This window comes from Paenibacillus abyssi, from assembly GCF_014640295.1.
Classification (GTDB): domain Bacteria; phylum Bacillota; class Bacilli; order Paenibacillales; family Paenibacillaceae; genus Paenibacillus_D; species Paenibacillus_D abyssi.
In genome coordinates this window covers 1-115,343 of the sequence record NZ_BMGR01000013.1, presented here as the reverse complement: position 1 = coordinate 115,343, position 115,343 = coordinate 1, and the positions used below count along the sequence as shown (strand labels likewise).

The window sequence follows — 115,343 nt, the reverse complement described above, 5'->3', positions numbered from 1 at the left end:
CGGCAGGCACAGATACGCGAGCTTATATCGATGATGTGAAGCTGGAGCAAAAGGTCGATACGAGCACACCGCTTGAGGTGCCTTACGATCCGCCGGTTATGATCGGTGATGCGGTATCCTATGCGCTGTCCCAATCCGCGGCTTACGGCATCGGACCTGACGGAAGATGGGAGCACTATTTGACAACGGTCGGTTCGCCTGTGTCCTTTCATGTCGTTGACGCTTCAACAGGCGCCCTCAAATTTACACAGCCCATCTCCGGATCGGCCGATACAATCTGGGCGATAGCCAAGGGCTCGGACGGCAATATGTATTTCAGCTCGAACGGGACGCTGTACCGTTACCTTGTCGCCGAACAAAGAATTGAAGCGCTTGGCGTTAATCCGTCCAACAAACAGGTATTTGACTTGAAAGCAAGCCGAGACGGCAAAATCTACGGCAGCACGTATTCCAATACGAATCTTGGGCGCGTGTTTGAATATGACATCGCCTCCAATACCTTCCTCGATTTGGGCGTGATGAAAGCAGGGCAGCAGTATGCCAGAGGATTAGGCGTGACAGACGATTACGTCTATGTCGGGATCGGCACAAGCGCCCATCTTATGCGCTATAACCGTCAGACAAAGGAAATTACCGAGATCGTTATTCCAGCCAAATCCGGAACGAACAGAACCATCTCCGAGGTCGATATCTACGGCGGCAAGCTGTTTGCTTACAGCGGCAACGAGCTTTACGTCATGGACGAAGCAACCGGCGCGCATGTGACGACACTCGAATTCCAGACGAAGATTGCTCCGCCTTCGCCCGACAACCCGAATCTGATCTATTACAAGCTTAGGGGCGATCTGTACGTATACAATATCGCCGATAATACAGCGACGCGTATTGATGGCATTCCGGAATTACCGGATGACACTGCAGTAAAAGCGCACGCCTGGATCACCCCGGACAGCGGCCCGCTTGCCGGTAGACAGGTGCTTGCCGGTATGGCCGCATTCGGGGAATCGTTCCTGTATGATCCGCAGTCCAAGCAATATGCGGAGCACTCCGCACAAGTTCCGGCCTCGGCAACAGCGGCTAATGTTATGGAAACGGACGGACGGTATCTGTATATCGGAGGATACCAGCGAGGAATGAGCATTTATGATCTTGAGCGCGGAGAGTTCATCTACAACAATAAAGAATTCCATCAGCCTGAAGGCATAGGATTTCTAGGGGAGGCCGCCTACTTCGGTACGTACAGCGGCGCTGTGATGTACCGGCTTGATATGAGCAAGCCGCTCAATTACAACGAGCTGGGCGAGGGTAACCCCGGCATGGTGCTGGACATTGAAGATAACCAAGACCGGCCATTCACGATGACATCCGGAGACGGCAAGCTGTTTATCGGCACCTTCCCTTCTTACGGCCAGCTTGGCGGTGCGCTGACCATCCTGGAGGAAACCGTCAATCCCGCCGATAACAGTATTCAAGTTCAATCGGAAACCTTCCGGAATATCGTACCGAACCAGAGCCTGTTCGGGCTGGCCTACCACGACGGAAAAATATACGGGGGCACTTCGATATGGGGAGGCTTAGGCGTCAATCCAAGCGAGCCCGAAGCCAAGCTGTTTGTGTTCGATACCCAGACCAGGCAGGTGACAAACGTGTTCACCCCTCGGATTCCCGGGGTTAGCGGTGAAGTCAAGCTGATCGGGGAGCTGTCTGTCGGACCGGACGGTCTCATCTGGGGGATTCTTGACGGATTTGTCAGCCAGAGCGCCGGGTATGACGCAGCACTGTTCGCTATGGATCCGGAGACGCTTACGATTGTGAAGAGCAAGGTCATCACAAGCTCGCCATTTAATACAAGTAAATATAGGCCTTACTATATCCGCTGGGGAGACGACGGTCTCATCTATTCGACCATCGGACGCAAACTGATGGCGATCGATCCGAAGGATCTGCGCTCCAAGCAGGTCATTCCGGGAACAGTCAATCTGATGACACAAAGCCCGGACGGCAGTCTGTTCTATGCGCAGGGCAGCAAGCTGCATAAAGTTCCGGTTCAACTGGAGAGCGCAGCATTGACCATCGGAGCAGGTTCAGTAGAAGTGGGCAGCAGCACATCAGCCTCTGTCTCCGTCATGCAAAAGAATGGCAAGCAGGCGTTGCTGGGCGGTGCGGCGATCACGTACACCTCAAGCGATTCCGGCATTGTGTCGGTGAACGGCGATCAATTGACCGGCGTAGCGCCAGGTACAGCAAGCATTACGGCGGCAGTAACACTGGATGGCCGGACACTGAATGCCGGTCCGGTATTGATAGAGGTTACGATGCCTGTTCCTGAAGTGGACGAGAATACCATTCGAATACCAGCAGCAATCGAAGAGCAGCCGCTTGATGCGGAGCTTCTGCAGAACATACTGGACACCTATAAAACGGTAAGGATCGTGGCGGAACGCACCGTTGTCCTCCCATTGGCAGCACTAGAGAACGCAAAAGGCAATGCCTCTGTCCAGATTCAAACGGGGCAAGCCGAGTGGACCTTGAAGCCGGGACGGCTGCCACTCAAGCAGTGGTCCGCGGCGCTTGGAGAATCAGCAAGCAGCTATCATCTCAGAATGAATGTCACGGAACAATCAGCGGAGCTCATGCCAAAACCTTCAGAAGGTGATATGGAGCTGTTATCACCGCTGTATGCCTTCTCTATGACACTAGTAAACGACAAGGGAGAAACACTCCTGACTCCAAAACCGGTCAAATCTTATGTGGAGCGAATCATCCGGCTGACAGAGCCGCCTTCCTCAGATGCAGCCGTTATCATGCTCGAACCGGAATCCGAAAAGATTCACGCTGTCCCTCACCGAATTAAGGGAACCGAAGCCTCTTTCTGGAACAGCGGCAACGGCACGTATGCCGTGATTCTTAAGGAGCGCTCCGCGAAAGGTAAAAAGGACAGGAGAAAATAATACAAATGGCGGTCAGTTGATCGTAACAAGCATATCCTCATTTCATACTGCCCACAGTCTTTCACGGCTGTGGGCAGTTATGTTTCCAACTCAGCTGCGAGCGCATCCGCCTGCGCTTTCAGTACATACCACCGGTTGTCGGTGAACTTGATTGGCAGGTCAACAGAGGCCTCCGTCCGGCCGGATTCCACCCATGCCGCATTCCCGGCTCCCGGATGGAAAAGTAATGCTGCGCCGTTCAATGTTAATGCAGCCGTTTTGGATGCCGGATCCCACATCACAGTACCTTTCCCCCGCGCCCAATCACGTAATGCGATCCACTCCCGCTCGTCCATTTTCGGCGGTTCTTTCGCCATCGCGGCAGCAGCCGCATTCGGCTTGACCGCAGGTGCCTGATACCCGCTTGAATCGGCCTTTCTAATCATGTCCAAGATCTGCTCATGCTGGCGCTCCGAAGGGCTCCGGTCCCACTTTATATTTCCCACGCGAAACGTAACCGGCTTCACCTGATCCGTCAAAGCTGCAAAACGGTAACCCTTATCTTTGAAATACCGGATAATTTCAGGCAGGGCCTTGACCGTCTCTTGATGGCCGGCGCTGTCATGCATAAGCAGGTTAACGGTATGGGTGAGCTTCGCCTTTTTCACATTATTGATAATTTCCTGCGCAGGCACGCCACGCCGTTTCGAATCGCCGGAATCCATCGTCCAGTCGTGAACTTCGTAACCGGCTTCTTGCATATAGTAAAAGTAGAGGGCATCAAAATTGCTAAACGTGCCGCCCGGTGCCCGTAAAATCCGCACCCGTTCACCGGTAACCCGGAATATCGCCTCGTCGGTCTGTTGTACTTGTTCCCAGAAGCCAAGGAAGCTGCTCCCATACAGCTTTGTGTATTCGTGATCGTAGGTATGATTGCCAAGGGAATGGCCTTCGCTGACGATGCGGCGTGCCGTCTCCTCCCGCTCCTCTACCAATTTGCCCAATACAAAAAAAGTAGCCTTTACCCCGTGTTCTTGCAATATATCGAGTACCTGCGGTGTCCATTTGCTAGGGCCGTCATCAAAGGTCAAATAGACCGTCGGCTGTGCCGGATCCCCGCCGTTTGGATCGCCATTACCCCATTGCTTATTGTGCGCTGCGGCTGGCATCCTCTCGGCTTCGGTTTCTGTTTCGACTTTTGCTTTGGCCGGCTGAATAAACGCCTCACCCCTAACACTTGGGGCAGCTCCGATCTGACCGATGACAGTGATCGTGTCTCCCGCCCCCGCGCTGGATTCTTCCGCTACACCCGCAGCACTGCCTACATAAAGCTCCTCCGTTGTCTGCAGCCACAGAAGAAATATCACCGTGCAGATCGCCACTACCGCCACTCTCTTAAACAAGGAGCCTCTCATCTATAACAACCTCCTGAACGGGTTTGTTTACATTGATAGATTATATGGCGGTATCAGGTGAAATAGGACAAGAATTCATCGTTTCCCGGAAGATATGAGAAAGCCGTATCCCTGCGATTTACGAATCGCGTGAATACGGCTTTCTCCAAGCTGGCCTAGATAGATACTCCTCTTCCATATTTACGTTTTTCTCGATGTCAGCTTCGCTTGCGTGAACAGCAGCAGATAGTCATATCCCCCTGCTTTGGAGTCTGTGCCCGACATATTGAAGCCTCCGAACGGATGGACGCCTACCAGGGCTCCCGTACATTTACGATTAATATAAAGATTGCCGCAGAACATTTCATCCAGCGCGTAATGTATGTGTGCTTCATCTTGGGAGAAAAAGGACCCTGTCAGACCAAATTCAGTATCATTATACATGGCGATTGCCTCTTTATAATCCTTCGCCCTGCCGATCGCCAGAACAGGGCCGAATATTTCTTCCTGCATGATGCGCGACTTACTGTCGACATCCACAAACACAGTAGGCTGAATGTAGTACCCATTCCCTTCAGCTTTGTCTCCGCCGGTGAGAAGACGGCCCTCCCGTCTGCCGATTTCGATGTAGTCCATAATCTTGTCGTAGGCTTGCCGGTCTGATACCGGTCCAGCCGGGCAATTCAATTCGGGCAGGCCGACAGAGAGCTTTTCTGTTTCTTCCTTCACCAGTTGAACAACCTTATCATAGACCGCTTCAACAATGATCGCCCGGGATCCGGCTGAGCATTTCTGTCCTTGAAAGCCGAATGCCGATGCGACGATCGCTTTGGCCGCTTGTTCTACATTTGCGGTTTCGTCAACGACTATGCCGTCCTTGCCGCCCATTTCCGCAATGACGCGCTTCATCCATTTCTGGCCGTCTGCCGTGTGGGACGCCAAAGCATGGATGCGAAGTCCTATTTCTTTAGAGCCAGTAAAGCTGATAAACCGCGTCTTCGGATGTTTCGTTAAAAAATCGCCGATCTCAGCCCCGCTTCCCGGTACGAAATTGATGACCCCCGAAGGCAGCCCTGCTTCCTCCATTAATGCCACAAATTTATGGGCGATAACCGGTGTAAGCGACGATGGCTTTAGTACGACTGTATTGCCGCAGACAATGGCAGCTGTCGTCATCCCTGCACAGATCGCTAACGGAAAGTTCCAGGGCGGAATGACGATTCCCACGCCTAGCGGAATATACGCCAAACGATTGTCCTCGCCTTCTATTTTCGTTAAGGGCTGATGCTCATTCGTAAGGCTAAGGCGGATCATTTCTCTGCCGTAAAACTCCATGAAATCAATCGCCTCGGCCGTATCCGCATCGGCCTCCGCCCAATTTTTCCCTGCCTCAACAATCATCAGCGCTGAAAATTCATGCTTTCTCTCGCGCATCAGCTGAGCGGCTTTAAATACATAACCTGCACGTTCGGCCGCAGGCACCCTCTTCCATGCTTCAAAAGAATTCAGAGCCTCCTGCATCGCTTGCTCCGCTAATCCCAGGGAAGCTTTGCTGACCCGCCCCACAACTTCGCTGATATTGCCGGGATTAACCGACACGATCTTGTCGCCGGTCATGATTCTCTCCGCCCCGATCCGCAGCGGATAATCCCTGCCGAGCTCCGCCTTCACCTTACGAAGCGCGGCTTCCATAAGCGCTTGATTCACAGGCAGCGAAAAATCCGTAAAAGCCTCATTCTTAAAAACCGGCAATCCGGCTGAATTCGTCATTCTCACTTCTCCTCCCGTCTCCACTGCTGCTGTCACTCACTTTATAAGATATTCCGCAGTGTACCGGGATGCCTATCCAACGCTTCATTTCGGGGAATGTTTTTTTAGTGGCCGCACGAAAAAGAGCCGTCCCTCAGCCCTTTCAATCATTTGGGACGGCCCTATCGTTATTTAGATCTCCTTGCTGAATTCAAGATTGGCATGCCTGCCGTACATCGTCTCGGAATTCAATCCCCGTTTCTCCATCAGCCTCAATATGACAGAATCATAAAACAATAGAAGGGTTTGCTCGAATAATGAACCCATAGGCTGGATTGTCTTATAAGAGCCTTCCGATTGATCCTTGGGGGAGCCGGGCATTTTGACGGTGATGTCAGCCAATTTCCCCAACGCCGATTCCGGGAAGATCGTGATTGCTGCGACAGCGCCATTCAAGCTTTTCGCTTTCTCCGCCATCGCTAACAAGCTTTTTGTCTCACCCGAGCCGGAACCGACGATTAACAGATCGCCCTTTTCCAGGTTAGGCGTTACCGTTTCGCCCACCACATATCCTTCCATCCCGATGTGCATCATCCGCATGGCGAAAGCCCGCCCCATCAAACCGGATCTGCCCGCGCCTGCTACAAAGATCTTGTTGGTCTGAAGAATGCGGTCCACCAAAGTTTCAGCTTCTTCCTCAGCAATCTGGCCGATCGCGTGGTTCAGCTCTTTCAGCACTACTGCTGCATACCCGATTGTCAACATGTCCTTTGTTACCCTTGTTGAATTAATCTCTTTATTTCGGCAGCAGCTGCTTTTTTATCCGCTTCGCCGGTAATGCCTCCGCCTACGATGACGAGATCGGGTTTCGCTTTAATGACCTCCGGCAAGATGCTTAACTTGATGCCGCCCGCGATAGCCGTTTTTGCATTTTTCACCACACGTTTAATCTTCGTCAGGTCCTCGAATGAATTTTGTCCGACCGCCTGAAGATCATAACCGGTGTGTACACAAATATAATCTACGCCAAGCGCGTCGAGTTCCTTCGCACGTCCTTCGATATCCTTAATCCCGATCATGTCAACGAGGATCTTTTTGTTTTGTTTTTTGGCCTCTTCCACTGCGCCTTTAATCGTCATATCCTCCGCCGCTCCCAGCACCGTGACGATGTCCGCGCCGGCCTCGGATGCCTTCATCACCTCATAACCCGCCGCATCCATGACCTTAAGGTCAGCCAGCACGGTCATAGAAGGAAAGGCCTGCTTTACTTCTTTAACCGCCCGGAGACCTTCATTAATGACAACCGGCGTACCGATCTCCACGATATCAACATAGGGCTCGACTTCTTTTACCAGCTCTATGGCTTCCGGAATATTAACAAGATCTAATGCTAATTGAAGCTGCATCACTACCCCACCCTTAAATAAATTTAAATGTGTACACTGGTATTATGAGAAATGCCGCAAAAAATATTCAGCGTGAGGGTTTACAAGTTCCTCTCCTTTATTATTTCGTGTATGTTTTGGCGGGTTTTAGTCATTCTATATTTATCTGGCCTTACTGCATGAAGGTTGAAAAATGTAAAATGGGGGTACGGTCCATGAGTAAAAAAGTATTAATTGTGACAGGAGACGCGGTTGAGGCGCTTGAGGTATTTTACCCGTATTACCGTTGTTTGGAAGAGGGAATGGAAGTTACGATTGCATCGCCATCAGTCAAAAAGCTGCAAACCGTGACGCATGACTTTGTAGCCGGTATGGAGACCTTTGTGGAAAAGCTGGCCTACGGGCTCGATTCGCAGATGGCTTTCGCCGATGTAAAGCCCGAGCAGTACGACGGACTCATTATCCCGGGCGGGCGGGCCCCCGAATATATCCGGATGAATGCGGACCTGCCAAAGATTGTCCGCCATTTTTTTGAGCAGAACAAGCCTGTCGGCGCCATTTGCCATGCCGCGCAGGTGTTGACTGTCGTCGCAGATCTGATGAAAGGCCGGGAGTACACGGCATACACCTCCTGTAAGCCGGATGTTATCGCAAGCGGCGCGACGTATATCGAAAAAGAACTTCATACGCATAAAAATCTCGTATCGGGCCGTGCATGGCCGGATCTCCCAGGCTTCATGCGGGAATTTATTAAGCTGCTGAAATAACAAATTCCCGGTACATCTCTAAAAATCGCCTGCCGTCGTACTCTTTAATGCTCCTTGATTTCATACAATTTGATCGCGAGCTGCAGCTGCAGCCTGACCTCCGGATCGTCGAGCCGCAATCCGAGTTCGCCGCGTATCCTCTCGAGCCGGTAATTCACGGTGTTGTAATGAAGAAACAGCCGTTCCGCAGTCTCCTTTGCGTTTCCGTTGCACAGGAAGTAAGTTCGCAATGTATTCAGCAGGGCGCCCTGATGTTTCTCATCGTACTGGAGGAGCGGCTCCAGATATGTACGCTTGAATTCCTCCAGCTCTTCGCTTCCTTGTAAGCGATAGAGCAGCAGGTACACGCCCAGATCGCCATAGTGCAACGTTTCGCCCGCCACTTTGCATACCAGGCTGACCTCGGCAGCCCTTTTCGCTTCCCGGAAGCTTGCAGGCACTTCACTTTGACCGGGCGCCTCTCTGCCCAGGCATAATTGGATGTGCCGATCCGGGAATATCTGGCGAAGGCTCGCCAAAGCGCTGCCGGGCATATCTTGTCCGCGCAATGTAAACAGGACGGCCAGATCCTCTTCAAGAACCGTCCATCTGGCTGCATTGCTGCCCGCCGAGGCATCCCAATTCATACGCCGGGCGATTTCCTGAAGCTCATTCACGGCAGGCTTTTTATCATGAAAAGAAACAACGCCCGCGACATAAGAGGAGCTGTCATCAATCGGGCAGCCGCATGCTTCCGCCCGCAGGCGCAAATCCACAGGCGAGACAATCCGGCCCGCCATCCAATCCTGAATAAACTGGTCGATATATTTGGTTTCAATACGTTTTCTGGCCTGGGCATTGCTAATCTCAAAACCGACAAACTCACTCGCCCAGTTCACCGTTAATGTATCTACAATACCGTATTCCTGCTCGGTCTCCATCATGACGAGCAGGAACGGGTAAGTCTGTTTATCCGGGACGGCCGAGATATGCACGCGTATATATCTGTCAGCGATCTGGATAAATCCTGTTTCCAGCGTCCGGTCCTCACGCAGCTTCTGCCACTGCGCTTCCTCGATTTGCCGGCAAAAGTACTCCGCCCCTGGCGAAGCCGTCCATCTGTTATTTGGATCGAGCAATAGAACGGGATTTTTGACGAGCAGCTGCAGATGATGCAAAAATGCAGAAAGTCCGTCCCCGTGCAGCAGCACGTGAGACAGACGCTGAACCCGGCTTTGGAGTGTAGAGAGATGACGGGATTCTGCCACCAGCACCCGCTCCATTACTTCACGAACCACATCCGAAAATGCCGTATCCGGAGGCAGCTCGATCAATGGCAGGCCATGAGCATTCGCTGCAGCTATTGCAGTCTCCGGGACGGTGTCAACAAATCGTTTGGTTTTTATTCCCAGTGCCACTACACCCTTTTGAACAAGCTCGGCAATGAGCGTCTCCATGATCTCAGGCTCATTTCGGAACGAATAGCCGGTTGTCATCAAAAATTCGCCGGGCCTCACCCAATCCACGACATCGGGAACTTCCATCACATTAATCCTGCTCACCAGCTGCTCAAGCCCGGAGCTCCCGCCAAGCAGTACCGCTTCTTTGAAATGGGGAATCGTAAGAAGATCCTTCACCGTTAATCCTTGTCCCATTAACTCTTCCATCTTCTACGCTCCTTTCCCGGGAATGCCGCACCACGTCTGCTGTTTCCAGGCTGTTATGGTCGGTCCTTGCCGCGCAGCCCTTCGATAAATACCGAAGAAACTGCCGTCCATCCGAAAATTCCGCCCTGCTGCCATACCATGCGGATCGCCGCTTGATGATCCGCCGGGTCGAAAGCAGCGGTTGCATCCTCCAGCACCAGACATTCATATCCGCGGTCATTAGCTTCCCTTAATGTTGTGTGTACGCAAACATGGGTTGTTACTCCACATAAAATAAGCGATTCGATCTTCTTCTCCTCAAGCTTCTCCTGCAGGTTTGTCTGATAAAAAGCCCCTTTACCCGGCTTATCGATAATCGTCTCCCCTGCTGCAGGCGTTAGTTCCGGTACAATATCATGGCCCTTCTCTCCTCTAACGAGAATACGCCCCATCGGCCCCGGATCACCTATGCCGGCTCCCTGCTTTTTGCTGCGCGCCAGCTTCGACGGCGGACAGTCCGACAGATCAGCCAAGTGGCCTTCTCTTGTATGGATGACCATCATCCCGGCCGTGCGGGCCGCCGCCAGCACATCCGAGATGACAGGGATTATAGACCGGGTAGGCGTGATGTCATTGCCAAGACGTTCGCCAAATCCGCCTGGCGCACAAAAATCGTTCTGCATGTCAATAATGATTAATGCCGTCCGCTCAGGACGGCAGGCATAAGCATACGGCAGCGCACGGGACAACTCCATACTCTGATTCATGATTCTACTCGTCCTTTTCGCTGCTTGTCAATTTTTACGGAGATAGGTTTGATTATCGTCATATGAATTCCCCCGTTCGCTCATGGGATGAGGGCTCCAGCTGCAGGCGGAGCAGCGTGCCGATTAATTTATCCGAGCTTGATACCGCCCCGAACACCCCGCCTTGCATCGTAACCATGTTTAACGCTGCAACATGATTATTAATATCCGTCGCACCGGTGCAATCCTCCAAAATCAAGCATTCATATCCGCGATCATTAGCTTCTCTCATCGTCGTCTGTACGCCGACATCGGTTGTGATGCCGGTTAATATGAGATGTGTAATCCCACGATTTTTAAGGATCATATCCAGGCTTGTCGCATAAAAGCCGCCTTTTCCGGGTTTGTCCACGATCGTTTCATCCGGCAGCGGCATGAGCTCGGGGACGATCTGCCAGCCCGGCTCACCTCTCACCAATATGCGGCCTGCCCGCCCTTCAGATCCGATCTCCGCCCCAATCTGCCGGCTTCGCCAACGCTTGTTATCCGGTAGATCTGATAAGTCGGGACGATGTCCCTCCCTTGTATAAATAACAGTAAAGCCGGGGATGGATCGCACCACGTCGAGAAGCCGGCGGATCGGTTCGATTGCTCGTGCTGTTGTAAACAAATCATATCCCATCCGATCCACATAACCGCTTTTGCCGCAAAAGTCGGTCTGCATGTCGATCACGAGCAGTGCTGTTTTACCCGGCACAAGTTCTCCGTCATACGGCCAAGCATAAGGAATCGATGGAATGCTTCCTTTACTGATTTGCTGCTGATGATAGTTCGGCACCAACACGACCCTCTCCTTACCGCTGCTTCGGCTTATATTCACGCTCCGGCACAGGGAATCCTACGGACGTCCCGTCTTTGACAACAACTTCATCCTCCCAAGGTAGCCGGTAGGATTCATTCGCCAGATCTTTGATATACGTGTAAGGGCAGTCGGTTGCGCCTCCTTTAACCGCTACGTATCCACGATGCCCGAGCTGATAAATATTATTTTCAACGCCCCACAGCCGCCTTGCTTCACGGACTAACGCGGGACGCACCTCGCCCGATACGATCTCATCCGGCCGGCCGCCGCCATTGACAAGCGGCACGCCATCAAAGTTAACAATCATCGCTTCACCCATCGAATCAAACGTTCCATCGCTGCCGCTCATACATACCGAGACGGTATACATTAAGTTGCAGAAGGCATTTGCCTGATTCGTAATTTGCCAGGAATGGCGGATCGGCGCGGTATAACCGGCGGTGCGGATCATTATATCCGCGCCGAGATACGCGCATTCTCTCGCCATTTCCGGAAACATCCCGTCATGGCAAATAATAAGGGCCAGCCTGCTTCCGTTAGGGCCGTCACAGACCGGAATGCCCAGATCACCCGGTTCCCATGGCTCTACCGGTACCCAAGGATGCAGCTTCCGATAGTTCAGCCTGATCTCACCCTGATCGTCTATAATTAATCCGGTATTGTACGGATTGCCATCCGGATTATATTCCATGATCGAGAAGCAGCCCCATATGCGGTTCTCTTTGCAGGCTGCCTTGAATGCCGCCACTTCCGGCCCATCGATCCGGCACATCAGCGCCGGATCTGTATTCATCGATAAACCGTGCAGTGAGTATTCCGGAAAGACGATAAGATCCATCGTGGATAAACCACGCCTTGCTTTGGCTGTCATCTCTACAATTCTCGCTGTCTGCTCCGCAAGCTGCTGCGGCGTGTCGACGACGGGAAGCTTTAGCTGCGCTAGTCCGATAACGACGCCGTCCGGAGATTTGTTCAGTCCACCTAATCCGCTCATGCTCGTTCCTCCTCTGGAAGGTAAGGTGAAATGTATCTAGCTTACTTTCACCAGATTTTATTATTCGGACCTGTCAGAAATCAATCAAATATTATTTAGGAATATTGCCGATAACGCCTTTGACCAGGAAATCAGCGGCTTCAAGATCATCCAGGGCAGGCGTCACGCCGTCTTCGATGCGGATCGTCCCTGCTTGATCTTCGATCGGCCCTTTAAACGGCTGCAAGGTTCCTTCCAGCAGTTCAGCGCGTTTTTCTTCCACCAGCTGTTTGACATCATCCGGTACGCCTGCGCCCAGCTCGGTCAATTGAACCACGTTGTCGTTCAATGTTCCGCGGTATTTACCGTCATAGATGCTGCCTTTAAAGTTGCCTTCGATCGCTGTTTTCTCCATATCTGCATACAGATCAGGCCAGTTCCAGATCGAGCTTGTAATCCAGCCTTCCGGAGCAAGGGATGAAGCATCGGCATGGTAGCCTACCGACATCGCGCCCCGGCGCTCTGCCGTTTCAATAACAGTCTTTGTGCAGTCTTGGTGCTGGCTGAGCACATCCACGCCGCTGTCGATCAAAGAGTTAGCCGCATTTGCCTGCTGTCCCGGGTCGCACCAGCTGCCTGTGAAGACAACGGAGGTTGTCGCATCCGGATTTACCGATTGGGCGCCGAGTTGAAAGGCATTCACGTTCAGCAAAACCTGTGGAATAGGAACGGAAACGATGTATCCGAGTTTGCCTGTTTCAGACATTTTACCTGCAGCAACACCTGCCAAGTAGACCGGCTCCCAGATTGTTCCGAAATACGTGCCCAGGTTCTCAGCCGTTTTCAACCCTCCCTGATGGAAAAATGCGACATCAGGATGACGCTTCGCCACGTTCAAGGCAGGATCGAGATGGCCGTAAGAGGTTGGGAAAATCACTTTCGCCCCGTCCTTGATCATCTGTTCCATAACACGCTCGGCTTCCGCCGTCTCCGGAACGTTCTCCGCACGCAGAACCTTCAAGTCAGGGAATGTTTCTTCCACACCCACGCTGCCCAGATAGGCCGCTTGGTTATAACCGTAATCGTCCTTAGCGCCAACGAAGATAAATCCAACTGCCGTACTGTCTGCTCCTGGAGCCGGAGCATCGGAAGCCGCGGCGTTTTCGCTGCCGCTGCTTGCTGCCGGCGCTTGCTGCGCACCTGGCTGGCTGCAGCCGGTAATAAGGAGTATAAGCGCCATTGTTAACACGAGTAGACTTTTCACTTTCTTTGTTTTCATCTGGTTTCCCTCCACTTTTTTTGTCTCATTTTAGAAGATACTTTGCTTGTCTATGATGAGTACGGATGGTACCGGAAGCCGGCCATCCGACAGGTCATCCGCTTGAGGTGCCGGTGAATACCCTGCTGAGTGCTTCCGGTGTCTGGCTTCGCTGCCTCCGTTCGACAATATACAGTGCCGCAAGAGTCAGAAGGTACGGAACCATGAACAGGAAGAACGGGGAAATGGGAAGTCCCGCCTGCTGAACCGTAAGCTGCAGCGCTTGTGCCGCTCCGAACAGATAAGCTCCGATCATGGCCCTGATCGGCTTCCAAGAGGCGAAGATAACGAGCGCTACCGCTACGACTCCGCGGCCCTGCACCATGTTCTCCACCCAGCTGTGCGTGAAAGCCACAGAAAGCTGCACGCCGCCAACTCCGGCCAGAAACCCGCCGGCCAGCACTGCCGCATAACGGACCAGCTTCGGATTAATGCCATTGGCAAACAGAACTTCTTCTCTCTCTCCAGTCGCCCGAAGAATTACTCCGATGCGCGAGCGGAACAACACAAACCAGAGCAAAGGAACGAGCAGAAAGGATAAATAGGTTAACGGATCATGGTTAAACAGCACTTGCCCTACAAACGGAATCTCGGATAGATAAGGAATCGCGACTGGATTAAAGCCAACGATCTGCTCACTGACAAAGCCACGGCCAAAAAACGAAGTGACTCCCATCGCGAAGAACATAATCGTTAAGCCGGTTGCCAATTGATTCGCATGGCAGGTTAAGACGAGAAAGGCATGAATGGCTGAAATCAGCAGGCCGCATAATCCGCCGGCCAGCGTGCCCAGCCAGGGGTTCCCTGTCCACACCGTGACGGCAAATCCGCCGAGCGCCCCGCCTAACATCGATCCTTCCGTTCCAAGATTGATAACGCCTGCTCTCTCTGAGATCAATTCACCTTGGCTTGCCAGCATAACGGAGGTTCCCGATCGAATCGCGCCGGTTAATATATCTGTAATCATTTCTTTAACCTCCTTCCACTGCCCAGCAGGAAGAACAACACAAGCCCCATAAGAATGTGCACGGATGAAGATGGCAGACCTGACGAAATTTCCAGTGAATTTCCTGCGACACTAATCATGCCCAGCACGAAAGCCGTAATCGTCAGCCGCAGCGGATGATTCCATGCCATCCAGGCAGCCAAAAAGCCCAAGTAACCGTAGGTGGCGCCAGTCGACGGCCGAAGCCGACCCTCGATGCCCGCGATTTCGATCATGCCGGCAATTCCCGCAAGAGCGCCTGCGGCTACCAACACGCCGAATTGCATCCAGCTTACTTTGAAACCGGCCCGCTCCGCAGCAAGGTGATTGCTGCCCAATACGCGGATCCGGAAGCCCATCCTTGTTTTCTTCAATACGAGCCAGACAATCAGAACGAGTGCGACTGCAATTACAATGCCGACATGAAGCCGCGTGCCATTGACGATCGGCAGCCTTAAAGCCGAAGAAATCTCGGGAGAAAACGGCCAGTTAAATGAATCCGGATCCTTCAATAACCCATGCACGAAAAATCCGACCGTGAAAACAGCGACATAATTTAACAGCAAGCTGGAGATCGTCTCATTCAAATTGCCTTTGACTTTCAAGAATGCTGTAATTCCTGCCCATACCGCTCCGCCCAAAGCGCCTGCGGCCAACATCAGCGGGATGCCTAGCGCTGCCGGAAGGCTGGAGAGATAAAACACGGCAAACCAGGTCGCAAAAAGCGCCCCGATCGCCAGCTGCCCTTCACCGCCGACATTGATCATCCCCGCCCTTGCCGGCAGCGCGGCTGCCAGTCCGGTTAGAATAATCGGCGTCGCCTTGATCAGCACTTCGCCAAACCCGTACAGGTCGCCGAATGTGGAGCTGAGCATGGAGCCATATAATGCGATCGGATTGACATCGTAGAAGAGCAAGAATATTCCGAAAATGATAAAGGGCGCGATTAGAACAGCAATTTGTATCCCAATCGGCTTTAGCCTGCTGCGAAATGACAATGGTTCGTTAAGCATCGGGGCGTTCACAGCTTGCTGCTTCATGCGGATTCTCCTTTCAACATACGGAAGCCGATCTCCGTCGTATCCGTTTCTGAAGGACGGTAAGGCCCTAATAGCTTTTTGCCCGAAAGCACGACCAGACGGTCGGACAGCTTAAACAGCTCATCCAAATCTTCCGAGAACAATAAAATGGCCGTTCCCTGTTCCGCCAGTGTAATTAATTGCTGTTGGATCGTATGCGTGGTTCCGATGTCCAACCCCCGGCTGGGGTAGCTGATAATTAATATCTTGGGCCTTCGTATTAGCGCCCGGGACAGCACCATTCGTTGAACATTACCGCCGGATAGCGTATCAGCCCTTCGATCCGCATCCGCTAACGCAAGTGCGCGGGCATCCTCGCTGCTCTCCAATGCGGCCCGGATTGTTTTCCAATCCATCCCGGTTCCCTTAGCCTGCATGGGAATACCGTCCAATACCATATGTTCGAGAATCGTGAAGCCCGGTATGACGGATTCCTTTAACGGGTCTTCCGATACAAAGCTTACTCCCGCTTCCATAAAACCTCTTGTACCGCCCTTGATCTCCTGGCCGCCAATCGTTAATGAGCCCGAAGACAACTGACGCAATCCGAAAAGCACCTCTGCCAGCTCTCGCTGTCCACTTCCGGAAATGCCTGCCACGCCGGTGATCTCACCTTGCCTTAGGGTCAACTGAATATGTTGAAGAACCGTTTCCCCATGATTGCCAGTGATCGTTCCGTTATCCACTTGCAGCACCGCTGCCGGTTCCTTCTCTACGAGCGCCGATTGCTTGATGACCGGTTTTAGCGTTTTTACGCCCATCATCGCTTTGATTAAGGCGTCTCCATCCAAGCCGTCCTCCCGGCTGGCTTGGAAAGTGATTTGTCCGCTCCGCAGAACTGTCACTTGATCAGCACAGGCAAGCACCTCGTTAATTTTGTGTGTAATCAGCAAGATGCCGTATTGATCCTTACGAAGCAGATCCAGCATATTCAGAAAAGCTTCTACCTCCTGCGGCACGAGCACGCTGGTAGGTTCATCAAAAATAATGACGCGCGTTCCGGGAACAAGGAGCACTTTAACGATTTCCAGCCGCTGACGCTGCCCAAGGTCCAACTGCCATACGTAGGCATCCGGATTGACGGACAAGCCGTATTTTGCGGAAACCTGCAGAATACGCTCGCGCAGTTGCTTTCTCTTCAGGCGCCAGCCCCCTTCGGATACGGCCAGTGCGACATTATCCAGCACCGTTAGTGCGGGGACAAGCCGAAAATCCTGAAATACCATGCCGATACCCTTGGCTCTTGCCTTAACAGGCGGATGCAGGGACACTGCTTCCCCATCCATCCATACTTCTCCCTCATCTGGCTCATATACGCCGTAGAGCATTTTCATCAAAGTACTTTTCCCTGCGCCGTTCTCTCCGAGGACAGCATGAATGGAGCCCCGCTCCACATCTAGATCGATATCTTTATTGGCAACCAGAGCGCCAAAGCGTTTGGTCAATCCTTTGGCCTGCAGAAGATAGGAAGTAGAACGATGCTGTACAGCTTCTTCTATCATTTACTCCGCCCCCATTTGTTAATTTTCATCACATAAACTTTACAATTTAAATTATATTACGATCTGTAAATTTAATCTTTATAATAAATTCACAATATTTAATGCGTATTATTGTGAATTACTTATATATATTACATATATCTAACGCAAATAAGGGGAGAAAACATAAAAGAAAAGCTGTCTCCTTGGTAGATTTCCCTACATTAGAGACAGCTCCCATAATCCGTAAACCATTGCAGATGGCTTGTTTCATTTCTATTCATTACGCCAATGATTGCAACGTCTCTATGACATGGACCGAGTTGGACACACTGCCAAAAACGCCGCCCTGCATCGTAACCATCTTCAAAGCGGCCAGATGATTATCATAATCCGTCGCCCCCGTACAATCCTCGAGTATCAAGCACTCATAGCCGCGGTCATTCGCTTCCCTCATGGTGGTATGGACGCACACATCTGTCGTGATCCCTGTTAAGATCAAGTTTTGAATCCGTTTTGTCCGTAGAATTAAATCCAGATCCGTAGCATAAAAGCCGCCCTTGCCCGGTTTGTCTATAATGATCTCACCCGGCATGGGAGTCAGTTCATCGATAATTTGCCAGCCCGGCTCGTTGCGGACGAGTATTTTCTCCCCCGTTTTACCGGAACCGATCTCTGCTCCAATCTGTTTGCTGCGCCATTTCTTATTTGCCGGAAGATCGGACAAGTCCTCACGATGCCCCTCCCGAGTATGGATGATGGTGAATCCGTCCACATTTCTCGCAGCCTCCAAAAGCCGCTTGATCGGTTCAATCGCCCGCCTTGTCAAGGACAAATCATATCCCATCCGATCCACATAACCGCCCTTGCCGCAAAAGTCAATTTGCATATCGATAATAACCAGCGCCGTATTATCGGCCCTGAAATCCCCATTGTATGGATATGGATAAGGCGTAGATTCAATAAACATCATATTTTGACTCCTTTCAAAGAAATAATGATTTAGAGTAAATAAACCTGACACGAAACCGTAAACGTAGCTTAAATCTCCTTATTATTGTTATATTATATTACATGTATTCCCGCTTGTCGTTATCATCTATTCATAAACAAATTCAAAAATCGTTGTGATTGATGACTAAATGTAAGGTTTTTAGGGACGGGTTAAGAAGATACGTGATTATGGACAGTGCCCTAGAAACAACAAAAAACACGCCTTCATGCGGCGTGTTAAAATTTAATGAAGCCTTTCAATCCACCAGCTTGCTCAGCTCAGGAAATTCTTCCAAATAACCGTTGCTCTTCAGCTCAATAAGCGCTTTGAGAATGCTTTGCTCATCTTCACCCGATTGATCGGACATCTCAAGCAGCTCGGTTACGCTGATACTTGGATGCTCTTTGAAATATGTAAGCAATCCCTTAGCGGCCCACGATAACCGGTCATCTTGAAATTCGCCGATCATTTGCCGGAACAGCTTATGCGGAATCATTTTGTGATTCACCAGGCTCTGCATCGCCTTCGTCGCCTGCTTGGCGGTCATCCGCCCTTTTTGGGCAATTTCGCTCAAGGTTGGCATCGCAGACTCCGAAGTGTAGGAGCGTAATACAATGTAGGTCATTTGAGTGTAAATATCCAAGCCGGGCTGCATGAAAATATCGGTAGATACCGCAAAGTTGCGCGCGTTTCCTTGTGTATGTTCGTTAGTCATTCCCTTGTTTCTCTCCCTTCGATCAGTAACGTTGCCAGTCATTACTCCCTTCCTTAAAGGTTAATTCTATAAATAAATTCGAACGCTGTCTATCGTTTAGGGGTTCAATTAGAAGCTTTTAACCTTTATTCACGTTTATTTGCCGCTTATGGCCGCGGCTGCTTTGCTAGCTGCTCCTGCGCTAACCGGATCATTTCGCGGACCATCGGCCCACCGATCCTGCCGCCGACATGCCCGGCACTTTCGGTTGTCAGATTTCCATTATCACCGGCCTTCAGTGGCACGCCAAGTGTCTTGGCCACCTCATATTTCACATCATCCGGACGGTTCGGATCAACCTGATATCCCTCTTTCAACATCACATCCGCTTTCAGCGCTTTCACGCCCTGCTCAGCTCCGCTCACGACAAGCTTTCTTCTGTTCTTTCTTGCCACCCGTATCCCCACCTTACTTCAAATAATTTACTGCTTTCATAACATTCCCCGATACCTCAAAAATTAGAAGCGATCGTGATCTTCGTTCATATCTCCCGCCCTTACCATTGCTACTCCGTAAACATAACATATAAAGAATATGAACAGATGGAGATGATGTAATGTCTCACCCGATAACAAATCCTGAAGCCGGCAGACAACAAATCGATGTCTTGATTCCGGCCATTGAGAAGGATCTGAATAATCTCCCCTATGTCATTGATAGCGTTAGGAAAATGGTGAAGCACCCTATTAACGATATCTTTATCGTATCGCCCAGAAGTGCTGCCATTGAACAGCTATGCAGGCAAAAGAGATGCCGGTTCGTGAATGAAAATACCGTTCTGCCGATTACCAAAAAGCATATTCACTACCGGTCGAAAAGCTGGGACCGCTCCGGGTGGCTTTTTCAACAATTATTAAAATTAAGCGGGGATTCCATTTGTTCATGCAGCAAATATTTGGTCATTGACGCCGATACCGTACTCATTCGTCCCCATACTTTCCGCTCAGGTTCCAAAACGGTAGCTTACTACCGAAAATGGAGCCAGCCCGAATATTTCAGAGCTTATAAAAAGCTGTTAGGAACAAAAGCCGCTGCTCCCGTATCTTTCGTCGCCCATTACATGCTGTTCGATAAAGAAAAAGTAAGACAACTGAAAAGAACAATCGAAGGCAAACATCAGATCCCTTGGTATTCCGCAATTATTAAAAATATCCGAAAATCCAGCCTGTATGCTTTTTCCGAATTTGAAACGTATGGTAACTTCGTGTACGCCAAAGAGCCCGGCGCGTTTGTCCTCAAAAGTACATTGAATAAAAGCCTTCCGGTCAATGCCGGCAGTCTTACCGGACTGCGGATACAAAAGTTAGCCAAAACCTACAAATCCCTGTCCTTTCACAAACGCAGAAACTATTTCCTTAAGTAAGGACGGATACTTATGAAGAACTATCAAGTGATCTGGAACGGGCCGGTTTATACACCGAGCGGGATTGGCAAGGCTAGCCGTGAATATGCGCTTGCTCTGCATCGTCAGGGAGTTGACGTTAAAGTTATCGCGGACCGGGGCCGCGCTCGGCCGGATGGCGGCACTTCAACGCGAACGCTAAGGATTTTGGCAAAAAAGCCTTATACGCGGAAAAAACCCAAGGTTCTCATCTATCACCGCCTTCCTCACAGCCTGGACATCAAAAAGGCAAGAGCACAATTCGATTACTTGCTGCTCAATGCCGTTTGGGAGACAACAAAGATCCCGAGCGACTGGTTCCCAAACATCAACCGGTTTGATGCGGTTTGCGTGCCTTCTGCCCAGAACAAGACCGCGATGATAAACAGCGGAGTCAAGGTTCCGGTATACATCGTCCCCCACGGGGTGCATGCCGGAACCTTTACCCCTTCAAACAAAAAGCTGTTCCCGGGCCTACCGAAGGGAACCTTTGTGTTTGTCTCCGTCTTCACCTTTCAGCACCGCAAAAATCCTGAACTGCTATTAAGGGCCTATTGGGAGGCATTCTCCTCCAAAGACCGCGTGGCCTTGGTGATCAAAACCAGCGGATTCGGCACCCGTGAAACCGGCGCATGGATCTCCAGCCGAATCCAGGCCTACAAGAAAAAGCTTGGATTCGGCAGCAAAACCGCCCCAATCCATCTGATCACAGGGTATACAAGCCCTGGAAAGCTGAAAGAAATCTACCGAACCGGGCACGCATTTGTTCTTCCGACACGGGGAGAGGGTGTCGGATTGCCATTTCTCGAGGCGCTGTCCAGTGGAATTCCGGTCATTGCGACCGGCTGGGGCGGACATATGGATTTTCTCAACAGCAGGAACGCTTTTCTTGTCCGCTATAAGCTGCAGCCTCCGGCGGTTAGCATGAAACGGGCCATCTCCCGCCGCTTCAGCCATTTATTCGCGCAGGCGGGACAGCTATGGGCGGAACCGGATCTTAGCAGCTTAAAAAGACAGATGAGATATGCCTATGAGCACCCTGATATTTGCCGCAGTAAAGGGCAGCAAGGCCGAATGGATATGCAGAAAATGTCCTGGAACCGGGCCGGAATGACCATGCGGCAAGTGGTGGAACACATAATTCGAGGAAAGAAATGAACGGAAGATGATACCTGCATTCAAAGGAGGAAGGGTCTATGAGAATCGTTTTACTATCCGGCGGTTCCGGCAAAAGGCTATGGCCCTTGTCAAATGAGATCCGCTCCAAAATATTTATGAAAGTTCTTCCAACGGCTGAAGGCATTAATGAATCGATGATCCAACGGGTATGCAGACAATTAAAAGAGGTCGGACTCGATTCCTCATCGTTAATCGTCACTCATAAAAGTCAAGTCGATATTACGATTCACCATGTCGGCAGCCAAATGCCTATCATCGCCGAGCCGTCCAAGCGCGGCACTTTTCATGCTGTCGCCTTAACGGCTGCTTATCTCCATTCCCGGCTCCAGACGGACCCACGGGAGACCATTTGCTTTATTCCTGTCGATCTGTTTGCGGAAACGGCTTTTATCGAACGCTTTCTTCGTTTTCCGGCTGTTCTGCAGCAATCGCAGGCCGAGCTCGCGCTTCTCGGAACCCGCCCCACCTTTCCTTCCGATCAATACGGGTATATCGTGCCCGCGGCGGACAATGGAGCGGAATACTACCGTGTAGAGCAATTTGCGGAAAAACCGGATGTTAATAAAGCATTGGCGCTCATTAATCAAAACGCGTTATGGAATTGCGGTATTTTCGCCTTTCCATTATCATTCATGCTCTCGTGGCTCGATAAGAAAGGGCTGCCTGTCGTTTACGAGGAAATGCTCTCCCGATATGAGCATTTATCGGAGGTAAGCTTTGATAAAGAAGTGGTTGAACAATCCCGTCATGCGGTCGTTATGCCTTATGACGGATTCTGGAACGATCTAGGCAGCTGGGAGGCGCTTGTTCAACAGCTGGAAAGCCCGGTTATCGGTTCAGGCACGATATCCGAGGATTCGATCAATACCCATCTTGTGAATGAGCTTGCCGTTCCCGTCCATGTCGTCGATGTCCCCAATATCATCGTCGCTTCAAGCAATGACGGCATTTTGGTGGCGAGTAAAAAAAGCAGCAATCGAATTAAAGAAATCCTGCCCAAGACTCGTCCAAAACCGATGTATGTAGAAAAGCGCTGGGGAAGCAGCCGGGTGTTGGATCATTCCGGAGAGAACGGTCAAGACATTGCTGCGCTAACCAAAAAAATCGAAATGCTTCCAGGCCAAAATCTCAGCTATCAGCAACATCAAAAAAGAAAAGAAGTATGGGTAGTACTTTCCGGGATTGGCGAGATTATGCTGGACGGCAAGCTTTCCCCTGTTCAACCGGGTGATATCTTTCAAATATCCAGCGGTACCAAACACGGCATCAAAGCAGTGACTCCCCTTGTCATTATCGAGGTACAGATCGGCACCGACCTGACGGAAGACGATATTCTCCGGTTTTCGATGACCTGGGAGGATACGCTGAAATATTGCATTAAGTCATAAAAACCAATAAACCTCCGTCCCTTTAGTTGGCGGTTTTACCGTATAATAGGGTAAAAGCGTAAAGGAGGATCGTGTAAATGACCAAAAAAGCAAATGTCATACTTGGGATTGATGGCGGCGGCACCCATACACGGGTCATGGTGAGCGATCTTTCAGGAAATGTACTCTCCTATATCGAGAAGGGCTCCGCTTCCATCCGCAAAGACTTATTAGCCCGGCAAAATGTGAATCAAGCCATACTCGAATCCTTGTCGGCTGCCGGAGTGGAGTTGAACCAGGTTTGCGGGATAGCCGCAGGAGTTGCCGGATACGATTCCGAAGCCGATTTGGAATGGGTGGAGTCCCTGACTGCCATAGAAGGTTTAACCTGTCCGAAATGGCATTTCAATGACGCTGTGGCAGCGCATTATGGTGCATTGATTACAAAGCCCGGCATTGTTGCCGTTTCGGGCACCGGCTCGATCATTCTGGCAATGACGGAAAAGGGTCAATATATCCGGAATTATGATTTCCACCACTATTCAGACAGTGCGGCAAGATTTATCGCGTACGATGCCGTCTATGAAGTATTGGCCGGAAATAGGGATGAAACCGACAAGGAATTGGTTCAGCTCATGCTGCAGCATTGGGAAATCCACTCTATCCAAGAATTGTCCTACCTTGCAAGACAAGGCTTTGGGGAGGATCGGAGGGCACGCGACAAGAAATTCGGCCAATTTGCTCCTGCCGTTACCGAAGCCGCGTCAAAAGGAAGCTCCGTTTCAGTATATGTCTGTGACCGGGCCATCCATAAAATCAAAGTAGGCATTGAGATGATGGCTGCCGCTTTCACCGGCGATATCGTCTCCGTGGCGTTTATCGGGAGCGTTATTAATAGTCCTTATTTCAATTGTGAGCTTACTAAGCAGCTAGCCTTGGGCAATAATAAATCCTTTATTGTCGTTAATCCCCGTTTCTCTCCCGTTACCGGTTCTGTGCTCTATGCCATGAATGGCTTGAACATCGCGATAGACGATGTAGTGATACACAATCTGGAAAACAGTATTCATTCGCAGCCTTAAATCTGCTGACGGCTTATAAAACAACTTGAGGGCCTCCACTTTCATGGAGCCCTCTTCATTTATGTGGAAGTGGGCGGTGCGAACACCGATGTGTACCCGCTAATGGAGCTGAGAATGCGCTCAGCTTGCTCGTCGCTCATGGAACCATATCGTTCTACCGCATCGACGATTTTAGGGAACAGATGAATGTCTCCCGCGCTGGCAAAGCCGGCCAGCCCCGGGAAAGAAAGCACAAAGTGCACACAGGCATCAATAATTTCCTGCTGATCGAAAGGTTCATACCAGGTCGCGTACTGCCGCTGCTGATCTTCTCCCCATGGCCCCTTGGCCACCGCTTTAATTACTCGAACCGCAGCTGTCTGCTTGTTGGCCTCTTCCATTAACGCGTCAAACGCTTCGCGATATTCAGGCAGCGAATACATATAATAATTCAATGGCAGCAGCACAGTCTCGAACGGAAACCGGCGGAGCGCTTCCAAGTGTACAACCGGCGCTTCATGTCCATGACCGGTGATGCCGATTGCTTTGACGATTCCTTCTTCTTTCGCTTCGATTGCCGCTTCGAGAGCTCCGCCCGGTTCCGTGCAGCGATCCAACTCCTCCATATTGCCTACCGCATGCAGCTGCAGCAGGTCAACCGTATCGACCTTCATCCGCTCCAAGGAACGGTAGATTTCCTCTTTCGCTTTCTGTTTCGTTCGCTCCCCGGTTTTGGTAGCCAGGAAAATATCATTTCGGACCTTGCTGATGATAGGCCCCATTCTCATCTCAGCATCTCCATAGCTTGCCGCCGTATCAAAATGATTCACTCCATGCTGCAGCGCATAGGAAATCGATGCATCCGCTTCCTCTTGGGTTACACTGCCCAAGCTTGCAGCACCGAACATAACGACTGAACCTTCATAGCCTAAACGACCAATCGTACGTTTCAACATTGTAAAACACCTCCTTAATTTTTTGACTGCTCTTCAGAGCGGTCTGTAGCAGGCGGCGGCGAGATCGACAAATTGGAAATCTCCTTGCGGCGCTCCGGCGTCATTACCACGTTCAATGCGGCTAAGGACGGCTCCAGCTGTTCCAAATTACGCGCGCCAATGATCGGAGCAGTGACTGCGGGATGTGACATCGTCCAAGCGACTGCAAGCGAAGCCGGATGAACATTATGCTCCTGCGCATATGCAGTAAAGCGGTCTGCCGTTTCATAATAGCTGCTTTCCGCGTAACGCCTTGTATAATTCTCCTGTTCAATTAATCTGCCTTGCTCCGGACGTTTACCCGCTCCATATTTCCCGGTCAATAATCCGCCCCCCAAAGGGCTGTAAGAAATGACGCCTATCTGCTCCGACTCCGCAAGCGGCAAAATTTCGACTTCCGCCTGGCGTTTCACAAGGTTGTACATCGGTTGAATGCATTCAAAACGGGACAAGCTTTCTTTAGCCGAAATGCCCAGCGCTTTAGCGATCTGCCAGGCTGCCCAGTTGCTTACCGCGGGGTACAAGATCTTCCCCTGCCGCTGCAGGTCGTCCATTGTCCGCAAGACCTCTTCCATTGACGCCAAGGAATCAAAGGAATGAACAAAGTACAATTCAATCCGGTCGGTTCGGAGCCGCCGCAGGCTGTCTTCGACAGCCAGCATGATGTGCCTGCGTGACAAACCTTTATCATTAACCCCTTGGCCCATTGCTCCATATACTTTGGTGGTCAAGACGACCTCATTGCGGCAGTCTTCTATACATTTACCCAAGATTTCCTCAGCTTGACCGCCATTATACACATTCGCGCAATCAAAAAAATTAATACCCGCCTCTCTGCACCGGCGGAACATTGCCATTGAAACGCTTTCATCGGCAATCCCGCCAAAAGACATCGTCCCGAAACAAAGACTTGATACCTGAATACCGGTCTTCCCTACTGTACGGTAATTCACTCTGATTCCTCCTCTTTGTTCATTCCGTCCCTGTTACCTTTTCTCCACAGCTTTTCCCTTTCCTTCCGAATTTCTATAATTCAACGCTGAATATTTTTATTGCGGCATCGTTTAGCAACGATCTGCATCTGGGTAACAGCTTATTAGAAGGAATCTTACCAATTTATAGTGAAGGGGAAGTTGAGCATGAAACGCAATCATACGATGATGCAATTTTTTGAATGGCATGTTGCCGCAGACGGCTCGCACTGGAATCGACTGAAGGAGCTCGCACCCCGTTTAAAAGAGAGAGGAATTGATTCGGTATGGATTCCACCCGTTACGAAAGGGCAATCGGCGGAAGATACCGGATACGGTGTCTACGACCTTTATGATTTAGGTGAATTCGATCAAAAAGGAACCGTCCGCACCAAGTACGGCACAAAACAGGAGCTGCACGATGCCATCGCCACCTGCCGCGAGCACGGCATAGCGGTGTATGTCGATCTGGTCATGAATCATAAAGCGGCTGCGGATGAAAAAGAATTGTTCCAGGTGGTTGAGGTGGATCCGGACAACCGGTCGGAAGTCATCTCGGAGCCATTCGATATCGAAGGGTGGACCAAATTCACGTTCCCGGGCCGGGGAGACCGGTATTCATCCTTCAAATGGAATTTCGAGCATTTCAACGGGACGGACTACGATGCCAAGGAAGAAAAAACCGGCATCTTCCGCATCATGGGCGAGAACAAAATCTGGAACGACAATGTAGACGACGAATTCGGCAATTATGATTACTTAATGTTCGCTAATATCGACTACAATCACCCGGAAGTGAAGGAAGAAATGATCGCATGGGGAAAATGGCTCGCCGATACGCTTCAGTGCAACGGCTTCCGGCTCGACGCAATCAAGCATATCAACCATCACTTTATTCGGGATTTTGCAACCGTAATGATGAAAGAGCGCGGAGAAGAATTCTATATCGTCGGGGAGTTTTGGAATTCGGAGCTCGCTGCTTGCCAGGAGTTTCTGGATACGATCGATTACCGGATTGATCTGTTTGATGTTTCCCTTCATTATAAATTGCATGCCGCATCGCAGGAAGGAAGTTCATTTGACTTGTCGACCCTGTTCGAGGATACGCTCGTCAAATCACATCCCCTGCACGCGGTGACCTTCGTTGACAATCACGACTCCCAGCCCAATGAATCGCTTGAATCCTGGGTTGCCGATTGGTTCAAGCAAAGCGCGTATGCCTTGATTCTGCTTCGCCAGGACGGTTATCCGGTCGTCTTCTACGGTGATTATTTCGGGATTGGCGGAGAAGAACCGCTTGAAGGCATACAATCTGCGATCGACCCTCTGCTCTATGCCCGTTACCATAAAGCATATGGTGAACAGGAAGATTACTTTGATCATCCCAATATGATTGGCTGGATCCGCCGGGGCGATCCGGAAATCGAGCGGTCCGGCTGTGCCGTAGTCATCTCCAACGGGGATGGAGGAGAAAAAAGGATGTATGTCGGAGAAGACCGCGCGGGAGAAGTATGGGTCGATCTGACCAACACCAGGGAAGATCAAGTAACGATCGAAGAGGACGGTTGCGCAACCTTTCCGGTTAATGGCGGAAGCGTATCGGTATGGGCGCTCCCCGAGCATGATGTGGAATAAGGAAAAAGAAACTTGAATCGATGAATACAATAAAAACCTTTGATCCCATGGCAATACTGCCGGATCAAAGGTTTTTTTGGTCTTCTCACATTATTGGGAAGCTTGGGCATAAACGCCCGGGTTTTCCTTCTCATATTGCTCCTGCAAGAGCTGACGCTTATAAATGACTCCTGACAAATATACGCTGACTTCATATAAAAGAATCATCGGAATGCCGACGATAATGGCGGAGATCAAGTCCGGCGGAGTAATGACGGTGGCAATGATCGTCAGCAATAAATAGGCGTACCGTCTGCCCTTGCGCAAGCGATCCGGATTAAGAAGTCTCAGGTTCGTCAGAAACATGACGACGACCGGCAGCTCAAACAGCAGTGACACCGGAATGACGATATTGAACATAAAGGAAAAATATTGGGCAACGCCGTACGTTTCCACAAGCTGCATGCTTGCCGATATCTGAGTTGTAAAATGGAAAGCCATCTTGAATACGATAAAGTATCCGAAAGCGAGTCCCGCCAGAAATAACAGCAAAGCGAACGGGATGTAGGTCAGGGATGCCCCCTGCTCCTCATTGCGCAAGCCCGGCTTCAAGAAGGCCCATAGCTGGTACATCGCGAAAGGCAGAGCCGGAATCAATCCGATGAGGAGGGCGAAGTTCATATAGATTTTGATAGCGTCCCAGGGATTAAATACATTCAGTGCGATCGCATTGGCCGGGGGAACATCCATGAAGTATAAAAATATCGGACGCGCAAAAATAAATCCGACCGCCATCCCGCCCACAAGGACAAGGACCACTCGCAGGAGCCGTTTCCTCAGCTCCGTGACATGCTCCATAAGTGTAAAGGCAGTTTCGCCGTTCATCCCCGTTCACCTTCCTTCTTCCTTTGTATTGCATCCTTCAGTCGGACAGCCGGCCGGATCGCAGCTTGGCCTCGGGACGGGTCGCTTCCTTGCGTTCCGGCTCGCTGCCTGTATCCATCAAGCCTTGTGCGGCCTGCCTGAATTCCCGTACCATGCGGCCCGCCGTACGTCCGATTTCAGGCAGTTTCTTGGGCCCGAACAAAATCAGGCCGATTACGGCTATAAGCAGTATTTCGGTAAAGCCTACATTGCCCAACATCCCCATCCCTCCCCTCTTGTTCAGGCATTATGATGCCGCTTAAGCCAATTTCGATTGGTTGTCCCTGTAGGAGGACTCCAGCCATTCATACATATGGTCCATCGCCTGCTTGAACCGCTCGCGCGCCTCATTCATGACGCCCTCTTTGGCACGCGCAAATTCGCCGGCAAACAGAAGCCCGACATTTTTGTCCCTGGCGGTCAAATAGGCGTTCCAGCATGTATACAAGTATTCAAAAGAGGCCTTGTCCTCCGCATCAGCCATCACATCGCCTAACTTCGCGAAGCTCGCCTTCATCCAATCGTCCTGATGGCACAGCTCCTGGTACCAGGCGTCCAGCTTGCTTTTATCGGTTATATCAAAGACCTTGATCATCATGACACGCACCTGAAGCGCGGATTCAATCCAATCATGCGCCAGCTGCTGGAATTTCCCGCCCCGCTCCTCCGAGGGCAGCTTGAATTGGGATACCGACGAGCGAAGCGAAAGCCCGCTGCGCAGCACGTCCTTGATGAGCGAACGCATATCCTCGATTGTCGCCTGCTGCGTTTCGGCCGAGGCCAGCACCTGCTCGATTCCGGCAGCGGCCTGCTGCATCATCGCCGAAATATTTTGCATCGCGTCCGTCACCTGGAGCGAAGCATGCTCAATGCCTTCAATGCTCCGCTCGGCTTCTTTGATGTTCTCGCTTGTATCGGACAGATAAGAAACAATCACCTCATAACGGTCATGCGCCTCCGTCATGGCCTTCATGCCGTCCTCCGTCGTATCGCTCATTTGGCGCACGCTGTTTTGCAGCTCATAAGTGCTTGAATTTACATTTGCCAGCTGCCGTTCAATTTCCGCCGTCGCATCCTTTGTCTGCTTGGCCAACTTGCTGATCTCCTGGGCGACAACCGAGAAGCCCTTCCCCTGTTCGCCGGCGCGCGCCGCTTCGATATTCGCATTCAAGGAAAGCATCTGGGTCTGGCCGGACACCTCCTGCACCCATTTCAGGATTGTCGAGATATGGGCAACCGCTTCATGCACCGACCCCATTTGCCGCTCGACCGAGGCATTCCCTACGCTAACCTGCCGCATCCGCTCCAATGCGCCGGTCATCTCCCGCTGCCCCTCTCCAACAAGCGCAGTCAGCTTGTCCGCTGACCCGGACAGCTCCCGGTGCGTGCCCTTGATCTTCTGCAGCAGCCCGCTTACCTCCGCGATATCCGAAGCGACCTGCTGCGTGCGCTCCGCCGAATCCGAAATGCCGTCCGCCATATCGCGGATCGTCGCGTTTACGCCCGCCACATGGTCCGTTACAATGCCCGAACGAGCCTCAAGGTCTTCCATTTTCTTATGAAGGCGGGCGGCCGAATTTTCCACCACGCGAATAAGCGGACGGATGCCCCGCACGGTTTTCAGCACAAGCAGATCCAACGGCCCCATCTTCCTTATCGCATCTATTCCGTCCTCGGTTAAATCGCCTGCGGCCAAATTAGTGAGGAGCTCCTTAGTTTGTTGAAACGAGAATAGATTATGCAGCATGATTTCCACTCACCCTTCACCGTGATCACACGTTCGGTTTGTTAAAAGGCTGTACCTGCCAGTAGATAAACTACTTAGCAGTACAGCCCATATTTTATGCTATGGATTCATCAGACAGCATGCCCACCAGCTTTTTCCGCAAGGCGGTAAACCGGGGATCATCCATCAGCTCCGCCTTCTGCCGCGGCCTAGGAATGTCAACCTCTATGCAATCCAGCACCTTGGCCTTCGGCCCATGCCCCATGACGACAATCCGGTCGGACAGCAGAATGGCTTCATCCACATCATGGGTCACCATAATAACGGTCCGCCTGTCCTCCTCCCATATCCGTTCCAGCTCATCCTGCAGCTCTCCCCGGGTCAGCGCATCCAAGGCGCCGAACGGCTCGTCAAGCAGCAATACCTTCGGGTTAATGGCAAAAGCTCTGGCGATGCCCACCCGCTGCTTCATGCCGCCGGAAATCTCGCCCGGCTTCTTATCTTTGGCTGCCGTAAGCTTGACGACATCCAGATACCGGTTAGCAAGAGCTTCCTTCTCGGATTTGGAAGCATCCTTCATGACGCAGTCCAGCGCAAACATAATGTTGTCGAAGACGGTCAGCCAGGGATACAGCGCATGGCTTTGGAACACCATTCCTCTGTCAACGCCAGGCCCTTCAATTTTCATGCCGTCGAGCACAATTTGCCCTGTGCTGCAATCCTCCAGTCCGGCCACCATATTGAGCAGCGTGCTTTTGCCGCAGCCGCTGGGGCCGATCAGGGAGATAAATTCCCCTTCCTTGATGTCCAGCGATATTTCATCCAAGGCGTCGAACACTTTGCCGCGGGTCTTGTAGGACTTGGTGACGCGGTTGATTTTCAACAATGGATCAGTGTTCATATTTCACCCTCTTTTCCACGAGAGATAACAGACGGTCCAATACGATACCGACAAGGCCGATCAATACGATACAGACAATAATGTTGGCGATGTCCAGGTTGTTCCATTCGTTCCAGACGAAGTAGCCGATTCCCCGGCCCCCGATCAGCATCTCGGCCGCGATGATGACCAGCCAGGCTACGCCAAGGCTGATGCGAAGTCCTGTCACAATCTGCGGCAGGGTTGCCGGAAGATAAACCTTCCGAACAATCATCCAGCGGTTCGCCTCCAGCGTGCGCGCAACGTTCAGATAGGTTCTCGGAATGCTGCGGACCCCGAAGATCGCATTAATGAGAATGGGCCAAATACTGGAGATAAAAATGACGAAAATCGCCGTGCTCTCCGAGCTTTGAAACAAGGCAAGGCCGATCGGCAGCCATGCCAGCGGCGATACCGGCCGCATCACCTGAATGAACGGATCGATCGCTTTGGATAATACCGCCGACATTCCGATCATAAAGCCCAGTGGGACAGCTGCTGCCGCGGCGAGCAGAAAACCTGTCAATACGCGCTGCACGCTGGCCAGGAGATGGATGCCGATTCCCGCATCATTGACGCCGTTGCTGTAGAACGGGTCCCGGATCAGTTCAAATCCTTGCGAAAGAATGAGGCTGGGAGCGGGAATGAGCGGGGACAGCAGTCTTAACGAAACTACCAGCTCCCATATCGCACCGCCGCTGATCAGGATCAGCAGAAACAGCAGGAATGCCTTCGTGTTGACGGACATCGATCTCCGGTTTGCGGAAGCCGTTTTGTCCGGCAGGCCGACCCCTCCGGCCATGGTTTTCGAAGTTGAAACGCTCATCTTATGATCCTCCTCCTCTGCCGATTATTGCACCAGCATTTGGGTTACTTTTGACGCGTCGAAATCCTTGCCTAAAATTTTCTCAATCTTGTAATCGTCCGCCGGAGACGAGAATCCGAGCTCTTGCTGGGCCTTGCGCACATCATCGGTGCGGAATACCTCATCGGCGATTTTCGGGAAGTCCAGGTCGGTCTGGTTTTTCAGATAACCCCAGCGCTGCATCTCGATCAACATCCAGACGGCAAAGCTCTTCCAAGGGAACGGATCAAAGTTGATCCGGTCCGGAACATCCATTGTTGCGCCCAGGCCATTTGCGAATTGGCCTGTCAGCACGCTTTTCACGACTTCCTCCGGCTGGTTCAAATACTCTCTTGTCGAGATCGCCTTGGCGATTTCCTCGCGGTTGGCGCTGTCGCTGCTGTAGTTCGTCGCATCCACAATCGATTTCAGCAGGGCATGATATGTCTGCGGGTATTTATCGATAAATTCCTGCTTCACGCCAAATGCGCAGCAAGGATGGCTCGGCCAAATATCCTTAGTCAATTTGAAGATATAGCCTGCATTCTCATGAACGGCACGCTGGTTGAACGGATCCGGCGCCAGGTACCCGTCAATGTTGCCGGTAACGAGCTGGGCGACCATATCCGGCGGGCGCACCACGCGGATTTCCACATCTTTATCCGGGTCCAGGCCGCTGTCCGCCAAATAATACCGGAGCAGCAGGTTGTGCATGGAGTAATCAAACGGCACGCCGAGCACCATGCCCTTGAAATCCGCCGCGCTCTTGACGGTGTCCTTATATTTGTTGGCCAGCGTAATCGCCTGGCCGTTTACATTCTCAATGGCCGACAATCGGGTTGGAACCTGGGCGGAGCCAAGCCCTAAGCTGAGCGACAAGGTCATAGGAGACAACAGATGCGCCGCGTCCACTTCGCCGGCAATATAGGCGTCGCGGATATCCGCCCAGCCGCCATACTTTTTAACAGTGACATTCAGCCCATGCTTCTCGTAAAATCCGATCGGATCAGCCATGATAATCGGAGTGGCGCACGTAATCGGAATGAAGCCGATCGTCAAATCCGGCTTTTCCACATCCGCTTTCACCATCGATCCGCTGTTCTGAGCGTTCCCGGCCGGCTGTGACGCACAGCCCGCCAGAAAGGACATCAAGCCTCCGCTGGCCAGAATCGTCGCTCCGAGTCCGACCGAGTATTTCATGAAGCTTCTGCGTGTCATCACCAGGCCCAAATCCTTGATCTGGCTTTCATACCGCTTCAATTCTCTCTCGTTTGTAATTGGAGCATCCGGGAATTGATGGCTTTCATGTGTACAGTCTGGCCCGCAAATATGCTTGTTCTCTCCGCTCATTCCTTAACCCCCCTGATTACTTGTCCGCGTTATTTTTATCTGTCTCGTCGAATACGCCTCTGGTCGAATCCTTAAACTCTCTGAGCGTCGTGCCGAATGACCTGCCGAGCTCCGGAAGCTTCCGGGGACCGAAGAAGATCAATACCACAAAAATAATTAAGATCAGCCCTGGCAAACCGATTGTTGACAGCATACGATCACCCTCCGCTTACGTATTAAAACTTTCTATAAGGCAAAAACTTGCCGTTTAACGTGACAATCACGCGATCACCTTTCGGATCCTCTTTCTTCTCGATGCTCATTTCGTAGTCGATAGCGCTCATAATGCCGTCCCCGAATTTTTCATTGAGGATTTCCTTGAACGCAGGTCCGTATACCATAATGATTTCATACAATCGGTATAGCGCCGGCTCCGTTGGAGGCATCTGGATCGCGCCGCCGCGAAACGGCGGTATCGTCAACGAAACGGCAACTTCCTGATCCAATCCCAGAATCTCGCCAGCCTTGGCGGCCTGCTCAGGGCTCATCGTCGCTTGACCGAGCAATGCCGTCGTCACCCAAACCTCCGCTGCGCCGACATGCTCCGCAATGGCTGCCCAGGATAGCTGTTTTTCCGCTTTTGCTTCCAAAACTTTTAGTGTGCTGTTAGTTCTGTCCATTTCCACATACCCTCCACACGATGTCATATTAGTTGCTGCGAATCCGATTGAATTTTCGGGATCCCCCAGGGGAACCTGGCGATAAATTGTTGCAAAATGTCGATTTTGCAGTGTATCATTAACTCAAACAGCAACTTATGTCATAAATACTAACATCAAATGAAGATAAAGGAGAGTATCTAAACGTATAAACATTGGGGTATACAAAAGGATACTGCAGGTAAATCACGTGATTGGAGATGTTTAGAGAGACGGGGGAGGGATCGGTTTGAATTCATTTCCATACAAAGACGATCAAATGGAGCAGGCAGATCCTTTGTTTATGGGACGACAACAGGAGCTAGCCTTATTTCATGAAGTTCTTGGCATGACAATAGGGGCAAACCTCGTAAATGTCTACGGCACGGGAGGAATCGGAAAAAGCAGTCTCCTCCACGCTTTCCAACGCTGCTGCAAGCAAATCGGAGTCCGCGAGTTTTTAATCGAGGGTCACAGCTCCATGCAAACCCCTGCCGCATTTTGTGCCCAAGTGCTTCAGCTGCTCGGCACTTCCCCGGAGGCATCGGTTAATTCCGAGGATGATATTGTAAATGCTTGTATACGGCAGTTGAATGCGGTAAACGAAACGGAGCAGGTCGTACTGCTGCTTGACGCCTATGAATATATGGAGAGCATCGACAATTGGCTGCGGGAGCATTTTCTCGTAAGGCTCGGCAAGCGGCTGATTACAGTGATCGCAGGCAGGCTGCCTCTTTCCGAGGCTTGGTATCTGTCTCCCGAATGGAGGAAGCGGCTGCTCTCCCTGCCCTTGTCCGAGCTCAATTTTACAGAAGCCAGGCAATTCTGCCATGTCAACGGAATTCATAGCGAATCCTCGATTATACAGCTGTGGAATGAAACGAAGGGCCACCCACTGATGATGGCCGTAGCGGTGATCGCTATGCAGCATGCGGCAAAGGATGCAATCGAGGAAGGAGCTTTAAGGGCCAAAAACATCGATTTCCTGTCTTATATCGTAGAGAGATGGCTGCGGGAGGTGCCGGTGCAAAGCGACCGGACAATCGTCGAGGCCGCTTCGACGCTCCGCTACTTCAATCAGGACAGTCTCTCCTATGTCCTCGGCCGGGAACTTGATACGCGGGGATTCCGGGAATTGATCCGTTATTCTTTCGTCTACAAAACCCATCATGGCTGGAGGGTCCATGACCTGCTCCGCAGCGTCGTTATCCAGGATCTCAGCTCCCGGTCCCCGAAGCAGTATGAGCATTATCTGATCCGCATCGTCTCTTACTATTACGAGCAGTTCACCTCAAGAAGGCGGACTAACGAGACGACCTGGTTCGCAGGCGAGCTGATGTATTACATCGGCGGACCGATTCCGCGTGCATTTTTACAAGGTCTGGGTACGATGCCCCGTTATTTTCAACCGGCCGCCCCCTCCGATTTCGAAGCGATCCGGCATTATTTGCAGCGAAGAGAGGAAGAGGCCCGCGATACGGAAATTCAATTGTATGACCCTTACAGCAACCGGAGCTTTCAATACCGGCAGTCAGCCGGCCAAAGCCGCCATTCAATCATGTGGGTGAATTTGAATGAGCTTTGCGAAATCGGACTCGACTGTTTTTGGATCCTTAAAGATGTCAATGAAACAATAGTCGGATTGGCCGTCATTATCCCTATCAATCGTAAGTCGCTGGATTACCTGCTGCAGCATCCGCTGTCGTCCGCTTATTTTCACGGACTGGAGAAATGCCGGCTGGATGCCTATGCCGTACCGGAAAGCACGCGTTCAGGCTGGTTTATTCACACAATTGATATTGCGGATTTCGAGAATGCCCAGCTGCATTTCTCGCTTGCGCACCTGATTATTTCGCTCGTATTCTCGGGCGAGCAAATCATCGTCTCTCCGCCTCCCACCTCTTATTATTCCGATGCGCTGGAGAGCATGCTTTTCGAAAAAACCGCCCACGGCGCACATACGGGGTATGACGGGAAAACGCCGTCTCCAACCTACATACTTGATACCCGCGGAGACAAGCTGCTGAATTATTTGGAGCATATGATGAAGCTGGCCGGCATTGAGCTTATTACGCGGAAACAACCAGACGTGGAGAAGCACGAGCCGAAACCTATGGGCAATCCGGAGGTAATATTAACGGAGCGGGAGCGGCAGGTTGCAGAGCTGCTGAGGGAAGGGCTGACCAATGCGCAGATCGCAAACCGCCTGCATCTAAGCGAAATTACGATCAAGAAGCATCTGAACGCCATGTTCCAAAAATTAGAGGTGACCAACCGGACACTGCTGTTGTCAAAGCTAATAGAATTGATCTGGAAATGACCTGACGAGAACCGCCAGGCCATTTTTCATTTCGCTTATTACATTCGATACCTGCGCTGCGACTCCTCGATCGGATAGTCGTTGGCGCTCATGTCGCGGCGCCTCATCAATCCATCCTCATCAAATTCCCAATGTTCATTGCCGTGCGTCCTCATCCATTGCCCCGTATCCGCGTCTTTCCACTCGTATTCAAACCGCACGGAAATACGGTTGTCGGTATAACACCACAGCTCTTTCATCAAGCGGTATTCGAGCTCCTTCGCCCATTTACGGGTCAGGAACCGCTTAATTTCCTCACGCCCGGTGAAAAACTCCGTCCGGTTTCTCCACTCTGAATCGGGCGTATAAGCCAGTGCCACCCGCTCCGGATCCCGCGTATTCCACGCATCCTCCGCCGCTTTGACCTTAGCTCTCGCCGTTTCCGCCGTAAAGGGCGGTTTAATTACCTGTGAGCTCATCGAGAATCACTCCTTCTTATAAATGGATAATAACGCCCCGGCGGCACGTTTGGCACGCTGGGCTGCGCCTGTGTCCTTGCGGACTTGGGCCGTAACAATAGCCCCTTCGAGCAATAAACAAAGCTGCTCTGCAATGTCTTCTTCCGGCTGCAAGCCGGCCTCGCCGACCAAACGCTTCACATAGGCCATAACAAGGGCCTTGTGCTCCGCAGAGGCAAGGCGGATCGGATGCGACGCATCCCCGAATTCGGCCGCGGCATTAATAAATGCGCAGCCATAAAAATTCTCGCCGGCAAACCACTCCTCCAGCGCATCGAACATCGCCAGCAATTTGTCGTACGGCTTCCCGCCAAGTCTGTCGGCAGCCTGCTCAAACCACGAGCGCCATCTTTCGTCGCGCCTGTGCAGATAAGCGAGCACCAGCTGCTCTTTGGACGGAAAGTATTTGTACAGCGTCATCTTTGCCACACCGGATCGCTCTACGACCTTATCGATCCCCGTAGCGTGGATCCCTTCCTTGTAAAAAAGTTCTGCTGCCTTATCTAAGATAAGATCGTACCTGCTTTCTCTGACCAATGTATTCATCCCCTTACAGAAATTATACAGACAGGTCTGTATAATTTCAATGGCGTCTTGTTCTTAACGTCCTTCTCCTCATGTTATGACTAGTACAAACAAATATGGATAAAAGACAGGAACTTGATCGATCGTATATCCTTAAAATAAAAAAAGCCGCGATTTACGCGGTCAGCCTGTTGAAAAACCTTCAACGGGCTTCTTTAATGCTCATTATGAAATTTCCGGCCGCAATCAGCCGCAAGCAACGATATTGCAAATATCCACCACCAGTTGACTCGTGTTAGCGTCTGCTAACGGTCATCGATGACCATTAGAGCACCTCAATGCCAAAAACAAAGATGTTACGGTCATTGATGACCATAAGAATCGATAACCATCATTTTGACAAGCATATTCCCCTCTAACGGTCAGGGATGTCCGTGTAAAGATCAAAAGCATGAAAAAATGCTTCTAACGGCTATCCATGTCCATTAGAAACGAATAAAATGCCTTCATTGGTCTGGATGTTTCTAAAGGAGAAAGTATGGAGAGCTCTACAAGAAAGAACTCGAATCCGAGTGAAAACGGAGGGACTCAGCTTCTGAATTCACGCCATCTGACGCGTATCCATGAGTCCATGCCGGATATGTGTGTGCAAACGAAGCTGCAGTTTCTTGCAGGGATGGACCAAGTGTTTTCAGAATACATTGGGGTATTTGGAGATAGGTTTTTCTTTTTAAACTCCGCCAAACCGTTCATCGCTTCGCCTTAATTCAGTTATGAAATGAGTTTTGATATAATAAATCATATTTCCTAAACTTTATTTCACAGATTAAAAATTATCTTATAAACGTTCGTTTATGAGACGAGAAATATTAGGCTAACTGGCAGTTTAGCGCAATAATCGCTTGCATTAGCATGAATATTCAGACTATAATGAACTAAATATTTGGTATGTGCGACTGGCGTAAACGTGGAGTACCACGAGGGAGCATATATTTATACAGCCGTACGCCTGGGCAGAGGTAAGGGATTTCGATCCCTTACCTCTTTATGTTCTAGAAAGGGCTGATACGAATGAATGCGGAAAAATTAATTCTTGAGGGAAATCGAGTGGCTGACAGTATTAAGGGAAAGTTAATGGATCGAATAACCAAGCTTTCTAAGAAGGGAATTGTGCCTTGCCTAGCAACTATATTAGTTGGTGAAAATCCTTCATCAAAGACATATGTACGTATGAAGGGGAATGCTTGCAGAAGGCTGGGGATGAAATCGATCCGAATAGATCTCCCTGCGGACATTACGACAGACGAATTACTATCGCAAATTCATAAGCTAAACCATGACCCTGCTGTGCATGGAATTTTGTTGCAACACCCAGTACCGCATCATATAGACGAGCGGACAGCGTTTGATGCTATTAGCATCGAAAAGGATGTCGACGGTGTAACTACCCTTGGATATGCACTGAATGCTTTTGGTGCCGCTAAATTCCCGTCTTGTACCCCAGCTGCTATCATGGCTATTCTTGAGTATTACGAGCTACAAGTAGAGGGGAAACACGCAGTTGTTATCGGCAGAAGCCCTATCCTCGGAAAGCCAGTTTCTGCAATGCTTTTAAATAAAAACGCAACCGTTACAACATGTCACTCCAGAACAATAAATTTAGAAGATATCGTTAGATTGGGGGATATCGTTGTTGCCGCTGTAGGAAAACCGAATTTTGTTCGAGGGGATTGGATAAAGCCAGGCGCTGTTGTCCTAGACGCTGGTTATAACGAAGGAAATATCGGAGATGTAGACTTCAACGAGTGTCTGCAAGATGCCTATGCAATTACTCCAGTTCCAGCTGGCGTCGGTCCCGTAACTATTGCCACCTTGCTGAAGCACACTGTTGATGCCGCTGAACGATCGCTAAACTCCTGACGAAGAACGATAACTGAATACAAAAACCAAAAAGTCGGTAATCCTTAGCGCAGGAAACCCGACTTTTATTTTGGTAAAAACTGTATTTTAATTTGCGTTATTTTTATTGGCGGGACCCCAATACGCGAATAAGGAAGAAGTAGCGGCACCTACTTCTTCCTTTTTTAACGGCATTGGCATTAATGATGGAAAAAATGATTAGCCAAATAAAGGCCAATGGCAGGACCAGGATCGACAGCAAATCAATAAAGATTTCCTGAATATCCGTTTTGTTCGCATAAGCAATGAGAATCGCAATAATTGCAAAATAAATCATGAGGGTGTAATGAGAAGAGAGAACGGGGCTATCCCATCGTCATCGATGAGTTATGGGACAGCCCCATCTTATAACTGCTTTATCTGCTTCGTTCATCATACTGCACAAGACCTTTCTTTTTCTTCTTTTATCCCCTATAAGCAAAAATCCTAAGGACAACTAAAGTAAGGACAGGTGCGAGCTAAACGGGAGTTTAACAATTAAACATGTTCATCAATTCTCATTGATCGTGAAAATTTCTTCAACCGGCAGACCAAAAAATTCTGCTATTTTTAAACCTAACTCCAAACTGGGATGATAGCGGTATCCTTCAATCGACAATAATCATTAATCGCGTGACTTGTAGGGCAATGGCTCTCTATTTGAATTGACAACCATGTTTTCACCACCAAATGTAAATAACACTTTACATTATTTCAAGTAATGTAAATTAAACCAATCTGCCCTAATCCAAATAAGGGGAGGACATTTTTGTCCTCCCCCGATAGTTATTGAGCTATAGTTTTCCCGTTCAATAACTGTTCTCTGATATTTTTTGTCCATTCACCTTTTCCGTCAGCAAGTAAAGTGTTCCAACCTAAATTTCGGGCTTCAATCAGATTTTTTTCTTGGTCATCAACTAACAATACATTATCTTTGTTTTTACATTTTGAATTAACTATTAAGTATATATCGACTTGGGGCTTACAAAATCCTACTTCGCTAGAAATAGTAATACTTGATATGTATTTTTCAATGGGGCTTATTATATGTTTCACCCATTCGATACGATGATTGCTTAATAAATGAATATTTGCATACTCACTCCATAATGGGACTTCTTCAAGGGCAGGTAAAGGCTCAATTGCTGATAATAATTTAATTGCGGCATATCCTCCATCAACCATCGGGAACCTTTCGATCAGTCTAGCCCAAAAATCTTGTTCATTAATTTTCCCAGTCCATAACTCAATCCGGAGTTCTTTTTTAAACCTAACAAGATCATCATACGCGACATTAAATTTTATAGATAAATCCTCCCAAAATATCGGTGAAAAGTTGGTTGCTATAACTCCAGCGATATCTAAAACTAAGTCGGTTTTCTTACTCATTGTTTATCTACCTCACACAAAGTATTGAAAATGACTGTTCAACTCTCCTGCTCGTTAGCGTAATACTTATTGCTATATCCAATCATTGAAATGATCGGTTACAAATCGAATCTCGCTCTCATAGTGAGCCAAGTGTCCTTCATCAACCATCTTTTGAAAGGCAAGATTTCCTTCGGCAGCACCATTTCTCAACGTATCGCACATAGTAGTCAATCGTTGAGTAATCCACTGACGCAGTTCATTAGAGACGGGAATTCCGTAGGATTCAAAAAACAACTGAATTCGTCGACGACGCTCCGTAGAGTGTAAATCCGATTGGTACTCTACCGTTTTTCCCGAAGAATGGTCAGGCTGGAAGCTCGCAAGCGGAACCGATGTATAAAGGGAATACGCAATGTCCCACATACGCGGACCGGGTCCGGCCATGTCAAAATCAATCAGCGCCACAGGAGTCTTCTTTTGAAAGACCACGTTATACAACGCAGCGTCATTATGACATATCACTTCGTGCTCGCGATCGTCGACATAACTAAGCTGCCATTTGCCCTTTGTCATGAGAGTAGATCCTTCAGTCGCATCATGAAAACGGCGTAAAAGACGTGCTAAACCCACAAGCGCTGCATCCGACCACATGTAAGGTTCAAGTTCAGGGTACTCGTTTCCTGGGACTTCCCCTGAAATGAATGATAATATTTCACGGTCAGAGTCGTCGATTCCGAGAAATCTTGGTGCTCCCTCAAATCCTTGCTTCTCTAGATGCTTAAGTAGCTCATGAACACACGGGCTCCAATAACCAGTGGGGGGAGAACCGTATTTTCCTTACGGACAATATGATTAACATTTCCACCTTTTAACACTTCTTCCTGAGTCACTATGCCTCACCCTTCTCATTTCAGTGATATTTACTGTAATCCTGTTTCACCATCATTATCAATTAAAGTTCTCCGTTAGAATTCCTGTGGAACGAAAAATTTGGACTTTGAATAAAAAAGAGTGCCTCGGTAAGATAAGGTTGCGCACGGGGTCATTGCCCCAAAAACCCATCATCTTGGAGGTCACTCTACTATGAAGTTTAAGGCACAAGAAAAGCAAAATCAAACTTATTGAAAACATTACCGCTAATCACCTTGTCGTCGGTGTAGATATCGCTCAGGAGACTCACGTTGCTAGAGCTGTAAACTTCCGCGGCATTGCCTTGGGTAATCCGTTGGAATTTAGTAATGATGAGCATGGCTTTAAGTCTCTCGATCGCTGGATCCTTGATTTACAGGCATCGTATAAGCTAAGCGAGATGATCGTCGGAATGGAACCAACAGGGCATTACTGGCTCAGCCTTGCTTATTGGCTTAAGGACAAAAGGATTGAAACTGTATTCGTAAATCCTCACCTAGTCAAAAAGAATAAGGAAAACCGTGACAATACGCGATCTAAAAGCGACAAAAAGGATGCACTTGTCATTGCAGACATGGTGAAGAACGGCTATTACTCCCCTGTCCGTTTTCACTCCAAAGAGTACGAAGAACTACGAGTATTAATGGCTAACCGAGAAATCGTTGTGAAGAGACTTGTTAGTGCAACAAATCAAATCCATCGTTGGGTGGACATCGTTTTTCCAGAGCTCAGACAGGTCTATAAAATATTAACCTGCAAGGGTGCTTTGGCAACTCTTAGATTGTTTCCCCACCCTGATGATCTATGTAAATTGAAGCCAGATGATGTGATTGCGGGATGAAAAAAAACAATGAAACGGCACTCAGGTGTCCGTAGAGCACAACTGCTCATTGATCTAGCCAAGCGAACTGTCGGTTCCAAACAGGCAGCTTCTGCTTATAAACTCCATCTTGAGCATCTCCTTGCAGAGTATGACCTAGCAAGTTCGCAACTACAAACAATCGAAGATGAAGTCAAAACCGTACTTGAACAAATCCCCTACGCCGGAAAAATCCTTGATATTAAAGGCGTGAGTGTCATTGCACTTGCCGGTGTTTTAGGTGAGTCAGGCGATCTTGCGGCTATTCCCATGGAAACGCACTAATGCGCCATGCAGGCCTTAATTTAGCCGAAGCAAGCTCAGGGAAATGGAAAGGCCAAATGACGTTGAGTAAACGAGGCCGCCCACGACTTCGACATTTTCTATATTTAATGACGATGTCTATGGTCATGAGTAACCGTTTACCCGTTATGATTTGATTTCCTCACGCAAGCTCGTGTATTCGCAGCCCTCCAAGTCAAAGGTTTCTTCTGATATTCCACCATAAGGAGCAAACCCAGGGATATCGCCCATGCAGTACCAGTCCAGGTACGTTTTTTTTTGGAATGCTTTTTCAACCAACTCTTGCAAGGGGATGCTAAATAACAAGGATTCGGATTGTTTTAATCCACGTATTTTGGCAAAGGTGGATGGTAAATGCCAACGCTAACATAGAAAGAAGCAAATATACTGCTATTAGCACGGCTTTTTTGTATACTGCATTGCTGCAAAACTCCCGTCTATCTTTCGTTTGAACACATTTTTCGAACGCGAAAAGCCATATTCAAGGAATCTGGGTTCAAAACACTTATAATTATCTCGCTCAGTTTTTCGCTATAATGAATACTCAAATATATTTCCTCCTACAAGAGGAACATTCTTATTCATTGTCTTTGGAATCTCCTAATTTTGCTACATAATCTATCAAAAAATGAAAAATGATAAGTGGCAAAATTGAACCAATTCCAATATAAAGTACAGAAAATATAACCCCAAAAACAGTGGTTCTTATAACTCCAGTTATGAATCCTTGATAGGTATGAGCTAATCCGAATAAAAGTGAAGCCGAAAATATAACTAACCAAACAGAGAGATTTGGAAACAAATAAGCCAAAGCAAAGATTAAAAATCCTCTATATATTATTTCTTCGGTAATTCCTGCTGTTAAAGAAACATAGTTCCATAATTTTTTCTCTTTATTAGAAACAGGCAACATTTCCGAAAAACCGACATTGGCATATTCTCTCTGTTTTGCTTGTTCGAATTTAGTCCTAATCTTATCACTGAATTGGTAGCCGATAGAATAATACAAGATACTAATTAAATATAAGAAAGCAACTACAAATACTGAATAAGTAACCAATGAGCCTAAAGTGTTAGTGTTAATGCTTGGGAAAGATAAACCAATATCTTTTAAAGTTAATTCTGTAAAAATAACTAAAAGTAATATGAAAATAGTAGGAATCCAAAGACCAACTATTGAACTTTTATAAAACTTCAACCTCGCATCTTGATTTTCTCTTACGTCAACTTTAAATCTTTTAAAATCAAAATATCCAATTATCGGTTCATATAATAACGCAAAGATGATGACCAACCAAAAACCAATTTCCATTAACCTCACTCTCCTCTTTCTTTTATTTTACCATTTTTAAAACAATCTTCTTAAAAACAACAATCTTTACGAAAACAGCCTTCGAAATTCGTGTGATAAATTGTTCAAAACATTCCCTCACTTCAAACAAGTCCTTGCATATATAGTCCGGTGTTATGCCTTCAGGCTTTGTTTTATTGAGCCTATTCAGCCAAATCGCTCTGATCCCCGCATTCTGTGCACCACTTACATCACTTATTATTGAATCTCCAATATGGATAACTTCGGTTGGATCTAAATTAAATCTTCGTAGCACTTCTTGAAATGGCTTTATCAATATCCTTGGTATCATTATTAGAGAGGATAAGCGTCGTTAGTCCATGTAACGATTGAATAAAAGGTCGTGTGTCTTCGAAAATTTTAGGTCTTTGCCAATGATCGAATTGGATTTGTATAATGTCTTCCGCTACGCAACTTGAATTGTAGTTCCGTATGGTCTCTGAAAGCGAGGAAATGCCCAGGTTTCGCTGTGTTTGAAAAGTATCACCGTAACTTTTGCGGAATGCTGCGAAGAATGTTTTCCACCAGAAATCACCAATATCCTTGATTTCACAGATTTTTTTTGGTGACGATCTGATATGCTCACACACAATAGGGATAATTTCATCATCCTCATGAACAAGAGTGCCATAGAAATCCAAGAATATTGCTTTAATAGCCATACATATCCCCCTGGAGATCATTTCTAATTCAATTTACGGTTAAAAATTAATAAGCCTGGAATTAATTGTAGGACTTTCACCTATGATACAGTTCTCCGCGAATGCGCAGTTCTCTGTTGAACCTCAAAAAAAGCAAGGGGCTTCCCATGTCATCGTAGATGATTTATGGGAGACAGCCCCTTGCCAACAATCTGAGATCGCCTTATCGGCTTTTTGTGTTTGGATGATGCTGAATCAGGATGGCATTTATTTACGCGAGTAGCTGTACGATAACGCCAGAATAATAATGACGCCGTTAATCAGATAGAGCACCCACTGGTCGACACCAAGGATCAGCAAACCATTGGATAGCATGGTAAGAAAGAAGGCACCGGTAATCGTGCCGAGAATATTGCCTTTACCGCCCGCAAGGGAAGTGCCGCCAATAAGTGTTGCGGCGATCGCTGTCATCAGATCAGGCGTGATCATCCACGGCGTAGCATTCGCAGCTTGCGCCACCCCGAGCATCCCCCCCATCAAAGAAAAGGTGGAGCAGATGATAAAAGCGATGATAATAACGGTATTTACGTTAATCCCTGCATAATAAGCAGCCGACCGGTTCTCTCCGATGTAAGCCAGGTTAACGCCGAACTTCGTTTTGTACATGAGCAGATAGCTGACCACAGTGAAGAAAAGCATCCAAAATACGATCAACGGAAAGCCGAAAAACGAAGATCCGAACAGATTCAGGAAAGGCGCATTGGTCACGATGACCGGCGCTTGATTCGAGATAATATAGGCGATACCTTGCGCGATCATATAAGTGGCCAATGTAATGATGATACTCGGAATTCGTGCCTTGACGACGATCAGCCCATTAATAAAACCGATCACAACAACCGCGCATAACGTGATTAGAATCGTCAAAGGCAGCGGAATGCCCTTCACCAACAATACGGCCAACAAGCAGCCGCCCAGTGCCGGCACTGTACCTATAGACAGATCAATCTCACCGGCTGTAATAACAAAAGTGATTCCCAGGCCGATAATGGCAATAATGGACATCGAACGCAGAATCGTAAAGATATTATTGACACTGAAAAAGCCGTCGGCTGTAAGGGCAAAGATGATAAAAAATGCCGCTGTAATATAGAGCAGGATCAATTCCTGCGACATCCAATTGATTTTCCGTCCGGCGACGTTCTTGCCGGGGCTGTTTATTCCTCTAGTCATCTCCATCTCGAAACGTCCTCTTTTCCATAGAATATATAGACGCGATCAGATGCGCCCTAATTCATGTTTTCTTTTGTCCATCAGCCCGCTGGTTGTCAGAATCAAAATAATTACGCTGCCGATGATGATATTGCTGATCCATGGAGGCAGCCCCAGACTGAACAAGGCGTTGGATATGATGGTCAAAAAGAGGGCTCCGACGAATGCTCCGATAATGCTGCCCTTCCCGCCTGTCAGGGCCGTTCCGCCGATAACGGAAGCAACGATCGCATTCAGCATGAGCGGCTCACCAATCCCCGGCGAAGCATAGAAGGATCTGGCCACTTCAAGCATGCCTGCAAAGAAGGCAAAAAACGAAGCGATGACAAAGGCGATAATTACCGTACCCGTGACATGGATGCCGTATAGGTGAGCAGCTTCCCGGTTATCGCCCACATTGTGAAGATTACGGCCATATCTTGTCTTATGCAGGAGAATATAGCTGAGCACAATTAATACAAACATCCATACCACAATCTTCGGCATCCCCAGTAGTTCGCCGCCAAACAGCAGTTGGACCGTATCGTCACGAACGACGACCGGGGTATTGTTCGCGACGATTCGGGACAATCCCATCCCGATCCCCATCGTTCCAAGGGTGGTGATGAAGCTCGGTACGCCGAGCTTGATAGTCACAAAGCCGTTAAGAAATCCGAGCAGCAATGTTGCCGCCAGGCCGATGACCAGTGCCAGAAAGAAAGGCATCCCTTTCCCTAAGAGAACTGCAAATATAGTCGGGGTAACGGACAGCACCGCACCCAGGGAGATATCAATTTCACCTGCTGTCAGAACAAATGTAATGCCGATGGCCAGTACCGTGACCAGTACCATTGATGTTAGAATAGCTCTCCAGTTTTCCGGAGAGAAGAAATTAGGCACGAGCAAGGAAAAAATCAATACAATAGCGACGATGGCGATATAGATCATGCCATCCTTCCACTTTCTAGAATCACCGAAATATCGGGTTAACGCTTCCATGTTCAAACCTCCGTCATTTGCCGATTTCACTCGCCGCAGTTGGAATCATGCATTAGCTGCTTGCTTCCAAAATTCTGTCGCGGTTCTCTTCCGTTGCATCCATAATGGTTTTTATCTTGCCTTCTTTAATAATCGCGACTCTATTGCATACCCCGACAATATCATCAATCTCGGCGGTTGCCATAATGACGGCCTTATCCTCTTTGGCTGCCTGCAGTATAAGCTGTCTGATTTCATTTTTTGCCCCGATATCGATCCCTTGTGTCGGTTCCAGCAGCATGAGCACCTTAGGATCAAGAAGCATGGTCCGGGCAAGCAGGATCTTCTGCCGGTTACCGCCGCTAAGATTGGTAATCCGGTTCTCCAGTGAGGAATATCCTCTTGTATTAATTCTGCGGATCGATTCATCGATGGACTTATCATCCATTTTTTTATGATTAGGCGTTCCTTTTTTCAGGAAATTCAAGCCTTGCACAAGCATGTTTTCTCTTATTGACTTGGTAGCGAACACCGATTTCAAGCCTCGCTCCGGCAAATAGGAGATGCCTTTTCTTAATGCATCGATTGGTGATTTTATATTCAGTTTTTCCTGGTCCATTTCAAAATCTCCGGATGACCGTTTGGCCGCTCCGTAGATCAGCTCCAGCAGAAGGGTCTGACCTTGGTCCCTTAGTCCGTAAATCCCTAGAATCTCACCTTTACGCAGGTCGAAGTTTACATTCGATATTCTGCCGTCTCGGGTGGACAAGTTTTTTACAGACAAAAGCGTATGGCTTTTCGGGGAAGATTTTTCGGAAGAAAAAACATGATCTTCAGATCCAACAATCATCTCAATTACTTTCGCAGGCGTCAGATTTTCGACTTTTTCAGTTCCTATTACTTCTCCGCCCCTGAGAGCGGAAACGGTATGGCATATATCCATAATTTCCGAGATCATGTGCGTAATAAAGATGATGCCGAGCCCTTTTTGCGATAATATCCGAATATGGTCAAACAGTTTTTCCCTTTCCATCTGAGACAATCCGGCTGTTGTTTCATCGAATACAATGACTTTGGCGCCGGCTCTCAAGCATCTTACCACTTGAACGATGCGCTGCGTAACCGTATCCAGCTCACCGGCCGGTGTGGACGGATCCACATCAATATTGAAATATTGCTTTAACAGCTTTCTGGATTCATCGTTGATATATCTTTTGTTGACGATGCCTGTCAAGCGATTCGCGTATTCCTTCTGACCGATAAAAATGTTATCGGCAACACTCAGCTGCCTGGCCAGGTTCAATTCCTGCGGGACGACGAAAAATCCCCGTTCCTGCGCATCTTTCGGCGAGGTCAGCTTCACTTCCTGTCCCCCGTAAAAGATTTTCCCTTCATCCGGTATATAAATACCGCCCATAATTTTGGTCAATACGCTTTTACCGGCTCCATTATGACCGGCCAAACCGATAATCTCACCTTTACGGATCGATAATGAAACATTGGTCAATGCATTGATCGCACCAAACCGTTTGGAGACGCCCTCTACTTTTACTATTACTTCATCAGAATGTACACTCATCCGTATCTCCCCTACCGCAGTCATTTTGACCATGTCATACAGCAGTCATTTTATTCCTCTATATTTCGCATGGAGGGAGAATACTTTCTCCCCCATGCGCCTTTTAAGATGTAACTTTAATTATTCTTGGACTTCAATACCTAAATCCCACTGATCCGTCAGATCTGTAATATCTTTTGGAATGTTGTAGTTGGATGGAACGGCTGCTTCGAAGCTAGGCTTCAGGTTGTTCCAGGTTGTAAGCGGAAGCGGAGGGCTGGCGATGAATTTTGGCGCCTCGTCTCCATACAGAAGATGCTTCGCATACAATTTGATCAGGTTTTTACCTACTTCATACCAGGTTTGGCTGACAAACGCTGCTGTGTAGTTGTTGTCCGGACCGCTAGTCGCCATCGGTACAGTAATCGTATTATCCAGGTCAATCGTTACCATTGCGATATCCTGCCATGGCTTCAATCCGCGTTCTTTCAGGATCGCCTGCGCCTGATCCGCCGGCGGGTTTGCAAAGTCGATCAGCAGGACTTTAATATCCGGGTTGGATGCCAGCATACTGGAGATGACTTGTCTAGCATTTACCGGTGAATCATACCATCTCTCAACCACTTTCACGTCCGGGTTCTCAGCGAACACCGCGTCCCAACCCTCATATCTTTTTTGGACCGTATGGAAGGAACCGTTTTGTCCGTTTACCCAGCCGATTTTGCCGATTGTGCCTTGTCCGTTGGCAATTTTTATCGCTGCTTTCGCGGAGTACACACCAGCCATATAACCGTCTGCGTCGGATACACCGACAAAGTTCGGGTGATTCCAATCCAGATCAAAAGGAGCGGAAGCCAGGAAGCCTACTTTTGTTTTCTCCATGATCTTTTTCAACACTTCACTCGTTGCGGCCAAATCGACCGGCAGTGTAAAGAAAGCGTCATAGTTTTGGGCGAAGGATTCGATACGTTGGAAATCGTCCAACTGGCTTACGCCTGTTTTGTCTGCGGCAATCCAGGTGTCTGCGATTGTAATGCCCAGATCGTCGGCAATTTCTTTCGCACCCTGCAGCTGCCATTTACCCGCATCGTCAAGGCCGTCTTTTTCGAACGCAATTTTAAGATCCATTGCTCTGATTTTCTCTTTTTCCTCTTCGGTCAATTCAAGATCCGCGAGGCTTGCCGATTCTACAGCTTCATCCATATGAATATCCTGATATTTCATTTGGATGCCTTCTTCATAAATTTCCATGACATCTTCTTGCGTAAGTTTATAAAGGCCGCCTTCACTGTTTGAATCGTTCCCGCCTACTGCTGCATTGCTGTTGGCCGGGGTTGATGCGCTTTGTGTAGCCGGGCTGGAGCAGCCGACCAATAAAGCTGTGATTAAAACGATCGCCATACTTAAGTTAAGCAACATCCGATTTTTTTTCTTTTGCATTGTTATTGCCTCCCCTTATTTTTCTTTCATGGTCTAAATCGCCAACCTTGAAGCTATATATGTTAATCCCATAAGAAAACGACTTTTTGCGTCACACGTGAATCAAAGAGCTTAAACGCTTCCGCCGCTTCCTCGATCGGGAAGGTATGACTGGAAATCTTCTCAATCGCCACATTGTTTCTGATAATGAAATCGGTAATTTCATTCCAGTCGGCGCGGTTGAAGTACCAGAGACCCTTCAGGTCAATCAGTTTCCGAATAAATTGATCGCTTGGGTTGATCGTGCATGACTTGGACTCGCCGATAAAACCGACTTTACCTCTTGGCTTCACACAGTCCAGCGCATTGTTCTGGGCAATCTGGCTGCCGGTGCAATCGATTGCAACATCGGCGCCCATGCCTTTGGTCAGTCTTTTGATTTCCGCTACGCTGTCCGTTTCTTTCGGATTAATGACGATGTCTGCTCCAAGCTCTTGCGCAAGCTTCAACCGCTGAGGGTCCACATCGATGGCGATGACTTTGGCGCCATAACCTTTGGCCATTAACACGCCGCCGCAGCCCATCGGCCCGATGCCGAAGATGACTACCGTTTGGGTTCCGTCAACGCCAAGCTCTCTGCAAGCGGTGTAGAGCGTTCCGCCAACATCCGTGGAAACCGCTCCTTGCAGGAAGGTCATTTCATCCGGTAGCGGAAGGCAGTTGTACTCCGGCGTAACAAGGTAATCCGCGTGTCCGCCGTCCAAATCGAAGCCCATACAGCGGAATTTATCGCACAGCATGGTATCGCCCGCTAAACAGTAGGAACAAGAGCTGCAGCCATAAGCCAGATACACGGCAACACGGTCACCCGGTTTAACGGATTGCACATTCTTGCCGACCTTCTCAACGACGCCGCAAGGCTCGTGGCCCGGCGTAATCGTGCTGCCGTCGATGTCGCTATCTTCGAATACGGACTCGCCATGATAGAGATGAAGGTCGCTGCGGCAAAGCGCAGAGGCTTTGAGCTTGACTAATACCTCGTTATCGCCCGGTACCGGAATCGGCACATCCTTCACTTCGATCTGTCCTACACCAACAATTTTCACTGCTTGCATCGTGTAACCATCCTCTCTTTATTTTCTTGCTTGATTCGGTCTTATTCGGTCTTATTCAAAGGAGAAAATGCTGTTGCCTTTAAGCGGCTTTTTGATGATCATCGGTCTTAAGAAATCAATGCACTTCTCTGCGCCGTCTTCCTTGGACATCACCGGATCTTCATGTTCGTAGGAAATCACGCCGTCGTAACCGCTTTCCACGAGTGCACTGATGACTCTTCTCCAGTTGCTGTCGCCCCAGCCCGGCGTTCTGAAGCGGAAACCGCGGTCGGACCTTACCCAAGCTCCCGTCGAAGCAATTCCGGATGTGCCGATGCTGTCCGCTTGCAGTTCTCCGTCTTTCGCATGGCAGTAGTAGATGCGGTCTTTAAACTTGCGGATAAATACAACCGGATCGATCAATTGCCATACCAGATGTCCCGGCTCGAAGTTAAAGCCGAATTCTTCGCGGTAATCAAGCGCTTTCAGCGCCCGCTCACAAGTTTCAATGTTGTATGCCATTTGCGAGGCCATAACTTCAAGGGCAAACTTGACGCCGTATTCTTTGAATTTATCCAGAATCGGATTCCACCGCTCCGCAAAAATTTCCCATGCCTCTTCATAAATCCTTTCATTTTTCGGAGGGAAGGAATACCATTTATCCCATACACTCGAACCGATGAAGCCGACTACAGTATCGACGCCAAGCTCGGATGCCGCTTGAGCGGTTTTGATCATGCGCTCTGTTCCGAATTTGATCTTGGAAGCCGCATCGGATGCCGGTGCCCATGCATCGGTCGTTACGTCATGCGGGCCCATGACCAGCATGCCCTCGAAATGATTCGTCAGCGCGGAAATCGACAGGCCGCGCGACTCAACCGCGCTTAAAATTTTCTTGCCTCCGCCGGCTACAACTTCTTCGATGTCGATATGATTGCTATCTTTATTTGCCGTAATTTCAACCGCTTCATAGCCGAAGCCTTTTGCGAAATCCAGAAATTCATCCAGTGACATGTCGTTATAAGGCAATGAAAAGATACCGATTTTCATGTTTATCACAACTCCTTTTATTGTACGGCTTCAGCCATATATTTACCGTTTTGCAGCGTATACTTGTCCGGCTCGCGTTCCGCTTCATCCGACTCTTCTTCAACCATAATCCATCCGGAATAATTCGTTTCTGCTAAAAATTGAATAATTGCCGAGTGATTAATTACCCCTTGTCCCATTGAGGTCCACTTGCCATCCGCTGTAATGTCTTTAAAGTGCACGTGCTTGATAATTGAGCGGTTAGCCCGGATCACGTCCTCCGCATCCATGCCGCCGTTAGCGATATGTCCCGTATCCGGCGCATATCCGACATAGCGTGTATCCAGTCCAGCGAACATCACATCGTAGTCCTCTTTGAACTTGAATACCGAGCCTTCAGGCGAATTCGGGTGAAATGCGCATTCGATGCCTTGAGCGTTCGCTCTTCTGGCCACTTCATTAATGCATTTAAGAGCGTTTTGCTGCCTCTCCGCCAGATTCGACCGGTCTTTGCCCGGCAAATGAACGAGCGCCAGCAAGGTCCCCGGAAAATACTTGAGGAAGTTAAACACAAACTCTGTTTCCGCAATTTCTTCCGCTGTTTCCTCCGGATGCTCCCAAGGGAGCGCAAGGCATAATGCGCCGAGCTTTAAATTTCTTGCGGCCAAATCATCCACTAATTGCTGCGGGTTATCTCTGTAAGGACCAAGCATGCATACTTCTGGTTCAACGCCGCTGAAACCGGCTTGTTCGATCACGTTAAGGATATGGTTCAGCTTGTTTGCGTATTTATCATATGACATTTGCCATGTGTAAGTCTGACAGCCGATGTTCAATGCCAATTTAAGTCGCCTCCTTGATGCGTTCTTTGATGAATGGAACCGCTTCTTTACCCCACGCTTCCACTTCCGCGTTGAAGCAGAAGTCGACCGTCCACCATTCCAGAGGCGACAATACGTCTTTCATTTCCTTCAAGAAGGCTGTGAAATCAATGTGTCCGCTTCCAAACTCAGCATGTGTGCTTGTCTCGTCATCATGCAGAGTGCCGTCAGAATCGATGAGGTGAAAATGTCCGATATGGCCTTTCAGCATGTTGGCATATTCGATGATGCCTCCGGCTAAACGCTCCTGCTCTCCGAAATGCCTTGCACCGACCACACCGCTCATATAGGCATGGCTTGTGTCGAACAAAATTTGGAATGCCGGGTGATTCACCGATTCCATCAGGCGTTTGACTTCACTCGGTTTATTCAGCCAGAAGCCGGGCTCGAACTCCCATACGATGTTCATCCCGCTTTGTCCGGCCAATTCCGCGGAGCTGCGCCATGTCGAGACCAATCTTTCAAAGCGTTCACTATACTCACTATCGGACAAAGCTTCAGGCGGACTGATGGTATCGACCCGGATCGTCTTGATATCGAGGTCCTGGCAGAATTCGATATACCGTTTAAGCAGCTCAAGATACTTCTTCCCATCCACAATTGCCGGAGGTACGTTATTGAAATCAGGCGCATATCCGGAAATGCCCAGTCCGTAGGACTCGATTTCTTTGAGCAGTTCACTGCGCTTGGCTTTGGTGTCATAGGTTTCAGGAACAGGGTGAGGCAGGAAGCCGTTGATTTCCACGCCATCGTATCTCGCTTCGCTAGCGTATTTCAGAATTTTGCTGAACGACCATGGGTTGCCGGCAAATGGACCGAAAGCAAATGCCCATGAGCCAATTGAAATTTTAGGATTCATAATGATGTCCGCCTTTCCTGGAATTAATTTTGATGTTGCAATAAAAAGTCGAGTGTTTCCCGGTTGTAATCCTGCAGTCGATCCCAATGATGCGTATGACCGCTTCCTTCGTAAACCAGCAGCTGAGCACCCGGGATTTCCTTCGCGATGCGCTCCGAATAGTGCAGCGGGGTGAAAATATCTTTATCCCCTACGGTAACCAATGTCGGAACTGAGATTTGACTCAATCTTCCGACGGTGTTATGCGAGGTGCAGGCATCGCACTGCGCTTGGAAAGCATGCGCCGGCATTGGATACGGATTGCTTTTGCCGCTCTCTTCCCTTGCAAGCAAGTCCTCCAGATTGTCGTTATGATAGGACGGAGTAAAGATCCAAAGCTGCAAATTCCGCGTAAAGGTCTGCACATCTACAGTTCCAACGAGTGATTTGAAGGATTCAAATACACGCGTGGTATAGTTGTCGCATTGATCCCAAGGACAATTCAGAATTAACGATGTTACCGTCTCGGGATAAGCCAGCGCCAATTCCTGAGCGATTGCGCTTCCCATGGATATTCCGGAGACGTGTGCCTTCTTAATCCCCAGCGCCTTCATCAAACCGGCCGTATCCTCTGCCATCATCTTGGTGCTGTACGGTCCCTCCGGCTTGTCACTTCTGCCCGAACCGCGGTTATCGATGAGAATACAGCGAAAATGCTTTTCATAAGCCTTCACATGCTCTTCCCATACCGAGCCGTCTGCTCCAAGCCCCATAAGAAGGATTAAAGGCTCTCCCGTACCTCTTTCCTCGTAATGCATATTAATTCCATTGGTTTGGGCGATTGGCATTTTTGACACCTCCACAGAAGTTTTGTAAACCGGAAAAAATTTTAGATAAGTACAACAAAATAGGTATAAGGCAACTCTTTTAGTCTAAAAATGCATTTAAGGGTAACGAATATACTTTTTAGGGATGAACTGGCATTGATTAATTAACGAAGATGCTTCCGGATAAATTGATTGCCCAAGATGGCGATATCCTCGTCGCGTTCCGCGAACTTGCGCCATAAGTGCAGCCGTGGCACCAGTCCCTTAACCGTTCCATTGAAAGCCTCGATCGTCAACCATCCATCATAGTTTATTTCTTTCAAAGTGGTGAACACATCTTCCGAAATGGCTTGCCCGCTGCCCGGAATACCACGGTTGTTCTCGGAAATGTGCACGTGGAAAATATGTTTTGCGTGCTTGGACCAAGCTTCAGCCGTATTGGATTCCTCTATATTTCCATGGTGGGTATCGACCAGCAGCCCTACATTCGGCATATCTACCATTTCACAGAATCTGGCGCCATCGGCAACCGTGTTCAAAATGTACATTTCAAATCGGTTAATCGGCTCGAGGGCAATCTTCACGCCCATTTGCTGCGCATATTCAGCTGCGCTCCGGATTGTCTCTACCGCCCATTTCCATTCCTGCTCAGTTGGAGCTTGTCCCGTGAATCTGCCCAATCCCTGAAAGATCGGACCAACCAACAGATCAGAGCCAATCTCTCTTGTTTTCTCAACGGCTTTTTTAATCTCTTCAATTGCGGCATCGCGCAGGCTTTTGTCGGAACTGGCAGGGTCGGCGGCAGCCGCGTCCATTGCAAGGATCGCGGTTCTTCCTAAGCCCAGCTCATCGCAGTGGTTTGATAACGCTTTAATATCCTCCGCAGCCATAGGGGCGATCTGAAACTCTACCCCATCAAATCCCCATTCTTTAATATTTGTCAGCAGCCCATGATGTTCTTTATAGGTCGGATTATCTGTCCACAGCAATAAGTTCATTCCAACTTTCATATCGTCAACCCTTTCAAGATATAATTGTTATAAAATTACCATACCTTTTATTTTTTCCTCTTCCTTGGAGCCCATAAATTGAATGGCCTCCGACAGCTCGGATAGCTCAAACCGGTGTGTAATTAACGCCTTCACATCGACCAATCCGCTGTGAACGGCCTGTATCGCCGTCGGCCAGGTTAATGGAGCCAGCCAAGAGAAGCGAATGGTCTTATCCGCTTGCAGCGTCGGCAGGGCGGGAATAACGATCTGGTCCTTCTCGCCCGGCAATCCAAAATAGACGATCGTCGATTTCTTTCCCGATATTTCGAGCGCTTGCTGCATGGCAATAGTCGAACCCGTAGGAACAATGACTCGCTGGGCGAGTACACCGCCGGTCAGTTCCTTGACGGTGCCAACCAGATCCTCCGTATAATATGGAGAGCCAGGATTGGCGGTGTTCAGAACAATGTCGGCTCCCAGGGACTTCCCTTTCTTCAATGAGTAATCCAGGATGCCGACAAGAATAACTTTTCCGGCTCCACGCGCTTTAACAAGCTGAACCATCATCAGCCCAATCGGTCCCGGCCCCATAACCACTACGGTATCTCCAGCTTGCACATCGAGATTATTCACGCCGTATGTTGCGCAAGCAAGCGGTTCCACCGCAGCCGCCTCTTCAAATGACATTTCGTACGGAACCTTGTATACATTGGTGAATCTGGCTTTGACATATTCCGCAAAACCGCCGTTACCGCTTACACCCACATTTATAAGAGATTCGCACAAGTTGACCTGGCCCTTTAGGCAATACATACAAGCATGGCACGGCTGAGCGGGATTCACGATGACCTTGTCGCCAATTCCGAATAGCTTCAGGCTCTCCGGGATGAAGCCCATATCGACGACTTCGCCGCTTATTTCATGCCCTAATATAATCGGCCCCTTGCCGGTTGGCGTGTCTACCGGCGATTTGCCTAAATAATACGAAATATCGGAACCGCAAATGCCTACCGCTTTCACTTTTATCAGCACTTCATTTTCTTCGATACGTGGTAACTCTACGTTTTCCAGCCTCATGTTGTGCGGTTCATAGAAGACTTGGGCTCTCATTGTCGTCGGCATTTCAGGCTCTCCTAACTGGATCTTAATTGTAAGCGATTTCTCATTGCGGCGAAAAATGAATAATTAGCGATAGGCTAACTATTCACTTTCACAGCTTTAATACTTGACTGCCGGATAATTAATGACGGTTCATACATCACTTCCGTCGTTTCATTCTCTTCCTTGTTCATCATTTTTATAAGAATTTCAGAACCCTTTTTGGCCATCTGGTATTTGGGCTGCGAAACAGTTGTCAGCGTCGGCGAAATCAGCTCCGATAAGGGGACATCGTCATAACCGATGACAATGATATCCTCCGGAATTTTGATTCCGTATTCCTGAAGCCTCTTCATAATCCCGAAGGCCAGATTATCCGAGCTTGCATATATGGCGTCCACTGCATCGTTCAGCAGAATCTGTGCCCCGAGGTTGTAGCCCATCTTAATTTTGTCATACTGGTTATTCTCGATAAGAATGAGCTGTTCATCCACCTCCAGCTCAAACTTCTCCATCGCTTGCCTGAAGCCTTCGTACCGAAGCTGAAGCGCCCGGCTGAACAACGGCTCACTTGCGAAGCAAATTCTCTTGGCACCTGTCCGGTATAAATGCTCCACAGCCAATCTGCTGCCGGAAATATTGTTCAGCTCAACGGATGGAATCGTGAAGCTCTCATCCTCCACTTTGTCATCGAGCACAACGAGCGGAATATTAAATTTATTGAAATTGGCGTATATTTTCTTATTCACCAACGGATAGGCGACGATAATCCCGGCCACGTTCTGTTGGATCAATGCATTCAAGTATACTTTTTCAAGATCAGGATTATAAAACGTATTACATAAGAAGGTAATGTAGCCTGAGGCTCTTAAGGTCTTCTCGACACCCTTGGCAATCTCGCCGTAAAAACCGCTCTCAATGTCAGGAATGATTAATCCCACTGTATTGGTTCGTTGCTGCTTCAAGCCTTTGGCCAATGCATTGGGCACATAGCCTAATTCTTCGATGGCCTTTAGAACCCTTTCCCGAACTTCCGCCGATACGGACTCCGAGCCGTTAACAACATTGGATACAGTGGGCTGTGTTACACCGGCTAGCTTTGCAACATCCTTCATGGTCGGTTGTTTCGTTCTCTGCAACAATATCCCCACCAAATCTATTAATTTTCATTTATACGTATAAATGATTATTACTGAGACCATTGTATTCGATGATAAAGTAAAAATCAACAGTTATTTATAATTATTTATACGTATAAATGATTTCTTCGACTTTATCCTACAATATCCTCTGGATGTGTGCGTTATAAGTAAAAGAACCAGCAGGCAGCTGGTCAACCTGTTGAAAAACCTTCAACGTGCTTCTTTAATGCACATTATGAAATTTCCGGTCGCGATCAGCCGCAAGCAACGATATTGTAAATATCAGCCACCAGTTGACTCCGTGTTAGCGTCTGGTAATGGTCATCGATGACCATTAGAGCACCTCAATTCAAAAAACAAAGATGTTACGGTCATTGATGACCATAAGAATCGATAACCATCATTTTGACAAGCGTATTCCCCTCTAACGGTCAGGGATGTCCGTGTAAAGTTCAAAAGCATGAATAAATGCTTCTAACGGCTATCCATGTCCATTAGAAACGAATAAAATGCCTTCATTGGTCTGGATGTTTCTAAAGGAGAAAGTATGGCCCAAGCTTTTCTGGATAAAGGCCGGCCTAACGGTAAGCATTTTGCATTAATTTAAAGCCTTGAGACATAAGGATTTTCAGACATAAAAAAGGGACTTCACCCCAACTTGTAGAAGTTTTTCGGTGACCAAACCAAAAACCCAAGGATAGAGGAAGTCACTTTTTTCGGCTTGATACGATCAAACATATCAATCATCACTTCATTAAAGATTTTGCAGCGGAAATGAACATAGAACGCGGCGAGGATTTTTATATGGTAGGTGAGTTTTGGAATCGGGAGCTCGCCGCATGCCAGCAATTCTTGGATACGATCGATTATTGGATCGATCTGTTCGATGTGTCCCTTCATTATAAACTGCATGCCGCATCACAAGAAGGAAGCTCATTTGACCTCACGACTATTTTTGAAGGTACGTTAGTGAATTCTCATCCTATGCATGCCGTCACTTTCGTCGACAACCATGATTCACAGCCTAATGAATCGCTCGGTTAATGGCGGAAGCGTATCGGTATGGGCGCTCCCCGAGCATGATGTGGCGTAAGCCGGCAGATAACATCACAAAACCGCTGGAGAAAACTCTCCAGCGGTCTCTTTAATTGTCGCTTAAAACACAGGTTTTAATATCATCATAATAAACAGTAGCGTACCCAAAGCTGAACATACGTAGTAAAGTTTATTCACTTTGTTAAGCAGGGCCGCCTGAGGCGCAGGTGGAAAGTGGCTATCCGACAGTTTCGTTTCTTGAAGCCATATATTCATCTTCTTGGACATTGGCATGATGATTCCAACAGCCACAATTTGAATCGCGATATACAGAATAATCGAGGCAATAATCCAGAAATGTCCAAATCCCATTCCAGACCAGATCACAAGCGCTATACCGCTTAATACTGCAATGCCCCCACCGATCTTTGGAAAGAAGTCCAGCTTACTTCCCAGCTTATAGGACTGCTTCAGCTCGCCAATCGTTTGGCGATTTCTAAACAGCACGTGTCCAAAGAATGTCGGTCCCACTCCAATAATCGCAGACAGTACATGAATCAGTACAAGCCACTCCATATCGACTTCCTCCACTCCAGATCTTTTGTTTTATTACTTGCTGTTTTTCAACAAAACTCTCTGCCTTTTGACTTCTTTCAACAGCAATCATCATAAGTGATCCGTTGTCACAAAGGATAGTTACTAAAGTCATATGACAATCAAAACACGCAATACAACGAAAAACCTTATTAAAGATATGAAGAAAAACGGTATTCGATGACAACAATAATCCGCGCACTATCTTATAACAAAAAAAACCATCTCCAGCATTTTGAGAAGATGGTTTCTCATTTCGAATTCACTTGGCGGGCCTTACAGAGCTAACACCAGTGCTTTGCCAAACAACAAGCTCAGGCTGCAGCGTCGTTAATTTTTTAACATTTTCTTTATTAATTAATTTCAAGAGCACATCGATCGCCGTTTTGCCTAATTCCTTTAAGCCGACCGCGAAGGCGCTTTTCATTACGCCGATCGCGCAAGCATCATTTACACAGAAAATTGCGCTGGGCAGTGATTTCAAAAATTAAATTTATAAGCTTATGCGTACAAACAAGCGGAACAGCAAAAGCCGCATTGGATACAGGAAATCGATAAAGCTAAACCCGTAAGAGGGCCACTGTCAATGTGTCCGGCTTACGGGTCAAATTTCAGATTGTAATACTTCATCCTATATTGATTATTTCTCCAAAACGATCGTATGAAATGACTCCGGCTCAAGCATAAAAGTGCCGCCGCTTGTTCCGTCAGAAAGATGAAGCACCCGCTCCTCGGCAAACGGATTAGCGATCACCACAACCTTGTTCCCATTAGGTCTCTTGAAGGCAAGCGCATTGCCGGTCCATGGGCCTTTTAAGCCGATGCGTACACAACCTTCCGATACAAAGTGGGCGAAATGCTTCATAACATAATATTCCGGGTTAAGAATCGCCCTCTTCTCAGCAGGATCAATCGTGATCATCGAATTTTGCTCCCAGCCCCATGTGCTGCGCCCTTTCGGCTCAAGCGCCATATTCCAGTACACATAAGCATTGACGCCGTTCGTAAAATAATGTTGATATAAATTAAACACATATTTGGCATAATCCCATGTGTTGTTGCCGTCGCCGCACTCATTTTCCGTCTGCATGTAACGCAGCTCCGGATAGCTTTGCACGGTACGCTGGATCGCATATTTTCCGGCCCATTGATAACCGACGCCTTTAATGTATTTGTAGGCTTCAGGATCGCTCAATACCGTACCCGCGTAAACATCGTAATCCGATGTTGTTTTTTTGATAAGCTCCTGCCATGGATCCGGCGCATTGATCGTACCCAGCCAGATTTCAGTATCCAAGCCATGCTTTTCGAAGGCCGGTCCCAAGTAATCGCGGATGAACTCGCGAAGCTGCTCGCCCGTCCATACGCAGGATGGAAACTTCTGATCGGCAACAACTTCATTTTGCACATGAATCTGGTGAATGGTAATGCCTTCTGCGCGGTATGCCTCCACAAATTTGATGAAATAAAGCGCGTAGGCTTCCAATATCTCTTTCTCCCAACGCAACGTGCCATAGTTGTAGGCCTTCGGGAACTTCATCCAGGTCGGCGGGCTCCATGGCGAAGCAAACAACTTCAAATCAGGATTAAGCTTTAATGCTTCCTTGATATAAGGTATCAAATACTTGTGATCCCGTTCTATGGAGAAGTGTTCCATGGCAAAGTCGCCGTCAACCTCGTTATGGCTGTACCATTCAAGCGCGTAATCGCTCGCGCCGATTGGAAGACGGCAAATGTCGAATTTATGATCCCCATCGGGGTGGAACAAGGAATGAAGCACTTTATTCCGGTCTTCATCGGTTAACTGCTGCAGTGCAGCAAAGCCCAATTCATTGAAACATCCGCCGAAGCCCTCGACATGTTGAAATTGTTCCTCTGTAATGGTAAGGTTCGCATCGACGCTGCTTGACCGAGTAGCTTCTTTTTCCTGCCAGGCTGTTTCTTTGGTGCTGGAAATCCAACGAATACTGCTCATTGATTGACCTCCTCGTAAAATATAAATTATTACAGCCATATAGGCTTGCGCAAAACGCAGCTCCCTCCGGCCGCATGCGTTTCGCTCCAGCCTTCGCTTTCCATATTATTTCTCCAGAACGATTTCAGCCGCTCCGCTCCACAATCCCCCTGCTTCCTAACTCTCAGCAATAATCAGAACGCCCCAGCGGTCGATGCTCACGGTTTGATCCTTGGCGATAGCCGCTTCCGTCAGCAGTTCCCGGCCATTCGAATACGGGTAGCGGAACTCGGAAGCCTGGTCGGAATAGTTGAAGTAATAACGGATGGCTCTCCCTTCCCTGTTCACTCCGGATTTCATAATGAGCGGGAACGACAGCTCCTGATCCTCACTCCACAGTCCCGCTTCCTTCACGGCGCGTTCAAGCACCCTCTTCACAATAGCGGCACTCGGCAAACAGCCGATATACACCGCTTTACCCTTGCCGTATTGGTTCTCTGTGATCGCCGCATATTTTCCCCAATGCGGATGGTCGTAATAAGCCAGCACGTCAGCGGTCGTAGGCGTAATAAGCTCCATCCATGTCTCAATCTTGTTGTCGGCTTCCCCGACCTGGAGAGGATCACCGCTCAAGCCGACGTTTTTCGGTTCAACGAACATGCTGTAATGGATGCCGCACGCTTCGCTGATGATGCCGGGCTGGCGCACCGTACGCACCTTTACATTCTCGTCGGTGAAACCGCTCTTGAAGGTATAGACGATATGCCCGCCATCTTTCACAAATTCATTTAATCGCTCCAATAGTGAATCAGGAGCCGCGTATAATGCCGGGACAATGAGCAGTGAATAGTCCTGTAGATTATCGCTGCCGGGATGTACGATATCGCACCCGACATTCATTTTGTATAATTCGTCGTACATGAGCCGCACAACGTCATTGTAGTTTTTGGCGCCGCCAGGGAGCTTGAACCACTCCAGCGCAGTCAACGATTCGTTGCTGGCAAGCAGCGCAACTCGATTCGTTTTCTTGAGGTCAACCAGCTGCGTGGACAGCCGTCTGAAATCTCTGCCGATCGTCTTGGCTTCCTCGTATACGGGATTCGGCTCCAAATCATGGCTGAGCAGCCCTTTCCAGTACGTCTCAAACGAGTTATGAATGGAATGCCAATGCCAGTAAGCAACCATGTTGGCCCCGGATGCAAGATGGCTGAACGCCTGCAATCGGAGCTGGCCCGGATACGGAACCCAATTTGCGAAAGCTTGAGCCTCGGTCTCCATTACCAGATAATTGCTTCCCTTCGTCGACCTGGCAACATCGCCGCCGAACGAAATTTCAATTCCTGTCAGTTGATCCTGCGAAGGATGATAGATATCTACGCTTGTCACATCAAAAGCTTGGGATGCGGCAAAATGGTCCACATCAGGTTGAATGCCAAACGAATAACCCCGCCACTCAAAGTCGAAGTTCTGGGTCACGAATTGATCATTTCGTTTGTACTCCTTGACGATAGATACCTGCCAAGCGAGAAAATCGGTCACCAATTTTCTTTGGAACTTGGCGAATTCAGCGCCCAAGCTGCCGTTGATCGTACCGATGACAGAGGGAAAGTCCTCCCAGCTGTTAATCCTGTTGCTCCAATAATCAAGGCCAAACTGCTTATTAATGACGTCAAGCGATTTGTAATTCTCTCTCATGTATTTAACAAACAGCGTCTGCACATTGGGCCCTTCCGTATTATAATGTTTCGTTTCATTATCCACTTGGAATCCAATGACAGCCGGATGATCACACACGTGAGCGATTAATTTTCGGATAATCCTCTCTGCGTAGAACAGATAAACCGGATGGGTGATATCCATATTTTGACGGGCTCCATACCGGCTTTGTCCCTGCTTGGTGAATGCCAATACATCCGGATGCTGCTTCACCATCCATGTCGGAATCGCGTAAGTCGGCGTGCCGACAATCACTTGAATGCCCGCTTGCTCCATCGCATCAAGCACCCGATCAACGGAAGTAAAGTCAAAAACGCCATTTTGCGGTTCATGGGTGCTCCATGTTGATTCTGCGATTCGAACGACGTTGATGCCAGCCTCTTTCATCATTTGAATATCTTTCTCAAGCCTGTCATAAGGCATATATTCATCGTAATAGGCTACTCCGTATAAAAGCTTGTTCAATGCGTCTCACCTTCACCTTTCTACTAGGGCGATCAGGCCATTATCCCTTAACCGCACCTTCAGTGATGCCCTCCATAATAAATCGTTGGAAGAATCCATATATAATGACAACCGGAATAGCAGTCAACACGAGCGATGCCAGGATGAGCGGCCATTCCTTGGTATATTCCCCGAACAACATGTTCGTGGCGAGAATCAATGTATAACGTTCCACGTCCGTCAGCATGAGCAGCGGGAGCAGGAAGTCGTTCCACACCCAAAGGAAATTTAAAATAGCGATTGTAACGGTGATCGGCAGCAGCAGCGGAAAAATGATGCGGAAAAAGGTTTGGAATTCCCCGCAGCCGTCCATTTGCGCCGATTCCTCCAGCTCTCTCGGAATAGACTTCACAAAACCATGGTATAGAAAGATAGCCATGTTAACGCCAAGTCCAATATAGATGATCCCAAGCCCATACGTTGAGCCCTGCAGCTCCAAACTGCGAGCCATGCGTGTCAATGGAATCATGATCGAATGAAACGGCACCAGCATTGAAGCGATGAACAGGAAAAAGATGATATTGCTCACCTTTCCTGGCGTCCGGGACAGCTTGTAACCAGCCATTGCTGCCAAGAAGACGATACCCCCAATGCCGATAAACGAGACAATAACGGAATTCTTCACGCTGTTTAATAAATTAATTCGTTGAAAGGCTTGCGCGTAGTTCTCAAAGTGAAGCTGCGTTGGCAATGACAGAATCGAGCTAAAAATTTCCGCCTGTGATTTGAATGAATTAATAAGGACCATATACACCGGAAAAAACGAGAGGATCGCCAAAAGGGACAGCAGCACTGTAGTCAAAACATTGGTTGCACGTACACTCATGACTCCACCTCCCTTTTCTTCATGACACTCACCTGGATAAAGGTGAAGATCAGGATAATGACAAACAGGATAACCGATTTGGCGCTGGCATACCCGTAACGGAAATTATTCGAGAACGCCTCTTCGTAAATATTCATTGTAATGACCTGCGTGCTGCGGCCCGGGCCGCCACCTGTCAAGCCGTACACGGTATCAAACACTTTAAAAGCCCCGTTTAAGGTCAAGAACAGACAGATCGTGATCGCATGCGTAATCATGGGCAGCGTAATGTGGAAAAAGCTCTGGAACGGATTGGCTCCGTCGATAATGGCGGCTTCCTTCAATGATTGAGGAACGCCCTGCAGGCCGGCCAAATAAATAATCATCATATAACCCACGCCGTTCCATAACGAAACGAGAATAATGGAGAAGAACGAGATATTCGGATCCCCAAGCCAGGATTGATCAAGAAACGAAAGCAGAGAAGTCATCTGTGCAAGCTGCGGCAGCACCTGTGTGAAGACGAAGGTCCAGATAAAAGCGCTGATGATCATACTGATCATATTAGGCATAAAGAAAATCGTCCGGAAAAATCCTTTTGATCTCATTTTACTTTCAATTAAAACAGCCAGAAACAAGGCGAATACGTTTTGCAGCACAACCATTACAATCACGTATTTCATCGTAAACAGAAGCGATTTGATAAAATCAGGGTCTTCCCTGAGCGCCTCGACAAAGTTGCCGAAGCCGATAAATTCATAATCCCGGTTCAAGCCGTTCCAGTCCGTTATGCTGTAATACATGCCACCCAATGTCGGGAGCATCAAAAAAATAAAATACAATATAAACGCAGGTCCGACGAAGGCCAGCAGCGACATATATTTTTTATATCCTGATTGCAGCACGGGTATGTCTCCTCTCCGACTTATGATGAAGGAGAGGAAAGGAGGGGAATGCCCGCCTTTCCTCTCATCCAGCTTTATTTATTCACTTTGTTGTAATCTCTCCAGGATTTGTCGAGAGCCTGCAGCACTTCGTCCTGCGACATTTGACCCGCAAAGTAGCTCTGCAGCGCCTTGCCTACCTCATCTTTGACAGCTTGAGGGATCGATGGATCCTGATAGGACTTGCCCGCTTTAACATACTCTGTTGCGTCATTCACCCAAGGATAACTTTCATAGGTATGAACCGTTGCCAGAGGATTGAACTTCACGCTTTGGAAGAAGTTGTTCGACGCTTCGTCGTCAAGAATATAGTTGATAAAATCAATGGCAACTTCTTTATTGCTGCTGCTCGGCGATACAGCCAGAGACGTGGATACGCTAAGATTAATCAAGGTCGCATCCGGGTTATCATTAATCGGAAGCGGTGCTACGCCGAATTCGAAATCCGGATTGGAAGCAAGGATTGTCTCTGCATACCATGGACCTTGTATCCACATCGCCGCTTTGCCTTGAGCGAATGCCGCCGCTCCATCATCGCCGCCTGTTTCCAATGCCCGGTCGGTTCCGTTGGCATTAACAAGATCGATAATCTCGAACATGCTCTTCATCTCTGAGAATGAGCCTTCATCTTTATTCATCCGGTTAATAAAATCAGTGTTTTCCGTATTGATCATTGCCCCTGCTGCGAGCGGCAGGAACAGCTGAGGAATCCACGATTCTTTGTAAGACAAGAGGAAAGGCGTGACGTCGTTTTGCTTCAGCTTCTCTACAACCGCTTTCATTTCACTCAAAGTAGTCGGTGGCGTAAGGCCAAGGTCCGTGAAAATTTGCTTGTTGTACAGATAACCCCAGGAGAGCGTCTCAAGCGGTACAGCGACCACTTTATCGTCGATCGTTACAGCCGGTTTCACGCTGTCCATCAGCTTGCCAACGAAAGGCTGGTCAGATAAATCCTCCAAGTAACCTGCTTTATAGAAGGAAGGGATCTCGTTAATCGCATGAAGTCCGAAGATATCCGGCGCATCGTTGGATGCTAGTCTGGTTTTCAGAATTTGGGGAGCATTGTCCGGATTCGGCATTTCCAGCTGCACTTTGAGATCGATATTTTTCTCTTCTTTGATCTTTTTCGTAAAATCCGCAATATACGAGTCGTATTGTTCCTTGAACCTTGGCTGGGCGATAAACATCTTGAGCGTTACGCTCTTGGCTGCACCGCCTTCGCTTACGCCGGCGTCCTCTCCAGCGCTTCCTGTATTCGTGCCTGTGTTACCGCAGCCGGCCAACAGGCTGACGGCAAGCACTGCGCTTGCTGCAACTTTCCACATCTTTTTCATCTCTTTTTGACCTCCCTGTAAGGATGTTTTGATTACGCTTTCAGTATAAACAAATAATGAAAGCGATTAATTGTAATAAATTAACCGCTTTCATTGTACTTTTTTAAACCTGAAGATTATTCTTTCTTAATTCACCCGGAGCGATGCCGAAATGCTTTTTGAATACCCGGTAAAAATAGGCGACTTCCTCATACCCGCACATTTCGGCTATATTTTTGATCGGGATGTCATCATTCAGCAGCCATTTCCTGGCCTGTTCCATGCGAAGGCCTTGAATATAATCCGTCATATTTTGTCCGAATTGCTGTTTAAATACTTTGCTGAGATACTCCTTGCTGACAAAAAAAACGCCGGCAATTTTCTCCTGCGTGATCGGCTCCGTAAAATTGTGATCAATGAATTGCTTGATCTCATTCAGGTTCAACCTGTTGCTGAATTTACGATGGGTGACCAGCTTCCGGGTCGAAGAAACATACTTCTCCGTAAGAAAACGGATCGCTTCAGAGCTTGAAGCGAAGCGGCTCCAATCAATCGCCGGCGAAGCTTTATCCGGCTCGAGCGAATTACGGAACTCCAGCTCTTCAAGAAGCATGGCGAATTCCTGAAGCACACGCCTCCAACCGCCGGACTCCAAATCAATATCACTGGCTTGCTTGAGCAACTCCTTGAAGGCGCTTCGGATTCCTTCCTCGTTCAATTCGTTGTAATGGGCAGAAAGCAGCGGCTTATAAGTCTTAATAATTTGAAATGCTTCAATATTAAGCGTCGGGCTGAATTCCTGCACGGATTCAAGTTCATCCCGGCACTTCGATAATGCGGTGTTTAATTCAACAGGATCAATCGGCTTGAGCAGATACTCATTGACCTTGCATTTGATCGCTTGCCTCGTGTAGACGAAATCATCGTAACCGCTAATCACAATAACTTTTATTGCTGGATGTTCATCCTGTAAGTAATTAAGCAGCTCGATTCCATCCATCCCTGGCATGCGCATATCCGTAATGACAATATGAGGGGAGCATTCATGAATAAGACGAACGGCCTCCTCGCCGTTGTCCGCTTCGCCTGCAAGCTGGATACCATATTGCTCCCAATCCCCCAGCGTTTTAATAATATCCCGGTTCCAATGCTCATCATCCACAATAATCGCTTTTATCATGCTTCACCATCCTTCTGAACCAGCGGCATTCGGATTTGGACGAATGTTCCCTCACCCGGCCTACTCTCAACATGGACACCGTACTGCTCTCCAAAGTGCAATTTGATTCTTGCCGCCACATTATGCAGCCCGATTCGTTCACTCGCCCACAGCAGATCCGAAGGCTGGTCCAACTGCTCCTGCAGCTTGGCCAGTGCTTCTTCGTTCATGCCCACACCATTGTCTTCCACCGTAATTTCGACTCGATTCCCTATCGTTATTGCTCTCACACAGATTTTCCAATCGCTTGTTTTCCGATCCAATCCATGCATAAATGCATTCTCTATCAAAGGCTGCAGCGTAAGCTTCGGAATAAGGCAGCGCTCCAGCGCTTTATCCACATAAATCTCGTATTCAATCCGCTCGGCAAACCGCTCTTTTTGAATCAGCATATAGTGCTTCAAATAATCGGTTTCCCTGCGCACGGTAACGAGCTCATCGGGTTCGCGTATTACATAACGGAACATTTCGCTTAATGAACGGATAATTTCGTAAATTTCGTTCGGCTTTTTGGAGAACGCCATACTGCCGATCAATTGAAGCGTATTCTGAAGAAAGTGTGGATTGATCTGGGATTGAAGCGCTTTTAATTGCGCCGTCCGTTTCTCCAAATTGATGATATATTCCGTTCGGATATGCTCTCTGATCCGATGCGACATATTCTGCATGTTCCATTCCAGCAGCCCGATTTCATCGATTCGGTTGCTTAGCGGCAATTGTTCTCCATCTTTCAGAAGGCGAATGCCCTTCATATTGCGCGTTAATCGGACGATTGGACCTGCCATCTTCCAAGCTACGAAAACAGCTGCCATCAGGGATACAATAATCGATACCACACCGACTATCAAACCGTACTGCATCGTCCGCTGCGCGCTTTCATTAATGGATACGGTCGGAATCAGCTTTACCACCTTAAGGCCCCACGGATCGATTGTATTAGAGAACACGTAATAATTCTTATCCCGAATCAAGCCCGGGCCATCACCGATTTGCCGCAAAAGCTGTCTCAATTCATCCGATATCTCTGCTTTTTCCGGATTATACATTGGCTCACCATTATGATCCGTAATCAAGACCGTCTGATCCGTTTCAGAATGAAGCAGGTCCAATATATTATCCATCGTTCGCCATTTGATCTCCAGCAGCACAGCCCCCAGCACCTCTTTGTTCTCAAAGCGGTTGATGCGCCGGAGCAGATGGAAGCTTTCCAGCTTGGAATCCCCCTCTTCCACGAGGAAATCAATATCCCGCTTGAAGAAAGATGCCATCGACTGCGGGAGCTCACCCGGTGTTTTAATATCGTTGAACATATCGTTGATCGTGAATAATTTATTAGGCTCCTTGAGATACAACTGGATTCCGACCAGGTTGTTGTTGCCGGAATAATAAAGCGATGTCATCATGCTGATGACGCTTCGCTGTGCGGAGAACTGCTGCGACAGGCTGGAGCTGTCGGATTTATTCAAATAATCGTTGAATTCCGAGCTGATCAGCAGCGTGTATATGATATTGTTAAGCCCGGTAAGCTGTTCCTCCAAATATTGTCCTGTCCACGTTATGCCGGACATATTCGATTGAACGATTTCCGCTTCCATTGATTTTCTAGTATTCTCCGTTGCCAGCACGGTTACAAGGATCAAGGGAGCTGCAGAAAGGAATATCATGACAAGGATGAGCCGGTTGCGAATGCTCCGCCGGAACGGCTCGGTTAACAAGTTATATATGCGGGTTAATAAACGCACGGCATCACCTCCCATCCCTCTATTCTAAACAGAGTCGGATTAGCAAGCAATATGCAGCATCGTGTCAATCCCTGCAATAAAGAAGACGCTGACCTCTTGCGGCCAGCGTCTGTGTGGTTAAAGTAATCGTTATGCAAATACCCGCTTCAAGCCCTTAGCAATTTCATTCATGCAGTCTTCCGCCTGCGGGTATAATCCGATCTTATCTACAAATGCATGGTCCATGCCATTATACTGAATCAATGTGGTTGCAACTCCTGATCGGGCCAGCTTCTTTGCGTACGCTTCCCCCTCAATCCTCAGGAAGTCATACTCCGCCGTCAATATCAACGCTTCGGGCAATCCGCTTAAATCCTCCGCCAATAATGGAGCAAAGTACGCTTCCGTAACCTCAGTGCGACCTTGTAAGTACAGATTGCGCATCAGCTCCCCGCCACCGCGCAATCCTTCTATGCCGGCAATAATAAGCTCTCGGTGGTTGCGGATATCATATTCATCCAGACTCCACCGGAAATCTTCGGTTTCGACGCCGCCCATATTCACCGTCGGATAGATAAGCGCCTGATATTTGATCATGCCCGTCCCTTTGTCCCGGTCCATCAGGGAGCAGACCGCTGCCAGGTTGCCGCCGGCGCTGTCTCCGGATACCCCGATTTGCTGCGGATTAACGCCGATTTCGGCAGCATGCTCATATACCCACTGAACAGCTTCGAAGCAATCGCTCAATCCGGCAGGAAAGGCATGCTCGGGTGCAAGCCGATAGTCCACTGAAACGACGACGGCCCCTGCTTTTTCCGCCAGCGCTTTGCACGGATTCTCCACCACGCCAACCGTCCCTCCGATAAATCCGCCGCCATGGAAGAATACAATCGCCGGCTTAGGCGCTTTCCCGGCAGGCGTGTAGATCCGCAAAGGGATCGCGCCGTTTGAACCTTCAATCGTCTTCAAAGCCGTTGTCATTTCGGTTCGTGTAATATCCTTGTTGTCCCAGCCCATCATATCCCGCAGCGCTTTTACGAAAGCAGGCCTGTCGGAAGGATCGGGAAGCGGATTCGGCTTGGTGGCCCTCTTCTCGGCCTCGTCCTGTAATACACGATGCACACGAGGGTCTAACTGTCCCCCTTCATCCGAATCCGGGATGGGCTTAATGACATAGTCATAGCCATCCCGTTTGCTGGTCACGGCCTGTTCTTCAAGAAGCTGCAGCAGCAATTGCTCATACTGTCCATTTGGCATAGCTGTATCTCTCCTTTAACTATGTATGATTAGATGTAACGACTGTCACCCTAATGATAATGGATACCGCTTGGTCCGGTCTATTCAATAATACGACTTTTTTCTTTTCATTTTACGATGTTCCGCTTGCTGCAACCATACCTTTCAACCTATCGTCATTATCCGATCAAGATGAGGCGTAAATCGTGTAGATTCGCACAAAAAAGGACGATTCCGGTAATGGGATCATCCTTTTTTGTGTGTAGCGGCTCTGTTATTTGCCCGCAGCAGCCAAGCCCAGCGCCAAAGCGCCGCTTAACCCGGCATTGTCGCCCAGACCCGGCGGCACGATGTAGGATTCAATGTTATTTAGAATCGCCTCGGCACTGACATAACCGTTCAACTGCTTCTGCACCTCTTGACGAATCATCGGGAACAGCTGCTGCTGATGCATGACGCCGCCGCCCAGGATGACTTTCTTAGGCGAAAGCAGCAGAATCGTGCCTGTCACAGCCTGAGCGATATAGTAGGCTTCCATTTCCCAGGCAGGATGATCGGCGGGAAGCTCGCTCCCTTTTACCTTCCAGCGTTTTTCGATTGCAGGGCCTGCGGCCATGCCTTCGAGACAGTCTCCATGATATGGACAGAGGCCCTCAAAGGTATCATCCTTGTGCCGACGCGTTAAGACATGTCCGCCTTCAGGATGGACAAGGCCGTGAACCAGCTTCCCTTCCGAATATACGCCGACACCGATTCCGGTACCTACCGTATAATAGACACAGCTGTCGAAGCCTTTCGCTGCGCCCCAAGTCGCTTCACCGAAAGCAGCGGCGTTTACGTCCGTATCCCAGCCGAATGGAACGTTAAACTCCTTTTTCAGCGTCCCCAGAAAATCAAAACCCGACCAGCCGGGCTTTGGCGTCGTCGTTACATGCCCATACGCGGGACTGGCCGGATCGATATCAATCGGTCCGAAGGTCCCTATACCAATCGCTTCTACACCTTTGCCAGTGAAATAAGCGATCACATTATCCATTGTCTGCTGCGGGTGTTCCGTCGGGAAGCTTACCCGATCCTCGATCGTTCCATTTTCGTTTCCAATCCCGCAGACGAATTTTGTACCGCCCGCTTCGATTGCTCCAATACGCATTTCCATTTCCTCCCCATTCATTGAACATCAAAAAGAACCTTTCACTAATTAATTCTTTTTGCCATATGAAGTTATAATACAACATTCGCTAATAAATTCGTACCGTTGCCGAAAAATTTATCCAAAAACTAAAATGACCGCTCCCGGGTATACCGGGAAACGGTCACTTTGATCTTTTTAAAGGTGTGAGATTGGACTTTTCTTTTTATCAGAATCCTTCTCAATACGATCCACAGGTAATGCTTTGGAATAAAAACTAATAATATCATCAATTGTAACGAAATTAGTTTTTATGTCCGTATCTTTTTTGTTTTTCAGTATAACACTTCTCTCTTCGTTAATTTAAAGCTTCTTTCAGTGCCTTTCCTGCTGAGAAGACCGGAATCTTGCCTGCAGGCAGTTGTCCCGATTCATCCCTAACACCTCGCTTTACATGATCATTTTCCGGGAAATAAAAAAATTCACATATTGAAAAACGTTTCATTAGAAAAATGATACCTTTTTCAATATGCGAATTGGTTGCGGGGGCAGGATTTGAACCTGCGACCTTCGGGTTATGAGCCCGACGAGCTGCCGGGCTGCTCCACCCCGCGATATTAAAAAATAATCAGCTTCTTCGACTAAGGACTAACTATATACTATATTTCCTAAATATACAAGCCTGAAGGGACATCCTTCTTTATTTAATAATGAATGGCAGGGCAAAAAGAGTATACACATTCAATAATAAGGCATATAATGATAAAGTAAAGAAAGTAAAGAAAGTAAAGAATCGAATCATTCAAAGATTATAATTTCCTGAAAAGCAATAAAAGCTAGAAAAGGGTGAGTAAGTTGGAAATTTCTAAAATCAGCAGCAAGGGACAAATCACGATTCCAAAAAGTATTCGCGAATTACTGGAAGTGGATGCGGGAGATCGTATTTTATTTATAGAGGAAAATGGACGAGCATATATAACCAAGGCCAGCCTGGATGCGCTAAACGATTTTCAGCTTGCCATGGCGAAGGGTGCCAGCAATCATAAAATTTCCAAACAGGAATTTGAAGATAAACAGGCAACTTACCAAGAGGATTCCTGGGGCGTGCCCAGAGATAAGAAATAGATAGATGAGAATTTCCAGGAGAAACAAGTGAAGGGAAAGATGAAAGTGAAAGTTGAGCTATGGTTTACGGCACAGGGACAGCTTGCAATAAACGAATTTGAAAACCACGAGCTCATCGAGTCCTTTTCGAGGCATATGAAGACATTGACGAAGAAGTATATGATCGTCACCTCAGTGCCCCTTGACGACAATCAGGATATCGCTTCTGCGGGCGTCCTGAACGTGCTGCTGGAAACAAAATCGTTAGAAGTGGATATGTTTTTCCGGGAATTGGGCAGGGATATGAAAAACCCGCTGAACAAACGCTTTGACGGGAAGCTGGGCAATATTTTCAAGGCAAAGGTAGTCACTGAACAATCGTCTTAGACATAGACATTACCAAAGTGATCAATAATAACTCTTCGTTTGTATAAGAACTGTTCCTTATATTGAGCAGTTCTTTTCTTTTAAATTTCATGGTTAATTAAGGGGATGATATCGTGTACTTTTCAAAAAAATCTAAAGAACCTCTCGAGTTAGTACAAACATCAATTTGGATGTGTTGTGAAGACGAGTGTTTTGGATGGATGAGAGAGAATTTTTCATTTGATAAAGAACCGTTGTGTCCATTATGCAGCTCAAACATGGAAAAGAAAACAAAGATGCTTCCGATTCTTTAAACCAATTAAAGATATGAGGTGATCTGTATTGTTTATACAAAATCAATGGCTTGAGAATCAGGTCGATTTTGATAATGCCATGTTTTTGAGAGTCCCGGTTTCCGTTTGGCGCGGAAATAAATTTATTGATTACGGGGGCTTAATTAGAGAACATGATATTGAGGCTGTTTTTATCGCAGATGATTGTTTTCTCAAAACGGAATTTCGGTTTAAGATAAGATCAAGCAGTGCTGAATAATAACCAAAACCTGCCGCTGAGGAGCTCGCGCCCTCAAAGAGCGCGCAGGTTTTTTTGACTTATCTTGTTCCACCGGAATGGCTTTATAGAGCCGCCGGTCCTTAATGTGAAACAAGCACTCGTTCGACGCGCCCGCCAAATAACTCATAAAAAGGGATATTTATCGTTTTGTTATCTTGCTCTTCCATTCGAAAGTGAGTACGTACGTTCACCACTCGAGGTATAATGATTGTGTAGAGGTGAATAAAATGACGAATCCGAATTCACTCACGGACGACAAATGGCAGGCCATTATCAGCAATGACGTCTCTTACGATGGACAGTTTTTCTATGCGGTAAAGACAACAGGCATCTTTTGCCGGCCTTCCTGTAAATCCAGGGTACCCAACAAAGAGAATGTTCACATCTTCCAGTATGCTGAGCAAGCAATCACAGAGCATTTCCGTCCATGCAAGCGGTGTAAACCGACCGGTCAGCATTTGCCGAATGATGAGTGGGTAGCATTGGTCACGGAATTTATCGATAACTATTATACCGAATCTTTGACATTGAAAACATTGGCGGATATGAGCCACGGGAGTCCGTATCATTTGCACCGGACATTCAAGCGCATCAAGGGCATAACACCGGCGGAGTATATTCAACACAAGAGAATAGAGAATGCCAAGGAGCAATTGGCCTCTACAGATAAGGCCATTGCAGATATTGGAATAAGCGTGGGACTGTACAATACCCCCTATTTCGTAACCTTGTTCAAGAAGAAAACCGGGCATACGCCTGCAAAATACCGTCAAGTACAAAACCAATCCACTTTGGAGGTTTCACCGAATGGAAAGCAGCAGCCCTAACCCGGCGATCTATTGGACGTTATTGATCCATGAAGACTGGAAGATGCACGTTGCGGCAACGACGGAAGGACTTTGTTACGTCGGTTCGCACAATAAACCTTTTGAAGAAATGGCCGACTGGATCAACCGCCGGTTTCCCGGACGCATGCTGGTCCAGGATGACAACAAGATGGAGCCCTATCTGAATGAACTCATTGAATATTTACAGGGCGAGCGCAGAAGCTTTTCGGTTCCGCTTGATTTTCGGGGAACGCCGTTTCAAGTGTCTGTGTGGAATGCGCTTGGCAGAATTCCGTACGGACAAACCCTGTCCTACTCGGATATTGCAAAGGATATCCGGAATCCTTCTTCCGCACGCGCTGTCGGGGCTGCGATCGGTGCGAATCCGATCTTGATTACGATACCCTGCCATCGCGTAATCGGCAAGAACGGCGCCCTTACCGGCTATCGGGGCGGCATGGATATGAAAACAAAGCTTCTTGAATTGGAACGCAAAGGCGCTTGGTGAAAATGACAAACTAAAAAGAGCGCCTCGGTAGGATGGGAGTTTAAACGGGTCTGCAGCCCTTTAATCTCACATCAGGAGATCGCTCTAATATCATCGTATCTGGTTGTCGGTGTGATCACCGTCTTGGGTTATGCTCTTTGGTATAATCGTTGTGGTCTACACAAGAGGGTGTTCGTTCCTGGAAAGCTCCGACACCACGCGGTAAAGAACGTCCGCTGCCTGGCCGCAATCCTCTTTAGAACTCCACTCCGCGGGATTGTGGCTCACCCCGTCCTTGGAGCGCACAAAAATCATGCCCACCGGGCACAGCTCCTTAAACTGCATCCCATCATGCCCCGCTCCGCTGGGCAGGCAGAAGTCTTCAAGGCCCTCTTGGCGCACGGCTTGCCGGATCACTTGCTGCAGTGGCTCTGAACAAGGCACAGGGGGCACACGTTGGAGTGTCTCCAAATGAAAATCCACGCCCCGCTCTTCACATACCTTATTGGCGAAATCGATCAAACGGGATTCCACTTCGTCCCGGGCTTCTTCATCGATATCCCTCAAATCCAGCGTAAATTCCACCTGTCCGGGAATCACATTCACTCCACCGGGTTTCACCGAAATGGTCCCCACCGTCGCAACCGCGTTCGGATATTTTGACGCTTCCTCTTCAAAATAGCTCATCAACCGCGCTGCAGCGGCTAAAGGATCTTTCCGCAATCCCATCGGTGTGGCGCCCGCATGACCTGCCTCTCCCGTGATCACCCACTTCATCCATAACGGGCCGGCAATTCCCGATACAATGCCAACAGGCAGGCCCCGGTTTTCGAGCACTTTTCCCTGCTCAATGTGAACTTCCAGATACGCTTTGATGGAACCTGGCTTTCTGGCAGCATCGGCAATCGCCTGCGGATTGAAGCCTGACTCGCGCATCGCTTGGGCAAGGGAAGTTCCGTTCGAATCGACGGCCCCTTCCACTTGCTCATCGGCCAGAATCCCGGCAAACGCGCGGCTGCCGATCATGCCGAATTGGAAACGAGTCCCCTCTTCATCCGTAAAAGCAATAACCTCGATCGGGGAGTCCGTTTCCACACCTTGCTCGTGAAGAGTGTGCAGCACCTCGATTCCCGAAAGTACACCCAGAGCCCCGTCAAAACTGCCGCCATTGGGAACCGTATCGATATGAGAACCTAATACAATCAGCGGAGCATCCGGGGTCTTTCCCTCTTTTCTGCCGATCAGGTTGCCAATCGCATCTTCACGCACAGTTAAGCCGGCCTCTTTCATGTAGGAAGCTACAAGCGTCTTCGCCGCCTTATCTTCCTCAGTGAATGACAGCCTTGTTATACCTCCGCTTTTCTGTTTCCCGACCTCCGCCAATTCAAAAATTCGTTTCCATAACCGGTCCGAGTTAACCACAGACTACCCCTCCGATGGCTCTTCGTCTTTCATTTGAAAGCGGAAGTGACATGTTCCTTCTTTTAAAATATATTGGTCATGCACGACCTCAAAATTTTTGTTGAAGCCTCTGGCAATCGCCGGATCGATCATATGGCAGTACAGAATCCCGTACTCCTCCATACCATCCTTCTTCCACTGCTCGGCAAAAGCACATTTCGTGAAGGTTTGTTCGATTTCTTTCGGATGATAGACCGTTTCGTACTCGAACAAATTACTCCGGCCCATATCATAGTTCGGCAAATAATTTTCGATCCCATTCGGCTCGCCGACAGCTGCCGCACGCCGTGCAATATCCCGGCCCCGCTCTTCTCCGAAGGTACGTACGCCTTCCATGACCGCTTGGCGGCCTTCCTCACCAAAACGATCCACGACCGCTTTCGATACATGGGCGAATAATTTAGCCATAATGGCATACATGCTGGCCGGTTCCAATGTTTCCTTTTCCGTCTGCTGTTGTTCGTTGTTCATCGTCTCACTCCTTCAAATTCAGTAATACATTCAAATGCCTGCGCCAAATCATCAATAAGTTCATAAGGATCCTCAAGGCCCACATAAATCCGAACTACGGAGGAGGACTCCCTTTGGCAAGGGTGAACGGTGATAAGACTTTCGTATCCGCCCCAGCTCAAACCGATCCGGAAAAATGTCAGCCGCTCCGCCCAACATCGCATCTGCAATAACGGGATATTCGTTTCAAAAGAAAACAAACTGCTGGAACCGCTCATTTGTTTCAAAGCAAGATGATGCTGAGGGTGCGAGGACAAGCCTGGATGGTTTACCTTCGCCACCAAGGGATGCTTCTCCAGCCACCCAGCCACAATCAGGCCATTCTCCTGGAATTTCTCCATTCTTAAAGGAAGCGTGCGCAGTCCTTTGATCATCGAAGCCGCCGTCATCGGGGACATAATGCCGCCATGCAGCAAAAATTCGTGCATCCCCAAATGTTTCATGCGTTCTGAAGAGCCGATGACGACACCGCCCATTCCGTCGCTGTGGCCGGAAACATACTTTGTGAGCGAGTGGATCACCAGATCAATTCCTAAGGAAAGCGGATTTTGATAACAAGGCGTAGCCCATGTGTTATCAATAATCGTAGCCGCTCCGATGGATTTGGCTAACTCTGCGCACGCAGACAAGTTCTGAAGCTGGAAGTGCAGCGTGGTGGGGCTTTCCAAAAAAATGAGAGAGGTGTTGTCCCTCACGGCTTGTTGAATATTATCCATGCTCGATCCGTCTACAAATGTAGCTTCAATATCGAATTTCCGCAAATAAGAGCCGATCAGTTCTTTTGTAGGACCATAGGCTTGGTCAATACAAATGATATGATCCCCGCTTTTAATGACCGAAAGGACAGCTGCCGAGATGGCGGCCATACCAGAAGCAAAACACCTGGCCTGCTCTCCTCCTTCAAGCAATGCCAGCCGTCTCTCCAAGTCGTTGACAGTGGGGTTGTTGCCCCGCGAATACAGGTGATGATTCAATGGATCGTTCATTGCGGTTGTAAATGCATCATACGAATGAAAGGTAAACAAGCTGTTCTGGTAAATCGGCATAGTTACGGCACCATGGTATTGTTCGTTGTGAACATCATGGACAACAAGGGTTTGTTTGTTTAAAGAACGATCTGACATCTGTGTGATCCCTCCGGGATGAGCATGTTAAAATCAACCTATCAGCCTATCTGATAGGTTGATAGGTTGATTTTAACATGCTCCAGAAGGACCCGTCAACGAATATCAGCCACTATTCATTCCGCTTCATGAATAGTGGCTTCAACCGCGTCCATCAGCTTATTGAATTCCGCCCGCGCTTTTTGGCCGTCTTTATTTTTGATCGCTTCCGCAAGCGTAAAGTGGATCGGCAGTGTAGCTTCGAAAAGTTGATTGTCCCCAAACGGATTGCTCCAGAATACCTCGAACATTTTCCACATGGACAAGATTACACTTTCTAGGACGGGATTATCTGACGCCTTATAAATCGTTTGGTGAAATTTGATATCTAATTCGGACGTATCCATCTGGTTCTCAGAATATCGTTTGATTTCCGAGATGTAATACTCCATTTCTTTGATCATTTGATCTGTGGCCCGAGCCGCCGCGAGTTCTACCGCCATTCCTTCCAGCGCTCTCCTCACCTCGCTGACTTGCAGCATAGACCGTTTTACATCATCTACCTTGACCTTGGCGGATATACGATAAGAATGCGTATCCTTTACGTACACGCCTTTGCCGTTAATCATCTCGATCATATCCATAGCTTGCAAAGAGCGGAGCGCTTCCCTTAAAGAGGAGCGTCCCACACCGAGAACAGAGGCTAACTCCTCGAGGGAAGGAAGCTTGTCCCCTTCGCCAAAGCCTTGTTCCCGAATATACTTTTGAATTTCTTTTGCTGCAAGTTCATGCACTAATCTTCGTTTTATTTTGTTCATCTATCCGGCCTCGTACTTTCTTGTGAATATATATGTATAGCTCTTATCCTTCTTAACTATTATATCATTTCAATCCCAGATAAAACGAGCAGGTACCCGGCGGAAAATGAAAGATCCTCCTGTGAATCATCTCAATCTTAATTGATTCAGGATAATGTTTGAGCTTTTATTGCCAGTATAAAAATGCACCCCCTAGTATTCATCGGTATCCCTGGGGTTTTACCAATGTCTATTCTAAGGGGTGCACTTTTATTCGCTCAGGAGATCGAGCCGCAGCGGCGTAAACGTGTCCAGCAGTACGGATGGCTCAAGCGCTTTCACACCATGCTCCGCGCCGCCCGGAACGCATATCGTTTCTCCCTGCTGCAGGATGGTAACGCTATCCCCGATATAGAACTCCAGCCTGCCCTGCATGCAATAGCTGAATTGTTCATGGGGATGGCGGTGACGATAACCCTCAGCTCCTTTCTCGAAATGAACCTCCATCATCATCAGATGATCGCCCGGCTCGAATATTTTCCGTTTCACTCCTGGCTCTGCCGCTTCCCACTCTCCGATTTTTTTCACGTACAGCACCTCCTGACTTCTTCAAGACAATGTCCGTTACCCCATCACTAAAGACACTGAACGACAGAATATTATAGCTGCTCATGATGCCATTGCTCCATTTCTGCGCATGCCAGTATGAAAGCCCCCGCCCCGTGAAGGTCATTCTCGCTCACTGGTCTCGTGACATAGTTCTGGTAATCGCCTGCGGATGTGCCGATGCAGATGTCGGGAACAATAAGCCCCCGCTCATCGAACCGAACCCGTGCAATCAGTCCTTCATATCCCTTCCTCGCCGCTTCCAGATGCTCTTTGCCGATACAGCCGTGTTTGACGGCTTTCGAGATCGCGTAGACAAACAGACTGGAACAAGAGGTTTCCAGCCAGTTGTCCGGAAGCTCGCCTTTGTCGACGACCTGGTACCACAGCCCGCTTGACGGATCCTGGAAACGGATCAGCCCCTGAACGAATCTGCCGAGAACCCCTTTCCATTCCTCAGCAGCCGGGTGACCGGACGGCAGGATGTCCAGGAAATCCGCCAATGCCATGCCGTACCAGCCCAGCGATCTGCCCCATAATTCCGGAGAGCAGCCTGTTGCAGGATTCGCCCAAGGAAATTCCCGGCTCTCGTCCCAAGCATGGAACAAGAGACCCGTTGTCTCGTCGTACATATGCTTGCGCATTAATCTCTCCCAATCCGCAACCATAGGAACCAATTCGCCGTCGCCGTAACGGTCAGCGTACTGCAGGGCGAATACACCGCCCATATACAATCCGTCCAGCCACATTTGGTACGGATATTTATCCTTGTGCCAGAATGCTCCTTCGGAGGTTTTGTTCAATGTGCGAAACAGCTGTCTCAGCTTATCCGCGGCCGCCCGATAGCGCGGTTCACCAAATCTCTCGTCAAGAGTAAACAGCAGCAACCCGGGCATGACGGCATCAAGCTCATCCCTTGCGAACAGAAAGTTCCCGTACGCGTCCACCAATCCGTCCACGTAGCGTTTCGGATACTGCAGATAGGCATCATCGCCCGTTTGCTCCCACACCTTCAGCATGCTATACAGGAAGATACCTTGATGGTAATGCCATTTGCCGGCAGGCGGAAGTTCCTCCGGAAGGTAACGTCCCATTAAGGAATCACAGGACGCTTGTCCCCATAGGAGAGGGGTTTGAAGCCTTGCCGCATTTTGCAGCATATCATTTGGGCCCATAGGTAAATAATCTCCTCTCATTATCAGATGTCTTTGCAGGAGCAGAAGATGCAGCAAGCCGGCCGATGACCAGCTGGAGAACCGCTGCGAGCATCAGCACCCAGGATAGCGAACCCGTCTCCATCTGGCCGGGCGCCAGCATGAGAAGGGCAACGCCCGCCGCTCTGCCCGCATTGGTGAAGACTTCCCGCAATACGACAGCTTCTACCTTGAAGTGCTCCCTGAGCGGCAATTCCCCGCTAAGCTTGTAATAATATGACGTGTACGCATTGTTCTGAATCGGTTTCATGAAGGAGAACAACAACATAAACAAGATAACCGACCAAAGGGAGATCCCGAAGAAAAGCACTGCGGCACCGACGATAAAGCCCCATGCCGACACCTTCAGGTAGAACGAATTCCGCTCCACTCTGCCACGCTTTGCTAGCAAGTAACCGGAGAGAATCGTAACGGACAGGAACAAGACATTCATGTAGTTGACGAAGGATTCCTTCGGCACCGCCTGGTACAACAGGATCGCCGGAATATAGGCAAGCACGCCCTGAGGCAGGCCGAACAGAAACCAACCGGCCAGTGACCGGCCATATACCGGATATTTACGGATCATCAGTATCGTATACTTCAAGTAATAGGTTTTGTGATGCGAAGAATTCTTCTTCATCTTCAAGCTGTTGAAGGAGGCATAAGCGAACATGGCAAAAGCGAGCATGAACACGCAGGTGTAGCCGCGGAAGCCGTCCGAGTTACCCACGATTAAGCCTGCTGCTGCGGGTCCGGCCAACATCGCTAAGTTCGTAATGATGAGATTAAGCCCCAAATACCGGTGCCGGTTGTCATCATCGGTTAAATCCGTAATCATCGTGAAATGGCCAAGCCAGTAAAACGCGGCGGAAATGCCCTTGAGCAGCGCAAACCATACATAGTAATCCACCATTCGTTCCCCGGCGAGCAGAATGGCGCAATAGAACAGCGCCGTCATATAAATGCCGAGCCGGTAAGCGAGCAGCCGATCCTTCAGCTTCGCAATTTTACCGATATAGACGGATGCAAGCGGCGCGGCCAGCAGCGTAATTAGGTTGAAAGCGCCGTTCACCCACATATCGTTCGTCAACCGCCACAAATACAAATGGACCAGAACCACCGCGAGCGCGTTACCGAATTGATAGATTCCGTGATTCAGCAAGCTGACGCGGACTTCTCCGGAGAAGCCTCCGCCGTTTCTGCCCGCCTCCCCGCTCTCTCCGCTCATTCCGGTTTGCCCGTTACGTCGGCGAACAGGGAATCCGGGATCGGCAGGTGACGAATCGGAAGCCCTGCCAGTTCCCGAAGGGTGTAACGGATCAGAATGGCCTGCGTACCCGCATTCATATCGCCCTCCAACTCTCCTTTGCCTAGAGGAACTGCGGCCGGCATATCCGGATAGTACTCGCCATTCTTCACCTGCGCCACATTGGGAGCAGGGGGGGACCCTTCGATCTCCCGTGAATAACCGCCGTCCGCCCGTTTCAGCTTCTCCATATTGCGTAATGAGATCTCGGCGATTTCGGCGAGATCTTCCCCGGGAATGCTGATCTTCATTGCGGTCAATAAGCTGATCGGGTTACGGATGTAACACATGTCGACCGCCTCTTCACGCCGCAAAATATTCAGTAGTGAACGGTATATCTCGCGCGCCCTCGGCAGCGGCCTGTTGAACCGGTTGTAGAAGGTCAGCAGCTTGAAGGTTCCGGATACCTGCACATAAGGGCTTCCCTGGCCCCACAGCCCGCTGTCCGGATGCTGGAGCTCTCCAAAATAACGGAAAGCTTCCTGCAAATAGGGTTCTCTCTCGGCGGTATTCAGTACGCTGATGTACGGTGCCGAGTTGCACAGCCGATCACAGCCTCTCCAGCTGTTCACGAGGCTGATGGAACGCAGCCACTGGCCGTACAGCCCGGGTGAAGCCATGTAAGCGGGCGCCCATTCGTTCTGCTTGGGCAGCGGATACAAAGGCTCCGCACCGAGTTTCCGCAGTGCATTGGTACTGTATCCCAGCGCGCGGCCCACCATGACATCGTCTTTACGCATGTTGGGATCGCTATCGTAGAAGTAACCCGAACCCGGATCCTGCCTGGATTGGAAGAAACGCACCGCGCCCTCCTTCCCTCCCCTAGTGAGCCGTTTCAGCAAGCCGCAGCGTTCGAGAATATTGAAGGCTTGCGCCGTAGATTCAATATCCGGCGTAAATTCACCGGACTGCTTGGAGCTTCTTGCATAGAAGAAGCCTCCGCTCGCGCTGTCATACTGCTCCTCAAGCCAGGGGAAGAATCCTTCGAACACCCTATCCCTGTCCGCCAGAATTTGTTCTATACGCCGCTTCATTGCGCTGCACCTCTCTTAGTCTTCCAGCGATTTGTATTTAAAGTTGCGAAACGCAACTTGTCCCTCTCCCACCGCATCCAAAGCGATTCTCAAGCTGAGAAAGCCGCCGAACGTATTATGGTGAAAGCCTGACGCTTCTATCACCTTGTCGTACTTCTGCCACAAGTGTCCGCCGAAGCTGTAATAAAAGGACACCGTATGCTTGTCGTTGCGTATGCGGATGAACGCTTTTCCGCTTGTTGACGGTACGGTGCCGTAACGTTTGAAGGATCGAAAATGCCGCACTCCTGCCGCGCTTACCCCCATCCCGAAAAAAGCCGAATCGTTGTAATAAAGCATCAGGCGTCCCTCGGCGGCATCCGCCGTATCAATTTCCACTTCCGCCTCGTAGCGCTCATGCCAAGGCATAAACAGCAGGGGCGAAGCCGTTCCCTGTTCGCTTGCAACATCTGCGGTCAGCTTACCAGCCTCTGGCCTGAACCTAACGGACGGCTCGTGTCCTTCGCATTGCCAATACAACGCCAGTAGAGAATCTTCGAAGGAATCGTTGAAGCTCTCCGGCTGTGAAGGAAGCTGAACCTCCCGCTCCGAGATACAAAACCAGCCGTCTTCCGTCCATTCGATGGGCTCCATCAGCGTCTGTCTGCCCAGCGTATGGTAACCGTTCAAATAGGCGTGATACACGATCAGCCACTCCCCTTCAGCTGTCTCGATCAATGAGCCGTGCCCCTTGGACCACCATTGCTCATCCGCCGATTCCGTATGAACAATCGGATTGTACGGAGAATGCTCCCATGGCCCCCATGGGGTCCGCGATCTTGAGGATACGGCCATGTGGCTGGTAGGAGGACCTGCTGTGCCTCCAACTGCGACGGTCAAATAGTAGTAGCCGTTATGGAACGTCAACTTGGGCCCTTCCAAGCTGTATGCTTCCACCACCCAATCCTCGGGATACCGCCAGCCGTCATAGACATGTCGGGGTTCACCGATGACGGATAATCCGTCATCAGCCAGTTCTGTGAACAGTCCTCCCGACATATGCAAATAACGCTTTCCATCCGGCGAAGTTATATGCCCGGGATCAATGCCCTTGATACCCAGGTCGACCGGCTGACTCCACGGCCCGAGAGGACTTGGAGCGGATACAACCCAATTGGTGCCCCCCGCCGGGAAATAGATATAGAACTGGCCGTTATGCTCGGCGAAGTCGGGCGCCCATACGTCTCCGATATAAGCGGTCAATGCGGCGCTAACCGGCTTCCACTGCTGTAAATCCCGCGAATGCCAGATCAGCAGGCCCGGAGTGAGCTTATAGGAGGAATGGGTCATATAATAATCCCGGCCGACTCGGATAATAGAGGGATCGGCGAAGTTCCCTCCGATAACAGGCGTTTGAGGCTTTTGCATGTGCTGCATTTCATTGTCCCCGCTTTCTGCCGGTTTTTTATCCTTTAATTGAGCCGAGAAGCGCGCCTTTGGCGAAGTGCTTTTGCAGGAAAGGATAGACAAGCAGGATCGGAAGTGTCGCTACGACAATGACCGCCATCTTCACTGTCTGCTCCGGAGGCCGGACGAAATCCTCCATGCCGGAGGTATCGGCGGCAAGCCCGCTTGCCAGAATGACGATCTGCCGCAGGATCACCTGCACCGGCCATTTATTCGCATCGTTCAAGTAAAGGATGGCTTGAAAATAAGTATTCCAGTAGGTGACTGCATAGAATAGAGATATTGTCGCAATGGCCGGCATCGACAGCGGAATGACGATACGGAACAGAATCCCCCAATCCCCGCACCCGTCGATCTTGGCCGATTCTTCGAGGCCATCCGGCAGATTCTGAAAGAAGTTTCGCATGATAATAAGATTGAAGGCGCTGATGGCAGTCGGCACGATGAGTGCCGCATAGCTGTCGATCAGCCCCATCTCTTTCACGACCAGGAAGGTAGGAATCATCCCGCCGCTGAACAGCATCGTGAAGAGCACCATAAACATGATAATGTTGCGGCCGTCAAGATCCTTGCGCGAAAGCCCGTAAGCCATCAGAGAAGTCAAGAGCATGCTGAATAGCGTGCCTGCAAGCGTAACTCCGGTGGAAACGAGGAGTGACTTGAATACGGTGTTCGTTGAGAAAATATACCGGTAAGCGTCCAGGGACCATACGGTCGGGATCAGCACGAACTGCTTCTGTGCAAGCTCGGCGACCGTTGTAAAGGAGCCGGCAACGACATGGATGAAGGGCAGAATTGTTGCCAAAGCAATAATAAACAGTGTGGAATAGTTAAGCCCGTCAAACAACCGGCTCGCCCATGATCGATCTCGAACCATTGATAACGCCACCTTTGGATGTTAGTAAATACCCTCTTCCCCGATCTTCTTCGCCAGCCAATTGGCGAACATAACCAGAATCAATCCAACGATCGATTTAAAGAAGCCAACGGCCGTGCTGAAGCTGAATTGCCCCTGCCTGAGGCCGGCCGTGTAGACATACGTATCGAATATCTCCGCCACTTCCCTGTTCATGGAGTTTAAGAGGAGATAAATATGTTCAAAACCTAGCTCCAGCACATCCCCGATTTTCAGAATCAGCAGCACGATGATGACACTCCGAATCGAAGGGAGTGTGATATGCCACATTTGCCTGAATCGGTTTGCACCGTCTATCCGTGACGCCTCATATAATCCGGGATCGATTGCGGCCATCGCAGCCAAATAAATAATCGTACCCCAACCGGCTTCGCGCCAGATCACCTGCAGGAGATACATCGGGCGAAACCATTCATTGCTCATCAGGAAATTGATCTTCTCCAGCCCGAGCATCGCGATCAGCTCGTTGATGATGCCCCGGTCCATCGACAGCATGACGAAGGAAATGGATACGATAATTACCCAGGACATGAAATGCGGGATATAGATGACTGTCTGCACGAACCGCTTAAAAAAGGCGCGGCGAACCTCATTCAACATGAGGGCGAGAATGATGGGAACCGGAAAATAAAAGAGCAGATTTATCGCAAACAGGACCAGCGTATTGCGCAGAATGGTAAAAAACATAGGCTCGGTAAAGAGACGTTTGAAATGTTTCATCCCCACCCATTCGCTGTTTGCTATGCCCAGGTACGGCTGATAGTCCTGGAAGGCAATGATCAGCCCCGACATCGGGATATACTTGAAGATCAGGAAGTACACAAAGCCGGGAAGTATCATGAGATAGATGGCTTTATTCTTGATGATCCTCCTCATCAGTCCTGAAGTCTGCTTCTGCCTGGTGACCGTCTTATTCCCAATGGCTGCATTGCTCATGGTTCCTACTTCCTTTCCTTAGGCAAAGATGGCGGAGGCTGTGCGTGTAGCGATCCTGCAGCAGCCTCCGGCAATTCATCTATTATTGCGACTGGGCATGCGATGCGTTAAATTCATCGATAATCTTCTGTCCGCCCTGCTTCAGCCAGTTGTCAACAGCCTGGTTGAACCCAGCTTCGTCGAGGTTACCAAGCATAAAGTTGTAGGTGGCGTCCTTGATTAACTCTTGCAGGCGTACACCATCCTGCGTGTAGGTGGCGGAATCCAGAGCAGCGGTAGGATCATGGATCAAATAATCGTTGTTGTTGACAGTCAGCTCTTCCGCTTTCTGTTTGGATGGCAGCACATGCTTGGCTTCCTGAAAACCTTGAATCGTTAGCGGTCCTCCGATTTGCAGCGCTTGGTACGGCTTCACTTCACGGTCCGTAACTTTCGTGTCCTCGATCGGAACGACTTTGCCTTCCTCCATCGTATAATGCTCCCCTTCTACCCCCCAATAAATCAGATTGGCGAGCTCAGGGCTCATCAATCGGTCATAAAAAGCAAGGATAGATTTCAACTCTTCTTCACTTTTTACTGCGGATTTCGGGAAAAGAACAACCGATCCGTAACCCGGGATCGCCCAGACACCGAAGCTGCCGTCAGGACCTGCGATTTGGTTCTGAACATCGAGCAAGGCGTCGGGATTCACTTCCGTAATGCTCTTATCCAGCGATACCACGTCACCCATGGATCCGACATAAGCACCTGCACGGCCTGTAATCAGCAGGTTCTGCTGATCCGTCTTGCTTGTTACCGGGAAGTCCTGGTTAATTAAACCCTCCTCATGAAGCTTTTTGAAAAATTTCATGGTTTCCATATACTGCGGGAACATGAATTCAGGCGCAAGCTTGCCGTCCAGCTCACCCCAGCCGTTCGGCGTGCCGAACCAGGAGCCTACCGTCTTGAACGCCCCATATACAAGATCGCTCCGGTCCGTCAATCCGATCGTGTCATTGGCGCCATTGCCGTCCGGATCTCCGTCTTTGAACGCCTTCAACATAGCATAAAATTCATCGGTAGTCGTCGGTGCGGACAGTCCCAGCTTGTCGGCCCAGTCCTTCCGGAAGATCAAACCCTGACGTGAAAGCGGGCGTTCCTGATAGAGCCCGTAGATTTTGCCTTCTACGGACGTATTTCGGAGGACATCCGCATTCAGGGCCGCAAGATTCGGATAGTCAGCAAGCAGCGGTCCTATCTCCCAGAACTGCCCGTTGCGGATTGCGTCACGCATCATGATAAGGGAGGTCTGGTTTTTAATGTATACCGCATGGGGCAGTGTGCCGGTCGCGAAGGAAGCATTCATTTTCTCGTCATAAGTGCCGTCAGGCACCCATTGAAACTCCAGCTCGGTATTGGTAGCCTCTTCAAGCAGCCTTTCAACCTTGTCGTTCGGAACCTCCGGCGTATGCAGATTAGCCATAATTGAAATCTTGACCGGCTCTTGCGGCGCCTCCGCTTGATTCACCGTGCCGGATGCATTACCCGCAGCCGCAGAATCGCTCGCCCCCCCGGCATTATTCCCGGCGTTATTGCCGGCACATCCTGCTAATAACGTAAAGGCGGTTACTACGGCCAGCAGCATACTGGCTTTTGTCTTTTTCATGTTCAGACCTCCGTTTAAAGTGGATTGGTTTGGCAAGTTCAGATTATATCCGGGGTACTAGGTACGTAAATAATCATGTGATTCGAAATGAATGCGCTTTCCAAAAAAATCCCCAATCTGATCTAATGATTATCGCTGCCACCGGCAGAACATAAAAAAAGATACCGCCCCCGGGACTCTCACCCTGCGATACCTTTGTTGTAGGAAACATTATATTCATCAATGATCTGCTGCCCGCCCTCCTGCAGCCACCTGTCTACCTCCGCCTGAAATCCGTCCTCGTCTATCATGCCCAGCATAAACAGATAGGTGGCATCCATAATCCTCTCATACAGCCTGACGCCCCGTTCGTTGAACGTTGCCGAGTCAAGGGGCGCAGCCGGGTCGTTGATCAGCATCGATTCATTATCCAGCGTCAGCTTCTCGGCTTTTTCCTTGGCGGGAAGCGAGAATTTCGGCTGCAGCATGCCGCCGATTGTACTCGGACCACCGATCAACAGCGCCTGGTAAGGCTTAACATCGCGATCGGTCAGCTTCTGGTCGCCCGAAGGAATCGCCATCCCGTTCTCGATCTCATAATGTTTGCCTTCCACACCCCAATATATGAGATTGGCAACCTCCGGGCTCATTAATTGGTCGAAGAAGGAGAGTACCTTCTTCAATTCTTCTTCGGTACGGACGGCCGATTTGGGAAACAGTACCACTGTGCCGTAACCTTGTGCGGCCCATACTCCGTAGCCTTTCGGCCCATGAACCCGGTTATGCACATCGAGAGAGGCGGTGGGATTGTTCGTCTTCAATTTCGCTTCCAGCGAAATAATGTCTCCCATCGCACCGATATACATCCCCGCTTTGCCGTTGATGAGAAGGTCCTGCTGATCCGCCTTGCCGGTTACCGGGAAGTTGCGGTTGATCAGCCCCTCCTCATGCAGCCGCCGGAAGAAGGCCATCGTGTGGATATATTCCGGGAACATAAACTCCGGCAGCAGCGCACCATCCATAAAACCCCACCCGTTCGGGGTGCCGAAATAGGAGCTGACCGTCTTGAAAGCGCCGTAGATCAGATCACTCCTGTCGGCTAAGCCGATTGTATCCCGGATGCCGTTCCCGTCCGGATCGTTCTCGGTGAACGCTTTCAACATTTCATACAGCTCATCCAGCGTTTCAGGCGCGGACAGGCTCAGCTTATCCGCCCAATCCTTGCGGTAGATCAGCCCTTGCCTGGATAAGGCGCGCTCTTGATACAGGCCGTAAAGTTTGCCGTCAACCGAAATGTTATTCATCACCTCCGGCTTGAGTCCGCTCAGGCTAGGAAATTCATGAAGATACGGTCCAATCTCCCAAAACATGCCGCTGCGGATCTTGTCCTTGTACGCGGGCAATGACGCGGCATTCTTCAAATACATCGCTTGAGGCAGCGTTCCCGTCGCAATCGAAGCGTTCACCTTTTCATCGTAGCTGTCATTGGGAATCCACTGTATATCCAGCTTCACGCCCGTTTTTTCCTCCAGAAGCAGCTCGATCGTATCCTTGGGGATTTGTGCCGTATGCAGGTTTGCAAAAATAGAAAGGGTTACGTTATCATTAACCGCATGGCCCTGTCCCCCAGCTGGATTGGCGGAGCCGGTCAGGAAGCCGCTGCATCCGCTTAACAGCATCATCATCAACAAACCGGCAAGCATGCAGGGCAGCCATTTCATCGACACCTTAACACTCCCTCTCTATCCGTTCTATTACCTTGATTATGCAATATAATCATCCCATTTGTACAATAAAAGTGGACGGTTCTGGGAGATCTAATCCAATGATTATCGGCTTGCAAATGATTATTGAAGGAATGTCCGGTTCCCCTTACAATGAGAAACGATACCCTAGACGCGAGGAGTGATGATTATCATGCCCAAGATGAGCATTTATGCCAGGATGGTCCTATTCGGCTGCGCAATCAGCATTATTCCTCTGCTTGCCCTTGGGTTCTTCTCGTTTATGAAATCCTCGAATGCAGTCCAGAAGCAAGTCAATGAAGGCAATATCCAGATCATGAATCAGATGAACAGCAATATTGAGCAGGTGCTTCGCACGGTGGATTACACCATGAACTACGTCATTAATACGAAGCAGTTGCAAGCCGTGCTCTACCGGCCGCTTACCTTCTATGATTTTCAGCTGTACAACGAATTAAAAACGGAGCTTAGCCTGCTTCAGTCTCCCGATACGCAAGTCACCGATGTCATTCTGGCAAATGCAGCCTCCGATTGGCTGATCAATAACAGAGGTCTTTACCCCTTTAATGAATACGCTTCCAATGACACCTTGCTTGAATTGATGGCACTAACCGACCGTACGAGCTGGGTGCTGCTGCCGACCGATGCACTTGGTTCGAGCGATACGCAAAGCTATGCATGCCCATACACGATTGCGCTTGTGAAGAAGATGCCGCTCACCGCTTCGCAGACACGCGGCGTAGCTGTTACGACCATTCCCAGCTGCGGGTTAGCGGCCATGATGGACAACGGCATGGCTTCACAGGAAGTTATGGTACTCGACCATGATTTCCGTATTATCGTGCATCCCGATCAGGATAAGATCGGGATGCCCTTGAGCGATGCTGGTTATATACGGGAGGACGACTTGGCACGGTTCTCGGAGGGTACAGGGCAGTTCGAAACCACAGGCGACAGCGGTACCGTATCCGTCACCTACACCCGGTCCGGTTTTAACGGCTGGACGTATGTGTCCTTCACGGAGCTATCGGCCCTTAAGAAGGAAGCCAGGTCGATCGGTTGGTTTACCCTGTATATCTGTTTGCTCATGATCGGCTTAAGCGTGCTTCTGGTATGGCTTGGCAGCCGTAAAGTCTACTCGCCCATCCGTACGATTTTTCAAAGCATTGCAGAAAGACTGCCTGAGCATCAAGCGAGCAAGACAAATGAGCTGCAGGTCATCGATGATCATATCCGGGAATTGTTCGCCTCGAATACAAAGCTGCGCAATGAGCTGCATGTGAACAGCGAGCAGGTACGGACCTTTTTTCTGCATAAGCTGTTTCAGGGGCAGATCGGACCGTCGGAGATCGAAGACAAGCTGCAGCAATTCGGTTATACAGGACGGGTGTCGGCCTGGCAGCATTTGGCGGTATTCACGCTGCAGATCGATCTGTTGAACGGTACCCGTTATGAGCAAAAAGATCTGGACCTGCTTCTGTTCGCAATCAGCAATATTATTGAGGAGATGGTCCCGCAGAAGAATATGCTGCCTCCTGTCATTCTTGATCAAACTCAAGTTACGCTCATCGGAACAAGCGGAATGACCGAAGAGGAGTTTAATGATTATATCTACAAGCTGTCGGAATCGATCCAGCAGAACATGCAGCACTATCTCAAGCTTGATGTGAGCATCGGCATCAGCCTTCCGTTTAGCAGCCTTCACAAAACGTCGCGGGCCTATCAGGAAGGACTCGAGGCGCTCAAGCTGCGGCTGAAGCTGGGCAAGGGCGTCATTGTGCCCTATTTCAGCCTGAACTCCGGACAGCATACCCGCGTCTATTTCTACCCTATGCAGGCTCAGAATATGCTGATTGACGCCATCAAATTGGCGGATGAGACCCGAGCATTGGAGCTGTTCAATCAATGGATGCAGGAGGTATTCCAGAAGGAGCGGACGCCGCATGAGTATCAAATTTCGCTGATCCGCCTGTTGAACGATCTAATGATCGTGATGCAGGAGACCGGTATTGCGCTCAAACAGATCAACGTCGAAGACAGCTCCTTATATGACGAGCTGCTTCAGCTCTATGTGGGCTCCGAAATTCAGGAATGGTTCAAGGACCGCATCATCGTCCCGATGATCCGTGTATTCGGTGACCGCCAGGAATCGCTGTATCAGAATCTGTCGGAGCAAATCATCGAGATCATCCACAGCGAGTACGACCGCAATATTACGCTCGAAGAATGTGCCTCCCGTCTTCATTACAACAACTTTTACTTGAGCAGTGTGTTCAAGAAAGAAACAAATATGTCGTTTAGCGATTACTTGTCCCAATACCGGTTCGCCATGTCGAAGAAATGGCTGATTGAAACGGATATGCCGATCAAGGACATCGCTTTGAAGCTCACCTACAACAACCCGCAAAATTTTATCCGCTACTTCCGCAAACAGGAAGGAATGACGCCCGGCCAATACCGAAGCAAATACGGAAGCGGAGGCGAATGAACCGGAATCAAATGAAAGAAGTGCTGCACCGGAGTCATTCATCATGCCCAGGCAGCCCTTCTTATTGATGCCCGTTCTATTCGGCCGGCGGGCTCCAGCCGTCGATGCCGGCCAGCATGTCCGCATCGTTCCATGCGGCCGTTTCCGCTTCTGTCAGCCGATATGCCCAGCTGACCCTCGCCCCGTCAGCTCCGGGACCGCTGCTGTTGTACTCACCATACAGGCTCGTCGATTCACTCTCAGGCTTGTTCCAATTATGCCAGCCTTCAGGCCGGATGTGCCCGTCCATCCAGCAATTCACAAACACCGTCTTGGCATGATTTCTCCAAGGCCGTCCCAGATAGACACTGTGAATTGGCGCATCACCGGTAAGCCTGCAACTGAGAAACACATAACCGTAAGGCGCGCCCTCCGGTGTGGAGGCAGCCGTAATATACCCGCAGCTCTCCTCTGCAAGGCGTCTTCTGGAGAAAATTTCGCAATTTCTGAACACCGCAGCAGCCGAACCGAATATGAAATCGACATCGCCTTCGATATAACAGCGCTCATAATACTGGCGAACCTGCCGTCTTGGTTCCTCATCCCTGGGACCGCCGAACCGGTTAGCCGCCAGCGGACGAGACGGCAGGGGACCGGTAAACAATGTATCCTGGTAACCGATGAAACGGCAGTTTCGAAACATGATCCGATCGCCATCCACATAAGCGGCCAGCGCTTGCCCGACAAGCTCGCCCCTTCCGGCCGAGTTCCGAAACGTCAGGTTTTCGGCCCTTATCCCCTCTGCACCGAGCAGAACGGTATAGGAATTGAAGGTCCCATATTCCGTACCATCCGGAAATGTTTTGCGCGCATAATCATCGTACGTAATTACCGTATCCTCAGCGCTTTCTCCGATCAACCTTACAAACGGTTTGACGATATGCAGCTTTTCATAGTAAACCCCCGGTTTGATCCGGATGACCGTCTCCTCCTGCTTGCCTTCGGGTATCCTGTCGAGGGCTTCCTGGATGCTGGTATATTCCCCGGTCCCATCCTCGGCGACAATCATCTTTCGCTTGTCCTCCCGTTCTTGCTGCTCCTTATGCTTTCCCTGCAATACCGGTTTCAAGTTTTTCTTCATAAAGGATCCCCATTCCTCAATAAGGCAGCGTCATTTGACCCCCTTTCGATTATCAGGCACGTGCACCGGGTACGTATATAATCCTTGAATATGAGGGGCATTCATTAGGGAAGGAAAACCGCTGCACCACATCTCATGATTATCCCGGTTATAAAAAACAGATACAGGCGGTCGTAATACCGCCTGTATCTGTTGCAGCTTCTTGTCTGGCGAATAATCCTTTCTTTCAGTTACAAAAGCTTCTTTGAACAATCCCTGTATCTTAAGGAAACATAAGAGAGAAAGAATAATTTATTGGAGATATGAGTAATGTCTATATTTTCCTGGCTGGGGAGAATCTTCGGCAACCGTTTCAGAGCGCAGCGCGCTGGACAGTTCGTTAAAGAACGGAGCCGCATACATCGCCTCGACCTGGAGCTTGTCTTTCGATTGAAGCGCAAATGCGACCGCAAACTTCTGATCAAACATTCTTTTACGCCGGTGTCAGTCCCGCCTTGCACAGTTTATTTTGCTAATATATTCTTTCACTAGTGTTTATTTCCTTTCCTTTCCTTTCACATGACAAAGAGTAATTTTAGATTGCCACGCTTTACTGCCCTGTATTGAACAAGGCAGCCGATCGTTCTGTCGGCTGCCTTGTTTTCTAACACCTTACATAGTTGCGTTTAAAACCAACCTGCCCTTTATCTACTGCCTTTTGAATATTTTCGGATGCGAGTAGAAACTTGCCTTTTGCCTTGTTCAGATTGACTTCTACCGGACCGACCGCCTTTGCCGTATCGACCGCCTTATCATGTAGAGGCAAAAAAGATACCCCTACTGTATAAATAAAATTATTCATTGCATATTTAGTTCTTTCCGGAGAATCATGAATTGTATTTTGCACCATTTCCAGCATATTGGCGATTTTACTTTCCGAAAATTCATCATCCTTACGGCTTCCCAGAAGCCAGCAGTAACAACTCCAGCCCGCTGACATTCTCAGTTCTTCGCCGCTTGCAATCCATTTATCAGCAACTTCTTGTGCAATATCCGTTTCTGCCAAAGTAACTGCCACCACATAATCGGACAGCATAAAAAAATATGCCGAATCGATCCACCGCTCAAAATCCTCTTCGATCATCACTTTGGGATCTGCGATTACGCCGGCAAAGTACATCGCGTCATAATTCCCCGTGTTGTACAGCTGCTCAGCCAAGGATTGATTTTTTTTAATTTTCTTAGCCATAGGCTTCATCTCACCTGTAGCCACACCAAAGAGCGGTTCGCGCGCGCCGTTGGACACGTACCTTTTCTTCATTCTTTCCTTGCTGAGAGATTCAAGCTCCTGCATTACCGTTTCGACATTCATTGTTAAACCTCCCTTATTCTTAAGGTATTATACTAAATTATACATGGTAATAGACAAGACATGAATAAAATGCTCATTTTTCCTCTTCCTTTTTAGTATAGAGTATAGAATGTCGTTTTTTTCTTTCTCATTCCTTATCTGTTTCTTAAGAAAGAAATAGCGCTTGGTTGGCATCTAAAACAAAAAGAGATGTTCAGCAACAGCAGAACATCTCACGGAAGCATTGAAGCAGGTTATTTGCTTAAACATGCAGGTAAACGTCGTTTTCTCGAACGGTGAGCCGCTTAGACGTATCGTCCCCTTCATCTCTTCCGTTAAACGGGGCTCCGCAAAGTTAAGGCGATCTCTAAGATTCGGCGCTTACGTTATTTTGAAGTTTAAGTTGTTTTCGGTAAACCATTTTAGAGATCGTAATACTGATCTCATAAAGCAGAAAGAGCGGCACGATCACAATAATATCCGATAAGATATCCGGGGGTGTAATGGTAACCGCAACAATGACGAGAATAAAATAGGCCATTTTACGGGCTTTCGCAAGCTTGACGGGATTCAACAAGCCCAGCTTCGTAAGAAACATCACGATAGCCGGCATTTCAAACAACAAGCCAAACGGAACCGTCATATGGATCATAAAGGTAAAATACTTCTGGACCGTGTACATCGTCGTAAAATCATCCGCCGCCATCTCCATCATAAAATGGAGAACCATCGGAAACAGAATGAAATATCCGAAGGAAATTCCGAGCAAGAACAGCAGGCTCAACGCAGGAATGAATAGGATTGCCGCCCGCTGCGCTTGCGGGGAAACCGCAGGCTGAACGAATTTCCAGATCTGATACGCGGCGACCGGAATCGTAACCGTTATTGCGACGATTCCGGAGATCATGACATATACCCAAACCACATCGGAGGGACCAAGAACGACCAGCTTTTGATCCATGCCCCGCAATAGCCAATCGTAAATGTCCCGCACATAAAGGAACGCCGCTGCCATGGATATCAAAAATGCGACGAAGGTACGGATTAAACGGCTTCTCATCTCTTCCAGATGGCCTACCACATTCAGTTGATTCGGATTACTCATCATTACTTTTCAGGCAGAACTTCTGCCTGAGCCTTGCCGGTTTCTGTATTTTTTGCATCCTCTTCTCCATTAACCAGACCGCGAGTAGCGCCTTTAAATTCACTTAGTGTACGACCGAAAGCGCGTCCGAGTTCGGGAAGCTTGGAAGGACCAAAGATGATTAAAGCAATGATCAGAATCAATACGAGGCCACCGATACCAATATTGCCAAACGGCATGCTGCTTCATCTCCCTTATTTATAATGGTAGTCAGCCACGGAAGCATTTCCGCAGCTGACGGTTTAACGAATGCAAGAAATTATCCAAGTTTGAAGCCGCTGATTGCAACCACGCCGCAGCGGGCTTTCTTGTCTCCCGGGCGGTGCGGCCAGGTGCTGGTCGGGTTGTTCAAATCCGTCGTCATTTCGCCGGGATGCTGGACGGAAAGAAATAGGGTTTGTTCGTCAGGCGTGAAGTAAGGCCCTGTCAATTCTGAATCAATCGGAGCTGATGCAAATTGCATCGCAGCGCCTTTTCCCGGACCGTTGGTTGGAATAACGAACAGACCGTTGTTCATAAACGTCTTGTAGACGCCCTTATTATGACTGCTCGTCGAAATATCCGTAACGACCCACAAGTTGCCGTTCGAGTCGAAAGCCAGATTATCCGGCGAACTGAAGCCGGACTGTCTGCCACCGGCCGCAAAGATCTCAAAATCAAATTCCAGGGCGCCAAGATCATTGCCGGATTCGAAAATGCGGGTGATATGGCCGTGGATATTTCCATGCGTATCGTTATTCGTATGACAGATAAACACCGTATTGTCAAATGGTGAAATTTCAATATCTTCCGGGCGGTCGGTCGGAGTGCCACCGACTAGCAGTGCCGCTTCATGGCAGAAAGCAACCACATCCGCCTGCGACTTAAACTTCTTTTGCAAGTCTTCTTTTTTCGCGCTTACCCCATAAGGATTCTTGAAATTGTCATTCGACAGCACCCTTGTTACTTCCCCGATCGTAACAGGCACCCATCTGCCGCTTTTCAGGTTAGCAACATATAACGTACCATCTTCAAGGAGTGCGGAATTTGCACGGCCTCTCGCTTTATTGTACTTGCCTTTGCTGATGAATTTATAAATGCATGCGTCCTTTTTATCATCGCCCATATATACGACGACGCGGCCGTCGGCAGTCATGCCCATTGCTGTATTCTCATGATTGAAACGTCCCAGAGCTGTGTGCTTTTTACGGAAGGAATGCTCAAACGGATCAATTTCAACTACCCAACCGTAATGTGTATCCGGTAATTTTGCGGTAGCGGCGGTGTCTGCATAGTTCTCTTCACAGGAGAGAACAGTGTTCCACAACGTCACGCCACCCGAGCAATTCGCGAATGTGCCTTGAGCCGCAGTTGCGTTATAAAGAGCTGGAGAGCCTTTGGCAGGTCCGGTGATGTCAAATTTGGTAAAGCCATTGATGCGACGTGAATATTTCGAGGAAGTGTCCATTTTCCAGGTGCCTTTCTCGTCACGGTATACCTCGATAACGGACATTCCCTGATAATAAAGATCTTTTTGAATTTGGTCGGGTGTCATTTTACCGTCTACAATCGGACCCAATAAAAAGATATTTGTGTATTCATGGTTTGTAACCAGCAGACCACGCGTGCTCGAACCGTTGATTGGGAAATAAGCATTATAATCGGCGCCTTGTCCGAATTTTTCTCCGGCTTGGTTAATGACATCGTCAAACGCGGCAACGACATCGTATTTAAAGTTTCTAGGAATAATGAGGTTGTCTTCCTTGGAAGGTTGAATCGGATCGAAATATCCGCTGACCTTATTGGTTTTGAACCCGAAAAGATGGTCAGCAGTAGGTGATGCGGCGGAAGCTTTACCTTCCAGGGTTCCGAGACCGGCAGATGCTGCCGCTAGAGCGGCGGCTCCGGTTCCGAGATAAGACAGAAATGTTTTACGATCCATACTCTGATTCATATGTACACCCCTCAACCAAAATTTTACTTCTGGAATAGCATAGTATGTCTGTGTTATATTGACGTTAAAATCAGCTTGATAATTTGTAAATTTGATTATCTGGCTCATCGTCAATTCATCCCGTCATTTTAATTTCAGTATTATTCCACCTAAAAGTATTAAAAAAAGCCCGCTAGATCAACAAATTGACCTGACGGGCTAACCATTTATTCAACCGTGTCTATTACTTACCTCAACAACAGAGCTTTGCATTTGCAGATTTCGCTCCCGCTATAGCTTGCCGTCTGAACAAGGGACTTCGGTTCTTTTTCTAGTTCGATTTCACGCACAGTCTTATCGGCAGATGCATACGCGCGTCCGCTACCGATATGCGCTCCTTCGCCGTGCAGGGTTCTTCGCTTTCTCCAATCCTGCAAAGTATGGTAGGCTACGCCCAACTGCTCGGCAGCTTTCTTTGGTCCAATCTCATCGCTCAATCTTACTGCTTCTTCTTTGAATGCTTTGTCGTACCGTTTCATTGTCAACACGTCCCCTCGCCTGCTTTAATTTTATTTCACTTGAGGGGGTTTTTCGACTGCATTTTTATCGTAGCACTCCACACTTAGATTAATCAAATCAAGATCGTCTTCTGGTATGAGCATATTTTTAAACTTGTTGTATATCATCATGCCGGATACCCTATACAAGACCTTTGGATCTGATAAAATATTCTCATTAGATACCCTAGTTATGAAGCCTCTCATACTTTCGTCATCAAACATTCGAGGTCGTACGGTCAAATGGCTCATTGTTCCCCCATCAATATTCGGAAACTCTCAAATATAAGCCTATTTTATTGTTTGATATTTCTCATTCATTCATTTGACTCACCCTAACCGACTCTCATATATAATCAGTAGATTTCGCTCCCGCACCTACACCTTATAAGCCTTCATCGCTTTGCGCAGCTCCTTGAAGCTCGGGCGTTTGCCGTACATCAGCACGCCGGTACGGTAGATCTTCGCGGACAGCCATCCGAACAAGAGAATGCAGGCAACGAGCAAGCCCAATGAGAGCGCGATCTCCCAGAATGCCGGGTCGGTTAGTCCAATCCGTAGGAACATCGCAAATGGAGCGAAAAATGGAATAAACGATGTAATCTCAACAAACGTTGCAGTCGGCGATGTCATACCGAAGATTCCGATATAGAATCCGCCCATCGACAGGAACGTAATCGGCATTAGCGCTTGCGCAAGATCCTCTGTCCGGCTGACGATAGAGCCGACGGCGGCGAACAGCGTTGAGTACAGGAAATACCCGGTAAGATAGAAGATCACTGCGAATACATACAGAGAAGGATCAATATCCGCAAAGTTAATATTAAGGCCTTCCAGCATCTCCACATTATGAGGCAGTGTAACATTGATAACAAATACGGCTACGTAAACCCCGATCTGCATGATGCCGATCAGGAACATGCCAAAAATCTTGCCGAACATCTGTGTCAGCGGGGACACGCTGGTCACGAGAATTTCCATCACACGCGAGCTTTTTTCCGCCGTAATTTCAGTGGCGATCAACTGGCTTGTGACGAAGATGCCCATGAACAACAGGATCATCATCGCATAGACAAAACCCATGGCCAATCCCTGCTGATCAGCCGACTTGCCTTCTCCAACTGCAGCATCGGTCAAAGAGATTTGCGTCGTTTCGATCTCGATCGGCGATCGCAGCAGCAGCTCCTGTGCTTCGGTCAGCCCTGCTTCTTGAAGTACTGCATCAGTCTTGATTGTCTGCAGAGCCGCTGAGAGTGTTCCGGAAGTGCCCATATCCATGAGTCCCTCAGATTTATAGAAAACTTTAGGGAAACCAACAGCTTCATTCGATTCAAACAAGATATACCCTTTAATGTCTCCACTGATAATCGCTTGTCTTAATGCTTCTTCGTTTGCTTCCCCAGATCCAGTATCCGGGTAGGATATTAACTTCAAACCGGGATTTTCCATACCTTCATAATATGCCTTGAGAGGCCCTGTTACCTCAGGCGCATTCGTCTCGATAAATCCGATATTCGCCGGCTCATCCTTGTTAAACTGTGAGATGATATAGGGCAAATTGACGCCGATACTCAATATAATCGCAATAATAGCGGTTGTAATAAGAAATGATTTGGTTCTCATTTTATTCCGGATCGTAAATCCAATAACGGTTAAGAAATTATTCATTGATGTCACCTACCGATCGAATAAAGATTTCATTTAACGTGGGCTCGAGCAGCTCGAAACGGCTCAGCTCTGCCTGACTCATGGCATGGCGCAAAATCGCCTGTGCCGTTTCCTCGCGATCAATAAAGAGCTCATAACCATATTCCTGACGGTTAACCTGACGGACCCCTGCAATGCCTTCCAAGCCCTTCAGCTCGGTCTCTGTGCCCAGAATGACGCGCTCACGGGTGAACTGCTTTTTGATCTCCTTCAAATTGCCCTGCAGCACGGTGTTTGACTTATGAAGGATCGTAATGTTTCTGCAGAGCTCTTCGACATGCTCCATCCGGTGGGTGGAGAACAGTATAGTCGTGCCGCTGTCCCGAAGCTCTTTGACCGTCTTCTTAAGCAGCTCCACATTGACGGGATCCAAGCCGCTGAACGCCTCGTCAAGGATAATAATCTTAGGTTCATGAATGACGGCCGCGATGAATTGAATCTTTTGCTGATTCCCCTTGGAGAGCTCTTCAATCTTCTTATTGTAATATTCGGAGATGTTGAATTTCTCCAGCCACATTTTCAAGTTACGGTCCGCATCTTTGCGGGACATGCCCCGCAGCTGAGCCAGATAAATCACCTGGTCACTGATCTTCACCTTCGGGTACATCCCCCGTTCCTCGGGCAAATAACCGAGCATCTTTAGCTGTTCCTGGCTGTACGGCTTACCCTGGTACAAAATCTTGCCATCGTCAGGATAGATCAATCCGAGCACCATCCGCATCGTGGTCGTTTTACCCGCTCCGTTTGCCCCGAGCAGTCCATATATTTCACCGGCTCCCACTTCGAATTGAATGCCGTTTACCGCTGTTTTGTCCCCATACTGCTTTGATACATTGTCTACAACTAATGGTTTCATTGTCTATCTCCTTTCATGATTGCCGCATCCGCAGCCTGTCATTGTCGATAAGCGAGGCCATAATTTCATCGAGCTCCATCGGCGTCCGGCCCGTAATCTTGATCCCTTCCTTTTGCAGCCATTTTTCCGCATCCATCGCCTTGTTAGTAATCACTTTAATTACTCCGCCTCCGGCTTTCTCCTTGGCGCGTATGCCCGGAATTCCTGAAAGCAACTCATATACCGAACGTTCATCCTGCACATAGAAAATATGCCAGCTGCTGAACAATTCGTCTTTCTCATATACGCCGAGCGCGCGTCCATTCACCAGGAACACGATATAATCCGCCAACCTTCGAACCTCATCAATAATATGGGTTGCCATGAGGATCGTACGGTTACCTTGTTCCATGTAGTGATGGAGCACCTCGATCATTTTCTTCCAGGCTAAGGGATCAAGTCCCGACGATGGTTCATCAAGGAGCAGCAGCTCCGGATCGTGGGAAAGTGCGAGTGTCAGTTCAAATTTTCTTCGCATTCCTTTGGACATCTTGCCCAGCTTTAAATCCGGATTCACCTCAAATAGATTAAGCAGCTCTGTATATCGGTTAACATCCCAACCGGGATACCATATTTTCGTGAATGCGGCTCTCTCCGACCCGCGAAGTGAATCCTCCTCAGATAACGAGTCATCCGGCAAATATCCAACCCGCTGCTTCAGCTTTACATCATCCCTGCCAACCGGCTCGCCAAACATCTCCATACTGCCTCGATCAGCCTTAGCCAGGTCAAGCAGCAGCCGGAAGGTCGAGCTTTTGCCGGATCCATTAGGGCCTACAATGGCTGTTACATAACCTTTGGGCACATTCAAATTGAGAGGTCCCAGCTTGAAATGCGCTCTCGATTGCTCGACCTCCGTCAGCCGGATTACGGCTTCGTCATTATTCATGAAGCATTTCCCTCCGCAACTTCAATCTCCTTGCCTGCTTTGGCGCAGCCTCTCTTTGACCACCGAACGATAAATGTCTCCCATTTCTTCTTCCGTGCACTGTACCCTCAGAGCTGCAGCCACGGCAGCTTCGAACGCTTCCACAACCGACTCTAGACGGTGCCTGCTTCTCTCTTCTGCGCCTACCTGTGCCACAAAAGTACCTGTTCCTTGCCTTGTGAACAGCAAGCCTTCCGTCTCCAGATTCTGATAAACCCGCCTTATCGTAATTACGCTGCATTTGAGATGCTGTGCCAACTCGCGAATGGATGGCAGAAGAGTACCCTCCTCCAATTGGCCGCTTACGATCAGAGCCCGAAGCTGTATTCCGATCTGATGATACAACGGCTCCGCACTTTGCTCATTAATTTGGATCGGTATCCACACGGCTTCACCTCTAATTCAATAAGTTTCTTTTCGCCAACCGCTTTCGAAGCATCAGATTGGTGAACAAAAGCGCAACTACTGCAACTGCCAAGGAAAGTGCTGAGATCCACCATTGCCCATTCTGTACAGCCTTTATCACTCCAAATACCGCTCCGTCTCCCGACAGATTGATGAGATATGTTAGGAGTCCGAATAATGCAAAGTATACAAAACATGCACTCACATAAAATTTCCCTGAAAATCCAAGCTCCAAATACACGTATTGACATGCAAAAATCAATGCATACCCAAGCCAGAATGCAGCGAAACCAATATACTGCAGAAAACTCAGTTTCTCATGAAAGGCTGAGATAAAAATATACTCCAGAGAAAAAAAGTAGAGCCAGCCTGCAATAAGAACAATTGAAAGGAGAATGAACCTTGCCGCAGCTATATGAGCGGGTGAGATCGGCATCGTACGCCAAGCAGCAATCTTCTTTGTAAAAGGATCGTCCCTCCAATAGCGAAACATCGTCCGGTTCATCACAAATCCCAAATTCGGCAAAAGACTTAAATACATAAAATCCAGCAGCCAATTTTGGCCCATGGCCTCTGATTCCAATCTCTCATTAAATATAGGAATAAGAATTACCGCCACATAGGTAAAAAACATTAAAGAAAAGAGCAGCCCCAGCTTGTCACGCCGAATTTCATGCTTTACGATCTGCCAGGCGCCTTGCCACGTAGTCATCGCAAGCCTCCTTTGAGCACTTATCATACTGTGTATATCCATATACACAGTATAGTAAGACATTAAAGATAGCACAACCAAACATTATGTAAATTTTTCCTAAAAAATCACTATTAAGTAATGAAGGTGGGATTCCCCAAACAGGACAGGCATTTCAAAACAAAAAAGTCCAAGCCTGAATGACTTGGACATGACTTTCGTTATGTATTACGATCTAATCGTTAACCTAAAACTTTTTGAACGGCTTCCAGCACACGATCCTTTTGAAAAGGTTTAACAATAAAATCCGATGCACCGGCTTGAATAGCGCTTACTACCATATGCTGCTGCCCCATAGCTGAGCACATAATTACTTTAGCGCTGGAATTGACTTTTCTAATCTCTTTTACCGCCTCAACACCGTCAAGTTCAGGCATTGTAATATCCATTGTTACGAGATCCGGCTTCAATTCTGAATATTTCGCGACCGCATCTTTACCATTCACCGCTTCCCCGACAACCTCATATCCCGATTCCGTCAGGATTTGCTTGATCATCATTCTCATAAATGCGGCATCGTCTACAATCATAATCCTTTTCATTTAACCCTCCCGATTAATTAACTAGCTATTTTCACATTCAATAAAGAGTATATATCAATAATTCCATATTCACTCTCAAGCGGAGTAACAATATATTGCTGCTTTCCTACGATCAATGCCTCGTTCTCATTCACATTGGGATGAGAGATATTCACTTCAAGCCCTTGATTTGAGAATTCAGTCGCAATGCCGCTTACGAACCAGTTTCCAAACTCTTTAATCGCACTCCAACCCATCTCATCCAATTGATTGACTTCCATTCCGCCAAACATACGTCCAACGATCTGTTTTGCCGTTTCTTCATTCATGGCACAGATGATTTGACCGTCTAACTGCCCTAACATTTCTATTAGAACTGCTACGTCCCTCTCATCTATGGCCGCTTCCTGTTCCCTTAATGCTAATGGAGAAATACTCATTCCCAAGTATCCGGAGAGCACATTCGATCCTACTCTAGAAACGGCTTCGTAATACTCGTTTTCTAACTTCACTGTACTTCCACACACCTTTCCGTTAAAAAAGCTATTTCCGTACGATATCAACAATAAATTACAAGAATCGACACGTTTAATACAAAAAAACCCATACTTCAACGTAAGGGCTTGTACGCGACATAATACGCATCTTCTGTAACCGGCTGCCATAACGATGAGTCCGTTTTAGGCCCATGGCTTTGCGCCCCTGCTTTTCAACAGGTTTGCCCTTGTTGGTTCTTATTGACTAATACTTTTATACTATAATCAGTGAAACAATGTCAATAACATTCCATGAATTAACTTCTAATTTTATTTTATACTAGAAGTATTAACCATTTTTGCCATCTCCGTTTGACAAACATGTGAAAAGGCACTGATCCAGAAATCAGTGCCTTCGCAGCATAACATTTTTACCACGGAATATCACATCACTAAGCGGCCTTGTATGACCCACGGATAAATAAGAGTAAGAAGTACCCCGGATGGGTTATTAATTAGCGGCGCCTGCCGGGTTAGGGTTAGGCAGATCGCTATCGGAATCCGCATGCTCTCTCTTGAACCACTGAGAGAACACATAAGCAAGAAGCGCACCATACATAAGTTCCTGAACAAGCTTCATAATAATCCCGCCAAGCTGTTGATCCTCAACAATAGGCAGGAAGTTAAAGAATGAAGGTCCTGAAAATTGGGCTAATAACGCACTAGGATCACCCGATACACAATATCCCATTGCTTGTGCCCATACATTGGGATCATTATAGGTAGCATAAAGCGGCGAACCTGAGAAAATAATTAACGCACAGGCTGGAGTCAGCAATACCCCGTTTGCGAAAATATAGCCCATTTTTTTCACATCGGTTAATCGGCTCCACTCTTTGACTGGAGAAACGATCTGCCACCACATCATGAATGCGGTGATCAGCATCGCCGCGTAATAAATACGGTGTACCGTGAAATTCAACATGACATAATCATGAACAACCGGGATATGATAAATTGAGAACAGCATATTAAACAACACCAATGTAAGCAGCGGATGCATCAAGAACCGGAATGGTCTCCAGAAATGATGTGAGAATACATGCCTCCAGATAAAAGCCGGTATGCCCAGCAGAATCATTGGTGGAACAATCAAATAGGAAATTGACATATTTGCCATATGGAAAGTAAACGTCAAGTGACCCAACAACTCCAATGGGCCGCCTTGTGCCAGATAGTAAAGTACCATCCCGCTGATGAACAATAACTTTTGACGGGAGCTCGCTGCCCCCTCATTCGGATATCGGCGTTCTCGCCATGGACCGATAGCGTAGAAGTAGAGAATAACAAGAGCTGCCATTAGAAAGAAAACCATCGGACTCCACAATTCCTCAAAGCTGAAATATTCTAAACCAAGCATTATGGATATCCTCCTCTATCAAGAAAAAAAATCATGAATTTTGAAGAAAAGAGACGGCCATTTAATTGACCGCCTCTCCAATGAAGTCTATTTTACCACCAAGTCCAATACTCGGCCATGACAACTATTGTTAATACAACAAACGTGCCCATCAATATTCCAATAATCGCATAGATATGTCCGCGGTCTTTCATATGCATCCAGAATGCCATCTGAATGTATACTTGCAGCATTGCCATAAAGACCAGCAAAATATACGTAAACGCTGTGTTCACTTCACCGGCGATTACCGTTGCAAATGCGAGTAACGTTAGTACGAGTGAGAAGATATAAGCGACTACATGCTTTTGTGGGCCTTCAACTTTATGACGCTTACCCTGGTGTTCCGAAGCGGAAGCGGAATGGTTGCTTGACATTGAATTAGCCCACCTTTCCCATCAGATAAACTACTGTGAAGATGAATACCCACACGACGTCGATAAAGTGCCAGTATAGGCCGGCTACATAAACCTTCGGTGCCGTAGTTGTGTTCAAGCCCCTTTTGAATACTTGAATAATCAACAACGTGATCCAGAAAATACCAAAAGCAACGTGGGCACCATGGAAACCGACTAGCGTATAAAATGATGAACTAAATGCACTTGTCGTGAAGCCATGCCCCAGATGAAGATAATGCAAGAACTCATAAATCTCAAGGATAAGGAAGCCTAATCCGAGAAGAACGGTTACGATCAACCAATTGAGCATAGCCTTCACTTGATTTTTGTGCATCGCCTGAATGGCGAATACACTTGTCAAGCTCGATGTCAAAAGGATAAAAGTCGCTATAGCGACTAGCGTCAGATCGAACAGTTCCTGTGATGTCGGATTGCCGTCCCCTACTTGATGGCGGAGCGTGAGGTACGCTCCAAACAATGTACCGAACAATACTGTTTCTCCGCCTAGAAATAACCAAAAGCCAAGTACTTTATTGCGACCTTCGAGGGTTGCCTTCTCCGGCTCGTGCGGTAATTGGCCGTCTACATGAGAATGTGCACTCATCCTTTTACCCCCTTGTCATGCATCTCGTCCGGCTCGATATGGAAGCCGTGATCATCAATTACGGAACGAAGGAACATGCAGGCAAATGTAATGACCAGACCAATAATGGCCACAATGTAATGGTTGTACATGAAGCCGAAACCTGCAATGAACAATCCAATGGACATAATGAACGGCAAAATCGATGGTGATGGCATATGAATCGGACCAAGCGGTTCAGCCGGTGTCATGCCTTTATTTCCGTCCATTTTTTCTTTCCACAGCGCATCGTAGCCGCGTACAAGCGGAGTTTGCGCGAAGTTATATTCCGGTGCGGGAGATGGAATGGCCCATTCGAGCGTACGACCGTCTTCCCACGGATCATTACTAAGATTTTTAGGTTTCTTCGCAGTAACAATAATGTTGATCAGGAACACAATCGTACCGATACCCATCAGGATTGCACCGACTGTACTAATCAAGTTCATGCCGTTTAACCCTAAACCATCTTGATAGGTGTAAATACGACGCGGCATACCCAGCAATCCTAAGAAATGCTGTACAAAGAACGTCAGATGGAAACCGATGAAGAAAGTCCAGAATGTGATTTTACCAAGTCCTTCATTCAGCATACGGCCGAACATCTTAGGCCACCAGTAGAAAAGACCTGCAAAAATACCCAATACGAGACCACCAACGATAACGTAGTGGAAATGCGCTACAACGAAGTACGTATCATGATATTGGTAGTCCGCAGGTGCGGCAGCCAGCATGACACCAGTCACGCCACCCATAACAAACGTCGGTATAAAACCAATTGCGAACAAATTCGCCACGTTGAAACGGATTGAACCGCCCCACATTGTAAATAGCCAGTTAAAAATCTTAATACCTGTCGGTACGGCAATCAACATCGTCGCAATCGAGAACAACGCGTTGGCAATCGGACCAAGTCCAGTCGTGAACATGTGATGCGCCCATACCATGAATCCAAGGAAACCGATTAACACGGTAGCAAAGACCATCGAGCTGTAACCGAACAACCGCTTCCGGGAGAAGGTACTGACAACCTCGGAAATAATACCGAAAGCAGGCAGTATAAGAATGTATACCTCAGGATGTCCGAAAATCCAGAAGATATGCTCCCACAATACAACGTTACCGCCGTTAGCGACGTTAAAGAAATTTGCGCTGAACAGACGGTCAAACATTAGAGCAACCAGACCTACTGTCAATGCAGGGAAAGCAAACAGGATCAAAGCGGAAGCAATAAATGCGGACCATGTAAACATTGGCATACGCATAAAACTCATGCCCGGTGCACGCATGTTAATGATCGTTACGAGGAAGTTAATCCCGCCGACCAGCGTACCGATACCTGCTATCTGCAGACCCATGACATAGTAGTCAACACCTTTATCTGCACTATAAGTGTCTGATGCAAGAGGCACATAAGATGTCCAGCCTGCATCCGGAGCGCCGCCGGTAAACCAACTTACATTAAGCAATACGCCCCCAAAGAAGAATGTCCAGAAACCAAGCGAGTTCAAGAATGGGAACGCAACGTCGCGCGCCCCGATCTGGAGCGGCACGATCGCATTCATTAAAGCAAATAAGATCGGCATCGCTGCCAAGAAAATCATCGTTGTTCCGTGCATCGTCAACAGCTCGTTGTACGTGTCCGGACTTACAAAATCATTAAGTGGTTTCCACAGCTGAATCCGGATCAAGATCGCTTCCAGACCTCCAATGAGGAAAAAGAAGCCACCGGCAATCAGATAAAGGACCCCGATTTTCTTATGGTCAACCGTAGTCAGCCAATCCATCAGGCCGCTATAACGTTTAACCGCGTGTCCATGAGCCAAGGTTGGTACCCCCTTCTATCACCGTTGTATTAATAGTCCAGCTTTTGCTCGGACAAGTATTTAGCGATGGCTTCGATTTCTTGCTGTGTCAGATCCACTTTTGGCATGTTATTGCCAGGTTTAACTTCTTGCGGATCTGCAATCCAACGAACCAAGTTATCATATACCGTACCCTCATTTTTGTATTGAGGATCATCAGTGTTAATTAAGAAACCTGCTACAGCCAGACGATCACCCATACCTGTCAGGTTCGGATAGATCGTGCCGCCTTTGTCACCGACAGCATGGCAAGTCAAGCACTGGCTTGCGAACAATTCAGCGATTTCAGGATCGCTAGGCATTTCTGCAGGAGCTTTCATACCCGCTACCCAACGTTCGAAGGATGCTTCGTCAACTGCTTTGACCTTGAAGTCCATGTAAGCATGGGAAGGACCACAGAGTTCCGCACATTTTCCTAAGTATACACCAGACTTCGGAGCTTCAAAGTACATCCGGTTTACATTGCCGCCAGGATTCGTGTCGATCTTACCCGCCAATGAAGGAATCCAGAAGGAGTGAATCACGTCAGCCGTTTTGGCTTCAATAGAAATGACTGCATTCGTCGGAATAATCATCTCTTGTGCGGTTTTCACGCCGTATTGCGGATAATCAAATTCCCACCAATATTGATGAGCCGTCACTTTAATTTGTACTGCGTTTTCATCTTTGCTGTAATCCTTTGCAAGCCCGAATACCGATTGGATCGTAGGTACGCCGAGAATGACAAGTAATACAAGAGGAATAACCGTCCAAATAATTTCAAGCTTGTGGTTTCCTTCGACCTGTACTGGGATCGTTTTATCTCCAGGACGTCTACGGAAACGGATAAGTACATAAATGGCAATGGCGAAGACGACAACGACCACAAGCACCATGATCGAGATCGACAATTTCATAAGTCCGAACTGTTCCTCGGCTACCGGTCCTTGCGGATTGAGCGTGGATAAGTCTTCTCTACCGCACGCCGACAGCAGCAGCGCCATAACGGCCAGGAGCGGCAGGAGTCGTTTTACAACATGCCACCGATTCATCATTGATCTACCCCACTTTTGACGTTTTCTACAGTTTCCCAAGCACAACCGCTCTCAATGCATGATCCGGTTAGTTTAGCCTTAAGATTGCGGATCTAGTCCCTACAGATACCGCTAGCCCCGACTGAGCGGAGCTTGTCTTATGCTTTACAATACGGGTTAGCTATGTATAGCGATCTTGGGCGCCCGCCGAAATCTCGGCGCGGCAATGCGGCAAACTGCGTGTTTTTCACTGATGTTTAGATATTCCTGCAAACTAAATCACTTTATTAAATATAAAGTTGAAGACCCTATTTGTCAATGTTCAACAGAGAGTTCACAAATTGTTCTCAAACCTTTCAAACCAAGTAAGATAAGGCTTTTTCAGATCTATCATGCAGATAACTCGCTTCTTATCCACCCTCCTTCATTTTGCTCCAAATGCCTGGTCAATTATGTATGATGTGCCGGTGTATATTTAAACGCCTTAGGCAAAAGCTACAATCAAAGAATTTACCGAGGAGGTTTGCCGTATTATGAATAAACGATTTATCCGCTCACCCCTTATATTTCCAGTTATACATCGAATCTTCATTTTTTGCCTTGCCCTGATTATAATTCCAACTCTCCTATCCGGCTGCAATTATGAGCGTCATGTTCAGGACAGCGATTACGATTACGGCGCCCAGCAAAAGAACGATCCCAAAATGCTCGGAACACGAATGTACGGCTCCCTTACTGGCAATCCTGATCAGCATGACAATAAATACTTTGAATACAGTTCCATGCTCTCGCGTGAAGTTTCCGATATTAATGGCGTTGCCACAGCAATAGTCATGCTCACAGACAAAAATGCTTATGTGGGCATCGCACTGGATTGGACAGCCGTAGGTACGAAACGCATCGGAGGGAGAACGATGAAAGAACAGAACAACACAGGCTCGAACGAAGGTGTATACAACCATCGGGATGGAACCCCCTACTATAACAATAGAAAGATGATTACACCCTATAACTCATATTTTTCCGTTAATGATCATAACCTGATTTCGAGGGAATTGAAACAGACGATAGCAAAAAGAATCCGACGATTAAGTCCGAATATCGAAGAAGTGCATATTTCCGCCAATAAAGACTTTGTTAATGAGATGGTTGACTATGCGAAGGAGGCCTGGCTTGGCCGCCCACTAGAGCCTTGGGTCGATTCATTTAACATCCTTGTTAAATACCAGTTCGATGGCGGTAAAACGATGCCCACTCCAATTAGTGAGATGAAAGATCGACGTTAAAGCTCTCTCAAATATAAATTAGCTTCATCTATATAGTCATCAATTAGGGCCTGCTGTTTTGTAGCGGGCTTCTTCAAATCCGCAAAAAAAACCTCGCCTTAAAGGCAAGGTTTAAACAGCATGTTGTGACTCTTTATCCGGTGTCATGCGAACCGAGCCGCCTAGTTCTGCGTCTAACGGTTGCACGTTTCGTGACAACCGAGCCGCTTAGTTCTGCGTCTAACGGTTGCACGTTAACTGACCGAATTCATCTTACCAAGTTCATGCTCAACTAAGTGGGTCAACTCGTCTTCATATCCCCCGGTGATCCGATATTTACGGATGTAATCCCGAACGAACTTTCGCGGGTCCTTAGGCTGAAAAATTCTCGTGAGCTCCTTCAGGCTTTCTTTGACTTCATTATGGCTTCTTTTTGCCATGAAATCCCCTCCCATTTCATCGGATGGTCGTCCTAAATCCATGTGCGAGAATGCAGCGGTATGTACTACCACTGCCAACAGTCATCCTTTTAGCTCAAGCAATCCACTCTGTGCAGGTAATCCATGGTCAGCCGGATATATATTTAACTAGTCTAACTTATTATACCAGTTTGTTACTGATGAGAAAAGCGTACATTCTTCCAGTTAAATCTCCTTCAAGCTTTTACTCCTCAGAACGATGATCTTTCGTGGATGGCGGATGATCTGAGGATGCTGATGACACAACCCGAAAGTATGCAATGACTCCGCCAATAGCCACCAGGATGCCGAATGCAATCAGCAGCCAGGTCACCCATCCTTCCTTCATTCCACCATCCACCCCCTCTTCTGTTGACGATTTCCATTTTATAGTTATTATTATATCGGAAAGCATCCACTGTTTCAATGAAACTGCTCGAATGTCATTCTTCATCCTCTTCCAACAGCTTTCGGCGTAGCACTTTACCGATCATCGACTTAGGAAGCGAATCCCGAATCACGTAGTTACGAGGCACTTTATAGGCCGCGAGGCGATCTCTGCACCAACGGTCTAACTGCATAGTAGATACGTTCCATCCCTCTTTCGTCACAATAAAAGCTTTGACCGTTTCCCCGCGGTACGGATCATTGACGCCGACTACTGCTGCTTCCATTACGGCAGGGTGCTCGAAGAGCACTTCCTCTACTTCACGAGGATAAATGTTATATCCCCCAGCTATAATAACATCCTTCTTCCGATCTACAATGGTAAAATAACCGTCCTCGTCCATTGTTGCCAGATCACCTGTAAATAGCCATCCATCCCGCAGCGCTGCTGCAGTCTCTTCAGAGCGGTTCCAGTACCCCATCATGACCTGCGGCCCTCTTATCACAAGTTCACCGATCTCACCCAATGCAACGGGCTCTCCTGTTGCCGAATCTACCACAGCGGCTTCTGTATCGGGCAGCGGGACACCGATAGTCCTATTTTTACGCAATCCCCAGATGGGGTTGCAATGTGTTACAGGTGCTGCTTCAGTCAATCCGTAACCTTCAATTAAACGTCCTCCCGACAGCATCTCAAATCTCTCTTGAATTTCAAGTGGCAAGGCCGCTGAACCACTAATACATACTTCAATTGAAGATAGATCGCTTATTGCCGTATCCGGATGATTCAATAAAGCGATATACATTGTCGGAGCACCGGGAAATATCGTCGGATGCAGCTTTTTGATTGCCTCAAGTACCATATTAATTTCAAAACGGGGCAGTAATATCATCATTCCGGCACGCAGCACGGTTTGATTCATCAATACTGTTAACCCAAACACATGAAATAATGGCAGTGCAGCTAGAAACCTCTCCTGCCCTGATTTAGCCCGGTAGCACCATGCTGCTGTTTGCAACGAATTTGCAATTAAATTTCTATGAGTTAGCATCACCCCTTTGGGCAGGCCGGTTGTGCCTCCAGTATATTGCAAAAGTGCAAGTTCATCGGATGAATTTACGCTAACAGGAATAGGAGTCGATGGCGAATTACCGAGAATATGTTTATACGTGATTACACCCTTCTGCCCGTAAGGTACATTGGGACGATGTCCTTCCTTACGCTGCTTTAGCGGATATAATAGATTTTTTGGAAATGGCAACCCATCTTTAATTGAAGTGACGATTACATGCTTTAGCTGCGGTAACATTCCGTTATCACGTATCCGACCTAATCTTTCATAGAGAAGATCAAGTATAACAATGACACTGGCTCCACAATCCTGAAGCTGATGCTGCAGTTCCCTTTCTACGTATAACGGATTTGTCTGCACTACAACAGCTCCAGTAAACAGCACTGCAAAATAGGCGATTACAGCTTGCGGGCAATTCGGCAGCATGATTGCCACACGATCGCCTTTGGAAACCCCAAGCTGGTGTAACCCGTTACTCATTCGATAAACTGACGTCAGCAGTTCGCGATATGACATCGTCTTGCCAAGAAAGTACACTGCCGGCTTATTAGGATAGGAAGCGACCGCATCCAATAGTAAATTGACAATATTTTTATTAGGGTATTCAAGAGTTGACGGTACCTCCTCCGGATAAAAGCGCAACCAAGGTTTATCCAGGTTCATCCGACTTCCTCCCCTTTTGGCTAAGTACTCATTCATATGAGGTTGCTTTCGTAATCATACCGCTTAACGAACGAACTTCTTTTCATGCAAATACGCTAGTTCACCAATTTCTGACTCGCATATTCGGTATAAAATTATTTGATCCAAATACCTTTTTTAAATACAAAAAAAAACCTATCGATCTCAATGATCAATAGGTTTTAATGATTATGTATGGTGCCGGCGAGAGGACTCGAACCTCCACGGTTTCCCTCACGATTTTGAGTCGCGCGCGTCTGCCAGTTCCGCCACGCCGGCTTGTTAAATGGCGTGCCCTAAGAGATTCGAACTCCTGACCTTTTGATTCGTAGTCAAACGCTCTATCCAGCTGAGCTAAGGGCACATGGTAAGATTTGTGGAGGCGCCACCCAGACTCGAACTGGGGGTAAAGCTTTTGCAGAGCTCTGCCTTACCACTTGGCTATGGCGCCAAAATTTAATGGAGCGGAAGACGGGAATCGAACCCGCGACCCTCGCCTTGGCAAGGCGATGCTCTACCGCTGAGCCACTTCCGCATTAAATGGCTGGGGATCTAGGATTCGAACCTAGGGATGACGGAGTCAAAGTCCGTTGCCTTACCGCTTGGCTAATCCCCATTATTTTTTTAATTACATTTGATTGTATGGGGCGATCGATGGGACTTGAACCCACGAATGCCGGAGCCACAGACCGGTGCGTTAACCCCTTCGCCACGACCGCCATATTCAAATGTTTACTTGGCAGGGGCAGCAGGAATTGAACCCACACTAACGGTTTTGGAGACCGCTGTTCTACCTTTAAACTATGCCCCTAAGGTAAACTGGTGGAGGATGATGGATTCGAACCACCGAACTCGTCAGAGAACAGATTTACAGTCTGCTGCGTTTGGCCACTTCGCTAATCCTCCATGTGGTGCCGTCGAGAGGACTTGAACCCCCAACCTACTGATTACAAGTCAGTTGCTCTACCAATTGAGCTACAACGGCATATGCAATTCCATGATTCTTAAAATGGTGGCTCGGGACGGAATCGAACCGCCGACACGAGGATTTTCAGTCCTCTGCTCTACCAACTGAGCTACCGAGCCATATTAAGATAATGGCGGAGCTGACGGGATTCGAACCCGCGGTCTCCTGCGTGACAGGCAGGCATGTTAGGCCTCTACACCACAGCTCCACATCATGGTTCTCGGATTTACTCCGAAGGTAAAGTTGGTTGCGGGGGCAGGATTTGAACCTGCGGCCTTCGGGTTATGAGCCCGACGAGCTACCGGGCTGCTCCACCCCGCGTCGTTAAAATAAGAAGTTATGGTGGACGCTGACGGGATCGAACCGCCGACCCTCTGCTTGTAAGGCAGATGCTCTCCCAGCTGAGCTAAGCGTCCATTTTGAGAAGCAACATTTAATAGTATACCTCATATGCTTGTCTAAAATCAAGTACTTTTTGTGAGGTTTTTTTTAAAGGTTGGTGACCCGTAGGGGATTCGAACCCCTGTTACCTCCGTGAAAGGGAGGTGTCTTAACCCCTTGACCAACGGGCCACATTAGTGGCGGAGAGAGAGGGATTCGAACCCTCGAGACGCTTGTGACGCCTACACGATTTCCAATCGTGCTCCTTCGACCTGACTCGGACACCTCTCCAAATGGCTCCCCGAACAGGACTCGAACCTGTGACAACTCGATTAACAGTCGAGTGCTCTACCAACTGAGCTATCAGGGAATGTTTCTTACTATTAAGACATACAGAGCATTGCGCCCTGAAAACCGGATGCGAAAGTCATGAATTACTTTAGCTGTCTTGCTGTTGTTTAG

The 115,343-nt window shown here is 48.4% G+C and carries 107 protein-coding genes, 17 tRNA genes, 3 pseudogenes and 2 riboswitches (1 of these 129 running past the window's edge); of the genes and pseudogenes, 19 read left to right on the top strand and 108 right to left on the bottom strand.

Features of this window, described 5'->3' with window-relative positions; genetic code table 11:
• Positions 1-2,951, top strand: the 3' portion of a protein-coding gene (locus IEW11_RS18815) for a hypothetical protein (RefSeq protein WP_188532601.1). The gene continues 520 nt to the left of window position 1, outside the view; the window shows 2,951 of its 3,471 coding nt (coding positions 521-3,471); its start codon lies beyond the left edge, outside the window; its stop codon occupies positions 2,949-2,951.
• 77 nt (positions 2,952-3,028) lie between these two features.
• On the opposite strand, the gene IEW11_RS18810 is transcribed toward IEW11_RS18815, so the two are convergent.
• The 4 genes from IEW11_RS18810 to hxlA all read right to left on the bottom strand — a co-directional run bounded on the left by IEW11_RS18810 (position 3,029) and on the right by hxlA (position 7,479).
• Complete coding sequence (locus IEW11_RS18810) at positions 3,029-4,345, bottom strand: polysaccharide deacetylase family protein (RefSeq protein ID WP_229725456.1); 1,317 nt, start codon at positions 4,343-4,345, stop codon at positions 3,029-3,031.
• A gap of 180 nt (positions 4,346-4,525) precedes the next feature.
• Positions 4,526-6,094, bottom strand: a complete 1,569-nt coding sequence (pruA, locus tag IEW11_RS18805) for an L-glutamate gamma-semialdehyde dehydrogenase (protein ID WP_188532600.1) — start codon at positions 6,092-6,094, stop codon at positions 4,526-4,528.
• Between the two features lie 171 nt (positions 6,095-6,265).
• Positions 6,266-6,838, bottom strand: a complete 573-nt coding sequence (gene hxlB / locus IEW11_RS18800; RefSeq protein ID WP_188532599.1) for a 6-phospho-3-hexuloisomerase — start codon at positions 6,836-6,838, stop codon at positions 6,266-6,268.
• Between the two features lie 8 nt (positions 6,839-6,846).
• Complete coding sequence (gene hxlA, locus IEW11_RS18795) at positions 6,847-7,479, bottom strand: 3-hexulose-6-phosphate synthase (protein WP_188532598.1); 633 nt, start codon at positions 7,477-7,479, stop codon at positions 6,847-6,849.
• 194 nt (positions 7,480-7,673) lie between these two features.
• On the opposite strand from hxlA, the gene IEW11_RS18790 reads away from it, so the two are divergent.
• Positions 7,674-8,225 carry a DJ-1/PfpI family protein gene (locus IEW11_RS18790; protein ID WP_188532597.1) on the top strand — a complete coding sequence of 184 codons (552 nt, stop codon included), beginning with the start codon at positions 7,674-7,676 and terminating at the stop codon, positions 8,223-8,225.
• Between the two features lie 44 nt (positions 8,226-8,269).
• Here the strand turns inward: IEW11_RS18790 and IEW11_RS18785 are convergent, their stop codons facing one another.
• The 11 genes from IEW11_RS18785 to IEW11_RS18735 all read right to left on the bottom strand — a co-directional run bounded on the left by IEW11_RS18785 (position 8,270) and on the right by IEW11_RS18735 (position 19,437).
• Positions 8,270-9,871, bottom strand: a complete 1,602-nt coding sequence (locus tag IEW11_RS18785) for a PucR family transcriptional regulator (RefSeq protein ID WP_188532596.1) — start codon at positions 9,869-9,871, stop codon at positions 8,270-8,272.
• Between the two features lie 53 nt (positions 9,872-9,924).
• The gene (locus IEW11_RS18780; protein WP_188532595.1) at positions 9,925-10,617 is read right to left on the bottom strand and encodes a cysteine hydrolase family protein; all 693 of its coding nucleotides are present in this window, start codon (positions 10,615-10,617) and stop codon (positions 9,925-9,927) included.
• 58 nt (positions 10,618-10,675) lie between these two features.
• Positions 10,676-11,434, bottom strand: coding sequence for a biuret amidohydrolase (biuH, locus tag IEW11_RS18775; RefSeq protein ID WP_229725454.1), 759 nt, complete (start codon positions 11,432-11,434; stop codon positions 10,676-10,678).
• Positions 11,435-11,450: 16 nt separating this feature from the next.
• Positions 11,451-12,452 carry a formamidase gene (locus IEW11_RS18770; RefSeq protein WP_188532594.1) on the bottom strand — a complete coding sequence of 334 codons (1,002 nt, stop codon included), beginning with the start codon at positions 12,450-12,452 and terminating at the stop codon, positions 11,451-11,453.
• Positions 12,453-12,543: 91 nt separating this feature from the next.
• A complete protein-coding gene (locus IEW11_RS18765; protein ID WP_188532593.1) occupies positions 12,544-13,710 on the bottom strand; it encodes a BMP family ABC transporter substrate-binding protein in 1,167 nt (388 codons plus the stop codon).
• Positions 13,711-13,804: 94 nt separating this feature from the next.
• Positions 13,805-14,716, bottom strand: coding sequence for an ABC transporter permease (locus IEW11_RS18760; RefSeq protein WP_188532592.1), 912 nt, complete (start codon positions 14,714-14,716; stop codon positions 13,805-13,807).
• Positions 14,713-15,774, bottom strand: a complete 1,062-nt coding sequence (locus IEW11_RS18755; RefSeq protein WP_188532591.1) for an ABC transporter permease — start codon at positions 15,772-15,774, stop codon at positions 14,713-14,715. Before IEW11_RS18755 ends, IEW11_RS18760 begins: the two co-directional genes overlap by 4 nt.
• Positions 15,771-17,315, bottom strand: coding sequence for an ABC transporter ATP-binding protein (locus IEW11_RS18750; RefSeq protein WP_188532590.1), 1,545 nt, complete (start codon positions 17,313-17,315; stop codon positions 15,771-15,773). Before IEW11_RS18750 ends, IEW11_RS18755 begins: the two co-directional genes overlap by 4 nt.
• Positions 17,316-17,577: 262 nt before the next feature.
• A complete protein-coding gene (gene biuH, locus IEW11_RS18745; protein ID WP_188532589.1) occupies positions 17,578-18,267 on the bottom strand; it encodes a biuret amidohydrolase in 690 nt (229 codons plus the stop codon).
• Between the two features lie 277 nt (positions 18,268-18,544).
• Complete coding sequence (locus IEW11_RS18740; RefSeq protein ID WP_188532588.1) at positions 18,545-19,003, bottom strand: hypothetical protein; 459 nt, start codon at positions 19,001-19,003, stop codon at positions 18,545-18,547.
• Between the two features lie 146 nt (positions 19,004-19,149).
• Positions 19,150-19,437, bottom strand: coding sequence for an alpha/beta-type small acid-soluble spore protein (locus tag IEW11_RS18735; RefSeq protein ID WP_188532587.1), 288 nt, complete (start codon positions 19,435-19,437; stop codon positions 19,150-19,152).
• Positions 19,438-19,598: 161 nt separating this feature from the next.
• On the opposite strand from IEW11_RS18735, the gene IEW11_RS18730 reads away from it, so the two are divergent.
• The 4 genes from IEW11_RS18730 (at position 19,599) to IEW11_RS18715 (ending at position 24,051) form a co-directional block, all read left to right on the top strand.
• Complete coding sequence (locus tag IEW11_RS18730; protein ID WP_188532586.1) at positions 19,599-20,405, top strand: DUF6492 family protein; 807 nt, start codon at positions 19,599-19,601, stop codon at positions 20,403-20,405.
• A gap of 12 nt (positions 20,406-20,417) precedes the next feature.
• Positions 20,418-21,581 carry a glycosyltransferase family 4 protein gene (locus tag IEW11_RS18725; RefSeq protein ID WP_188532585.1) on the top strand — a complete coding sequence of 388 codons (1,164 nt, stop codon included), beginning with the start codon at positions 20,418-20,420 and terminating at the stop codon, positions 21,579-21,581.
• Between the two features lie 38 nt (positions 21,582-21,619).
• Positions 21,620-22,990, top strand: a complete 1,371-nt coding sequence (locus IEW11_RS18720; RefSeq protein WP_188532584.1) for a sugar phosphate nucleotidyltransferase — start codon at positions 21,620-21,622, stop codon at positions 22,988-22,990.
• A gap of 77 nt (positions 22,991-23,067) precedes the next feature.
• Complete coding sequence (locus IEW11_RS18715; protein WP_188532583.1) at positions 23,068-24,051, top strand: BadF/BadG/BcrA/BcrD ATPase family protein; 984 nt, start codon at positions 23,068-23,070, stop codon at positions 24,049-24,051.
• Between the two features lie 59 nt (positions 24,052-24,110).
• Here IEW11_RS18715 and IEW11_RS18710 read toward each other — a convergent pair whose 3' ends face one another.
• Positions 24,111-24,986, bottom strand: coding sequence for an aldo/keto reductase (locus tag IEW11_RS18710; RefSeq protein ID WP_188532582.1), 876 nt, complete (start codon positions 24,984-24,986; stop codon positions 24,111-24,113).
• 14 nt (positions 24,987-25,000) lie between these two features.
• A complete protein-coding gene (locus IEW11_RS18705) occupies positions 25,001-25,978 on the bottom strand; it encodes an aldo/keto reductase (RefSeq protein ID WP_188532581.1) in 978 nt (325 codons plus the stop codon).
• Positions 25,979-26,164: 186 nt separating this feature from the next.
• Here IEW11_RS18705 and IEW11_RS18700 point away from each other — a divergent pair, with 186 nt between their 5' ends.
• Positions 26,165-27,631, top strand: coding sequence for an alpha-amylase (locus IEW11_RS18700; RefSeq protein ID WP_188532580.1), 1,467 nt, complete (start codon positions 26,165-26,167; stop codon positions 27,629-27,631).
• Between the two features lie 90 nt (positions 27,632-27,721).
• Here IEW11_RS18700 and tatC (IEW11_RS18695) read toward each other — a convergent pair whose 3' ends face one another.
• The 8 genes from tatC (IEW11_RS18695) to cynS all read right to left on the bottom strand — a co-directional run bounded on the left by tatC (IEW11_RS18695) (position 27,722) and on the right by cynS (position 34,032).
• On the bottom strand, positions 27,722-28,495 hold the full coding sequence (gene tatC, locus IEW11_RS18695) for a twin-arginine translocase subunit TatC (protein ID WP_188532579.1): 774 nt from the start codon (positions 28,493-28,495) through the stop codon (positions 27,722-27,724).
• 37 nt (positions 28,496-28,532) lie between these two features.
• The gene (locus IEW11_RS18690; protein ID WP_188532578.1) at positions 28,533-28,754 is read right to left on the bottom strand and encodes a twin-arginine translocase TatA/TatE family subunit; all 222 of its coding nucleotides are present in this window, start codon (positions 28,752-28,754) and stop codon (positions 28,533-28,535) included.
• 39 nt (positions 28,755-28,793) lie between these two features.
• Complete coding sequence (locus IEW11_RS18685) at positions 28,794-30,281, bottom strand: methyl-accepting chemotaxis protein (protein ID WP_188532577.1); 1,488 nt, start codon at positions 30,279-30,281, stop codon at positions 28,794-28,796.
• A 94-nt stretch (positions 30,282-30,375) separates the two neighbouring features.
• On the bottom strand, positions 30,376-31,161 hold the full coding sequence (locus IEW11_RS18680; protein WP_188532576.1) for an ABC transporter ATP-binding protein: 786 nt from the start codon (positions 31,159-31,161) through the stop codon (positions 30,376-30,378).
• On the bottom strand, positions 31,151-32,005 hold the full coding sequence (gene ntrB, locus IEW11_RS18675) for a nitrate ABC transporter permease (RefSeq protein WP_229725451.1): 855 nt from the start codon (positions 32,003-32,005) through the stop codon (positions 31,151-31,153). The genes IEW11_RS18680 and ntrB overlap by 11 nt, the downstream gene beginning before the upstream one ends.
• Positions 32,006-32,029: 24 nt before the next feature.
• Complete coding sequence (locus IEW11_RS18670) at positions 32,030-33,373, bottom strand: CmpA/NrtA family ABC transporter substrate-binding protein (protein WP_188532575.1); 1,344 nt, start codon at positions 33,371-33,373, stop codon at positions 32,030-32,032.
• Between the two features lie 16 nt (positions 33,374-33,389).
• A complete protein-coding gene (locus IEW11_RS18665; protein ID WP_188532574.1) occupies positions 33,390-33,566 on the bottom strand; it encodes a twin-arginine translocase TatA/TatE family subunit in 177 nt (58 codons plus the stop codon).
• Positions 33,567-33,588: 22 nt separating this feature from the next.
• On the bottom strand, positions 33,589-34,032 hold the full coding sequence (gene cynS, locus IEW11_RS18660; RefSeq protein WP_188532573.1) for a cyanase: 444 nt from the start codon (positions 34,030-34,032) through the stop codon (positions 33,589-33,591).
• A gap of 268 nt (positions 34,033-34,300) precedes the next feature.
• Between cynS and IEW11_RS18655 the strand changes: the two genes are divergently transcribed.
• Positions 34,301-36,370, top strand: a complete 2,070-nt coding sequence (locus IEW11_RS18655; protein ID WP_188532572.1) for a LuxR C-terminal-related transcriptional regulator — start codon at positions 34,301-34,303, stop codon at positions 36,368-36,370.
• A gap of 38 nt (positions 36,371-36,408) precedes the next feature.
• Here the strand turns inward: IEW11_RS18655 and IEW11_RS18650 are convergent, their stop codons facing one another.
• Both IEW11_RS18650 and IEW11_RS18645 read right to left on the bottom strand, forming a co-directional pair.
• Entirely contained in the window at positions 36,409-36,828 is a 420-nt protein-coding gene (locus IEW11_RS18650; RefSeq protein WP_188532571.1) for a nuclear transport factor 2 family protein, read from the bottom strand.
• 6 nt (positions 36,829-36,834) lie between these two features.
• Positions 36,835-37,404: a TetR/AcrR family transcriptional regulator gene (locus tag IEW11_RS18645; RefSeq protein WP_229725449.1), complete on the bottom strand. Its 570-nt coding sequence runs from the start codon at positions 37,402-37,404 to the stop codon at positions 36,835-36,837.
• A 930-nt stretch (positions 37,405-38,334) separates the two neighbouring features.
• Positions 38,335-38,414, top strand: a riboswitch (ZMP/ZTP riboswitch).
• A gap of 49 nt (positions 38,415-38,463) precedes the next feature.
• Here IEW11_RS18645 and IEW11_RS18640 point away from each other — a divergent pair.
• The gene (locus IEW11_RS18640) at positions 38,464-39,312 is read left to right on the top strand and encodes a bifunctional 5,10-methylenetetrahydrofolate dehydrogenase/5,10-methenyltetrahydrofolate cyclohydrolase (RefSeq protein WP_188532569.1); all 849 of its coding nucleotides are present in this window, start codon (positions 38,464-38,466) and stop codon (positions 39,310-39,312) included.
• 529 nt (positions 39,313-39,841) lie between these two features.
• Here the strand turns inward: IEW11_RS18640 and IEW11_RS25000 are convergent.
• The 3 genes and pseudogenes from IEW11_RS25000 to IEW11_RS18630 all read right to left on the bottom strand — a co-directional run.
• Positions 39,842-39,983, bottom strand: a pseudogene (locus tag IEW11_RS25000) (helix-turn-helix transcriptional regulator); the annotation flags it as partial.
• A gap of 133 nt (positions 39,984-40,116) precedes the next feature.
• Positions 40,117-40,719 (bottom strand): HAD family hydrolase, encoded by a 603-nt coding sequence (locus IEW11_RS18635; RefSeq protein WP_188532568.1) that lies wholly within the window; start codon positions 40,717-40,719, stop codon positions 40,117-40,119.
• A 72-nt stretch (positions 40,720-40,791) separates the two neighbouring features.
• Positions 40,792-41,331 carry an aminoglycoside phosphotransferase family protein gene (locus tag IEW11_RS18630; protein WP_229725447.1) on the bottom strand — a complete coding sequence of 180 codons (540 nt, stop codon included), beginning with the start codon at positions 41,329-41,331 and terminating at the stop codon, positions 40,792-40,794.
• 453 nt (positions 41,332-41,784) lie between these two features.
• On the opposite strand from IEW11_RS18630, the pseudogene IEW11_RS18625 reads away from it, so the two are divergent.
• Positions 41,785-42,888 (top strand): annotated as a pseudogene (locus tag IEW11_RS18625) (IS110 family RNA-guided transposase); the annotation flags it as partial.
• Between the two features lie 461 nt (positions 42,889-43,349).
• Here the strand turns inward: IEW11_RS18625 and IEW11_RS18620 are convergent.
• The 15 genes from IEW11_RS18620 to IEW11_RS18555 all read right to left on the bottom strand — a co-directional run bounded on the left by IEW11_RS18620 (position 43,350) and on the right by IEW11_RS18555 (position 57,868).
• Positions 43,350-44,084, bottom strand: coding sequence for a CPBP family intramembrane glutamic endopeptidase (locus IEW11_RS18620; protein ID WP_188532567.1), 735 nt, complete (start codon positions 44,082-44,084; stop codon positions 43,350-43,352).
• Between the two features lie 22 nt (positions 44,085-44,106).
• Entirely contained in the window at positions 44,107-44,415 is a 309-nt protein-coding gene (locus IEW11_RS24995) for an HAD family hydrolase (RefSeq protein ID WP_229725445.1), read from the bottom strand.
• Positions 44,363-44,785: an HAD family hydrolase gene (locus tag IEW11_RS24990; protein WP_229725443.1), complete on the bottom strand. Its 423-nt coding sequence runs from the start codon at positions 44,783-44,785 to the stop codon at positions 44,363-44,365. The genes IEW11_RS24995 and IEW11_RS24990 overlap by 53 nt, the downstream gene beginning before the upstream one ends.
• A gap of 246 nt (positions 44,786-45,031) precedes the next feature.
• Positions 45,032-46,003, bottom strand: coding sequence for an ABC transporter permease (locus IEW11_RS18610; protein WP_188532566.1), 972 nt, complete (start codon positions 46,001-46,003; stop codon positions 45,032-45,034).
• 39 nt (positions 46,004-46,042) lie between these two features.
• Positions 46,043-47,014: an ABC transporter permease gene (locus IEW11_RS18605; RefSeq protein WP_188532565.1), complete on the bottom strand. Its 972-nt coding sequence runs from the start codon at positions 47,012-47,014 to the stop codon at positions 46,043-46,045.
• A 52-nt stretch (positions 47,015-47,066) separates the two neighbouring features.
• Positions 47,067-48,572 (bottom strand): sugar ABC transporter ATP-binding protein, encoded by a 1,506-nt coding sequence (locus tag IEW11_RS18600; RefSeq protein ID WP_188532564.1) that lies wholly within the window; start codon positions 48,570-48,572, stop codon positions 47,067-47,069.
• A gap of 120 nt (positions 48,573-48,692) precedes the next feature.
• A complete protein-coding gene (locus IEW11_RS18595; protein ID WP_188532563.1) occupies positions 48,693-49,991 on the bottom strand; it encodes a substrate-binding domain-containing protein in 1,299 nt (432 codons plus the stop codon).
• Positions 49,992-50,053: 62 nt separating this feature from the next.
• Entirely contained in the window at positions 50,054-51,085 is a 1,032-nt protein-coding gene (locus tag IEW11_RS18590; RefSeq protein WP_188532562.1) for a zinc-binding dehydrogenase, read from the bottom strand.
• Positions 51,086-51,136: 51 nt separating this feature from the next.
• A complete protein-coding gene (locus IEW11_RS18585; RefSeq protein ID WP_188532561.1) occupies positions 51,137-52,114 on the bottom strand; it encodes a sugar phosphate isomerase/epimerase family protein in 978 nt (325 codons plus the stop codon).
• Between the two features lie 17 nt (positions 52,115-52,131).
• The gene (locus IEW11_RS18580) at positions 52,132-52,935 is read right to left on the bottom strand and encodes a sugar phosphate isomerase/epimerase family protein (protein ID WP_188532560.1); all 804 of its coding nucleotides are present in this window, start codon (positions 52,933-52,935) and stop codon (positions 52,132-52,134) included.
• A 1-nt stretch (position 52,936) separates the two neighbouring features.
• Positions 52,937-53,833, bottom strand: a complete 897-nt coding sequence (locus IEW11_RS18575) for a sugar phosphate isomerase/epimerase family protein (protein ID WP_188532559.1) — start codon at positions 53,831-53,833, stop codon at positions 52,937-52,939.
• 23 nt (positions 53,834-53,856) lie between these two features.
• A complete protein-coding gene (locus tag IEW11_RS18570) occupies positions 53,857-54,660 on the bottom strand; it encodes an alpha/beta fold hydrolase (RefSeq protein ID WP_188532558.1) in 804 nt (267 codons plus the stop codon).
• A gap of 143 nt (positions 54,661-54,803) precedes the next feature.
• Entirely contained in the window at positions 54,804-55,649 is an 846-nt protein-coding gene (locus tag IEW11_RS18565) for a sugar phosphate isomerase/epimerase family protein (protein WP_188532557.1), read from the bottom strand.
• A 27-nt stretch (positions 55,650-55,676) separates the two neighbouring features.
• Positions 55,677-56,753: a zinc-dependent alcohol dehydrogenase gene (locus IEW11_RS18560; RefSeq protein WP_188532556.1), complete on the bottom strand. Its 1,077-nt coding sequence runs from the start codon at positions 56,751-56,753 to the stop codon at positions 55,677-55,679.
• A 74-nt stretch (positions 56,754-56,827) separates the two neighbouring features.
• Positions 56,828-57,868, bottom strand: coding sequence for a LacI family DNA-binding transcriptional regulator (locus tag IEW11_RS18555; RefSeq protein ID WP_188532555.1), 1,041 nt, complete (start codon positions 57,866-57,868; stop codon positions 56,828-56,830).
• A 717-nt stretch (positions 57,869-58,585) separates the two neighbouring features.
• Between IEW11_RS18555 and IEW11_RS18550 the strand changes: the two are divergent.
• Positions 58,586-58,909 (top strand): annotated as a pseudogene (locus tag IEW11_RS18550) (alpha-amylase); the annotation flags it as partial.
• A 117-nt stretch (positions 58,910-59,026) separates the two neighbouring features.
• Here IEW11_RS18550 and IEW11_RS18545 read toward each other — a convergent pair.
• From IEW11_RS18545 to IEW11_RS18490, 12 genes are all read right to left on the bottom strand, one after another.
• Positions 59,027-59,482: a DUF2269 family protein gene (locus IEW11_RS18545; RefSeq protein ID WP_188532554.1), complete on the bottom strand. Its 456-nt coding sequence runs from the start codon at positions 59,480-59,482 to the stop codon at positions 59,027-59,029.
• 280 nt (positions 59,483-59,762) lie between these two features.
• The gene (locus IEW11_RS18540; RefSeq protein ID WP_188532553.1) at positions 59,763-59,927 is read right to left on the bottom strand and encodes a hypothetical protein; all 165 of its coding nucleotides are present in this window, start codon (positions 59,925-59,927) and stop codon (positions 59,763-59,765) included.
• Between the two features lie 213 nt (positions 59,928-60,140).
• Positions 60,141-61,475, bottom strand: coding sequence for a glycoside hydrolase family 30 protein (locus IEW11_RS18535; protein WP_188532552.1), 1,335 nt, complete (start codon positions 61,473-61,475; stop codon positions 60,141-60,143).
• Between the two features lie 156 nt (positions 61,476-61,631).
• Positions 61,632-63,635 carry a beta-galactosidase gene (locus tag IEW11_RS18530; RefSeq protein ID WP_188532551.1) on the bottom strand — a complete coding sequence of 668 codons (2,004 nt, stop codon included), beginning with the start codon at positions 63,633-63,635 and terminating at the stop codon, positions 61,632-61,634.
• A 40-nt stretch (positions 63,636-63,675) separates the two neighbouring features.
• A complete protein-coding gene (locus IEW11_RS18525) occupies positions 63,676-64,500 on the bottom strand; it encodes a carbohydrate ABC transporter permease (protein ID WP_188532550.1) in 825 nt (274 codons plus the stop codon).
• On the bottom strand, positions 64,497-65,357 hold the full coding sequence (locus IEW11_RS18520) for a carbohydrate ABC transporter permease (RefSeq protein WP_188532643.1): 861 nt from the start codon (positions 65,355-65,357) through the stop codon (positions 64,497-64,499). The genes IEW11_RS18525 and IEW11_RS18520 overlap by 4 nt, the downstream gene beginning before the upstream one ends.
• A gap of 101 nt (positions 65,358-65,458) precedes the next feature.
• On the bottom strand, positions 65,459-66,757 hold the full coding sequence (locus IEW11_RS18515; RefSeq protein ID WP_188532549.1) for an ABC transporter substrate-binding protein: 1,299 nt from the start codon (positions 66,755-66,757) through the stop codon (positions 65,459-65,461).
• A gap of 103 nt (positions 66,758-66,860) precedes the next feature.
• Positions 66,861-67,916, bottom strand: coding sequence for a response regulator (locus tag IEW11_RS18510; RefSeq protein WP_188532548.1), 1,056 nt, complete (start codon positions 67,914-67,916; stop codon positions 66,861-66,863).
• Positions 67,913-69,697 (bottom strand): sensor histidine kinase, encoded by a 1,785-nt coding sequence (locus IEW11_RS18505; protein WP_188532547.1) that lies wholly within the window; start codon positions 69,695-69,697, stop codon positions 67,913-67,915. Before IEW11_RS18505 ends, IEW11_RS18510 begins: the two co-directional genes overlap by 4 nt.
• Positions 69,698-69,826: 129 nt before the next feature.
• A complete protein-coding gene (locus tag IEW11_RS18500) occupies positions 69,827-70,933 on the bottom strand; it encodes an alpha/beta hydrolase (RefSeq protein WP_188532546.1) in 1,107 nt (368 codons plus the stop codon).
• A 253-nt stretch (positions 70,934-71,186) separates the two neighbouring features.
• The gene (locus IEW11_RS18495; RefSeq protein WP_188532545.1) at positions 71,187-72,062 is read right to left on the bottom strand and encodes an ROK family protein; all 876 of its coding nucleotides are present in this window, start codon (positions 72,060-72,062) and stop codon (positions 71,187-71,189) included.
• Positions 72,063-72,578: 516 nt separating this feature from the next.
• Positions 72,579-72,655: transfer RNA gene (locus tag IEW11_RS18490), tRNA-Met, on the bottom strand.
• Positions 72,656-72,896: 241 nt separating this feature from the next.
• Here IEW11_RS18490 and IEW11_RS18485 point away from each other — a divergent pair.
• The 6 genes from IEW11_RS18485 to IEW11_RS18460 all read left to right on the top strand — a co-directional run bounded on the left by IEW11_RS18485 (position 72,897) and on the right by IEW11_RS18460 (position 75,419).
• Positions 72,897-73,166, top strand: a complete 270-nt coding sequence (locus IEW11_RS18485) for an AbrB/MazE/SpoVT family DNA-binding domain-containing protein (RefSeq protein ID WP_188532544.1) — start codon at positions 72,897-72,899, stop codon at positions 73,164-73,166.
• 27 nt (positions 73,167-73,193) lie between these two features.
• Positions 73,194-73,532: a hypothetical protein gene (locus IEW11_RS18480; RefSeq protein ID WP_229725441.1), complete on the top strand. Its 339-nt coding sequence runs from the start codon at positions 73,194-73,196 to the stop codon at positions 73,530-73,532.
• A gap of 113 nt (positions 73,533-73,645) precedes the next feature.
• The gene (locus IEW11_RS18475) at positions 73,646-73,825 is read left to right on the top strand and encodes a cold-shock protein (RefSeq protein WP_188532543.1); all 180 of its coding nucleotides are present in this window, start codon (positions 73,646-73,648) and stop codon (positions 73,823-73,825) included.
• Positions 73,826-73,853: 28 nt separating this feature from the next.
• Complete coding sequence (locus IEW11_RS18470) at positions 73,854-74,063, top strand: hypothetical protein (RefSeq protein WP_188532542.1); 210 nt, start codon at positions 73,854-73,856, stop codon at positions 74,061-74,063.
• Positions 74,064-74,311: 248 nt separating this feature from the next.
• Positions 74,312-74,911 carry a bifunctional transcriptional activator/DNA repair enzyme AdaA gene (locus IEW11_RS18465; protein ID WP_188532541.1) on the top strand — a complete coding sequence of 200 codons (600 nt, stop codon included), beginning with the start codon at positions 74,312-74,314 and terminating at the stop codon, positions 74,909-74,911.
• Positions 74,892-75,419 carry a methylated-DNA--[protein]-cysteine S-methyltransferase gene (locus tag IEW11_RS18460; RefSeq protein ID WP_188532540.1) on the top strand — a complete coding sequence of 176 codons (528 nt, stop codon included), beginning with the start codon at positions 74,892-74,894 and terminating at the stop codon, positions 75,417-75,419. The genes IEW11_RS18465 and IEW11_RS18460 overlap by 20 nt, the downstream gene beginning before the upstream one ends.
• Positions 75,420-75,575: 156 nt before the next feature.
• On the opposite strand, the gene IEW11_RS18455 is transcribed toward IEW11_RS18460, so the two are convergent.
• From IEW11_RS18455 to IEW11_RS18395, 13 genes are all read right to left on the bottom strand, one after another.
• On the bottom strand, positions 75,576-76,820 hold the full coding sequence (locus tag IEW11_RS18455) for a Zn-dependent hydrolase (RefSeq protein ID WP_188532539.1): 1,245 nt from the start codon (positions 76,818-76,820) through the stop codon (positions 75,576-75,578).
• 3 nt (positions 76,821-76,823) lie between these two features.
• Positions 76,824-77,330 (bottom strand): L-2-amino-thiazoline-4-carboxylic acid hydrolase, encoded by a 507-nt coding sequence (locus IEW11_RS18450; RefSeq protein ID WP_188532538.1) that lies wholly within the window; start codon positions 77,328-77,330, stop codon positions 76,824-76,826.
• Positions 77,327-78,493: a trans-sulfuration enzyme family protein gene (locus IEW11_RS18445; protein ID WP_188532537.1), complete on the bottom strand. Its 1,167-nt coding sequence runs from the start codon at positions 78,491-78,493 to the stop codon at positions 77,327-77,329. The genes IEW11_RS18450 and IEW11_RS18445 overlap by 4 nt, the downstream gene beginning before the upstream one ends.
• A gap of 116 nt (positions 78,494-78,609) precedes the next feature.
• Entirely contained in the window at positions 78,610-79,290 is a 681-nt protein-coding gene (locus tag IEW11_RS18440) for a FadR/GntR family transcriptional regulator (protein WP_188532536.1), read from the bottom strand.
• Between the two features lie 249 nt (positions 79,291-79,539).
• On the bottom strand, positions 79,540-79,857 hold the full coding sequence (locus IEW11_RS18435) for a cupin domain-containing protein (protein ID WP_229725439.1): 318 nt from the start codon (positions 79,855-79,857) through the stop codon (positions 79,540-79,542).
• 71 nt (positions 79,858-79,928) lie between these two features.
• Positions 79,929-81,050: a glycoside hydrolase family 88/105 protein gene (locus tag IEW11_RS18430; protein WP_229725436.1), complete on the bottom strand. Its 1,122-nt coding sequence runs from the start codon at positions 81,048-81,050 to the stop codon at positions 79,929-79,931.
• The gene (locus IEW11_RS18425) at positions 81,037-82,299 is read right to left on the bottom strand and encodes an MFS transporter (protein ID WP_188532535.1); all 1,263 of its coding nucleotides are present in this window, start codon (positions 82,297-82,299) and stop codon (positions 81,037-81,039) included. Before IEW11_RS18425 ends, IEW11_RS18430 begins: the two co-directional genes overlap by 14 nt.
• Complete coding sequence (locus IEW11_RS18420) at positions 82,296-83,411, bottom strand: hypothetical protein (RefSeq protein ID WP_188532534.1); 1,116 nt, start codon at positions 83,409-83,411, stop codon at positions 82,296-82,298. The genes IEW11_RS18425 and IEW11_RS18420 overlap by 4 nt, the downstream gene beginning before the upstream one ends.
• Positions 83,412-83,426: 15 nt before the next feature.
• Positions 83,427-84,818: a family 43 glycosylhydrolase gene (locus tag IEW11_RS18415; protein ID WP_188532639.1), complete on the bottom strand. Its 1,392-nt coding sequence runs from the start codon at positions 84,816-84,818 to the stop codon at positions 83,427-83,429.
• Positions 84,819-84,855: 37 nt separating this feature from the next.
• On the bottom strand, positions 84,856-85,734 hold the full coding sequence (locus IEW11_RS18410) for a carbohydrate ABC transporter permease (RefSeq protein ID WP_188532533.1): 879 nt from the start codon (positions 85,732-85,734) through the stop codon (positions 84,856-84,858).
• Positions 85,735-85,755: 21 nt separating this feature from the next.
• Positions 85,756-86,709 carry an ABC transporter permease gene (locus tag IEW11_RS18405; protein WP_188532532.1) on the bottom strand — a complete coding sequence of 318 codons (954 nt, stop codon included), beginning with the start codon at positions 86,707-86,709 and terminating at the stop codon, positions 85,756-85,758.
• Between the two features lie 82 nt (positions 86,710-86,791).
• The gene (locus IEW11_RS18400; RefSeq protein WP_188532531.1) at positions 86,792-88,354 is read right to left on the bottom strand and encodes an extracellular solute-binding protein; all 1,563 of its coding nucleotides are present in this window, start codon (positions 88,352-88,354) and stop codon (positions 86,792-86,794) included.
• Between the two features lie 179 nt (positions 88,355-88,533).
• Positions 88,534-90,054, bottom strand: coding sequence for an extracellular solute-binding protein (locus IEW11_RS18395; protein WP_229725465.1), 1,521 nt, complete (start codon positions 90,052-90,054; stop codon positions 88,534-88,536).
• 196 nt (positions 90,055-90,250) lie between these two features.
• Here IEW11_RS18395 and IEW11_RS18390 point away from each other — a divergent pair, with 196 nt between their 5' ends.
• On the top strand, positions 90,251-92,566 hold the full coding sequence (locus IEW11_RS18390; RefSeq protein ID WP_188532530.1) for a helix-turn-helix domain-containing protein: 2,316 nt from the start codon (positions 90,251-90,253) through the stop codon (positions 92,564-92,566).
• 76 nt (positions 92,567-92,642) lie between these two features.
• On the opposite strand, the gene IEW11_RS18385 is transcribed toward IEW11_RS18390, so the two are convergent.
• The 19 genes from IEW11_RS18385 to coxB all read right to left on the bottom strand — a co-directional run bounded on the left by IEW11_RS18385 (position 92,643) and on the right by coxB (position 109,690).
• Entirely contained in the window at positions 92,643-93,686 is a 1,044-nt protein-coding gene (locus IEW11_RS18385; RefSeq protein WP_229725434.1) for a pectinesterase family protein, read from the bottom strand.
• Positions 93,687-93,977: 291 nt separating this feature from the next.
• Positions 93,978-94,154 carry a hypothetical protein gene (locus IEW11_RS18380; RefSeq protein ID WP_188532529.1) on the bottom strand — a complete coding sequence of 59 codons (177 nt, stop codon included), beginning with the start codon at positions 94,152-94,154 and terminating at the stop codon, positions 93,978-93,980.
• Positions 94,155-94,329: 175 nt separating this feature from the next.
• Entirely contained in the window at positions 94,330-95,037 is a 708-nt protein-coding gene (locus IEW11_RS18375; RefSeq protein ID WP_188532528.1) for a DNA alkylation repair protein, read from the bottom strand.
• Between the two features lie 346 nt (positions 95,038-95,383).
• Positions 95,384-96,121: a twin-arginine translocase subunit TatC gene (tatC, locus tag IEW11_RS18370; RefSeq protein WP_373289348.1), complete on the bottom strand. Its 738-nt coding sequence runs from the start codon at positions 96,119-96,121 to the stop codon at positions 95,384-95,386.
• 2 nt (positions 96,122-96,123) lie between these two features.
• Complete coding sequence (tatA, locus tag IEW11_RS18365; protein WP_188532526.1) at positions 96,124-96,339, bottom strand: twin-arginine translocase TatA/TatE family subunit; 216 nt, start codon at positions 96,337-96,339, stop codon at positions 96,124-96,126.
• Positions 96,340-96,419: 80 nt separating this feature from the next.
• Entirely contained in the window at positions 96,420-98,093 is a 1,674-nt protein-coding gene (locus IEW11_RS18360) for a PhoX family protein (RefSeq protein WP_188532525.1), read from the bottom strand.
• Positions 98,094-98,320: 227 nt separating this feature from the next.
• On the bottom strand, positions 98,321-98,611 hold the full coding sequence (locus IEW11_RS18355; RefSeq protein ID WP_188532524.1) for a transposase: 291 nt from the start codon (positions 98,609-98,611) through the stop codon (positions 98,321-98,323).
• Positions 98,612-99,007: 396 nt separating this feature from the next.
• Positions 99,008-100,297 carry an ABC transporter permease gene (locus IEW11_RS18350; RefSeq protein ID WP_188532523.1) on the bottom strand — a complete coding sequence of 430 codons (1,290 nt, stop codon included), beginning with the start codon at positions 100,295-100,297 and terminating at the stop codon, positions 99,008-99,010.
• Positions 100,290-101,192, bottom strand: coding sequence for an ABC transporter ATP-binding protein (locus IEW11_RS18345; RefSeq protein ID WP_188532522.1), 903 nt, complete (start codon positions 101,190-101,192; stop codon positions 100,290-100,292). Before IEW11_RS18345 ends, IEW11_RS18350 begins: the two co-directional genes overlap by 8 nt.
• Before the next feature lie 13 nt (positions 101,193-101,205).
• The gene (locus tag IEW11_RS18340) at positions 101,206-102,120 is read right to left on the bottom strand and encodes an ABC transporter ATP-binding protein (protein WP_188532521.1); all 915 of its coding nucleotides are present in this window, start codon (positions 102,118-102,120) and stop codon (positions 101,206-101,208) included.
• Positions 102,121-102,141: 21 nt separating this feature from the next.
• Positions 102,142-102,546 carry a GntR family transcriptional regulator gene (locus IEW11_RS18335; RefSeq protein WP_188532520.1) on the bottom strand — a complete coding sequence of 135 codons (405 nt, stop codon included), beginning with the start codon at positions 102,544-102,546 and terminating at the stop codon, positions 102,142-102,144.
• A gap of 10 nt (positions 102,547-102,556) precedes the next feature.
• The gene (locus IEW11_RS18330) at positions 102,557-103,276 is read right to left on the bottom strand and encodes a hypothetical protein (RefSeq protein WP_188532519.1); all 720 of its coding nucleotides are present in this window, start codon (positions 103,274-103,276) and stop codon (positions 102,557-102,559) included.
• 221 nt (positions 103,277-103,497) lie between these two features.
• On the bottom strand, positions 103,498-103,857 hold the full coding sequence (locus tag IEW11_RS18325; RefSeq protein ID WP_188532518.1) for a response regulator: 360 nt from the start codon (positions 103,855-103,857) through the stop codon (positions 103,498-103,500).
• 17 nt (positions 103,858-103,874) lie between these two features.
• Complete coding sequence (locus IEW11_RS18320) at positions 103,875-104,348, bottom strand: chemotaxis protein CheX (protein ID WP_188532517.1); 474 nt, start codon at positions 104,346-104,348, stop codon at positions 103,875-103,877.
• Positions 104,349-104,482: 134 nt separating this feature from the next.
• A riboswitch (cyclic di-GMP riboswitch) is annotated at positions 104,483-104,569 on the bottom strand.
• A gap of 254 nt (positions 104,570-104,823) precedes the next feature.
• On the bottom strand, positions 104,824-105,732 hold the full coding sequence (gene ctaG, locus IEW11_RS18315; RefSeq protein ID WP_188532516.1) for a cytochrome c oxidase assembly factor CtaG: 909 nt from the start codon (positions 105,730-105,732) through the stop codon (positions 104,824-104,826).
• A 92-nt stretch (positions 105,733-105,824) separates the two neighbouring features.
• Entirely contained in the window at positions 105,825-106,148 is a 324-nt protein-coding gene (locus tag IEW11_RS18310; RefSeq protein WP_188532515.1) for a cytochrome C oxidase subunit IV family protein, read from the bottom strand.
• A gap of 4 nt (positions 106,149-106,152) precedes the next feature.
• Positions 106,153-106,773 carry a cytochrome (ubi)quinol oxidase subunit III gene (locus tag IEW11_RS18305; RefSeq protein ID WP_188532514.1) on the bottom strand — a complete coding sequence of 207 codons (621 nt, stop codon included), beginning with the start codon at positions 106,771-106,773 and terminating at the stop codon, positions 106,153-106,155.
• Positions 106,770-108,578: a cytochrome c oxidase subunit I gene (ctaD, locus tag IEW11_RS18300; RefSeq protein ID WP_188532636.1), complete on the bottom strand. Its 1,809-nt coding sequence runs from the start codon at positions 108,576-108,578 to the stop codon at positions 106,770-106,772. Before ctaD ends, IEW11_RS18305 begins: the two co-directional genes overlap by 4 nt.
• A 68-nt stretch (positions 108,579-108,646) precedes the next feature.
• Positions 108,647-109,690, bottom strand: coding sequence for a cytochrome c oxidase subunit II (coxB, locus tag IEW11_RS18295; protein ID WP_188532513.1), 1,044 nt, complete (start codon positions 109,688-109,690; stop codon positions 108,647-108,649).
• A gap of 512 nt (positions 109,691-110,202) precedes the next feature.
• Here coxB and IEW11_RS18290 point away from each other — a divergent pair.
• The gene (locus tag IEW11_RS18290; RefSeq protein ID WP_229725431.1) at positions 110,203-110,955 is read left to right on the top strand and encodes a hypothetical protein; all 753 of its coding nucleotides are present in this window, start codon (positions 110,203-110,205) and stop codon (positions 110,953-110,955) included.
• Between the two features lie 233 nt (positions 110,956-111,188).
• Here IEW11_RS18290 and IEW11_RS18285 read toward each other — a convergent pair whose 3' ends face one another.
• From IEW11_RS18285 to IEW11_RS18195, 19 genes are all read right to left on the bottom strand, one after another.
• Complete coding sequence (locus IEW11_RS18285) at positions 111,189-111,374, bottom strand: hypothetical protein (RefSeq protein WP_188532512.1); 186 nt, start codon at positions 111,372-111,374, stop codon at positions 111,189-111,191.
• Positions 111,375-111,597: 223 nt separating this feature from the next.
• Positions 111,598-111,741, bottom strand: a complete 144-nt coding sequence (locus IEW11_RS18280) for a hypothetical protein (RefSeq protein WP_188532511.1) — start codon at positions 111,739-111,741, stop codon at positions 111,598-111,600.
• 94 nt (positions 111,742-111,835) lie between these two features.
• Positions 111,836-113,515, bottom strand: coding sequence for a long-chain-fatty-acid--CoA ligase (locus tag IEW11_RS18275; RefSeq protein ID WP_188532510.1), 1,680 nt, complete (start codon positions 113,513-113,515; stop codon positions 111,836-111,838).
• 214 nt (positions 113,516-113,729) lie between these two features.
• Positions 113,730-113,812: transfer RNA gene (locus tag IEW11_RS18270), tRNA-Leu, on the bottom strand.
• 8 nt (positions 113,813-113,820) lie between these two features.
• Positions 113,821-113,897, bottom strand: a tRNA-Arg gene (locus IEW11_RS18265).
• A gap of 13 nt (positions 113,898-113,910) precedes the next feature.
• Positions 113,911-113,984, bottom strand: a tRNA-Cys gene (locus IEW11_RS18260).
• A 9-nt stretch (positions 113,985-113,993) separates the two neighbouring features.
• A tRNA-Gly gene (locus IEW11_RS18255) sits at positions 113,994-114,068 on the bottom strand.
• Positions 114,069-114,074: 6 nt separating this feature from the next.
• Positions 114,075-114,149, bottom strand: a tRNA-Gln gene (locus IEW11_RS18250).
• A gap of 27 nt (positions 114,150-114,176) precedes the next feature.
• Positions 114,177-114,252, bottom strand: a tRNA-His gene (locus tag IEW11_RS18245).
• An 18-nt stretch (positions 114,253-114,270) separates the two neighbouring features.
• Positions 114,271-114,344, bottom strand: a tRNA-Trp gene (locus IEW11_RS18240).
• A 9-nt stretch (positions 114,345-114,353) separates the two neighbouring features.
• Positions 114,354-114,439, bottom strand: a tRNA-Tyr gene (locus IEW11_RS18235).
• Positions 114,440-114,442: 3 nt separating this feature from the next.
• Positions 114,443-114,518, bottom strand: a tRNA-Thr gene (locus IEW11_RS18230).
• 25 nt (positions 114,519-114,543) lie between these two features.
• A tRNA-Phe gene (locus IEW11_RS18225) sits at positions 114,544-114,619 on the bottom strand.
• A 12-nt stretch (positions 114,620-114,631) separates the two neighbouring features.
• Positions 114,632-114,708, bottom strand: a tRNA-Asp gene (locus tag IEW11_RS18220).
• Between the two features lie 36 nt (positions 114,709-114,744).
• A tRNA-Met gene (locus IEW11_RS18215) sits at positions 114,745-114,821 on the bottom strand.
• Between the two features lie 19 nt (positions 114,822-114,840).
• Positions 114,841-114,916: transfer RNA gene (locus IEW11_RS18210), tRNA-Val, on the bottom strand.
• An 81-nt stretch (positions 114,917-114,997) separates the two neighbouring features.
• Positions 114,998-115,072: transfer RNA gene (locus IEW11_RS18205), tRNA-Glu, on the bottom strand.
• A gap of 7 nt (positions 115,073-115,079) precedes the next feature.
• Positions 115,080-115,172 (bottom strand) — tRNA-Ser (locus IEW11_RS18200).
• Between the two features lie 3 nt (positions 115,173-115,175).
• Positions 115,176-115,251, bottom strand: a tRNA-Asn gene (locus tag IEW11_RS18195).
• Between the last annotated feature and the right edge of the window lie 92 nt (positions 115,252-115,343).

What these genes read in the sequence shown, in the direction of transcription:
- IEW11_RS18810 (WP_229725456.1), bottom strand. Translation starts at nt 4,345, where the DNA reads ATGAGAGGCTCCTTGTTTAAGAGAGTGGCGGTAGTGGCGATCTGCACG.
- pruA (WP_188532600.1), bottom strand. Translation starts at nt 6,094, where the DNA reads ATGACGAATTCAGCCGGATTGCCGGTTTTTAAGAATGAGGCTTTTACG.
- hxlB (WP_188532599.1), bottom strand. Translation starts at nt 6,838, where the DNA reads ATGTTGACAATCGGGTATGCAGCAGTAGTGCTGAAAGAGCTGAACCAC.
- hxlA (WP_188532598.1), bottom strand. Translation starts at nt 7,479, where the DNA reads ATGCAGCTTCAATTAGCATTAGATCTTGTTAATATTCCGGAAGCCATA.
- IEW11_RS18790 (WP_188532597.1), top strand. Translation starts at nt 7,674, where the DNA reads ATGAGTAAAAAAGTATTAATTGTGACAGGAGACGCGGTTGAGGCGCTT.
- IEW11_RS18785 (WP_188532596.1), bottom strand. Translation starts at nt 9,871, where the DNA reads ATGGAAGAGTTAATGGGACAAGGATTAACGGTGAAGGATCTTCTTACG.
- IEW11_RS18780 (WP_188532595.1), bottom strand. Translation starts at nt 10,617, where the DNA reads ATGAATCAGAGTATGGAGTTGTCCCGTGCGCTGCCGTATGCTTATGCC.
- IEW11_RS18770 (WP_188532594.1), bottom strand. Translation starts at nt 12,452, where the DNA reads ATGAGCGGATTAGGTGGACTGAACAAATCTCCGGACGGCGTCGTTATC.
- IEW11_RS18765 (WP_188532593.1), bottom strand. Translation starts at nt 13,710, where the DNA reads ATGAAAACAAAGAAAGTGAAAAGTCTACTCGTGTTAACAATGGCGCTT.
- IEW11_RS18760 (WP_188532592.1), bottom strand. Translation starts at nt 14,716, where the DNA reads ATGATTACAGATATATTAACCGGCGCGATTCGATCGGGAACCTCCGTT.
- IEW11_RS18755 (WP_188532591.1), bottom strand. Translation starts at nt 15,774, where the DNA reads ATGAAGCAGCAAGCTGTGAACGCCCCGATGCTTAACGAACCATTGTCA.
- IEW11_RS18750 (WP_188532590.1), bottom strand. Translation starts at nt 17,315, where the DNA reads ATGATAGAAGAAGCTGTACAGCATCGTTCTACTTCCTATCTTCTGCAG.
- biuH (WP_188532589.1), bottom strand. Translation starts at nt 18,267, where the DNA reads ATGATGTTTATTGAATCTACGCCTTATCCATATCCATACAATGGGGAT.
- IEW11_RS18740 (WP_188532588.1), bottom strand. Translation starts at nt 19,003, where the DNA reads ATGACTAACGAACATACACAAGGAAACGCGCGCAACTTTGCGGTATCT.
- IEW11_RS18730 (WP_188532586.1), top strand. Translation starts at nt 19,599, where the DNA reads ATGTCTCACCCGATAACAAATCCTGAAGCCGGCAGACAACAAATCGAT.
- IEW11_RS18725 (WP_188532585.1), top strand. Translation starts at nt 20,418, where the DNA reads ATGAAGAACTATCAAGTGATCTGGAACGGGCCGGTTTATACACCGAGC.
- IEW11_RS18720 (WP_188532584.1), top strand. Translation starts at nt 21,620, where the DNA reads ATGAGAATCGTTTTACTATCCGGCGGTTCCGGCAAAAGGCTATGGCCC.
- IEW11_RS18715 (WP_188532583.1), top strand. Translation starts at nt 23,068, where the DNA reads ATGACCAAAAAAGCAAATGTCATACTTGGGATTGATGGCGGCGGCACC.
- IEW11_RS18710 (WP_188532582.1), bottom strand. Translation starts at nt 24,986, where the DNA reads ATGTTGAAACGTACGATTGGTCGTTTAGGCTATGAAGGTTCAGTCGTT.
- IEW11_RS18700 (WP_188532580.1), top strand. Translation starts at nt 26,165, where the DNA reads ATGAAACGCAATCATACGATGATGCAATTTTTTGAATGGCATGTTGCC.
- tatC (WP_188532579.1), bottom strand. Translation starts at nt 28,495, where the DNA reads ATGAACGGCGAAACTGCCTTTACACTTATGGAGCATGTCACGGAGCTG.
- IEW11_RS18690 (WP_188532578.1), bottom strand. Translation starts at nt 28,754, where the DNA reads ATGTTGGGCAATGTAGGCTTTACCGAAATACTGCTTATAGCCGTAATC.
- IEW11_RS18685 (WP_188532577.1), bottom strand. Translation starts at nt 30,281, where the DNA reads ATGCTGCATAATCTATTCTCGTTTCAACAAACTAAGGAGCTCCTCACT.
- IEW11_RS18680 (WP_188532576.1), bottom strand. Translation starts at nt 31,161, where the DNA reads ATGAACACTGATCCATTGTTGAAAATCAACCGCGTCACCAAGTCCTAC.
- ntrB (WP_229725451.1), bottom strand. Translation starts at nt 32,005, where the DNA reads ATGAGCGTTTCAACTTCGAAAACCATGGCCGGAGGGGTCGGCCTGCCG.
- IEW11_RS18670 (WP_188532575.1), bottom strand. Translation starts at nt 33,373, where the DNA reads ATGAGCGGAGAGAACAAGCATATTTGCGGGCCAGACTGTACACATGAA.
- IEW11_RS18665 (WP_188532574.1), bottom strand. Translation starts at nt 33,566, where the DNA reads ATGCTGTCAACAATCGGTTTGCCAGGGCTGATCTTAATTATTTTTGTG.
- cynS (WP_188532573.1), bottom strand. Translation starts at nt 34,032, where the DNA reads ATGGACAGAACTAACAGCACACTAAAAGTTTTGGAAGCAAAAGCGGAA.
- IEW11_RS18650 (WP_188532571.1), bottom strand. Translation starts at nt 36,828, where the DNA reads ATGAGCTCACAGGTAATTAAACCGCCCTTTACGGCGGAAACGGCGAGA.
- IEW11_RS18640 (WP_188532569.1), top strand. Translation starts at nt 38,464, where the DNA reads ATGAATGCGGAAAAATTAATTCTTGAGGGAAATCGAGTGGCTGACAGT.
- IEW11_RS18635 (WP_188532568.1), bottom strand. Translation starts at nt 40,719, where the DNA reads ATGAGTAAGAAAACCGACTTAGTTTTAGATATCGCTGGAGTTATAGCA.
- IEW11_RS18620 (WP_188532567.1), bottom strand. Translation starts at nt 44,084, where the DNA reads ATGGAAATTGGTTTTTGGTTGGTCATCATCTTTGCGTTATTATATGAA.
- IEW11_RS24995 (WP_229725445.1), bottom strand. Translation starts at nt 44,415, where the DNA reads ATGATACCAAGGATATTGATAAAGCCATTTCAAGAAGTGCTACGAAGA.
- IEW11_RS24990 (WP_229725443.1), bottom strand. Translation starts at nt 44,785, where the DNA reads ATGGCTATTAAAGCAATATTCTTGGATTTCTATGGCACTCTTGTTCAT.
- IEW11_RS18610 (WP_188532566.1), bottom strand. Translation starts at nt 46,003, where the DNA reads ATGGAGATGACTAGAGGAATAAACAGCCCCGGCAAGAACGTCGCCGGA.
- IEW11_RS18605 (WP_188532565.1), bottom strand. Translation starts at nt 47,014, where the DNA reads ATGGAAGCGTTAACCCGATATTTCGGTGATTCTAGAAAGTGGAAGGAT.
- IEW11_RS18600 (WP_188532564.1), bottom strand. Translation starts at nt 48,572, where the DNA reads ATGAGTGTACATTCTGATGAAGTAATAGTAAAAGTAGAGGGCGTCTCC.
- IEW11_RS18595 (WP_188532563.1), bottom strand. Translation starts at nt 49,991, where the DNA reads ATGCAAAAGAAAAAAAATCGGATGTTGCTTAACTTAAGTATGGCGATC.
- IEW11_RS18590 (WP_188532562.1), bottom strand. Translation starts at nt 51,085, where the DNA reads ATGCAAGCAGTGAAAATTGTTGGTGTAGGACAGATCGAAGTGAAGGAT.
- IEW11_RS18585 (WP_188532561.1), bottom strand. Translation starts at nt 52,114, where the DNA reads ATGAAAATCGGTATCTTTTCATTGCCTTATAACGACATGTCACTGGAT.
- IEW11_RS18575 (WP_188532559.1), bottom strand. Translation starts at nt 53,833, where the DNA reads ATGAATCCTAAAATTTCAATTGGCTCATGGGCATTTGCTTTCGGTCCA.
- IEW11_RS18570 (WP_188532558.1), bottom strand. Translation starts at nt 54,660, where the DNA reads ATGCCAATCGCCCAAACCAATGGAATTAATATGCATTACGAGGAAAGA.
- IEW11_RS18565 (WP_188532557.1), bottom strand. Translation starts at nt 55,649, where the DNA reads ATGAAAGTTGGAATGAACTTATTGCTGTGGACAGATAATCCGACCTAT.
- IEW11_RS18560 (WP_188532556.1), bottom strand. Translation starts at nt 56,753, where the DNA reads ATGCCGACGACAATGAGAGCCCAAGTCTTCTATGAACCGCACAACATG.
- IEW11_RS18545 (WP_188532554.1), bottom strand. Translation starts at nt 59,482, where the DNA reads ATGGAGTGGCTTGTACTGATTCATGTACTGTCTGCGATTATTGGAGTG.
- IEW11_RS18540 (WP_188532553.1), bottom strand. Translation starts at nt 59,927, where the DNA reads ATGAAAAGCGCCTTCGCGGTCGGCTTAAAGGAATTAGGCAAAACGGCG.
- IEW11_RS18535 (WP_188532552.1), bottom strand. Translation starts at nt 61,475, where the DNA reads ATGAGCAGTATTCGTTGGATTTCCAGCACCAAAGAAACAGCCTGGCAG.
- IEW11_RS18525 (WP_188532550.1), bottom strand. Translation starts at nt 64,500, where the DNA reads ATGAGTGTACGTGCAACCAATGTTTTGACTACAGTGCTGCTGTCCCTT.
- IEW11_RS18520 (WP_188532643.1), bottom strand. Translation starts at nt 65,357, where the DNA reads ATGTCGCTGCTGGCCTTCGTCGGACCTGCGTTTATATTGTATTTTATT.
- IEW11_RS18515 (WP_188532549.1), bottom strand. Translation starts at nt 66,757, where the DNA reads ATGAAAAAGATGTGGAAAGTTGCAGCAAGCGCAGTGCTTGCCGTCAGC.
- IEW11_RS18510 (WP_188532548.1), bottom strand. Translation starts at nt 67,916, where the DNA reads ATGATAAAAGCGATTATTGTGGATGATGAGCATTGGAACCGGGATATT.
- IEW11_RS18500 (WP_188532546.1), bottom strand. Translation starts at nt 70,933, where the DNA reads ATGCCAAATGGACAGTATGAGCAATTGCTGCTGCAGCTTCTTGAAGAA.
- IEW11_RS18495 (WP_188532545.1), bottom strand. Translation starts at nt 72,062, where the DNA reads ATGCGTATTGGAGCAATCGAAGCGGGCGGTACAAAATTCGTCTGCGGG.
- IEW11_RS18465 (WP_188532541.1), top strand. Translation starts at nt 74,312, where the DNA reads ATGACGAATCCGAATTCACTCACGGACGACAAATGGCAGGCCATTATC.
- IEW11_RS18460 (WP_188532540.1), top strand. Translation starts at nt 74,892, where the DNA reads ATGGAAAGCAGCAGCCCTAACCCGGCGATCTATTGGACGTTATTGATC.
- IEW11_RS18450 (WP_188532538.1), bottom strand. Translation starts at nt 77,330, where the DNA reads ATGAACAACGAACAACAGCAGACGGAAAAGGAAACATTGGAACCGGCC.
- IEW11_RS18445 (WP_188532537.1), bottom strand. Translation starts at nt 78,493, where the DNA reads ATGTCAGATCGTTCTTTAAACAAACAAACCCTTGTTGTCCATGATGTT.
- IEW11_RS18440 (WP_188532536.1), bottom strand. Translation starts at nt 79,290, where the DNA reads ATGAACAAAATAAAACGAAGATTAGTGCATGAACTTGCAGCAAAAGAA.
- IEW11_RS18430 (WP_229725436.1), bottom strand. Translation starts at nt 81,050, where the DNA reads ATGGGCCCAAATGATATGCTGCAAAATGCGGCAAGGCTTCAAACCCCT.
- IEW11_RS18425 (WP_188532535.1), bottom strand. Translation starts at nt 82,299, where the DNA reads ATGAGCGGAGAGAGCGGGGAGGCGGGCAGAAACGGCGGAGGCTTCTCC.
- IEW11_RS18420 (WP_188532534.1), bottom strand. Translation starts at nt 83,411, where the DNA reads ATGAAGCGGCGTATAGAACAAATTCTGGCGGACAGGGATAGGGTGTTC.
- IEW11_RS18415 (WP_188532639.1), bottom strand. Translation starts at nt 84,818, where the DNA reads ATGCAAAAGCCTCAAACGCCTGTTATCGGAGGGAACTTCGCCGATCCC.
- IEW11_RS18410 (WP_188532533.1), bottom strand. Translation starts at nt 85,734, where the DNA reads ATGGTTCGAGATCGATCATGGGCGAGCCGGTTGTTTGACGGGCTTAAC.
- IEW11_RS18405 (WP_188532532.1), bottom strand. Translation starts at nt 86,709, where the DNA reads ATGAGCAATGCAGCCATTGGGAATAAGACGGTCACCAGGCAGAAGCAG.
- IEW11_RS18400 (WP_188532531.1), bottom strand. Translation starts at nt 88,354, where the DNA reads ATGAAAAAGACAAAAGCCAGTATGCTGCTGGCCGTAGTAACCGCCTTT.
- IEW11_RS18395 (WP_229725465.1), bottom strand. Translation starts at nt 90,054, where the DNA reads ATGAAATGGCTGCCCTGCATGCTTGCCGGTTTGTTGATGATGATGCTG.
- IEW11_RS18390 (WP_188532530.1), top strand. Translation starts at nt 90,251, where the DNA reads ATGCCCAAGATGAGCATTTATGCCAGGATGGTCCTATTCGGCTGCGCA.
- IEW11_RS18385 (WP_229725434.1), bottom strand. Translation starts at nt 93,686, where the DNA reads ATGAAGAAAAACTTGAAACCGGTATTGCAGGGAAAGCATAAGGAGCAG.
- IEW11_RS18380 (WP_188532529.1), bottom strand. Translation starts at nt 94,154, where the DNA reads ATGTTTGATCAGAAGTTTGCGGTCGCATTTGCGCTTCAATCGAAAGAC.
- IEW11_RS18375 (WP_188532528.1), bottom strand. Translation starts at nt 95,037, where the DNA reads ATGAATGTCGAAACGGTAATGCAGGAGCTTGAATCTCTCAGCAAGGAA.
- tatC (WP_373289348.1), bottom strand. Translation starts at nt 96,121, where the DNA reads ATGAGTAATCCGAATCAACTGAATGTGGTAGGCCATCTGGAAGAGATG.
- tatA (WP_188532526.1), bottom strand. Translation starts at nt 96,339, where the DNA reads ATGCCGTTTGGCAATATTGGTATCGGTGGCCTCGTATTGATTCTGATC.
- IEW11_RS18360 (WP_188532525.1), bottom strand. Translation starts at nt 98,093, where the DNA reads ATGAATCAGAGTATGGATCGTAAAACATTTCTGTCTTATCTCGGAACC.
- IEW11_RS18355 (WP_188532524.1), bottom strand. Translation starts at nt 98,611, where the DNA reads ATGAAACGGTACGACAAAGCATTCAAAGAAGAAGCAGTAAGATTGAGC.
- IEW11_RS18350 (WP_188532523.1), bottom strand. Translation starts at nt 100,297, where the DNA reads ATGAATAATTTCTTAACCGTTATTGGATTTACGATCCGGAATAAAATG.
- IEW11_RS18345 (WP_188532522.1), bottom strand. Translation starts at nt 101,192, where the DNA reads ATGAAACCATTAGTTGTAGACAATGTATCAAAGCAGTATGGGGACAAA.
- IEW11_RS18340 (WP_188532521.1), bottom strand. Translation starts at nt 102,120, where the DNA reads ATGAATAATGACGAAGCCGTAATCCGGCTGACGGAGGTCGAGCAATCG.
- IEW11_RS18330 (WP_188532519.1), bottom strand. Translation starts at nt 103,276, where the DNA reads ATGACTACGTGGCAAGGCGCCTGGCAGATCGTAAAGCATGAAATTCGG.
- IEW11_RS18325 (WP_188532518.1), bottom strand. Translation starts at nt 103,857, where the DNA reads ATGAAAAGGATTATGATTGTAGACGATGCCGCATTTATGAGAATGATG.
- ctaG (WP_188532516.1), bottom strand. Translation starts at nt 105,732, where the DNA reads ATGCTTGGTTTAGAATATTTCAGCTTTGAGGAATTGTGGAGTCCGATG.
- IEW11_RS18310 (WP_188532515.1), bottom strand. Translation starts at nt 106,148, where the DNA reads ATGTCAAGCAACCATTCCGCTTCCGCTTCGGAACACCAGGGTAAGCGT.
- IEW11_RS18305 (WP_188532514.1), bottom strand. Translation starts at nt 106,773, where the DNA reads ATGAGTGCACATTCTCATGTAGACGGCCAATTACCGCACGAGCCGGAG.
- ctaD (WP_188532636.1), bottom strand. Translation starts at nt 108,578, where the DNA reads ATGGATTGGCTGACTACGGTTGACCATAAGAAAATCGGGGTCCTTTAT.
- coxB (WP_188532513.1), bottom strand. Translation starts at nt 109,690, where the DNA reads ATGATGAATCGGTGGCATGTTGTAAAACGACTCCTGCCGCTCCTGGCC.
- IEW11_RS18290 (WP_229725431.1), top strand. Translation starts at nt 110,203, where the DNA reads ATGAATAAACGATTTATCCGCTCACCCCTTATATTTCCAGTTATACAT.
- IEW11_RS18285 (WP_188532512.1), bottom strand. Translation starts at nt 111,374, where the DNA reads ATGGCAAAAAGAAGCCATAATGAAGTCAAAGAAAGCCTGAAGGAGCTC.
- IEW11_RS18280 (WP_188532511.1), bottom strand. Translation starts at nt 111,741, where the DNA reads ATGAAGGAAGGATGGGTGACCTGGCTGCTGATTGCATTCGGCATCCTG.
- IEW11_RS18275 (WP_188532510.1), bottom strand. Translation starts at nt 113,515, where the DNA reads ATGAACCTGGATAAACCTTGGTTGCGCTTTTATCCGGAGGAGGTACCG.